Genomic DNA, 115,343 nt, shown 5'->3' on the forward strand with positions numbered 1-115,343 from the left:
TTGAACAACTTACTGAATTAAAAGGCTCTCTTTCTTTTAATAGTCAGCAAACAGTGACTATTGCTGAACAAGGTATGAATTTTAAAGTACAAAAAGCTAACTTAAAGTTACAGGATTTATTGTTAGGTTTGGCTGAACAAAATTTTACTCTTCAAACCTTGCAACATGATTTTTCTGATGTCGCTATTAACCTACAAGACAACAAAATTACTCACCTAGCAGGTAATAGTAGCATAAAGCTAACTGATGCCCTTCTTAGCCAGAATGAAAGCAAAGCGACCATTACCGCTTTTAAACAACTTAGTTTAGATGACATCAATTTTGTGTTAGATGATGAGCCCAGTATTGATATCACCGATATAGTTTTGGATGAGTTACTTTTTTCTAAAAAAGCCACCTTAGCCGATGCTGTAGCCCAAAAAGCTATGGATAGAATCAATAAACTTTCTGCTGAAGATGGACTTGATATCGCTGCTGCTGCAATTGTAAAACTACCACCCGTCATGCAATTAAAACAATTAACGGTAAATAACATACATATCCACGAAAAAAGTGTTGATATCAATAGTATTATTTTTGACACATTAGTCGGTGAGATTATTGTTAAGGAAAACAAAGATATTGCTAACTTAATTCTGTTGAATGATAAAGCAAGCGAACAAAAATCTACACAGCCTAATATCACTGAGGAAGTCGCTGCCGTTGAATCAGAAATTAAATCAAAAGAAGCAGAAGCGAACCGTGATGGCTTTGTTTTTAGCTTCAAAGAGCTTCGTTTTATTAATGAAAATTCTTTTGCTTTTACTGATTTTAGTGTTGACCCTATCTATCAGCGAACGTTATTTCTAGACACCTTAGATATTGGTGCTTTAAGTAATGGTAAAAAGAAACAGCAAGACCAAACCCCTTATACCCTAGTGGGTCGAAGTAATAAGTACGCCAACTTCAATTTATCTGGTTATGTGCAACCTTTTTCAGAAGTTGCAACTTATCATATTAAGGGCGATTTTAAAGAGTTTTCATTACCTGCTATTTCTTCGTATCTGAAAGCTTCAACGGGTATTGAAGTGAAAACAGGCCAGCTCAATACCGCTTTAGATCTAAGTCTTACTGGTGATGAAGTTGAGGGAAATATAATTGTACTGCTACAAGCGCTAGAAACAAGCTTAGTTGATAGTGAAGAAGCCGGTAATCTAATTGATCAGGGTGCATTGCCATTAAATATGGCAATGGGCATGCTAAAAGATGGTGATGGTAATGTAGAGCTTGATGTCCCGTTAAGTGGGTCTATATCAGATCCAAAATTTGGTTTAAGTAGCATTGTTACTTTAATTACCAAAAAAGCGATTATGTCTGCAACACAAGATTATTTAATGACCACTTTTGTCCCCTATGCCAATATAGTATCTATTGCGATAACGGCGGGTGAATTTGCCTTAAAGTTACGCTTTGATGATTTAGAATACCAAGTAAAGCAAGTTGAGCCAGATGATCACCAAAACGCCTACTTAACTGACTTCATTGCCTTGATGCAAGACAAAGAAGATACCCGTGTAACTATTTGCGCTATCAGCACCCCAGCTGATATAGGCTTAAAAGCCGGCGTTTCTGTAGAAGACAAAGCAGATATTAAACAACTACTCGATATTGGCGAGCAACGTGAACATGCCTTTAAAGATCATTTAATTGAACAAGGTAAGATTGATTCATCACGTATTTTGTTCTGTAAGCCTCAAATAGACATCAGTGAAGGCGCAATACCACGTATTGGAATATCAGTCTAAATTATGGCTATCATTAATCGTTCAATGTAGTAGTATCAGCTAGTTAAAAGTAATTCAATATAGCAATATCAATTAGTTAAAAAATATAAGGAGATTTGAAAATGAAAGGGTTTAGTAAGTTTTTTATACCACTATTGTTACCATTACTTTTACATGGTTATGCTTCAGTAGCAGCAGAAGTAGCAACAACCGACAAAGAAGCAATAACAAAGCAACACGGTAAGTTAGTCTGGGCTGACCTATACACCGGAAATGTAGAGGCTTCACTTAAATTTTATCACGATACCTTTGGCTGGACAGTTAAAGCGTTCGCTAAAGAGCAAACCAAATATCATTTACTTTACGATGGTGACCAAGCCATTGCTGGCGTACTGGCTCGTGATTCAAAGCGTAATAAAACAGATAATGCTTTATGGGTTGGCAGTATAGATACTGATAATGTATCGAGTAGAAGTGAACTAGCCGCTAAAAACAATGCCACAATTATATTAGCTCCTCATGACTTTACCCTTTATGGTAAAAGATCGGTTTTAGCTGATCCACAAGGCGGCGTTATTGCCTTGCTTGAGTTAGATCTTACTAACAAAAATCATAAAAAAATCAGCAACAATTGGGATTGGGCGCAATTGTTTAGTACCAATACCAAACAAGCTGCTTTGTTTTATCAAGATACTTTTGGTTATACTCTAGAGCCAATTAATACCGAAAAAGAAAGCTTCTTTTTAATTCAAGCAGAAATGGTTCAAGCCAGTATTGTAAAGCTGCCCGAATCATTTGAGCAAAGAGACCGTTGGGTCAATTTTATTGAAGTTAACAACCTCTCCACTATATTGTCAAAAGCCACAACCAACGGCGCAACTGTCATTTATCAACCAACAGGTAGAGGCTTAGCCATCATTTCTGATCCAAATGGCGCATTACTGGGTTTAACACAGCAGGAGAGTGAATAATGAAACAACTTAAGACCTTATTACTTACCTCTACTGTTGTTCTTGGTAGCTTCTTATTAACCGCCTGTGAAAATACCCATGTAAGTGGCTCTATGAGCTATGGTATGGGATATGGTGCTGGTTATCCGATGTATTATGGTAATGGTTATCATCGTCATACAAACGTTGTCGTTGTTAAACCCGCTAGAAATAACCGCTCTCGACCTACCAGAGCGAAGAGACGTTAGTCTAAATATATTATTTGATCCATCGCTACGCATGACTGAAGAGAGACACTTTTGAAAATAATGACACGCCAAGATAATTTTATTTATCTCACTTTTGCTTTAATTTTATTATTACTTGGTACGTCGTTAGCTCAACAGTTTTTTGAAGGTTCAGTGCAGCGCTTAGTGCAATCAGCCACTATAGTGACGCTATTAGTTGCTGTTTGGGGGGTGGATTCAAAAGATTTTGTTCTGCGTAAAACCTTTATTTTCCCCATCGCTATTTTATTCTTTTCTTTTTTTAGTGCTTGGCTTGATGATGCTGGCTTCGACCAAGTTTATTTATTGTTGCTATTAAGTTTCTTTATCTCAAGCGCCCTTCGCACGGCTAAACAGGTATTATTTACTGGTGATATTGATGGTAATAAAATTTTAGGGGCCATTTGTTTATATTTATTAATGGGACTAATTTGGGCGGTACTGTACACCTTAGTACAACTCACCTTCCCTGGATCATTTACTAACATCAATAGTAATAATGAATGGTTTACCTTATTCCCTGATTTTATCTATTTTTCCTTTGTTACTATTACGACGTTAGGCTTTGGTGATATTTCACCCATTTTACCTATTCCAAGATTTTTAGTATATTTTGAAGCAATAGTTGGACAGTTTTACTTAGCGATATTAGTGGCCAGTTTAGTGGGTTCACATATGAGTAATTTCGGCGCAAACCATAATCTACCTCAACGTAGTTCACCTCAACATAATTCGAGTAATAATAGTTCACCTAAAAATAAGCTAATAAATAATCCACCTAATGAACCACCTAATGCAGGTTCCTAGTACTAATCCACCAAGTAAACATAATAATAAGTAATTAACGTAAGGAAACTTCCATGAAAAACCAACAAGAGTTAACCAGTGATCAGGCATTTAACCGCCGGGTTATTGATATCGCCATTAAGCTTGCCGCCATGGCGATGATTATCCTATGGTGTTTTTCTATTATTAGGCCTTTTATATTAATTACTATTTGGGCTGCCATTTTAGCCGTCGCTTTATATCCTTTACATGAAAAACTTACTGCTGCACTTAAAGGTAATAAAAAACTCGCTTCAACCATTATTGCCATTGTAGGGATATCAATTATCGCTGTCCCATCAATAAACCTTTCGTCTTCTGCTATAGATTCTGCCCAGCATGTCTACACAGGAATTGAAGAAGGTACCTTAAAAATTCCAGCTGCTGACGAAAGCATTAAAGAATGGCCGCTAGTGGGTGAAAAATTGTTCAACTTTTGGCAAGATGCTTCACAAGATATCCAAAAAGTTGCAGGGCAATATCCTGAACAATTGAAATCACTTTCAAGCACTTTATTATCAGCAGTAGCTGGTATTGGTGGCGGTATATTACAGTTTATTGTTTCGTTAATTATTGCGGTAGTGTTTATGGCAAAGTCAGCCCCATTACATCAAGGTTTGAGTAAGTTAATGCGTCGCTTGATGAATGACTTTGGCGATAGAACAATTAGTACCACTATTGCTACTATTCGCAGTGTCGCTACTGGTGTACTTGGCGTTGCAGTTATTCAATCTCTAATGTCTGGTGTTGGTTTGATGATTGCTGATATTCCTGGCGCAGGTATCTGGGCAATTGCTGTACTTATATTAGCTATCGCACAATTACCACCTATTCTAATTTTAGGGCCTATTGCCGCGTATTACTTCTCTGTAGCAGACACCACTCCAGCCATCGCCTTTTTAATCTTTAGTCTTATTGTTAGTGCTAGTGATGCTTTCTTAAAACCGCTCTTTTTAGGACGCGGTATGAGTATCCCTATGTTAGTCATTTTACTTGGCGCTATTGGCGGCATGTTACTTTCAGGGATTATTGGCTTGTTTGTTGGTGCAGTAGTATTAGCGTTAGGTTATGAGTTAATGATGGATTGGTTAAGTCATACTCCTGAAAATGAAGAAGTAAATGCTGAAGCTGAGCAAAACGAATCTTAAGTATGTTATCTCTAAGAGTTTACTCATAAGCTCACGAGATGAATCACGTTATCAGTTAAATAAAAAAGCGACATAACCATTAATAGTTGTGCCGCTTTTTTTTATTTATTAATGTAAATAAGTTACTTTTTTAACGTTACTGGTAGCTTACCTAGCGCCTTCTTTTCATTGAAAACAACCGCCATGCTGGCATTAAACCCTGGGCTTATACTTTGCTTATTTTCATTTTCATAAATTCTATCGTCAAAGTTTAGCAACACACTATCGGCGAGTTCACTGTACTCATTTATTAAAAAGGGTGAGCCTTTAGCAATAAGAATTGAGGGTGTTCTTAACTTACGCGCTACTGTTAATTGCTGCTTTAATAACGTTGCGTATGTCAGTTTTTTCTGTTGCTGAGCAGCGCTACCATAACTTGGCGTTAAATCATCCATTCCGCCTAAATCTACTAAACTTGCGGTTTTAATATCAACAGTAGCAATGACTACATCCGCTTCACTTAGCAGCAACTCCATTTTTTTATCCGACTCGGTGTTACCGGCGAGGAAGTGACTAATACTAATTTTTTCAACTTCACTTGCTGGCAATATTTTTGCTAATACCTTATTGGTCGCATAAGTTAACGCCGCGAGTTCTTGCTCATTTGAGATCACAAAATGTAATCGTTTAATGCCTGCTACAGTAAGAGGTAACAACTGGTTATTTTTCAATAATGTTATGGCGGCATTGGCAAGCGCTTGCTCAGTATTAATGTGTTTTGTATTGGCAATTAAAGCGTTAGCCGATAACAGTTGTTGTGCTACTGATTCATTGGCTACTTCAATATATTGCTGCTTATATCGGTTTAATCTCGCAATAGATTGTTCAAATTCAGTTAACTGATAATCACCCTGCTTTATGCGCGTTGTTAGGGCTATCGCGACGTCTTTAATAAAGTGATAAAAATTGTCAATATCATTTGGTGTCCGAACCTTAAAAGGCATCACCGCAAGATCTGCACCTGCCACAAAGGTTTCAACCACAGCCTCAACGTCAGTAAAAAAGTGAGTTACACCAGCCATATCAAGGGCATCCGTCGCAATAAGGCCATCAAACTCCATTTCTTCTCTTAACAATGTAGTTAAAATTTTACGGGACATGGTAGCTGGACGAATAAGTTTATCGCCACTTTTACTGACAAATAAACTGTTATCTAGCGTTGGGTATTGAATATGAGCCGTCATGATCATGGCTGGCTTAGCGTGCTCAATTGCCCAAGCAAAAGGAGCAAGATCAACCTTATCTATAGTCGCCCTGCCATGATCAACGCGTGGTAAACCTAAGTGACTATCAACGTGCGTATCTCCATGACCAGGAAAATGCTTCAATGTCGCCATCACGCCTTGAGCCTGAATAGCTGTTACTGCGCTAGCACCAAGTTCGGCAACTTGGGCAGCGGACTCACCAAAAGATCGTGTATTAATCACGGGGTTTTCAACATTGGTATTTACGTCAACGACAGGGGCATAGTTATTATTGATACCTAAGGCTTTCAGCTCTTTAGCAATAACTGCATTAACTTGTGTAGCAAAGTGAGTACCATGCTCAGGGTAGCTAGCGCCAATGGCCATATTTCCAGCAAAACCAGTCATTTTAGCAAAACGAGCTACTCGACCACCCTCTTGATCTATTGAGATAATCAAAGGGTTTCCTTGTTCTGACTTTACTGCCGCACGCTGAATATCATGGGTTAGCTTAACCACTTGTGCTATCTCTTGCACATTTTCAGCAAACAATACGATACCACCGACATTACTGGTTTTTATCATCTGCGCAAGTTCTTCGGGTAGTTCAGTCACTGCTAGTCGGCAATGTTTTGATGTTGGCACACTGGCTTTACCATTTATATCCGAACAAAAGTATCGAATATCGAGAGACATTCTTTGGGCTATTTTTCGCTCAAATTGAGTGAATGTTGTAGTACTAGTAGAATTATTGGTCATATTTTTTTCGGTTGCCTGACTTTGACAAGCGCTAAGCGCAATTGAAACCATGATTATTAGTGCACTTGGCACTAAGTAAGTTCGCTTATTACTCGATAATTTACCGAGGAAAGTACTCGTTAAGTAGTTCGGTCGATTCTTCATCAAAGACAAAACCTACTTACTAAAAGCAAGAACATATTTTACTAGTTTATTAATACCTACTGCCACTTCACTGATCGATTCAGCAAGCATATAGGCTGGTGTTGTCACTATTTTATGTGCTTCATCAACGACTACGTCTGCAACATCACAATCAATATGCGTTAAACCTTTTGCTGAAATTAATTTCGCCGTTGCGTTATCTTTGCCAATAGTTCCTTTTACGCCTGCTGGATAAATCATCGGTAATAAGGCAGGGGCAATACACATAAAACCTGCTGGTTTTTCTACTTTAGCAAAAGCTTTAGCTGCGGTTAATACCTGTTCGTTAACACTATAATTATCATTGTCTAACGCAAAACTACTTAAGTTCTTTGCTGCGCCAAAACCACCAACAAAGATGATGGCATCAAATTCTTTTTCATTCAGTTCTATTAAATCTTCTACATCGCCACGACCAATGCGCGCAGCCTCAACAAGTACATTGCGGCTTTCATCTTCGCTCACTTCACCCGTAAGATGATTAATAACATGGTGTTGAGCTATATTCGGTGCAAAGCAACGATAAGTAGCACCCTGCTGTGATATCGCGAGTAATGTAATGACAGCTTCTTGAATTTCACTGCCATCATAGACACCACAGCCGCTTAGAATAACTGCTATATTTTTCATTTTTAATCCTTTCTTTTTAACTATTTTTTATTGTTAAACCATATCATTAGCTGACAGCTTAATACTACCAGCACAGCAAAGAACATTAACAAAGCAAACGGCTTCGCACTACCATCATAAAAGAACGCTAAAATTGGTCCAGCTAACGCGCATATTCCCCAACGAAGGGTACCAATAACCGCCGTAACTGTCCCTGAATGTGCGGGGAATTTAGTTAAAATTAAGGCGTCACTGTTTACTGCTACCATAGAAATACTTCCCATAAGAGGAAAAATAGCCACAACAGTATAAATTAATGGTAATGCCAATACATTCACCAACATCAATGCCGTTGCTGCCATCGTTGCTAGCGTTAAACCAAAGCGCAACATCGTCCTTGAGCCTTTACGTACAACAAATCGTGTATTAGTAAAATGCGCCATCATTAACGCTAAAATATTTAAAGCGAACAATAAGCTAAAAGTATATTCTGATACTTCAAAAATGGTTAAATAGACAAAGGGAATGGCGGTAATATAAGTAAAAAAAGCCAGTGCTATCATCATTGATGAAATGATATCTAGTCGTGCTTCAGCATTGCTTAATACAATTTTATAGCGCTGTATAAAACTCATCTCAATTTTTTTAACCACTGGTCCTTCTGGCAAGGCCACATCACTCGCATTAGGTAAATAGTAGCTGACCAGTACCAGTACAATGAGACTGTAAGCGGCTAATACATAAAAGATAAGCTGCCAGCTATGTGCCAATAACAGCATGCTGCCTATGCTCGGCGCTATCATAGGCGCTAACATCATGATCATGCTGACATACGAAAGCCCTTTCGCAGTATCCTTACCGTAATACTCACGTACTGCACCCGGAACAACGACTGTTGCCGCACTGCTTACAAAAGCTTGAAAGAATCTAACGGTAAGAAATTGTTCTATATTACTTACAAAGGGTAATAGTAGACTGGCGATAAAGAATCCTCCTATTCCCAGCAGCACAAGGTTTCGACGAGGGTGTTTATCTGCCATAGGACCAAATAATATTAAACCAAGTGCATAACCCAATAAATAAATGCTTAAGCTATTTTGCACCATGCTCATGGGTGTATTTAAATGCTCAGCTAACGTTGGCATAGCGGGTAAATACATATCTACTGCTAAGGGAGAAACAGCTAATATTGATGCTAATAAAGGTAATAATAACTTTAAAGAAACTTTAAGCTGCGCTGATGGTGTATTATTGCCCGAGACTTCTTTATCTGATGTTTTTTTGTTTAATGCTGTCATTTCTCTTCCAACAATTGTGCTGCTTTTTGCTTGCCCGTGTATTCGTATACCAATTGACCTAATACCTTAACGGCCGTTTCAACATCCTCACCCCATTGCACGCCATAACTTACTCGCATGTAATTTTGATACTTTCCTGATGGAGAAAAAATTGCCCCAGGGGCAAAGCTAACCCCTTGTGCCAATGCCTGTTGAAAAAACTCACCCGTTTTTACATGTGATTGACAACGTAGCCATAGCACACTGCCCCCTAAAGGTTTTGAAATACAGACTTCTTGTGGGAAATGTTCGGCGATTAACGCCCGCATACGCTCACAGTTATATGTAAGTGTCTTTCGTAGTACGCAAAGATGGCGATCGTAATCCCCACTCAGTAAGTACTCATTTAAGGTCCATTGCTGCAACATAGGTGTCGAGGCCGATTGTGCCCGCTTAATACGTTTTGCTTGTTCTTCGAACTTACCTGGTAATAGCCAACCTATGCGGTAGCCAGGTGCCGCTGTTTTGGAAAACGAAGAGCAGGTCATCACTAGTCCTTTCTCAGAATACAATTGAGCAGGTTTTGGCTTGTTATCGGTAAAATATATTTCGCTATAAACCTCATCTTCAATTAATGGAATATCATGTTGCTCTAATAGAGAAACCATCGCTTGACGCTGTTCATCCGTTTTCATTGAACCTAATGGGTTATTTATCGCCGTTGAAAACAAACAGGCAGTGATGTCATGCTGATTAATAGCCTCAGCTAAATCTTCGACACATACACCGTCTTCTGTACAGGTATAAACTTCAAGTGCTTTCATACCTAATGTTTCAATCAGCTCGATAATTCCAAAAAAGCACGGTGATTCAATAGCAATAATATCACCGCGTTTCGCTACACATTGCAGGGCAATAGAGAGTGCTTCTTGCGCACCATTAGTGATGACAATATCATCAGGATTTATCTCAACACCTTGGTCTTGATAACGAAATGCCAATTGCATGCGTAATTTGGCATCGCCAGTTACTGGGCCATAACTTACCGCCTTTTCTGAGACCTTACTTAAGACTGAGCGCATTAATCTGGCAAGGGCTTTATCAGGTGGATGTGCTTGAATTGGATTTGAAATACCAAGAGCAACCGTATTAGGTAAATGCACCGCCGCATGAACTTGTTCAATCATACTGCGACCTTGTACTTCTACAGGAGCGCATTGCGCCCATTTTGCAGGTCTTGGCTTAAGCGTGCGTGCTTGCATTGCTTGTAAGTAGTAGCCTGATTGTGGCTTTGCACAAACTTGTCCTTGTCGTTCTAATTCAATATAAGCCTGCTTAACCGTTGGTACACTTATATCAAACTGGCGACTTAGTTTACGTAAACTAGGGAGTTTATCACCAGGGTGTAACGCACCTATTTTCTTTTGGTGTTCAATAAAATCAATTACTTGTTGATATAAATATGCCGAGGAACTTTTATCTAATAATTTCATTTATTTCTCAGAGTAAGCGCCTTGAATACCAACACTAACTGTATAGGTTACATTTTTATATTTTTGTATATGTTATTAAATCAAAATATCATTACAATGTCACGCTTATCCTATATACCCGCTCCACTTGAAGATGCTCGTTTCAGGAAGTCTGAGCGATGTATCTTCAAGTGGAACGGGTATAAGTCCTACTTATGGAGTGGCAAAATTAATGAACAATACTCTTTTATACGTAATTACCGTCATCATCTGGGGGTCAACTTGGATTGCTATTAATTACCAATTAGGTGAAGTCGCCGCTGAAGTATCTCTTGTTTACCGATTTGGTTTAGCTGCTTTAGTTATGTTCGCTTATTGTCGTTTCAAGAAATTACCACTGAAGTTTTCAGCCAAACAACATGTGCAACTATTTGCTTTTGGTTTAACTTTGTTCGGCTTTAATTATTATTTACTTTATAACGCACAAACTCATATTAACTCAGCATTGACCAGCATTGCATTTTCCACTTTGATGATGGTTAATATTCTTAATGCACGAGTTTGGTTTAAAACTCGCATTTCGAGCCAAGTATATTACGGTGGCGCGCTTGGTTTAATGGGTATTGTTACTTTGTTTTGGCCACAAATAAGTAATGTGCATTTTGGTGACAGTACTTTACTGGGCTTAGGTTTTTGTCTAATTGGCGTAATGTTCGCTTCAACCGGCAACATGATTTCTATTAAAAATCAGCACGACAAAATGCCGGTGCTACCCGCCACAGCCTGGGGCATGATGTACGGCAGCATATTTATGTTTGTGGTTGCATTTGTTCAGGGACAAACCTTTAATTTTTCTTATACCTTTGAGTACATCAGCTCATTGCTGTACTTATCAATATTCGGTTCTGTTATTGCTTTTGGCTGTTATTTAACATTATTAGCTCGTATCGGCGCACATAAAGCCTCTTACGCCACGATTATGTTTCCCGCAGTCGCGGTAGTTCTTTCAAGTTTCTTCGAAGGTTTTATCTGGGATAGCTATACTTTTATAGGCTTAAGCTTGATGTTAGCGGGTAACTTAGTGGTACTAGCCAAGCCGGGTATGCTAAAACGCTTTGGTATTACGCATTTAAAAACAAGTAAAGCATAACAATACCCAAAAAATAGGGTTAAATTAATCGCGTTAACCATGTTAAAACAAAGCACAAACTTGCTATAATATGCGCGTCGCTTTTAATTATGACACAACTTATTACGCGGATATGAATAGACAAAAATTGCCCAGCATACTGGCAAGCAGATTAATAACCATACTAATTCGAACCAACCCAATCAACTTTAAAGTAATTTAGGTAACCTAATGCAACGACTAGCCCCAGCTTTACGTCAAGACAATGTACCTCTTGATTTAATTTCATTAATAAAAACTATTTTAGCTGCAACGAAAGAGATTTCATTTCGTGTTAGCCAAGGCCACTTAGGTGACGTGATGGGCTCAACTCTTGATGAAAACATTCAAGGCGAAGTTCAAAAACAATTAGATGTGGTTGCCAATGAATTATTCAAAGATATTTTACTTGAGTCTGGTTTCGTTAAAGCGATTTCATCAGAAGAAGAAGATCACTCAGTTGCTGGTGATGAAAATGGAAAATATATTGTTTCTTTTGATCCCCTCGATGGTAGCTCTAACATAGACATCAATTCATTGATTGGAACTATTTTTTCTATTCATGAAGCGCCTAAAGATATTGCTGCTGGTGATGATGACATGTTCAAGCAAGCGGGTGATAAACAAGTATGTGCTGGTTATGTACTTTATGGTCCATCAACTATGTTAGTGATGACTACAGGCAGTGGTACGCACTTTTATGTATTAGACAGAACCCATGGCGGTTTCTTATTAGTAGAGCGTAATGTACAAGTTCCTGTTGATACACAAGAGTTTGCCGTCAATATGTCTAACCAGCGTTTTTGGCAGGCTCCTATGCAAAATTACATTGGTGATTTACTTGCAGGTGATACCGGTCCACGTGAGAAAAACTTCAATATGCGTTGGATAGCTGCCATGGTGGGTGATATTCATCGTGTTTTATGTCGTGGTGGTATTTTCACTTACCCTGCCGATAGCAGAAAGCCTGAGCAACCATACAAACTACGTTTAATGTATGAAGCTAATCCAATGGCATTTTTACTTGAGCAAGCGGGTGGTTTAGCAATGACCAGTGAAGGCCGTATTATGGATATAGAACCAGATAGCATCCATCAACGTGTTGAAGTTATTATGGGCTCTAAAAATGAAGTTGAGAAATGTTTAAGCTACTATAAGTAAGCTTAAATTTTTTCTGAATAAATTTATTTTATAAAAAAGGCTTATTGTTTAAAACAATAAGCCTTTTTTTTTATTCATTAATTACAATGTTATGACTAAATTTTTTAACTGAAATAAATCAGTTTAGTTAGACTTTGAAAAGTTATAACTGAAATGCTTTTCCATTAACAGTTAGTTGACTTTGAACATATTTGGCTTCAACTGTAATATCATTATCTTGTCGGTTTAAGTAACCTTCCTTAACAAAGTTATCCACCATAGGAGCCATGCCTAATTTGCTTAGGAATGCCATTGGTGCTTTACCTTTAGCATCAGCTTCTAACGCCTTAATTAAGGCCATTGAATTCAAATCAGCACTATCAAATAAATCTTTGTTAATATTAAAGTTAAATTCACTAGCGATCTTCCCTTCATCAGTAACAACACTTAAATCTGTTATTTTCAAATTGGGATCTTTGGCGAGTATTTTTTCTGCAACTGCTGATAGCGCTTTTAGGCTTTCTTCAGAGTCATATTGACCTGAAGCATTCACAGACAAGTTAGCCATAGTCGTGTTTAACTCTTGCAAAGCATGGACATCAATATTAGCTAACAATATCGCTACGTTCGGCTCTTTAAAGTATTGTCCTGAAGCGCTAATTTCTTTCGCTTGATAGTTTAACGCAAGCGCTAATAAATCATTCTCTAATGAAACCTCACTAGTTAAAGCGGCTCCATCTACAGAAAAAACTTTACTGTTATCGTTATAAACATTTAGGCCTGCGACTGTAAAAGTGGCATTGCCTGTTAAGATTGCCGTTCCTGCGAGATAATCACCGCTCACAATTTTTTGCTTAGTAGACATACCGACGGCTCCAATGACAAGGCGTTCATCCTGTCCTTTAACGTCGAGACCTCCCCAAGAAAAGTCACCACTGATATGCTCATTATTAATTAAGGTAAATTGCGCAGAAGATGGTTCAGATACAATCACGCTATCGACATCTTGATAACTTATTTTATCAGTATTAATGAAGGTGGTAACTTCTTTACTAAAGCTTAGTAATGCACCAACATGCAGTTTTTCGTTGATAATATCAACTATGCTTTCATCCAGCTCAAGCGCTGTAAACTTAAATTTCACCCTTGAATAGCCTAAACCAAGATGCCAATTTTGTTCTGTAATAATGACAGGACCAAAAGAGAGATCTTCTTCTACGATAATAGTCACCTCATTGATGCTATTATCTTTCAAGGCTATTTTCATTTCTGACACGACATCAGCACCGAACCAACCACCGGTATATTGACTGGTTGTTAAGGTGATACCATCCGTTTCATTAAGTTTTGCAAGTACTCGTTGACGTTCTGTTTCAACCATAGAGCCAATAAATTTTGGCGCAATTAGCAAACTAGCCAAGATTAAAACTATAGCGATATATATTTTTTTCATTATTAAAATTCCCTTTTAAAATAATTTTTAAGTTCAATTATCCATTATCAAATTGAACGTTGGCGTACCATTTCAAACAAACAGACGCCTGTTGCCACTGATACGTTCAAACTAGAAACAGTACCTGCCATAGGCAGCTTCACTAGTTGATCACAGTTTTCACGGGTTAATCTGCGCATCCCTTTACCTTCGGCGCCCATAACAAGTGCCATAGGTCCAGAAAGTTTTACATCATACAAACAAGTATCTGTCTCTCCTGCTGTACCAACAATCCATACACCTTGTTTTTGAAGCTGCTTCATCGTTCTTGATAAATTAGTTACTTGTACTAAAGGCACACTTTCAACCGCTCCTACCGCAACTTTACGAACAGTAGGCGTAATTTGTGCGGCATTATCTTTTGGTACAATAATGGCTTGTACACCAGCAGCATCAGCGTTACGTAAACAAGCACCTAGATTATGTGGGTCAGTAACACCATCTAAAATAAGAAAGAATGGTGGAACGCCTTTTTTTTCTGCGGCAATAATGATGTCATCAATATCATTTTCTGTATAACTTTTTCCAGGTCTTACACGAGCTATAACGCCTTGATGTTGCTCACCTTCGCTTTTTTCATCAAGCGCTTTACGACTCGCCAATTGTGTACCGATACCGTATTTTCTTGATAAATTAATGATTGGCATTATGCGATCATCTTCACGACCTTTTAATAACCATATTTCAATAAAACGCTCAGGTGCTGCGTTAATTAAGGAATTAACTGCATGAATACCAAAAACTAACTCTTCATTTTTCGCCATGATCTTTCTCTATTTATATAAACAACGAGGCTAATAAGCCATGTTTATACCCAAGCGACTTAAAGCTGAATCCTGCATCTTCAAGTGGAGCGGGTATAACTATTACTTAAGCACTATTTGCCGTACCTTTACGGGCATTTTTTCCTGGGCGTTTTTTACGTGCACTGCGCTTTTTCGCTTTGCTTTTTTCTTTTGGCTTGTCTTTAGACTTGCTTTTAGGTTTGTCTTTTTTAGCGGTAGTTGCTTGAGTCCCAGTCTTAGTTTCTGGTTTACCCTCAACTGACTTTGACGTTGAGCGTCTAGTGCCTTTTCCTTTAGATTCGCCTTTCGATTTACCTTTAGGCTTGCCTTGGCTTTCTTCCGCTTCAGAGCCTTCAAGTCGTAAGTCAATTTTCTTTTCGTCAAGGTTTACCGCGGCAACTTGCACTCGAATTTCATCACCAACACGGTACTTTTTACCACTATTTTCACCGGTTAGGCACATACGTACATCATCAAAATGATAGAAATCACGACCAAGAGAAGTGATATGAACTAGACCTTCAATATGTAAATCTTGTAAACGAACAAACATACCAAAGTTAGTCACTGTTGAAATAACACCGGTAAAGTTATCACCAACATGGTCCTGCATAAACTCACATTTGAGCCAATCAGCAACATCGCGAGTTGCTTCATCAGCGCGTCTCTCTGTCATGGAACAATGCTCACCCAGCTCAATAACTTCCTCTAAGGAATATTCATAGCTGCCTTCATTGGCTTCGTTTTTAGCTTCTTTTTCTAAAATAGCTTTGATCACTCGATGCACCACTAAATCAGGATAGCGACGAATTGGTGAGGTGAAATGACTATAAGATGGTAGCGCTAAACCAAAATGGCCTTCATTGTCACTTTGATAGACAGCTTGGCGCATTGAGCGTAACAACATGGTTTGAATAAGCTCTTGATCAGGTCGACCTGCAACTTTAGCTAAAATATCACCATAATCTCTTGGCTCCGGTGCTTCTTTAGAAGGCAATGACAAACCAAGTTCATTTAAATAAGTAACAAAGTTACGGTACTTATCTTCACTCGGTTTATCATGAACACGGAACAAGCCTGGCTTTTCATGTTTTTCAATAAATTTGGCCGTCGCAACATTGGCCATAATCATACATTCTTCAATGATTTTATGGGCATCATTACGGATAAGCGCTTCGACACTGGCAATTTTTTTATCTTCATTAAAGATAAAAATAGATTCTTGTGTTTCAAAGGCGATAGCACCACGTTTTAGGCGAGCATCGGTTAGCGCATGATACATGTGTTCAAGATTTTTTAAATCAGGAACTAAAGTTTGGTACTCTTGACAAAGTGCTTCATCACCTTCGAGAATCGCAGCGACTTTGGTGTAAGTAAAACGGGCATGAGAACGCATTACTGCGGGGTAGAACTTACTACCTGATAGTTTTCCGGTAGCGCTAATGGTCATTTCACACACCATACATAAGCGATCTACGTCGGGGTTAAGTGAACATAAGCCATTTGAAAGTTTCTCTGGCAACATAGGGATAACTTGGCTAGGAAAATACACCGAGTTACCACGTGATATCGCTTCATCATCTAAAGCTGTGCCGTGCTGAACGTAATAACTTACATCAGCGATTGCAACCCATAAACGCCAACCACCTGATTTTTTTGGTTCACAATAAACAGCATCATCAAAATCTCTAGCATCATCGCCATCGATAGTAACCAATGGTAAGTCACGTAAGTCTTTACGTGGTAATTTAGATGACTCTTCCACTTCATCAGCAATACTCGCCACTTCAGCTTGTACCGCATGAGGAAATTGATGGGGTAAGTCATGGGCGCGCAATGCTATCTCTATTTCCATTCCAGGAGCAAGATGATCTCCTAAAACTTCAATCACTTTACCAATAGCATGAGATCGTTTGGTCGGCCTTTGTACCAATTCAACGACGACCATTTGGCCGTGTCTAGCACCCATTTTTGTTTGCGTGTCAATCAACACTTCTTGTTTAATTTTACTGTCTTCTGAAACAACAGAGCAAACATGATGATCAATATATAATCGACCAACTATAGGTGCTTTTCTTGGTTCTATAACTTCCAGTATTTTGACTTCTTTTCGGCCTTTACGATCGGTACGGTCAACCAAAATGGCTTGCACGATATCACCATGAAAGACACGCTGCATTTCGTGGGATGAAATATAAAAATCTTTACCTCTTTTATCGGTAATAGATGAGTCATCAGGAGAAAAGAAACCAAAACCGTCACGATGGCCAATAACTTTGCCGCTTAGCAGGCTATTTTTTTCCGGCAGTGCGTATTGTTTGAATTTATTAAAGATCAACTGACCACTGTTTTCCATCGCACGTAAACGACGCTTCAAACCAATAAGTTGATATTCTTCATCATACTTTAGTGTTTTGACCAAGCTATTAAAACTTGGTGGTGGCGAGCATTTTTCGATGATTGATAGCAATAATTCGCGTGAGGCGACTGGCTTTTCATATTTTTTGGCTTCGCGTTTAGCGTGTGGATCGTTATAGGTCACTATAATGGGTCAGTATTTAAGGATAACTACTTGTCAGTATACCATAAAGTTATTATACCAAGTCTATTAAGTTACTTCCCTCGCAGAGCTTGTCAGCGGTTTAAGAATAAGTAGAATTTTTTATATATAGTCATTCTATATTAAAGGAATTCTGTGCGATTATTGAAGTGCTGACAAGCTTCCAAAGGACGAGTTTATAAGTCTAATAATCTGCGTTATTGATTTCGACAAGGGAGTAACCATTCTCATCAATCAATGCCTTGCCTCTAAGCCTTTTAAATCTCGCTGAGTGGGAACATACCTATTAGAATTGGTATTATTTACTACGCTAACGCTTTGGCTTAATTTGTATAACTGGTTCTTTTCGCTTCTTCTATGACTTTATTGGGCATTTTACTGGCAAGACCAGATAGTAAGCCACTGATTTTTTTGTGTATTACCTTGTCATCAGTTAAAGAGTGATGTAATTGAGAATATAGCGCAGGGTAGTCTAACGGGCTACCATAGCCTTGCTCATATATATCAGCAAGTCGCATCTGTGCAGCTAAGTTATTTAAAGTTGCTGCGGTTTTTAAATAAACAATGGCGCGGTCAATATCCACCTGCATAAATTTACCTATATGGTAATAACGACCTAACTGCTCCAAACCTTCTGCTAAGCCCTGATCAGCGGCTAAATGCATATAATGAAGTCCTAGCGGAATGTCTTTTTTTACACAAACACCATAAGCCAACATATCTCCCCACAAAAATTGATATGAGGGCATTTTGGATTTATTCGCTCGCGCTTCAATATCTTGTACTAATTGGCATTCATCGAGCACTACTTGACTTAAATGCTTGTTGTTTTTAATTAAATCAAGCAATTGATTATCGGTATAAATCTGAACGGCTTGCAAGTTTTTCTTCATAGCCAATGCTGAAGAACTGGAAAACAAAAATATAACAGAGAGAACAAAGAAAAATAATATACGCATAAAAATCCTAACTAGGCTAAATCAGCTGACTTCTCTGTATCGGCAAGCAAACTGCATCTATGAAATTTATTTAAATAATATAACCATAGTAAAGCAATTTTGGCGCCAACATAGTGTTTTGAGACTATTATTAATTCAAATTGGAAATTTACTATTATCATTATTATTTAGCGTATAATAAGGGACTTACTAATAGTATCAATTTACGAATAGCGTATTTCAGTGAGTTTTAAAAATAATAACTCCTCCATAATTTATTAAACACGGCGATTGATATGCTAATTGAAAAAGAGCTTTCTGAGTTAACCGTAGGCCATTATGTGGTAAAGATTATTCAGCAAGAGGATTGCTTTTCGTTAACTGCCGCTGGACACATCAAAAGCAAAGCAGTTATTAATCGTCTCAAAAGCAAAAATGTTTATCGTGTTCTAATTGATGATAGCAAAACATTACTGCCTAGTAGCCCCGAGGAAATCGTCATTTTAGACGCCCCCTCAATTGTTAAAAACAAAGAACTTAAGCACGCAAAAGCAATTTTTGACCAATCTAAATCCATTCAAAAGAAGTTATTTCATGATGCACTTAGTGGTAGTTGCTTAGACTTATCACCCGTAGTGGAAGTCACAAATAAATCAATCGATGCAATATTTAACAGCCCTGACTCACTTGCCTGTATGTTAAATATTCGAGAGAAAGATGAATACCTTTTAGAACACTCTGTTGCAGTTTCTGTTTATATCACCATTTTTTCTCGCTATTTAGGCCTAGAGAGACACATTATCGAGCAACTATCTATTGGGGCATTCCTTCATGATATTGGTAAAATAAAAATACCTGATAAAATCCTCAATAAGCCCGGTAAATTGACCGATGATGAATTTACCATCATGAAAACCCATGCAAATCATTCCATAGATATCATTAAAAAAACGGCTGGCATCAGTGCACTTAGCCTCGAGGTAGCAGCCTTACACCATGAAAAGCTTGATGGGAGTGGCTATCCTTTTCAAGTAGAAGGTGAAGATATCAGCCAATATGGTCGCATGATTGCCATTTGCGATATTTTTGATGCATTAACCGCTACACGTGTTTATAAAGAAGGTTATGCCCACGGTAAAGCTTTTAGCATTTTGCGAGAATTGGCAAAACAAGGGCAGTTAGAATCAAGGTTGGTTGACCAATTTATCAAATGTGTCGGGGTATTTCCTGTTGGCTCATTGGTGCAATTAAAATCAAATAAATTAGCATTGGTGCAGGAACGCAATGATAAAGATCCCATTAATCCACAAGTTCACTCCTTTTACAGCGTCAAGCTAAATCAATTTCTCAACAAACAAGAAATTGATTTATCAGACAGTGAAGATTCAATTGTAAAAGGTGTCAGGGCAGAAGAGTTCGACCTTGATATGAAGCAAATTGTCGAAATGTTGCTAATGGAAGGTTAGACTTTCTAATAAGAGATGATTGTTATATGAAAACGTATAACTCAACGAGAGAAAAATCTCGTCGTGTTATATGTTACCCAAGCATTGAAAGTTACACTAAGCAAATAGCTAAGCAGCGCTACTGACTTCTTTAACTTGCTTAACTTGATTAGCTTCTTTTTGCAGAATGATTGTTGCCTTTGCCTGTTTATCTTCTTTACGCTTATCCCTTAATACCAATAAACATGGTGTTAATACTAAGGTTAATACCGTAGCAAAAGCTAAACCGCCAGCAATAGCCGTTGCTAGCTGTGTCCACCACTGTGTTGACGGTGCACCAAAGACAATAGTACGTTCAAAGAAATCTAAGTTTACCTGTAATACCATAGGCAGCAAACCCAAAATGGTGGTTATTGTGGTTAACAGAACAGGCCGTAAACGCTGCGCGCCCGTTCGTAAAACTGCCTCAACCACAGGGTAGCCTTCTTTACGTAAAACATTGTAGGTATCAATCAGTACTATATTGTTATTCACCACAATTCCCGCTAATGAGATAACACCAATTCCGCCCATAACGATGCCAAACGGTTTTTGAACTAATAACAGTGCTAAAAATACGCCAACGGTTGAGAATATGACGGCACTTAAAATCAATAGTGCTTGATAAAAGCTATTGAATTGAGTCACTAAAATCATTGCCATTACAAAGAGAGCGATAGCAAAGGCGTTAACTAAAAACGCTTGAGATTCCTGTTGATCCTCATTCTGTCCCTTAACATCAATATCCACTGACGGGTGTAACCCAAGTGTCGGTAACTGCTCTTGCAAAATAGGTAATTCATTCAGTAGTTGAGCACCGGCAATTAAGTTCGCCTGCACCGTAACAACTCGCTTAGCATCAACACGACGAATAGTATCAACTTTAGGTGCGGCTCTTCGCTCGACAAAACTGCCAACAGGCACTAAACCTGACGTTGTCTTTAAACGTAGTGAGTCTAGTCGACTTATATTACGTTTTTCTTCAGGAAAGCGAACACGAATATCCAGCTCATCATCAACATCGTCAGGGCGATATTCACCAAGCTTTAAACCGTTAGTAACCATTTGCACACTTGAGCCAACTAACGCGGCATCAGCGCCATACGTAGCCGCTTTGTTTCGATCAATAATGAGCTGCCATTCTATGCCTGGTTTAGCGCCAGTATCCTCTATGTCGGTAAATTTTCCAGATGCTTCCAATGCATCACGTATAATTTTCACCGATTTATCTAGTTCTCCAGGAAAACGCGAGCTTAATTCAAGTTTAAGATCTTTTCCACTTTGCGGACCGTTTTCATTTTTTCTCACTTCAATTTCAACGCCGGCTAAGTCATCCGTTAACTCGTGAATATTGGCTACTATGTCATCCGCTGAACGTCTTATCTGCCAATCAACAAAGTTTAATTTAAAGGTGCCTATTTGGTTATTACCACCCGTGCGAGTATATAAGGTTTCAATTTCCTCTAGCGGTAAAATACGTGCTTCTATAGAACGCATAATCACGTCTTTTTCTTTGATGGATAAATCGCCATGGGAGCGCACCACCATAGTTGCACTTTGTGGCTCAACCTCAGGAAAGAAGCTCACGCCAAGACCTGATGCGCCATAGAGCCACATCACCACAAAAGAGATAGCAAAGGTGCCTGCAACTATTTTCCAAGGATGTCTAATTGCCGTTGTCAGCACACGAATATAACGACCAGTAAAACCTGATAACTTATTGAATTCTCCTGCTTCAGTATGTTCTATTTGTTGCTGTTCTTTACTGCTGACAACCCGAGCTTTACCTAAAACAGCGCCTAAAGTGGGCACAAAAATGAGGGCCATTGCTAAGGAGGCTGATAACACTGCGATGAGGGTAAAAGGTAAGTACTTCATAAACTCACCCATGATACCTGGCCAAAACATCAATGGCGCAAAGGCTGCTAATGTTGTCGCCGTTGAAGCAATAATCGGCCATGCCATACGACGAGCTGCGGTACCATAAGCAACAGCTTTGCTATGACCTTCATTCATCTGTCTGTCTGCAAACTCGGTGACAACGATCGCCCCATCTACGAGCATGCCTACAGCCATGATTAGGCCAAATAGCACAACAATATTTACTGTCATTCCTGCTAGGGCTATAACTAATATTCCCGTTAAAAAAGCCCCTGGAATAGCTAAACCTACCAATAAAGCGGTGCGACCACCTAGAGCCGCAATAATGACAATAACGACCAATAATACCGCTGAAAAAACATTGTTTTGCAAATCTGTCAGCGTATTTTTAATTTCTATTGATTGATCACCGACATAATCTACTTTGACTTGTTGTGGCCATTTAACACGGCTTTCATTAACAATTTCTTTAACTTTATCAACCGTTTCAATCAGGTTCTCACCAGAACGCTTTTTGACTTCTATCGATACAGAACGATGACCATTTAATCGGGCAAAGCTGGTGGGATCTTTATAAGCACGACGCACCGTTGAGACATCTTGAAAGGTAATAACGCGATCGCCATCAACCTTAATAGGCAGTTCAAGTAAGTCTTGAATATTTTCAAAAACAGAAGGCACTTTGATGGCAAAACGTCCTTTGCCAGTATCCATTGTACCTGCTGGTACTAAGCGATTGTTTCGCTCTACAAGATTATAAATGTCAGTTTGGTCAAGTCCGTAACTTTCCATTAATAAAGGGTCAACAATAATTTCAACCATATCTTCACGATCACCGCCGATCTCAACTTCTAGCACTTCTTGCATGCCTTCAATTTTGTCTTTGACATTCCGCGCTATTGTTATCAAACCTCGCTCAGTAACAGCCCCAGATAACACAACCGTTAGTGCTGCTTCTTGGTTAGCCATGGTGACTTCATTTACCACCGGCTCTTCAGTCTCATTGGGTAATTTAGCTTTGGCTAAAGTCACTTTATCACGCACATCGGCAAGTGCTTCTTTAGGATCAAGTCCAGCAATAAATTCTAACGTAACAGAGGCGTGTCCTTCTCCTGCATTCGAACGCATTTCTTTAATGCCCGCGATAGATTTAAGCTCATTTTCCATCGGCCTCACGAGCATACGCTCAGCATCTTCAGGAGAAATACCATCATGAATCATAGAAACATAAATAATTGGAATGGTAATATCAGGATTGGCTTCTTTAGCAATGTTGTTATAAGTCACTGCGCCAGAAATAAGTAGTAGTACAAATAGCATCAAAACAGAGCGAGTACGTGTCAATGCGGCTTCAATAAGCGTTAACATAATAGCTCCTATTTTAGTGTAGCGGCGGTTACAGTAGCAGCTTGCTTAGCTTTACTTTTGCTGGCTTTGCCATCTACATCATCGAAGATGGCCTCCACTCTATCCCCTGCACGCACGAAGCCTTGACCTAAAACAATGATATCTGCTTGCTCGCCAAGACCTGTTAACCATATGCCATCACTTTCACTTTTAATGATCTCTATTGGCGTAAAGTGAACAATGGATTCTTTTACCGATTTAACACCGATATTACCTTGCTCATCTAAAGCGAGCAGTGCTGGTGATATTTTTATTGCAGACATTTTGGCTAAATCTATGGTCAATTCACTGCTTAAGCCCGCGAATAAATTCGCCTTTTTATTATCAATTTCCACTTCAATTTTAAAAGTATTGGTCGCATCATTACCGACACTAGCAATGTAACGCAGCTTACCTTGTGCTTGTGCACCATTTAATAAGGTTACTCGCGCCACTTGACCAACAGACAACTGACTTATTTGTTGCTCGGTGGCATGCGCTCTAACAATAAGCGGGTCTAGATCGGCAATCATGGCGATATCATCACCAGAGGCAACGTAATCGCCAACTTCAACATAACGTGTGTTAAGAATACCAGTGAAGGGCGCTTTAATAATGGTGTGGGCAATGTCTATCTCTAATCGCTTTATTTCAGCTTTAACCGATTCGAGTGCAGCAAATGATTGTGCTAAATGCACCTTACCTTGATAACCTTGTTTATTCAGCTTTAATGCACCTTCGTATTCTACTTCACGTTGGTTCAATAATGCTTGACTACGGATTAACTGAGCGGGTAAATCATTTAAAGCAATTTTTGCAATAATTTCGCCTTTAGAAACTTTTGAGCCTCTTTTTGCTAATACTTGAATAATTTTGCCGTGTACTTCAGCTTTTAAAGTGGTGATGCGATCAGGCTCTGTACGACCATAAAGCTCGATTGTTTTATGAATGTATTGTCCAAGTCGTGTTTCAACTTTAACTTGTGCAGTCACCTGCTTTTCGTCATGGCTAGGAATTTGTGCTTTTATCTCAGACTTTTGCTCTGCAACACTAGGGCCCGAAGCCATCCATAGTACTAAAACAAGGGTGATTAGTGCCGCAATAAGGTAAGGACGTTGCGCTAACCAGCTAGATTTTAGGGTAAATTTCATCATTATATCTCCATTTTATCGGAATATAGTAACGTGTTTTATAAAGGGGAGATAAACTAAGTTGCAACAATTTGTTTATTTTTTGTTAGTGTCCGTAAACAAAAAATAACAATGCCGACAAGGTGTCGGCATTTGGTTGTCATAACAACATAACGTTGTGCGCTATGACAAAGTGATGACTCTATCTAATTAGGAGGTAACGAGAGTGCTAGATAGAAAAAGATGAACCACAACCACAAGTGGTTGTTGCATTTGGGTTATTTACCACAAAACGGCTACCTTCTAAACTTTCAAGATAATCAACTTCACCATCAACAAGGTATTGCAAACTCATAGGATCAATCACCATCATAACGCCTTGCTTTTCAATAGTCATATCGCCGTCATTAACTTTTTCATCAAAAGTAAAGCCATATTGAAAACCAGAACAACCACCACCGGTAACATATACACGTAGCTTAAGTGCTGGGTTTTCTTCTTCTGTGATTAGCGATAGAACTTTACTCGCGGCAGAATCGGTAAATTTAATGGGTAATTCAGGGTTTGACATGGTGCTCTACTTAGTACAACAAAGTACAAAAAAATACGCTACAAAGTGGGTGAGTAACAACGAGGCTAATTATCTTAAACTTGACTATTTTAGTCAAGTATTATTCTTTACCATAATGATACCAATTCGTATAAGAAAGTACTCACTGAACGATAATTTATGAGGAGATAGTATTATACCAATTCCAATAAGTTTCTTCCCACTCAGCGAGAGTTAAAAGGCTTAGAGGCAAGACATTGATTGTAGATAATGGTTTTTCAGGAGAATAAGCTCCTGCATTCTCTAAGAAGCTATATCCATGTAGCGTCCTTATCAAAATCAATAACGCAGCATGTAAGCCTTTTAAACTCGCCCTTCTGGAGCTTTCCAGCGACTCGATAACGGCATAGAATTTCTTTCATATAGAGTGACTATATGCAAAAAAATTCTATTTGTTCTCAAACCGCTGGTAAGCTCTGAGTGGGAACTAACTTAATGGACTTGGTATTAAGCGCTATTGATTGATTTGCCAAGAGACACTTTTTTCTTTCTTGGCATACTTTTGCCAGCGCGATTTAGTCAAAATGGCTGAGACTAAGACGTTGTCAGGCGTAAAGTTAGGAGGTAAGGTAAATTCACCATTAATAATTTGAAAATATTGAAAACTGAACTTAAGATCTTTTTTGCTCAGCTTTGCTACTTCTGCCAACTTGAGCTTTACTGGTTTGCCATTTTGTTGACCTTCAAAGACTAATTCAATATAACCTTTGCTATAACGACGTTTTAATTGCTGCTGCACTAAGGTTACTTGAAAATGATATTGATTGGGAATCTTACTCGCTACTATATTGACATTTTCAACAAATAAACCTGCGGCTTCTTTTTCAGGTGCCATTATTTTTTCGTAGAAGGCCAACTGCTTTTTCACTTCAAATTTCTGTTCAGCGGCTTCTTTTAGTAACTCTTGCGCCTTTATATTAGCAAGTTGCTCGACCGTTAATTCAACTTCTAAGGTGTGAATACGCGCTATGTTTTCTTCTTGTTGCTGATAAAGTTGCTCCAGCCTAAGCTTTTGTTGCTCAAGGTTGGTCACTTGAAAGTGATGATAATAATTACCCACACGGTAGCCAGTAAATAAACAAAGACTTATCACTGTTATTAAAAACAAAGCCGATTTAAAAGTACCTAAGCGCTCAATAACAACACCCAAATTTATTTTTGCTAACCATTTCATTTGTAAAGTATTATAATCCCGTAATGATAATATCAATCGCAACAATAAGAAAACACTTAGCTTTGCCAAAAACCTCTTGGCAAATATGCTTACTTGCCATTATTGGTGGAGCCGCTTCAGCTTTATTAGTGGTGCTATTTACCCTGACTATTGAAGAAATTCAACAGCTCTACTTAATTAAGCGCGACAACTATAACAGTTTAGATGAGGTAAGTCGTTTTCATTTACCTATCATCGGCTCACTTATTATCCTCTTAATGGCTTGGCTCACTGGTTATAAATACATACGTACTGGCATCCCCTTTGTTCTGCACCGGTTAAAAGTAGCCCATGGTATTATCCCCTTTAAAAACACCTTAAATCAATTCTGGGGGAGTGCAGTAGCCTTAGCTTCTGGTTTTTCTGTCGGTCGTGAAGGCCCTGCAGTTCATCTTGGCGCAGCATGCAGTAGTTATTTAGGTAGTGCACTAAAACTCCCCCATAACAGTGTTCGTACTTTATGTGCTTGCGGTATAGCAGCAGGTATTGCAGCAACATTTAATACCCCAATAGCCGCGGTTATTTTTGTTATGGAAGTGGTTATGCGGGAATATAAAGCTCATGTTTTTGTACCCGTAATGCTCGCTTCAATTGTTGGCTCTTTGATTACCCGCAGTGTTTTTGGCACCAGTCATAATTTTCAACACTTTAATACCGTAGCGCTTGAACACCAGCATTACTTCTCTTTAGTGTTATTAGCGATAGTCTTAGGTATTTTAGCGGCTGCATTTAATAAGTATTTGGTTGTAATAATTAAAAAAAGTGTTAAATACCACATAGTACCACGCTTAATTCTTGCTGCGCTTATTACGGGTACGCTAGGTTATTTAGTACCTGGCGCTATGGGCACAGGCACAAGTGCAATTGATATTTCCTTAACTAACAATTTACCGTTAGGTTTTCTGTTCAGCTTACTTATCGCTAAATTATTAATGACAATGTTCGCACTAGGTTTAGGTATTCCTGGTGGCATTATTGGACCAACCATAAGTATTGGTGCTATTACTGGCGCTCTTGTTGGCGCTATTATTATACAAGTATTGCCCGGAGAACATGTAAGCAGTGACTTTATTTTAATGGGTATGGCTGGTTTTATGGCTGCCAGTTTAAATGCTCCCCTTGCCACCTTGCTTGCAGTTGTTGAGCTATCAGGTCAACTTGAGCTGGTTGTGCCTGGTATGATTGTTATTACCATTGCAAGCATAGTCTCGAGACAGCTTTGTAAAAATGAATCTATCTTCATCATGCAATTAGATGCGCAAAACTTGCTCTATCGCAAACCCCCTGTTGAAGAATCATTGCAAAATATTGGCGCATTGGCGGTAATGAAAGATGATTTACTCATTTTAGACCAGGCAAGCCCTCGGACTATTATTGGGGAGCTCCTGCATAGTCATGAGTCGCAATTAATCATTAACAAAGAACCTGCGAGTCAAACGGATGATCCAAATAATTATTATTGGGCGCAATTAGATGCAGAAGCATTTGACGATGAAAACGAAGGTGAAGATATTGAACATCATCTCGCTAAAAAATTAATACTGCACAAACTTATCCCACTGAGCCATCAAGTCACATTAGCAGAGGCTTATTTGGCACTGGTAGAGCAGAGGTCAGGGGCGGTTTATATTTACCATAAAGATATCAATGACTGTATTGGCTTGGTGACTTTTGAACAACTTAGAATTTATTTATTAGAAGGAAAACTCAATTAATGAGCACGTTTTTAATCAACAATATCCTTTGGTTTAAAGCATTTCATGTCTTTTTCATGGTGGCTTGGTTTGCTGGTATATTTTATTTACCGCGTTTATTTGTTAACCATGCCGAAACCAAATCTGATGAAGTCGCACAACAATTCAAAGGGATGGAAAAGCGTTTACTCTATTTTGTCACTCCTTTTGCCATTTTCACGCTATTGTTCGGTGTAACAATAATATATGCCTACGGCTATGACTGGTTTGTTGCGTCAAAATGGCTACACATCAAATTAAGCTTAGTCATAGTGCTCTTTGTTTATCATGGTTATTGCTTCAAATTAGTCAGTACCTTTGCACAGAATAAAAACAGACGCTCAGGGCGCTTCTATCGAATATTCAATGAAATCCCCGTTCTCATTTTGTTGGCTGTTATTATTTTAGCTTACGTTAAGCCAATGTAATTATAGATTTTTTAAGAATTGTAAAGGTAAGATAACTTATGTGGTACTTATATCTGGGTTACGTAGCAATACAGTTTTATGCTATTGCTGATGTTTTCTCAAGAAACGCCCTTGCAGCAAGTGCGGTGATTTTTTCAATAGCAGTATTTTTTATCTGGTCCCTTATTCCCATGTTGGGTTATGTTTTAGCTAAAGCTTTAGGGGCAAAAGGATATGCAAAAAGATTTCCTTTGCTTCTTTGTGGTGTGATCATAGCACTGAGTGAAAATGCTTTAACTTACTTTAATTTAATCGCAGAAAAGCAATATAATATTGGTACCGCCATAGTGTTTATACTGTGCTTTGTTATAGCCTATCTCCCCTTGAACAAGCAAGAAGCTGTAAGCTAGTAGCAAAGCATAACATCCTATTTGAAGACTTCATTTTTCGAGCTTTACCGTTATAATCAAGATATGATGATTTGTCACATTGTTAACAAATCATTGATATTCTGTTTACTGTATTGAGAAACATCCTAATGAAGTACTTTTTATTCGCAGTGTTAGCGATTTCAACCTTATTGTCATCTGCAAACGCAATCAATCAACCTCCCTTGCTTATAGCAAAGCCTAAAATTGTTGGCGGCGAACTTGCTACTCAAAGTGCTTGGCCTTGGATGTCAGCATTAGTTTTTACCTATAGTGATGTCGATAGCTCTTTAAACGTTGCTGGCACTCAATACCAGAGTGAACCGTTTTCATATTCTCCTTCAGGTCAAGCTAGTGCCACTATGGTTGATTGTGGAATTGGTGAAGGTTTATGTAATTTAGCTGAAAATAAAATATGTTTAATTGCCCGTGGTGAAATAGACTTTTCGGTGAAAGTTGATAATTGCCAAGCTGCAGGTGGTATAGGTGCGATTATCTATAACAATATTGCAGGGGTTATCAGTGGCACCTTAGGAGAAGGTTTTATTGGCAACATTCCGGTAATTGCCATTAGCCAAGATGACGGAGCAATTTTACTCAACGAACTCGACAGTATTGCAACAATTAATCTATCGGTAAAACAAGATCTTGCGCAAAGCGCTAGCTGTGGAGCAAGCTTTATCGGAGAGAAGTGGGTACTTACCGCTGCTCACTGTGTTGAAGGTGCCAATATTGAATTTTTAAAAGTTAATATTGGCGAATATGATTTAAGTAATGGCGCGAGTAAGGCTAAAGCTATCAAGCGTATTTATATCCATCCCGAGTACGAAGAAGGCAGTGCATTTAATAATGATATCGCACTGATTGAGTTAGTGGAATCGAGTGACCAAACTGCGGTTAAACTACTCGATTACAATACCAGCAAACAATTAGCGATTGCTAATAGTCCCGCAACAGTTATCGGCTGGGGGAACGTAAATGCTTACGGTCCAAATGACGAACCTCCTATAAATAGTCAACCCAATCAATTACGCCAAGTTGAGCTTTATTTATTAAGCAATGAAGAATGCAAAGACCAATTAGCCCAAGCTTATAGCGATTTAAATGATACCACTTATTCTTCAAATCAAGTGGGTATTACCAATAACATGATTTGTGCTGCATTTTCAGGTGGCGTTCAAAAAGGCTCATGTCAAGGTGATAGTGGAGGACCTTTATTAGTAAATACCAATGAAGGTTGGCAACAAATAGGTATCGTTAGCTTTGGTGTTGGTTGTGCTAATGAAGCTTTCCCAGATGTTTATGCCCGCATAGGAAGTTTTACTACTTGGATTAATAACATCACCCAAGGCATTGCTATTGAGTCAAGTTATGACTTTGCTTTAACGCCACAAAATAAAGCACAAACAACACAACTAACCGTCACCAATAATACTAATCTGATCGCTAATTTAAGCTTCACGCTATTAACTGATAACATAAACAGCAATGGCTTTAGTTTGAATACCAGTAATTGCATCCAATTAGCAGCAAAACAAAGTTGTCAAATTCAAGTTGATTTTGATGCCAAAATCCTAGGAAAGCATAAAGTACGGATTGTCATCAATAGCAATGATGTAAATATTCCAACGAGCCAAAGTTATATAAGTGCTGAAGCAGTTGCCTCCAATAGTGATATCAATACTCAGCTATCAAATGGCTCATCAGAATTACTCTGGTTTAGTGGTGGTGACCAACCATGGCTGCTCGATAATACCGAACCAGCAATTATGAGTGGTGCCATTGGAGATAATCAACAAAGCGCTGTTTTACTAACATTTTCTGGTGCTGGCACCTTATCATTTGATTGGTCTGTTTCTTCTGAAGAAAATACCGATAGCCCTGATGAGCCCTTTGGTGTCTTATACTTAATTATTGATGATAAACAAATCAACTTGATATCAGGAGAGGTTGCTTACACTAAGGTAACTATCGATGATTTAGCCGTAGGGGAACATCAAGTAACTTGGTTATATAAGAAAGATGGTGGTACAAGTGAAGGAACCGACAAAGCTTCTTTAAAAAATGTTATTTTCACTCCGACAATTACAACGCTTCCAGCCCCCCCCCCTTCTCCGTCTGCAACTCTGCCTCCAAGTACAACAGACAGTAAGTCGAGTGGTGGCAGTGTATATTTGATTTTGTTCCTGCTTATCTTATTAACAGCTAGACCTCAGCTAATATAAACTTTAGCTCTCAACTAAAAAGGCAGCATTATCTGTCTTTTTTTATTTTTACCTTATCATCTTTGCCGGCAGGTAAAATCCTCTTTAGCATTTGCAAGTAGCTGTATTATAAATGCTACCGATTAAGAAGCATGCTTCAGAGGGCTTAAACTATTTCAATTCATGGTGCTGTGATGCAGTGATGTTGATTTCTACTGAAATCCTGCCCTTTGAATGGTAACGGGTATATGCTATATTCTTGGCAAATTTGTCCCCTTTCAATGTAATAAATCAAGATGATGAAATTCCAAGGTAACCATATTCTCTCGGTATCACAATTTGACCGTGAAGCTATCGCAAAGATCCTGCAAGTTTCTGCGCAAATGGCGCCTTATGCGTCTCGAAAAAAACGTTGTCATGTGCTTGATGGCGCCATATTAAGTAATTTATTTTTTGAACCCAGTACTCGAACTCGAGTTAGTTTTGGTACGGCTTTTAATTTGCTGGGCGGTTTTGTACGCGAAACTGTTGGCCAAGAAAACTCTTCATTAAGTAAGGGTGAATCTTTATTTGATACTGCCCAAGTGATCAGTGGTTACTCTGATGTCATTGCTATGCGTCATCCACAAATGCACTCGGTAGAGCAGTTTGCTCAAGGTAGTTCAGTCCCTGTTATCAACGGTGGCGATGGTGCGAATGAACACCCCACTCAGGCACTACTTGACCTATTTACTATTCAGTCTGAAATGATGCATTTTAACAAAGGTTTAGATGATTTAAATATTGTTTTAATGGGCGACTTAAAACATGGTCGTACCGTACACTCATTATCAAAATTACTCAGCCTCTATGAGAATGTAAAAGTTACTATGGTTGCGCCAAAAGCATTACAAATGCCTGATAGTGTTATTTCAACATTAAGCGACGCTGGTCATGAAGTTGTTTTGACTGAGACTATGGCGGGTAATTTATCTGCTGATGTAATTTATCAAACAAGAATTCAGCAAGAACGCTTTGCCAGCAAAGATGAAGCAGAGTTATATCGCGGACATTTCAGTTTAAATAAGAGTGTTTACCAAAAATATTGTCAAGAAAACACGGTAATTATGCACCCTTTACCACGCGACTCTCGCCCCGAAGCTAATGAACTTGATACCGATCTTAATGACTTAGACAACCTAGCTATTTTTAGGCAAGCACAAAATGGTGTTTTAGTGCGAATGGCATTATTTGCCTTAACGTTAGGTGTTGAAGATCAATTAACCGATTATGAAAAACCAGTAAACTGGTTCACAAATAAAAACGCCTAGTGGCAATATTTTAGTAACGACTTTTAGAAGAAACAATTATGAATAAATCAGAACAGTTATTTGAACAAGCTCAAAAGATTATCCCTGGTGGCGTTAACTCTCCAGTACGTGCTTTCAATGGTGTTGGTGGTACTCCTTGCTTTATAAAACGTGCTCAAGGCGCTTATATTTATGACGCTGATGATAAAGCTTACATCGACTATGTTGGCTCTTGGGGTCCTATGATTTTAGGCCATAACCATCCAGCAATTCTTGAAGCTGTTATTACTACCGCTAAAAATGGTTTAAGTTTTGGTGCACCAACTGAAATTGAAATTACCATGGCTGAAAAGGTACGTGAGTTAGTACCATCAATGGAATCTTTACGCATGGTTAGCTCTGGTACTGAAGCTACTATGAGTGCTATACGTTTAGCGCGTGGTTATACTGGCCGCGATAAGATATTAAAATTTGAAGGTTGTTACCACGGTCATGCCGACGCATTATTAGTGAAAGCGGGCTCTGGTGCATTAACATTGGGCGTACCAAATTCACCGGGTATTCCTGAAGATTTTGCTAAACATACCCTTACTGTTAGCTTCAACAATATCGAAGAAGTGAAAGAAATCTTCGCAAAATATGCCGATGAAATAGCCTGTATTATCGTGGAACCTGTTGCAGGTAACATGAATTGCATCCCTCCTGTTGAAGGGTTTCTTGAAGGTTTACGTAAAGTATGTGACCAATACAGCAGCGTATTAATTTTTGATGAAGTAATGACTGGTTTTCGTGTTGCACTAGGTGGCGCTCAAGCACTCTATAATATTAAGCCTGACTTAACGACTTTAGGTAAAGTCATTGGTGGCGGTATGCCTGTTGGCGCGTTCGGTGGCAAACAAGAGATAATGGATTATATAGCTCCTGTTGGTCCTGTTTATCAAGCAGGTACTTTATCAGGTAACCCAATTGCTATGGCCGCAGGTTTAGCTTCATTGACTGAATTAGCTCAAGGAAATAAACACCAACAACTTTCTTCTGCGACAGAAAAGCTAGCCATGGGCTTAAAAGCCGCAGCTGAACGTAATGGCGTTAGTTTAAGTGTTAACTATGTTGGCGCCATGTTTGGATTTTTCTTTACTGAAGATAAAAACCCTATTACTACCTATGAGCAAGCGACCCAATGTGATGGAGAAATGTTCAAGCGCTTCTTCCACTTAATGCTTGATGAAGGCGTATATTTAGCACCATCATCTTATGAAACTGGCTTTTTATCTACATCACATACCGATGACATTATTGAAAAAACGTTAGTTGCTGCCGATAAATGTTTCGCTCAGTTGTAACAAGATCACGATAGACATTAATCGATAGTCTATAAATAAAAAAACGCTGCCTTTAGTAATACTGGCAGCGTTTTTTATGTCTTTATCTCAAAGCTATTTGTACAAGAGAGTGTTCAATATTGAGTTATACCAATTAAATTAATTAATGGAGCAAATTTTAATGAGAATATATTTTCAAGAACAAGGCGCTTGATTGAGTAATAGCTGGCTATTGGGATTGAAAGCAACGATGTTATTGGATATTTAGACCATTTAAAAAGATCACTTAGTTAATTTGGTTGGTATTTTTTAGCCAAAAATTAGTTATTCAATGCTTCACTATTCAACTCACCTTGTAACCAATCTAAGCCTTCCTGCCAGCCTAAATTTAGACCATCAAATACTTTCAAATTCCAACCATCACGTTCACGTATCGCACTAATTTTCCCTACCGATGTTTTGCTTTCGTTATCATAAGTAACTACAGCAATCGCCGCTAAGTTGTCATGCGAAGCCATACTAACCTTAGCTTCAAATGAAAAATCATATTGATTTATTTTATTAATCAGAAGAGCAAAATTATTTGAAAATATGTTAGTCAAAAAATCATCGTACTCTTCAGACATTTCTAGAGATATGACAACATCTTGACCGACAATAACTTCGGCAATATGCTCATTTAAAACATTAACTTTTGCAAAACTAAGTTGGTATTTCTGCATAACGTCCTGCCCACATGTTTTTGTACTTAGAACAACAATACTAGACCTATATTTTAAACTTAACAAACATGTGTTTGAATCTTATTCTCTGTTTCTATCTATAAACTTAAAGGTAGTGGTCAAATAACTGTACATTCACCATTTCACCCGCTTTTACCGCGCCTTGTTCGCTAGGTAAAACAATAAAGCAATTAGCCCGTGCTAAGCTAGATAGGATACCTGATCCTTGCGCACCTGTTGAAGCAACAACATTTTCACCGGCTTCATTAATCGATAAAACACCCCGTTGAAAATCCAGTCGACCTGGTGATTTACGTAAGTCACTGCTACATTTCACTGATAAATTGGTACGCGTTAGAGGCTTCGCATTCTGCATTTTGGTTAAGGCTACCAACGCTAATTGATGAAAGGTTACTAACGCTGAAACGGGGTTACCTGGAAGTCCGAAAAAGACACTGTTAGCTAACTTTCCAAAGGCAAAGGGCTTACCTGGTTTCATCGCTATTTTCCAAAAGCCAATTTCACCTAAATCATCTAATACTGTTTTAGTATAATCCGCGTCTCCTACCGAAACACCGCCAGAAGAAATAACCGCATCAGCCTGTTCATCTGCACTAACGAAGGCTGCTTTTATCGCCTCGAAGTCATCGGCAATAATACCAAAATCAATAATATCAACATGTAGTGTTTTAAGCATGGCGGCTAAAACAAAACTGTTAGACTCATAAATATCACCAGAGCGCAAAGCTTGACCCGGCAATTTAAGCTCATCACCCGTAGCGATTAAAGCCACTTTTAATTTTCGATAAACAACGACGTCAGCCACACCTAAAGAAGCAAGTACGCCAATATCAACCGCTGCTAATTTATGGCCAGAATAAAGCACCTGCTGGTCAATTTTAATATCTTCACCGGCATTTCGTACATGAGATCCAAACGTCTTTTCTTGTAAAAAGGTAATGTTCTCGCCATCAGCTTTGACATTTTCTTGCATCTCGACAGAGTCACAACAATCAGGCATTTTCGCTCCAGTCATAATTCGAATACATTCGCCAGGCTGACATGTTCCTTGAAATGGCGCTCCTGCCATAGAACGTCCGATTTGGACCAGCGTTTTACTCTCCTTTAAACTTTCAATAGCAAAAGCATAACCATCCATTGCTGAGTTATCGTGTGGAGGCACATTCAATGGACTAGCAATATCTTGCTCTAAAACATAGTGCATTGCTTGCTCTATGGGCAAGGTCAGGGTTTCAGTGATAGATGATACTTGCGATAGCATATTAGCTACTGCTTGTTCAAAAGGTAAAAGCCCTGGGGCGGAGCAACAATCAGACATAAAAAACTCGCTTAATTTGATATTACAATGACTTAATACGATAAATTTCACTCTGAACTAGATGGGTTTTCAAGCTTGTTTAGAGGAAGATTAGTAAAGTCATTATAGATAAATTCGATAACGATAGTATCGCTTAATTACTGATTAAATTAATAGTGATTTAACTGCTCGTTTATTGATTATAATCAATAATGAGGTTGGCAAAAAAAATTACCATCTCGCAATACAATGGGTATATACTCATTTTAGAACAGAATTTTATTTATTACACCGAGCTATCACAGCTAACACTGTTTTGTTTTTGGCTAAATTAAGCCAACTTATTCGAAGCCTTTATGTTGTGACATGCCGTGACTAAATCCATGTAATTATTGGTTTTAGTTGCCAGGGTTAACAAGGAAACGCGTTAGCCTCCCTACATTTGGAAAGGTGACATGTTAACAGACAACTTTGGCCGTAGGTTCTCATACCTGCGCCTCTCAATTACCGACGTTTGCAACTTTAGTTGCACTTACTGCTTGCCTGATGGTTATCAGTGCGATCAACCGCGTGATTTTTTATCACTATGTGAAATCAAACGTATAACAAAAGCTTTCGCCGAATTAGGAACTGAAAAGATCCGAATTACCGGTGGCGAGCCAGCTTTGCGTAAAGACTTACCTGAAATCATTCGAATTTGTAAAGAAACACCCGGCATCAAAACAGTTGCCATTACAAGTAATGGTTTTAAATTACCAGAACACCTACCGCAATGGTTAGATGCTGGCATTGATGCAATCAATATCAGTATTGATAGCTTAGATCCGCGACAATTTCATGCGATAACGGGTCACGACAAGCTCAAGACCATTCTCACGGGTATCGATATGGCATTGGCTGACGGCAGAGCCTCAGTTAAAGTTAATACGGTATTGATGCGTGATCACAGTGGTAGAGAGATTCAAAGCTACCTTGATTGGCTAAAAGATACTCCTATTACTTTGCGCTTTATTGAGTTGATGCAAACAGGTGATAATCAAGAATTTTTTGATGCGCAACATGTACAAGGCTCGCGCATTAAACAAAACTTAATTCTCGATGGCTGGCTTCCAGTCATTCAAAATAAATCAGCAGGCCCTGCGCAAGAATTTTACCACCCTGATTACCAAGGTAAAGTTGGCTTGATCATGCCTTATTCTAAAGATTTTTGTAGTAGCTGTAACCGCTTACGCATAAGCTCAAGTGGCAAGTTGCATTTATGCTTATTTGGTGAGGAAGGTTTATCATTACGAGAAGAATTGCAAAGTGATGATATTAAGCCGTTACAAGAAAAAATATTAACATTATTGGGTGATAAAAAAGCCACTCACTATTTGCATGATAAACTAACGGGTGCCACTAAACACCTTGCTATGCTTGGAGGTTAATCATGACTTTTCAAAGAATTGATTGTTTAGGTGTGGTGCTCGCGGGCGGTTTATCTTCTCGTATGGGACAAGATAAAGCGCAACTAACGCGCCAGCAAAATGCAACCTCTCCATCAGCAAAGTCAGCGCATAGCATGCTAGATTTTTCTAAACAGCTTTTAGCTGATGCTGGTATAAAAGATATTGTTATCAGCGGTGATAATCATCAAATTCCTGACCGTGTGGCACATGCCGGACCGGTTGGTGGAATTTATAGTGTGCTTGCGCATTACCTTGCAAATAGCCCTGAACACTTACAACCTAAAGCCTTATTAATCTTACCGGTTGATTTACCTTTAATGACTGTCAGCGCTTTAACCGAATTACGACTAAAAGGTGAGCTTAGCCACAAAGCAACTTTTTTCAGTGATAGTCAAAAAAACATGCATCATATCCCTTTATACTTACCCAATAATGCGTTCTTGAATATGTTTTTAATGCAAGCATTTCACCGAGAACAATTGCTAACAAACAGTAAAAATAAAAATAACAAAAATGGTCCTTCCGTTAGAGCCATGTTAGAGCAAATACCTCATCAAGCCATTGCTAGCCTTAATAATCAGGTGCTATTTAATACCAATACGCCAGAGCAATGGCAACAAGCACAGCAACAATTTTAAGCCACACGTAACTTATGAAGTAACAATACACATCAATTCAATAAAACTGTGGCAACAAACACATAAGAACAGTAATTTTAATCTACAGATTTAGTAAAGGATAAACCTATGTCAGCACATGGCGGCAAAACTTTCGTTCCCTTAAATATCGCCGTTTTAACGGTATCTGATACACGTACCGAAGAAAACGACACCTCTGGTCAAGCGCTTGTTGAGCGTTTGACACAAGCAGGCCACAACTTAGCCGATAAAGCGATTGTGATTGATGATGTGTATCAACTTCGCGCACAAGTATCAAAATGGATAGCGGATGATTCTATTCATGCCATTATTTCTACAGGTGGTACTGGCTTTACTGAGCGTGATAATACGCCTGAAGCGCTAACACCCTTATTTGATAAAGCAGTTGAAGGTTTTGGCGAAGTATTTCGTCATGTCTCATTATTAGAAATAGGAACTTCAACGATACAATCGCGCGCTTTTGGCGGCATTGCGAATAAAACGGTAGTGCTTTGTGTGCCTGGCTCAACCAATGCCTGTAAAACAGCTTGGGATAAAGTCATTAAAGAACAGCTTGATGCAAGTCACCGTCCTTGTAACTTCGTACCACACTTGAATTTAAGTGCCGAGCAATGTGAGACGCGTAACTAATGGCAACGAATACAGATAACAAGGCAGCACAAGCATCCGAAAAAGCGCCAGAGTTAAGCCACCTTAACCAACAAGGTGAAGCAAACATGGTAGATGTCACCGAAAAGGCCATGACATCACGTACCGCTACTGCGCAAGGTTTTATTAAAATGAATCAAGCAACCTTTGAATTAATCACCACAGGTAAGCATAAAAAAGGTGATGTGTTTGCGGTTGCGCGAATTGCTGGTATTCAAGCGGCGAAAAAGTGTAGTGATTTGATCCCTTTATGTCATCCTTTGATGCTAAGTAAGGTGCAAGTTGATTTCACCCTTGATAGCGAGAACAGTCAAGTACAAGTGAATAGCTTATGTCGCTTAACAGGGCAAACAGGTGTCGAAATGGAAGCATTAACCGCGGTTTCTATTGCTTGTTTAACTTTATTTGATATGTGTAAAGCAGCTGATCCTGCAATGATGATTCATGGAATTGAAGTATTAACCAAAGAAGGTGGTAAGTCTGGTCATTGGCAAAGTCCGTCAACTTAACTTCATTAAGCTTAATTTAATTAAACTAAATTTTAAGAGAAAACCTTATGATTAAAATTGTTTTTTTTGCAGCACTTAGAGAACAACTTGACTGTGCTGAACTGTCTTTAGCAGCAGATGATGCTAAGACAGTCGATGATATTAAGCAGTTATTAAGTGATAAAAATGAACAGTGGCAACAAACGTTCAGCAATGCGTCACTGTTATCTGCGGTAAACCATGACATGGTTGATGGTAGTCACTTGGTAAAGTCAGGCGATGAAGTTGCCTTTTTCCCTCCAGTGACTGGCGGATAACTTATGTTGAAACAAGAGATATCGATCCAAGCTGATGATTTTAGTTTAGCTGATGAAGTTGTCTTACTTGAAAAAGATAACGTAACGGATGGTGCAATTGTTACTTTTACCGGCAGGGTTAGAAATAACAACAATGGTAATTCAGTGACTACCTTAACACTAGAACATTACCCTGGTATGACAGAGAAATTACTCGCTAAAATTATTATACAAGCCAAAGAACGTTGGAATATTGGTCGAGTAAAAGTGATTCATCGTATTGGCAAACTCAGCATAGGTGACCAAATTGTTTTTGTTGGTGTTACAAGTAAACATCGACAAGATGCCTTTGCTGCCAATGAATTCATCATGGACTATTTGAAAGTTAAAGCCCCCTTTTGGAAAAAAGAACAAATTACCGATGATGGCCAAACCTCTGAAAATTGGTTAGATGCTAAAAACTGTGATACCGACAAAGCAGATCTTTGGAGCTAACGTGCTACGTATACTGTTAGTCTCGATCTTGGTTATGAATTTACTGGCTGTAAACAGTAGCCAAGCTTACCAAAGTAACGTCAACGACAGTAAGAATGAAGACAACAGCAAACCACTACGAATTGCTGTTGCCTCCAATTTCACGCCGGTATTAAAAGTATTACTTGAAGACTTTACTAAACAAACAGGTATAAAAAGTCAGGTAATCAGCGGTGCTAGTGGTGCCATGTTTTTACAAATAAAATATGGCGCTCCTTTTGATGTTTTTCTCAGTGCTGACAGCCGCCGCCCTAAAGAACTTGAGCAAGCAGGCTATACATTAAAAAGTAGTCGAAAAACCTATGCTACCGGTCAGTTAGCATTTTATTCCTCATCTTTGAGTTCTAATGCAAACTCGCTTTCGCAATTATCTATTGAAGAAATACTATCTATTGATCAGCTCAGGAAGCCATCTGCACGCTTTGCTATTGCTAATCCAGATACAGCACCATATGGTAAGGCAGCCAAAGAAGCTTTAACCCATTTGGGTTTATGGCAGGCTTATGAGTCTCGATTGGTCAAAGGTATTAATATTGGCCAGACCTTTACCAAGTTGCGTAGTAAAGCCGTTACCCGTGGTATTGTTGCCAATAGCCAATTAGTGTTAAATAACTTATCAGGGGTCATTATTCCCAGTAGTTACCATCAAGCGATAGAGCAACAGTTGGTTATAATTCGTCGCAGTAAGCAGCAAGCGGCCGCAGAAAAACTAAGTCACTTTTTGTTATCTATTGAAAGTCAAAACAGAATAGTCAGTTATGGCTACGCGCAAACTAAGCAAGTAAACAATGCAAACAATGCAAACAATGCAAACAAAAAGTTAAGCGAGTTAACGGCTAAATGATAAATTCAGACTTGCAAGCACTCGTTACCACGCTAGAAATGGCAGCATTAACCACCCTCATTTTATTAATTATTGGTACTCCCCTCGCTTGGTATCTGGCCAAAATGACCAGTCGGTTTAAGGTTATTATTGAAGCTGTAGTGGCATTGCCGCTAGTTTTGCCACCCACGGTGCTCGGATTTTATTTACTTATCGCTTTTTCACCCGAATACTTGCCAGGGCAATTATGGCAACAAACTACTGGTCAACAACTCGCTTTCAGTTTTTCCGCAATCGTTATTGGCTCTGTTTTATATTCACTGCCATTCGTCGTTCAACCATTACAAAAAGCTTTTGAACAATTAGGTGACTCTTTGTTAGAAGCTGGCGCATTACTTGGCGCAGGACCTATCGATCGATTTTTCTCTATTGTATTACCATTAACAAAAGCGAGTTTTATTACTGCCGCAAGCTTGGGTTTTGCTCATACAGTAGGAGAGTTTGGTGTCATATTAATGATTGGTGGTAATATTCCTGGTGAAACACGGGTACTTTCTATCGCCCTATTTGACCATGTCGAAGCCTTTGATTATGCCAGAGCGCATTTGCTAGCCATCAGTTTGTTGATTGGTTCAATGGTGTTATTGGCTGCTATTTACTGGTTAAATTTACCGAAAAGAAACAACAATAAAAATTTAAACCAAGTAAGATCAATCAAATGATGATGAGTAATGCTAAGTTGAATAAAGTGCCTGCAGGTGATTGTCCTCAACTCGATATCAATATTCGTGTTAGTTATCAGCAATTCGAATTAGCCATAAACTTACCAATACCATTAAAAGGTATCACAGGTATTTTTGGCCATTCAGCTTCAGGTAAATCAACCTTACTGCGCGCGATTGCAGGTTTGGAAAAAACACTTATTGGCGACATAACCTTAACCAGTGATGGCGTTGCTGATAAAGCTTTAGTCAGTAAAACCTTAGTCAACAGTGAGCAAGGTTATTACCTCAAACCCGAAGCACGTCAAATTGGTTTAGTTTTTCAAAATAGCCGTTTGTTTGGACATTTATCAGTGCTAGGCAACTTAGAATTTTCCGTTAAGCGCTGCAAAAACAGACAATTAGACTTAAATGAAGTCATCGAACTGACAGAGCTGACAACATTGCTTGAACACCAAGTAAATCAATTATCAGGTGGTCAACAACAAAGAGTGGCGCTAGCAAGAGCCATTTTGGCTGAACCCAAATTATTACTACTTGATGAGCCATTAAGCGCGCTTGATCAACACAGTAAAACTCAATTACTCAAGATGATGTTAAATATTCAAAAAAAGCTGAACTTGCCTATGTTGTATGTCAGCCATTCATTAGATGAGTTACAGCAAGTCTGCGACACCCTATTAGTGTTAGCAAAAGGTAAGGTCGTTAATTTTGGTAATATCCACCAAATCATTCATCAGCTAAATAATTTTGATGACCCTACGCTTATTCATCAGCAAACCAGTTTGTCATTACCTATCAAGCAATTTAATAATGGCCATGGTTTAGCGGTATTAGCGCTAAATGCAGAACAAGACATTTACCTAACCAGTGATAAAGCCTTCGAAAACCAGACTCAACTACGTTGCTTTATTTTGGCGAGTGATATTAGTATTGCGTTAACAGAGCCAAGTAATAGCTCCATTGTTAATCACCTCTTTGGCACAATAAAACAAATAAGTCATAGAAAAAACAAGGTACTACTAACCATTAACTGTGGTTCTCAAGAGTTTTTTGTCACGATCAGTGCATTCTCTCAGCAAAAGTTATCGTTAAACAGCAGACAACAAGTGTACTTGCAGTTCAAAGCCAGTGCCGTGCGCACTTTTATCCATTAGAACAAATAAAAAAACGAGGAACCTACGTGTTAAGCAATCAAGAGCAACTCAAATACTCCCGCCAAATCATATTGGATAAAATAGGTAGTCAGGGACAAATCGCGCTGCGTAACGCTAAAGTACTCATCTTAGGTGTGGGCGGTCTAGGTAACCCAGCGAGCTTATATTTAGCTGCCGCTGGCGTTGGTACACTCTATATCGCTGATGGTGATTGTATAGAGATCAGTAATTTACCTCGACAAATTCTCTTTTGCGAAGACAATATTGATGAAAATAAAGCCGATGTTGCCGCTGAAAAATTACAACAGCAATTTCCCGATGTGACTATTGAAGCTATTGATGAAATGTTCGATGAAGAGTTATGTGATTATTATCTTCCACAAGTCGACTTAGTGCTTGATTGCTCTGATAACATCCAAACTCGCTACTTAATTAATCAAGCATGTGTACAACATAAAGTGCCACTGATAGTGGGCGCCGCTACTGGTTTTGATGGCCAACAATTGACTATAGACCCTCGTGATGAGACCAGTGCTTGTTATCATTGCCTTTTTCCTGCTAGTGAGAAAGCGCCCACTGATAACTGTCAAACCATAGGCATTATTGGCCCAGTACTCGCCATGATTGCTGGTATGCAAAGCTTGCAAGCGATTAAGCTGTTAACAGGTAATAAAGTACAACTCAATCAGCTTAACTTACTTGATGGTTTAGCAAATCAATGGCAACAATTTAATATGAAAAAGCAAAAAAACTGCACAGTTTGTGGCTCAAATTAAGGATTAAGCTGTAGAGCCCACTACAGTTTACCTAAACTAAACTGACAATCGGCACTTGAGAGAATTAACTCAGTGCCATTTTCAGTCACCACTTCTTGCGCGATGTCTGCCCACTGGTAATAAACGTTCCGATGCACTTTCGCTGTTAAGTTTCTGCGAACGGTGACATACAAATCACCTTCTTCAGTAACAATTAACGGATGCTCTGCATTGAGAATAAACTCGTCATCCAAATTAGTACTAACTTTCATAATGTTGTTGTTTTCATCCGACCAATGCCACTGAGTAAGCACAAAAGGGGCATCATCAGCTTTTATTTTAACTTTCTCCACCGGTGTTACTAAGAAGTACTCATCAACATTTTGATTAACTTCTTTAATCAACACTGAAGCAAATAGTTTTACTAACGCTAGCCGTTTAAAAATACCGCCTTGATAAAACCAATCACCATTAGCTTTTATCTGTATATCAATCTCTCCACAATACGGGGGATTCCATGATTCCACCGGTGGCATTTTTGTGTGAGTTCCACCTAACTGAGTCGAAATTTTATCCAATGACATAATGCTCCCCTTGATCAAACTCTTCAATTTTCCAAATGCGATAAGGTAACAGTATTAAGCGATAAGTAAATTTGCTTATAACTATTATCGTGCTAACTTAACCCTTGATACATTTTTTTAACATTTACTACCGTTAACGTATTACGATTTGTAGTAATTATCGTAAGTTATCTTACAAGGAAAGATCTTTTATGTCACAAATCCTATCAAAGACTAAGCTAAGTTTACTAGTCTCTTCTGCCCTGCTAATAGCAGCATGTAGCAATCAAAATAATGAAGCAACAAATGCCATGAACGATATTACCGCTCCTATAGCTAAAAAAGTTCCTCATAAAATGGTTATTCATAATCATACGCGTGTCGATGATTATTACTGGATGCGTGACGATAGTCGTAAAAATCCAGAAGTTTTAGCACATTTAGCCGCAGAAAATGATTATACGAAAGCACAGCTACAGCATACAGAAGCAATGCAAGAAAAGATCTTTCAAGAAATTAAGGCACGTATTGAAAAAGACGATAGTTCGGTACCAACCAAAAAAGGTGATTTTTACTACGCAAGTCAAATGCAAGGTGAGAATGAATATCCTATTTACGTAAGATCATCTGACTTTTCAGGCAGTAATCTTGAAGTATTACTTAACGTAAATGAGTTAGCCAAAGCACACGATTATTATCAAGTAAGTGGCTTAAGTGCTAGTCCAGATGGCAAACTACTTGCTTACGGAGAAGATACCGTTAGCCGTCGAATTTACACAGTACAATTCAAAGATATCGCGGGTAATATGTTACTTGATGACAAACTTGAAGGTACCAGTGGTGGCATTGTTTGGGGTAATGACAATAAAACGGTGTATTACATCAAAAAAGATCCACAAACTTTATTAGGTTACCAAGTCTTTCGTCATACCCTTGGCACGCCCCAAGCGACCGATGAAATGGTCTATGAAGAAAGCAATAAAGCCTATTATACCGGGCTGACTAAATCTAAAGATGGTAGCAGTGTCTTTATTTGGCATTCAAGTACCGAAGCAAGCGGTGTTTCAGTAATTAATGCTGATAATGCCAAAGCAATGCCTAAAAAATTCATTGAGCGTGAAGAAGGTCATGAATACTCCATATCTAAAATGAATGACTGGTATTACATCAATACTAACTGGCAAGCGACTAACTTTCGTTTAATGAAAGTGCATAAAGATCACCTTGGTGATAAAACACAATGGCAAGATGTGATTCCTGCAAATGATGCAGTTAAGCTTGAGGATTACGAGTTATTTGCTAATCACCTTGTTTATCAACAACGTGAAAATGGTATTAGCCGAGTAACCATTCAGCAATTATCAAGCGGTAAAAAACAGCAACTTAGCTTTAATGACACCGCATATAGCTTACATTTATACGGAAACAACGAAATAAACAACAACGCTGTACGGCTTTACTATTCAAGCTTTACCACGCCTGGCACCCATTATGATGTGGATCTAGATACTTTAAATAAAACACAATTAAAGCAAGCAAAAGTACTGGGTGATTTTGACAGTAATAACTATGCCTCTGAACGTATATTTGTTAAAGCCCGCGATGGTAAAAAAGTACCGGTTTCTTTAGTTTATCGTAAAGATAAATTCAAAAAAGATGGCACTAACCCATTATATCAATATGCCTATGGTTCATACGGACACACAATTGATCCCTCTTTTTCAGTGAGTCGATTAAGCCTATTAGACCGTGGTTTTGTTTATGCTGTTGCGCATATCCGCGGGTCAGAAATGCTGGGGCGTCCTTGGTATGAAGACGGCAAGAAGTTAACAAAAATGAACACCTTTACTGATTTTATTGATGTCACTAAAGAATTGACGACACAAGGTTACGGCGATAAAGAAAATGTCTTCGCTGTTGGTGGTAGTGCTGGCGGTTTACTAATGGGCGCGGTTATTAATATGGCACCAGAGCAATACAAAGGCATTGCCGCAGCTGTGCCTTTTGTTGATGTAGTAACCACTATGCTTGATGAAAGCATTCCATTAACAACCAATGAGTTTAAAGAATGGGGTAACCCAAAAGAAAAAGCTTATTATGATTATATGTTGTCATACTCACCTTATGATCAAGTTAAAGCACAAGACTACCCTAATATTCTAGTTACTACGGGGTTGCATGACTCGCAAGTACAATACTTCGAGCCAATGAAATGGGTTGCAAAGTTACGTGATTATAAAACCGATGATAACGTATTATTATTTAAAACTGATATGGAAGCTGGACACGGTGGTGCTTCTGGCCGCTTTAAACGCATCCATGATACAGCTTTACAATATAGCTTCTTCATTGATTTGCTTAACAAGAGTTAATCAATTCAGTTAACTTAAACTATCTTCACCTGACTATAGTTGGGTGAGGGTAGTTCCCTTTAGTACCTAACTTCTCAAATTTAACTTACACGTACTATTTCCTAGCCATTTCCTTTACTAATGACATTCGCATTAATATTCTTTATATTGATACAACCCAAGAACTACTTATGTATGTGTCAATGAAGGCAATCCTCCAGATCTCTCTAATAAGTATGTTCTGCATCAGTCATCAAAGTTTTGCTGACCATACCTCTAATGCTCTACAAGTGAGAACCATTGCAATTGCACCCTATGGTATCGATAATTCAGGCGAACTAAGCGGCATTTACTATGAATTAACCCATTCATTACTTATCAAGAGTGGATTAGCGGCCGAACATCATATATTCCCTTATGGCCGGATCATACATGAACTAAAATTGGGTAAAACAGATATCACCATCATGTTTAAATATAAAGAGCTCGCCAATTACGTTGATTACATTTACCCACTTCCTGCCTTAAAGAATGTTGTTATTGGTCGTCGTGGCCATGATTATCAGAGTATTACCCAGTTAGAAGGTCTGAACATAGCTTACCTAAATGGCGCAAAATTTAGTGATGCGGTAGATAATAATCCTAAGATTCATAAACAAATTGTGGTGGATTTTCATCAAGGATTATTGATGTTAAAAAAGAAGCGTGTTGACGCAATCATAGGGCCTATGAAACCAATTATGAGTGCTGCCAAGCGTTTAGCTCTTAACAAAGGTTTCTTTGGTAAACCTCTTGTGGTTTCTGAACGCACCCCTTGGTTACAGCTATCAAAACAAAGTAAAAGTCATATTTCTGCCGACAAAATAAAAGCTATATTCAGTAAAATGATTGATCAAGGTGCATTAGAAAACATTCAATTAAAGTACCAATAAAACCTCCTTAAATTGATTAATTCGTCTTTAAAATGACAATTCTAGTATACCCATGATACTTCAAGCAGCGCGTTTCAGGATGCCTGTGCGATTTATGATCGAAGCGCCTCTTTTATTAAGGGTTATTCCCTTAAAAAGAGAGGCAACGAAAAACATGATTTGCTCAGACATCCCCGTAGGGCTAGCTCAGAAATACCTCAAAATAAGCCATTGATTTAAAAATAAAATAATCACTACCTTCAATCAACACCTTGCCTAAAGACGTTTCTAATTCCAGCTGAATCCTGCGTTTTGGGGCAACATGGGTATACTGTGTAAACTTATGTAATGTCGCTATTATCATCAAGCTTCTTTGATTACACTATAGCCATGAGTTATTTTTTAACATGAGTTAATCACTTTATGACACGTCGATTTCGACTACTACTTCCATTATTCTCAAGCCTATTATTATTAGCTTGCAGTAGCACTTCACAAGTAGATGAAAAATTAAAAGACCTGCCTCTTCCCAAAAACTGGCAAGACAGTAAACAAGCTTTGGCCGTTGAACATAATTGGTTATCTGAACTTGATAACTTACAAGTTCATCAATTAGTAAAAAAGGCATTAGCAGCTAACCACCAATTTGCCATGCAAGCTTACTCACTGGAAATAGCCGAACAACAACTTATTGTTTCGGGTAGCCAACTTTGGCCTGAACTTGACTTAGCATTTCGTAGCGGCCGGAATAAAGACAATCAAACTGACAGTTATTCAAACAGTAACTCTGTTAACTTGAATTTAAGCTATGAAGTGGATATTTGGGGCAAGTTATCTGACGCTGATCGCATGACTAACTATAACTACCTTGCGCAAAAATCCACTTTTGAGCAATACAAACAACAGCTCGTTGTGAACGTATTAACAACTTGGTTTCGCGTGATTGAGGCCGAAAAATTGCTAGCCCTTTATCGCAGCAGAGTCGCAAATTCTCAACAAAATTTAGCCATCATTGAAGCAGGCTATAATTCAGGACTAACCGCTGCACTTGATGTCTACTTAACGCGTAACGATTTGAACAACGAGTTAACGAGAGTATCAGAGCAAGAAACTGAGAAAACCAAATTAATTAGACAGCTCGAACGTCTAATTGGTGAATACCCTAAAGGCCAGCTTTTAGTCAATGCTAACTTACCATTACTTACCACAGACATTCCTGTTGGATTACCGTCAGAATTAATCAGCCGAAAGCCTGAATTAAAAGCCAGTTGGTATCAATTATTATCACAAGATGCCGGCTTAGCTTATGCCCATAAACAACGTTTTCCTAGCATAGTATTGTCAGGTTCAGTCGGTGACTCTAATACCGACATTGGTGATTTACTGTCTGGCTCTTCATTAGCATGGTCATTACTGGGCAGTGTTTCAGCACCTATTTTTAATGCTGGTCGTCTTAAGGCAAATGAAGAGAAAGCCCGTATAGAACTTAAACAAGGTGAACAGTTATATCTTGATACTTTATACAATGCTTTTAGTGACGTTGAAAATGCGATCACCACAGAAAAAAACTTAAAGAACAGTTATGACACCATGTTGGCCGCACAAGAAAATGCAAAAATCGCCTCCACACTATCTTTCGAACAATACCAAAGTGGTTTAGTTACCTATACCACGGTGCTTGATGCGCAAAACCGTTCTTTTGAAGCTCAATCGACACTGATAAAAATTAAAAATCAGCTCATTGCCAATAGAATCAATTTACATCTTTCCTTGGGTGGCGACTTCACCACACCGTCACTTGAAAATAAGGCCGAATAACCATGTCTCTCATCATTGAAAAGAAAAGCTCAAACTATAGAAAAATATTAGTGCCGGTCATTATTATCATTGCCACCCTAGTATTAATGATGGTTATTTTTAAAAACCCACCAACAAGTAGCCGTGGTACGCCTTCAAAAGCACCTCAAATGACAGTGGAAACCACCACGCTTGCACCTCAAACCTATCAAGTGATGGTGCAAAGTTTTGGCACAGTCAAACCAAGAACTCAAAGTGTGCTTTTCGCCCAAGTTTCAGGACAAATTAATTACGTTAGTAAACAATTTAGAGCAGGTGGTTTTTTCGAACAAGGTGACATATTAATCCAACTTGATGATAGAGATCATCGCGCTGAAGTTAATATTGCACAAGCAAGTCTAATGTCAGCCAAACAAAGTTTACAAGAAGAAGACGCACGGGTAAAACAAGCGAAAGCAGACTGGAAAAGGCTTGGTAATGGTAAAGCCCCTAATGCTTTGGTATTGCGCCAACCACAATATGAAGCGGCAAAAGCGCAAGTGCTTTCTGCAGAAGCTCAGCTGGATAAAGTAAAGTTATCACTAGAACGGACCAGTATTGTTGCACCTTACGCCGGCCGTATATTAAAGAAAAATGTTGATATTGGTCAGGTGATATCAAGTAACACCCAGTTAGCCGATATTTTTGCTGTTGATTATGTCGAAATTCGCCTACCGATAAAAAATAAAGATTTACCGCTAATGAAACTGCCAGAAGAGTACCGCAATGCCCACGAGCAGTCAGAAACTAGTCGTTCTAAAAATGATAATACTGATGACAACAGCTCCATGATTAGTAATGTTGTTATTTCATCTGATCTGATGGGCGATCAAGTATGGCAAGGAAAGATCGTTCGTACTGAAAGTGCCATAGATGAAATATCTCAGCAACTTTATGTAGTAGCACAAATTATTCGCCCATACGATGGTGAGTATAATCAAGGTGCGCAAATAAAAATGGGCCAATATGTTACTGCCCAAATTACCGGCCGAGAAGTTGACAATGCTTTAGTCATACCTAGCAGTGCCATTTATCAAGGCAGCTATGTCTATATAGTTGAAAACGGCCTATTGATGCGTAAAGAGATTAAATTAGGTTGGCAAAACGGTACTGAATCTATCGTCATTCAAGGGTTAATTACTGGTGACCAGTTAGTGCTAACCTCATTAGGGCAAGTAAGTTCAGGCACACCAGTTGCCATTGCCGGTCAAATACCTGATCAGAACACAAAAAAATCAAAAATGCCTAAAGAGCGTCGAGAAAAATTAGAAAAGATAGCATCACAAAAAGGTATCAGTGTTGAAGCCCTGATTGCTGAACGAAGAGCTGCTGAACGTAAAGCATCAAAAAATAGCACCACTCCAGTTACTAAGGTGAATAACTAATGATTGCTTGGTTTGCACGAAATCATGTTGCCGCCAACTTACTATTAATTACCATTTTAATAGCAGGTTTATTTAGTTTATCTAATCGGATCCCGCTAGAAGTGTTCCCCTCTTTTGCCACCGACCGTATTAACGTTAATGTGTCATTACGCGGCGCTACCCCAGAGGATGTGGAAAAGAGTATATCTATCCGCATAGAAGAGGCCGTGCAAGACTTAGAAGGCGTCAAACAAATTGCTAGCCGTTCACAAGAAGGTTCTTCAGCGGTCAATATTGAAGTTGAGTCAGGCTACGACCCTCGCGAGATGCTCGCAGATATAAAAAGCCGTGTTGACGAAATAAATACTTTTCCTGTTGATGCAGAAAAACCCGTAGTCTCTTTAGCGACACGTAAACGTGAAGTAATTGCCGTGACTATTGCCAGCATATATAGCGAGAAAGAAACGCGTGAATTTGCTGAAAAAGTCAGAGATGATTTATTAAAAATACCCGCGATTACCCAAGTAGAACTCAGTGGTGTCCGCGACTATGAAATATCGATTGAAGTGCCTCAAGACAAACTGCGCCAATATGATTTAACCATAGCGAAAATATCTTCTGCTATTTCAGATTCAAGTACTGATATTTCTGCCGGTAATTTAAAAACCAAAGGTGGTGATATTCTATTACGCTCAAAAGGGCAGGCCTATCGCAAAGACGAGTTTGAAAAAATAGCGATTAAAACTAACGTTGATGGTTCTATCATTCGCCTAAGTGACATTGCCATAATCAAAGATGATTTTGAAGAAACCCCAGTTCGCACTCGCTTTAACGGCAAACAAGCCGCTTTTATCGATGTTTACCGAATCGGTCAACAAAGCGCGATTGATGTTGCCGATGCCGTAAGAACCTATATTAATGATCAGCAAAGTACATTGCCTGTTGGCGTTGAGTTAAGTTTTTGGGATGACGATTCTCAAATCGTTAAAAACCGTATTTCGACATTAACAACCAGTGCCTTGCAAGGCGGTATATTAGTACTAGCGTTATTAACTTTATTCCTCAGACCGTCAATTGCCTTTTGGGTTTTTATTGGCATTCCCATCTCTTTTATGGGCGCTTTTATTATGATGCCTGTATTTGGTGTCACCTTAAATATCATGAGCTTATTTGGCTTTATCTTGGTATTGGGGATAGTGGTAGATGATGCAATTGTCACCGGAGAAAATATTTATACGCATTTAAAAACATCTGAGTCAGGTGAAATGGCAGCTATTCGAGGCACCGAAGAAGTTGCTACTCCAGTAACTTTTGGTGTGTTAACAACCGTAGCAGCATTTCTGCCGCTGGCCTTTATTGAAGGTGCTCGTGGCGCTTTATTTGCGCAAATTCCAGTGATTGTTATTCCGGTATTGATATTCTCTTTAATAGAATCAAAATTCGTTTTACCCTCGCACTTAAAACACTTGAAACTACGTTCAGAAAAAGCAAAACAATCAAAGTTTAGTCAACTACAACAATCGTTCGCCGATGGCTTCGAGCGAGCGATAATCCGTTTTTACCAGCCCTTATTAAAACGCGCCATAAGCAACAAGACCACTACCTTAGTTGGTTTTGTTGGTGTTTTCTTAGTTATTCTTGCCCTTATTATGAGCGGCTGGACTAAGTTTATTTTCTTCCCACGAATTCCTAGTGAAACTGTAAGAGCAACACTAACGCTGCCTGCAGGCACACCGTTTGAAGTGACCAATAAGTATGTAATTAAAATGGCCGAGAAAGCAGATGAGCTGAAACAGAAGTATATTGAGCCATCAACTAACAGCAGTGTCATTATCAATATATTAGCCACCACAGGCGGTCGTGGCGGTGTATCAAACTCTGGCAGTGTTCGTTTTGAAATAACCCCGCCTGAATCACGAGAGTTAGCTATAAGCTCTCGTGAACTTGTTCGTGAATGGCGAAATTTAATTGGGCCTATTCCTGGTGCTGAAAGTATTACCTTTAGAGCGGAGATTGGCCGTTCGTCAGACCCTATTCATGTGCAGTTCAAAGCCAGTTCACTAGACACATTGAAAGAGATAACCGATAAAGTAAAAGTACGATTAGCCACCTACCCTACCGTATTTGATATTGCTGATAGTTTGTCTAATGGTAAAGAGGAACTACAAATTGAGTTAACCGAACAAGGTAAAGCTTTAGGGTTAACCCGAGTAAGCATTTCAAACCAAGTAAGACGCTCTTTCTTTGGCTCACAAGTACAGCGTATTCAACGCGGTAGAGATGATGTACGCGTAATGGTACGCCTACCAATAGATGAACGCCGTACCATGGCAGATTTAGAAGATATTCTCGTTGTCACGCCTTCGGGTGGCTCAGTACCGCTATCTCATGTTGCCAAGCTTATTCCTGGCAAAAGTCCGTCGACCATTTCAAGAATTGATCGCTACCGCACAGCCAATGTAAGTGCTGATGTTGAAAAATCAAATACCAACATGACGGTGCTACAAGCTGATTTAAAAACGTATTTAGATGAATTAATAGTGCAATACCCAGGGGTTAGTCACTCGCTTGAAGGTGAAGCTAAAGAGCAGCGTGAATCTTTTGGCTCGCTTGGTTGGGCGCTAGTCTTTGTGTTTTTTATTATTTACGCGTTATTAGCTATTCCTTTCAAGTCTTACATTCAGCCGATCATTGTCATGAGCATAATACCTTTTGGCATGATAGGTGCTGTTATTGGTCATTGGATTATGGGAATGGAATTAACCATCATGAGCTTACTAGGCATGTTGGCGTTAATCGGTGTAGTTGTAAATGACTCTCTAGTCTTAGTAGATTTTATCAATAAAAAGCGCAGTGAAGGCGGTGAGTTAATGGAGGCGGTGTTAACTGCAGGTGCTGCTAGATTTAGACCGGTAATGTTAACCAGTTTGACCACCTTTATTGGTTTAATGCCGTTGTTATTTGAACAATCTACGCAAGCACAGTTTTTAATCCCTATGGCGGTATCCCTAGGTTTTGGTATTTTATTTGCTACTTTCATCACCTTGATCTTAGTGCCGGTAAATTATTTAATTGTCGAGCGTTTAAAAAGCTTATTTTCATCAAAGTCACCTATCGACCAACAGAATATAGCTACACAAGCTTAGATAATATCTCCTGCTCTTCACTTATCGTTGAGCAGGGTTATACCAATTTGATTAAACTGGTATTAAACGAAAAATCAGGTGGTAAATACGGATAAAGTTGCGCTTTAGTTGAGCAATTTATGATTTTTAAAATTATTTACTAAAAAAGTAACATAAAACGCATTTTTTTCTTGTCAACAAGCAACGAAATGCAATACAATCGCCGCGCTGTTAAAGAGCAGCATACATATTTCTCGCTCCTAGCATTAAATGTGTATCAGTACACCTCAGTGGTGGCTATAGCTCAGTTGGTAGAGCCCCGGATTGTGATTCCGGTTGTCGAGGGTTCAAGTCCCTTTAGCCACCCCATTTTTTACTTCTCCCTGAAGTAGAAAATAAAAAGTTATAAAATGTCGGTGATTAGCGCAGCTTGGTAGCGCACTTGGTTTGGGTCCAAGGGGTCGCAAGTTCGAATCTTGCATCACCGACCACTTTTAAATTTAATTTCCTCCTAAAAATACACAATAACTCTTCACTTCATAAAATACTTCTGTGCCTATCCTGTACTCAGGTAAATCTATAACGATCACATTACTATCTAACTACAGTAGTGAATCTCTTGAAATTCAACCCCTTTATTTATCTTTCACATAAATTGCTTACTCAAGCAACTTGGCAATCATTGGTTAAAAAAAACTCACCACCTATACTTTAGATGAACCAAATATAATGTGGAGGTTCCTATGACTATTTCTAACCGACTTGACTCCTATTTAACTGCACAGAATATATCTTTTCAGGCCATTGAACATGACCATAGTACAAGCTCTTTTGATAGTGCTATTACGGCGAAAGTCCCACTGAATCAAATAGCCAAAGCTGTCATTTTAAAAAACCATGAAGATAGAAAGTTGATGGCTGTATTACCGGCTAAAAATAAAATAAGCTTATCTGCAATTAATGATGAACTATTCGGCAGTTACAAATTGCTTAAAGAAAAAGAAGTCTATCGCATGTTTAGTGACTGTGAGCATGGGGCTATTCCGCCCGTAGGTGATGCTTTCAATATGCAAATGATATGCGACGAGTTATTAGACCAATTAGATTATGTTTATATTGAAGCTGGTGATCATCAAAGATTATTACGTATTAGCAATGAAGATTTTAAAATCATGACGGCAAATAGTAAACACTTGCGCTTTAGTAATGAAGTTTTTCATTAATGCTAATGATGTATGTCTTCTTATTCTGCGACACAGCGTTGCTTCTAACTTGGTGAGTATTGATTTATCACTCAGATGATTACAGGAGCAACGCAGCAGAAGGATAAATTAGCGAACTGTAACTAACAAAATCAGTTAAAGACTTAACAAATTCTTAATCCTCATTACTGTGCTGTTAATTTTCTCCCTAATAATTTTGAAATTTGATTGGCACTAACCGGTTTACTAAAATAATATCCCTGAGCATAATCGCAACCAAGCTCCTGAAGCATAGCGGCTTGTTCCGCGCTTTCAATACCTTCAGCTGTAATTTTATGTTCAAGGTTATGCCCCATTTCAATCATCGAACCAACCAAAAGTTTTGCTTTATGATCGACAAGAATGTCATCAATAAAATATTTATCAATTTTTAAGAAGTCTACATTAAAGTGTTTAAGGGAGGCGAAGGATGAATAACCGACACCGAAATCATCAATTGCCAGTAATATACCCAGCTCTTTTAAATGTTCAAAAATTTCAAGGTTCTCTGGGTTGGTCTGTATCACCCCTTCAGTAACTTCTAATTCAAGATCACTTGGTAATATTCCTGTTTCTTTAACGACACGCTTGATCAGTGGTACTAGATCACTATCAAGAAAATGACTTGGTGATATATTAACGGCCATTATAATTGAAGAAAAACCAGCTTCCTTCCACAGAGTTGCCTGATTACAGGCTGTTTTCAAGACCCATTCGGTTAGTGGTTTTATCATGCCTATTTGTTCGGCCATGCTGATAAAGTCTACCGGAGAAACCTGACCAAGCAGTGGATGATTCCAGCGAGATAAAGCTTCAACGCCTATGATGCAGCCCGATTTAATATCAACTTTTGGTTGATAAACGAGTGACAGTTGTTCTTGTTCTATTGCTTCTCTTAAGTGTTGTTCTATTTTAAAACGGTATTCTGCTTTATCGGTAAGCTCTTTTTTATAAAAAGCATACCTATTTCTTCCAAGATCCTTTGCCGCATATAGCGCAGTATCTGCCGCTTTTAATATAGTTTGCAGGTCGATGCCATCGTCGGGATAGTGTGCAATACCAATACTACAGGCTGGTGTGAACTTTCTACCAGCTAACTCTACAGGTTTTGATATAAGTTCAAGGCAGCGTTTAGCAACGTGGGCAGCACCATAATCATCCATCACATTATTAACGGCTATACAAAATTCATCACCACTGAGACGAGCAATGTAGTCAATTTCACGACAGGCACTTTTTAAACGCTGGGCAACTTTCTTAAGGAGTAAATCACCAACATCATGCCCAAGGCTATCGTTAACCGTTTTAAAGTTATCAAGGTCGATATATAACAGAGCAAATTTATTCTTTTCTCGTGCAGATATTTTTACTAACTCTTCAATATTTATATAAAAATGGGGACGACTGGAAAGGTTAGTTAACTTATCGGTATAAGCTAAGTCTTGAATGCGTTTTTGATTTTGTTCTCGCTCCATGACAATACCAGCAAGCCGGGCTGCTGATCTAAGATCATTAGATTCTTCTTCGTTAGGTAATGTGGGGTAGTCATGGTACATACCAAAAGCACCTAGCACTTTTCCAGAAGAGCTCTTGATAGGTTCAGACCAACAACTGCGCATGCCATAAGGAAGTGCAACGTGCTTCAGGTCTACCCACTTAGGGTCGGTTGCAATATTTTCGACAAGTACACGTTTTCCCGTATAAGTAGATGTACCGCAGGAGCCAACTTCTGGGCCATATTCAAGACCATGTACAGCTTTGCAATAGGATTTTGGCAGACTAGGGGCACCGGCATGAAGCAGTTTACCGTTATCTAATTCGAGCATTGAACAGCGTAATCCCGAGTGACGCTCTTCGTACATTAAAGCAATTTCCTCATAGATTTTAGACGCGGGTTTACCTTTGGCAATGAGCTCAAGAATTTTGGTATTTCTTTCATTGAAAAATTCTGATTTTTTTTGCTGTGTGATATCAACATGGGTGCCAACTAAACGGACTGTCTCATCATTTTCACCGCGGGTTACTTTAAATGCTCGAGATCTAATGAAAACGTCATGACCTGCTTTATGACGCATACGCATTTCAACTTCAAAGGTGTCTACTTCCCCGGATAAGAATTTCTGAACATCTTCTAGAACAAAGCCTTTATCATCAATATGAACCATTGCAGCCCAGGTGCTTAATGTACTTTCGAGCTCATGTTCACGATAACCCAGCATACTTTTCCAGCGGGGGGAGTAATAAACCTCATCCGTTTCTAAATCCCAATCCCACAGACCATCCGAAGCACCACGCATAGCCAGAGCAAAACGCTCTTCACTATTGAGAAGCTCGGCGGTACGAACGTCTTTACTTAGATGGGCTGCGACAAGTTCAGAACGTAATTGCTCAATCTCTTTATGTAGCTGTGTTTCTTTGTTAGCTATTTCTGTCATACACCCTCAATTCACTACATCAAATAATATAAACTGCTGAGGTAATATTTTTTATAAAGCCTAAATAGGAAAAATGACATTCCTTCACATATTAAACTAACAAACAATGTTCAATACACAAAGCTGTATATCTGTGGTCAGAGCTGTTCATGTTAGTTAAGGAATAGATATCGTACTGTTGTTAACATTACTAATCATAGATGACTTGTACTCGCTTATTCATTTTACTATCTAATTATGTAACGCTTGTATCAGTAGTGCCAGAGCCATCAACTCTTGCGATTTTCGCATTAGGAATACTTGGTTTCGCTTCTCGTCGCTTTGAGAAACCATCTTAATAGTTTAAAGTACTTACGTTTCTATAAAAACACCAATTGTAATGATTGGTGTTTTTTGTTTTTTGTTTTTTGGCTATAATGATTACTAATCAGCATAGCTATAAACACCTATTGATGTAGATCTAAATAAAAACATAGCGCCTATGGGATAATCTTTAGCTGCTTAATACGAGTTTTTCGACATAAAATCAAAGTCAAATAATTATAAGAGTTCAGTATGGAACAAACGTTAACCCAAGTAACTATCATTTATTATCAAGTTGAGTCCCTGGAATTACTACATGAAGTGAAGTCTTTTCCAAAGAATCATCAGGGAAGAGTCGTCTTACCTGATGAGTTTAAAACGGGTAAATCAATTATTGCAGTATGCGAGGGTGAAATTACCATTTTGAATAAAGTCGGCGATCGTATCTTATCCGTAGGAAAAATCGCTTAAGCAATTTTTAATTTGCGCTAATTAATAGTTCATACGTATGTTAGTGATTAAACATCACAGCATACGTGCAATCTCTTCGTTTTGTACTTCACTTTTTAGCCAATCAATGAATGTTTCTATTTTTGTGTTGCTCTTGTTAGCTAACATAGCGGCATAATATCGCTGTGGACAAAGCATTTTTTTATCAAAAAAAGGCTTTATCAACTCTCCTCTCTTAAGTTGACTACTGATAAGACTCTCCCTACCCATTGCCACACCAGCGTTGTTCATAGCTGCTATAACGGCCAAATCTGAACGGTCAAACCTGATACTTGCTATAGAACCTAAGCAGTTAATATTGAAATTATTTGCCCATAATCCCCATTCATCTGTGCTGGAATCGTATCCCCATGCTTGGTTATCATGCAATAACGTGCATTGACTTAAATTACTAATATTCCCTATCAAATCAAATTTCTCAGCGTATTCAGGACTACATACCGGTACTATCGTCTCTGCCATAATATCTTGACAATATAGCTTACTCGGTTGTTTTTCATCAAAATAAATTGCTACATCAATACCATGACCATGAAAGTTGATATTTTCATTTCCCGTTAAAATGTTAAGTGAAATAGCAGGGTATTGCTTTTGAAAGCTGGCAATTCTAGGTACCAACCAGCATTGCGCAAAAGAAGGTCTAGAATAGACAGTTAACTCACCTGAAATTTCATTGCTTTTTACCTCGAGTATTTCCTGATTTAAGCTACTGAACGAGGATTTTACGGCAATATAAATTCGTTCACCGTCACTGGTTAGCGCTATTTTTCGGTGTGAGCGTTTAAATAACACAATACCTAATTCACTCTCTAACGCATTTATGCGATGAGATATTGCACTTGGAGTCATCGACAGCTCTTCGGCCGCAAGAGAGAAAGAACAGTGTCTGGCTGCCACTTCAAAGGTATGCATTTTAGATAGTTGAAAACTATTTAAAAGTTTGTTTTTAGAGATAACATTGTCGTGAGTGTACATAACACCGATTATTCCCTTGACGATTTCCGACCAATTCAGACAACAACAATATCATTATGAACAACATAAAATAACTCAAACTGAATAATTTCATGTTTTTATAGTGATTATCATCTCCTTGTTTAAATCTAGCTCATGTTAAGTTGAATTATCATCATTTGTCAGTGGGTGGCGATTATTGTTTAATACCATCAAGCGAAACAACACTGAACAGATTGAGAGGTAATAATGAATAACGTTAACATTGCAAAGCTAATGGCTGATTTCCCCCTCATACCAAAAATGGTCGCTCTGAAAGAGGTAAGCTGGTTTAACCCTAATGCTACTTCGCTTCAAGAAGGTCTTCCTTATGTCGGACTTGATAAGAATAACATTCAAGATGCTAGTGACCGATTAACACGCTTTGCCCCCTACATGGTAAAAGCATTTCCCGAAACGGCCGAAACCAATGGCATTATTGAATCGGACGTAGTTGAAATTTCAGCAATGAAATCGCAACTAGAGCAGCAGTATAAGGTAGAAATTAAAGGCAAGCTGCTGCTAAAAAAAGACAGTCACCTACCTATTTCGGGCTCTATCAAAGCGCGTGGTGGCATTTATGAGGTATTAACTCATGCTGAAAAGTTAGCAATAAATGCTGGCTTACTACTTACATCAGATGATTACAGTAAGCTGTTTACCGATGAATTTAGCCGCTTCTTTAGCCAATACAGCATCGCTGTTGGTTCAACGGGAAATCTTGGTATGTCTATCGGTATTATGAGTGCAAAACTGGGTTTTTCAGTTAGCGTGCATATGTCTGCAGATGCTCGTCAGTGGAAGAAAGAAAAACTCCGCTCTCATGGTGTTAATGTTGTTGAGTACAGTGAAGACTACGGCGTGGCCGTAGAGCAAGGTCGTAAGGAAGCTGAAAATGATCCCAAGTGCTTTTTTATCGATGATGAAAACTCTCAAACGCTATTCTTAGGCTATTCCGTTGCCGGTGAAAGACTGAAAAAACAGTTTGATGATATGCACATAGTGGTAGATAACAATAATCCTTTATTTGTCTACCTACCCTGCGGTGTCGGTGGTGGTCCCGGCGGCGTGGCATTTGGGCTGAAGATGGCTTTTGGTGACAACGTCCACTGTGTATTTGCTGAACCAACGCACTCCCCTTGCATGTTACTTGGAATTCTCACTGGATTACATGATGGTATTGCCGTTCAAGATATCGGCATTGATAACATTACCGCTGCAGATGGCCTTGCGGTGGGCAGAGCTTCTGGCTTTGTTGGCCGAGCAATGGAACGACTATTAGACGGTTTTTACACCATCAGCGATCAGAGAATGTATGATCTGCTTGGGCTATTAGATCAGGTTGAAGGTATTCAATTAGAGCCTTCCGCATTGGCTGGTATGATAGGTCCCATTATTGTTGCGAATAGTGATGAATACCTTAAACGTATTGACATCGGCAATGATAAATTGGCAAACGCAACACACCTTGTGTGGGCAACAGGTGGCGGCATGGTTCCAGCAGTAGAAATGGAAAAGTATCTATCAAAAGCTAGGAGTTAATCTTATGGGGCTTCAATAAGCTAGGCGCTTAAATAATAATAGAAAAAGAGCAAGTTACTCTTTTTTCATTTATACCCGTTCCACTTGTAGATGCTCGTTTCAGGAAGTCTGAGCGACTCATAATCAAGGCATATTTTTTTATTAAGGGTTATTCCCTTAAAAAGAAATGTAACGCAGAGTATGATTTGTTCAGCCTTCCCCAAGGGCTGGTTTAGAAACGCTTTATACTGCGTTATTGATTTTGAGAAGGGAGTAACCATTCTCTTCAATCAATGCCTTGCCTAAAGGCGTTTCTAATTCCAGCTGAATCATGCATCTTCAAGTGGAACGGGTATATATTATGAACAGAAATGTTCACCTACTTTATCAACAATATAACTACCAATGGGGATGGCCGAAGTAGCTGCTGGCGATGGCGCATTGCAGACATTAATTGTTCGCTCACTATTAGCAAACAAAAAATCATGCACTAAGCTACCATCATTCATCACCGCTTGCGCACGAATACCCGCAGGATATGATTTAAGATCTGATAACTCTATCGATGGACAATATTTTCGCACCAAGGTTAAATAACCATTTTTAAAGAGTGAATTCTTAAACTCAGTAATGCCAGAACTCAAGTTTTTCCAGAGTACTTTCCAAAACCCAGCAAACATCACCATTTCTTTAATATCACGTAAGTTAATATTAATCTTTCCATAACCTTCTCGCTTAAAGCCCAATACAGCATTGGGTCCAACGGTGACACTGCCATCAATCATCCGAGTTAAATGTACACCTAAAAAAGGTAATGTAGGATCTGGGATTGGATATATCAAGTGATTAACAATGGCATTTTTATTCGCTGGTAATTGATAATACTCACCGCGAAAGGGCACAATTTGAAAATCAACTTTAATATCTAACATTTTAACCACGCGATCAGCCATTAGACCGGAGCACGTGATTAAGTAACGACTAGAAAATTCACCTTCGCTTGTACTCACGCGAATTTCTTCTGCCGTTTCTTTTAGCTGGGTTACTTTGGTATTTAATCTATATTCACCGCCCAAAGCTTTAAATTCCTGCGCCATTTTAATGGTAATTAATTGGTAATCTACAATGCCTGTAGATTTAACTAAAATAGCGCCAAGCCCGGTAATATTAGGCTCCTGAGCTTTAAGTTGCTGTTGGTCTAATAACTCCACTTCAATACTATTTTTTTGGCAGCGTTGATAAAGAGCCTCCATGCGCTTTACTTCTAGTTCATTGGTGGCAACCAACAACTTACCGCATTGATTAAAAGGAATATTATGTTGCTGACAAAAATTGATTGTGGCATCCACACCTTCCCGACAAAATTTAGCCTTTAAACTGCCTGGCTCGTAATATACGCCAGCATGAATAACACCGCTGTTATGTCCAGTTTGATGAGTCGCAAATTCACTTTCTTTTTCCAGCAATAACACTTTTTTATCTGGGTATCGTTGTTGTAGCTGCCAAGCAGTCGATACACCAACAATGCCACCACCAATGATTATGTAGTCATAGATCATATAAATACCCTAGCTTTACTGTTTTAGTTTTGCGTTTTCAGAATAAGCACCGCGTTGACGCAGCAATTCACGATAAAGACCTTTATCAGCAACAAACTTATCACGACCATGTAACCAAGCGTGATTATTCACCACTAACATACTGCCCACAGGTACACGAACATTAAACGTATTCTGTTCTGCTTCTAATGATGTGCCCATTTCATATAAATACTGGCCTTGGTGCATGTTTAAAGGTTCAGCAAATTGATCGATAAACAACATTTTAGGTCGACCATTCTCATCTTCTTCAAAAAACACCGGATGTTGCATTTTATAAGTAATGTTTTTACTCGCTGGCGATGTCCATTGAATGTCTTCTTTTGCTAACGGATGATTATAGAATTTGTCTAAATCTTGCCATTCATCTACATGCAATAACAAGGAGTCACCGCCCGCCATATTCTCTTCTGCTATTTTTTGCATAATAACCCAGTCGGTACGCTCTTCAACATAGGTACCGTCATTGTGCAATTCCATGCGGCGATGGGCTTGACGTAAATAACTATCACTATTATCTTCATTTTTGACACTAAATCGGGCATAAAATTTGCCATACATAGCATCTAAATTAGGTACACCAATTAAGTGAGAAACGGCAGTCGATAATAAGATATTAAACTCAAGCTGATCAAATTCAGCCGCAACAGGTTCGCATTGCAACATAAATGCACCCGTATCTCTATTCTTGATGATGCCTAGCAGTAAGGCGCCTAAAGTATCATTAGTGAGATTATTAAGAATACTAGCAACATGAAAACGCAAAAATGGTTTATATTCGACAGCCTGCACACCTAATGGCAATGCCTGTTCAATAAATCCTTTCACTGTTTCAGAAGTTAATTTTATTACTTGTAAACGTGGATTTGCTGCAAATGGAGCTACCGAAAAGCCATGTGGAATTGATTCATTGTTCAATTTTATTGCTGATGTATTCATTCTATCACCCTCTTATGCTTTTGATTTAAAACCTAGATAGTAAATGGCTAACTACTGCTAGCTTCACTGTAATTTTTATTGGTCTTCATTAGGGTTTACTCTATCTAGAAAGAGAGAATAAATATAATATATAGTTTTTATAATTTTCATAACTTTTATTTATCGGTCGCGTTAATATGAATTTGAAACGTCTTGAATATTTTTGTCAATTAGCCGTTCTGGGTAACTTTACTCGGGCAGCACATAAAATAGGCATTGCTCAACCAGCTCTTACCATTGCTATTCAAAAACTAGAGCAAGAAGTTGGGCTGAAATTGATTAATAGAGCTGAAAAGAACGCCTTATTAACCGCTGAAGGTGAAGTATTATATAAACTGGCAACTCAGCTATTAAGCCAAGCAAAACAGCTTGAATTAGAATTAGAAGAGCTCAAAGACCTAGAGCAAGGCACTATTCGATTTGGTGTTTCCGCTATGATGGGCTCATATTACTTCCCAAAAGTACTAACGACTTTTAAACAAAAATACCCGAAAATAAAAATGCACTTAGTTGATCAAGGCACGGCTGCACTTGAGAAAATGTTACTCAATGGTGAGCTTGATTTAGCCTTAGTACGTAGTGATTCAGAAAATCCGCAACTGCGTTACACTGAGCTTTTTAATGAGGAAGTCGTTGCAGCTATGGCCAGTTCTCATCCACTAGCTAATGAGCAAAGCATATCATTAGCACAATTTTGTCAGCAGCCACTGGTGCTGTTTCATGAAGGGTATTTCTTACGTGAAGTCGTCGGTCAATATTCCAAAAAAAATCACTTAGCTTTAGATGTTCGTATGGAAACCAATCTTATTGAACTGCAAAAATCATTGGTGCGCAATGACGTGGGTATTACTACTTGTTTATCGCGTATTTTACAAAACGAACAACAGATGACATCAACACCTTTTGAGCCAAAAATTGAATTTAAGTTGAGTTTGGCATGGAAAAAAAATCATTACCTGTCTAAAGCCAGTAAAGCGTTCATGACACATTTAAGCTCAACGCTTGAGCCTATGGATTAATTGCACTTTTAACAGCAGACAACGATGAATTAGATAGGCGTAAATAATTCATATCAATTAGATTAATTAATGGTTCAAATTTTAATAAATATAAATTTTCAAGAACGAGGCACTTGATTGAGTAATAGCTGGCTATTGGGATTGAAAGCAACGATGTTACTGGATATTTAGGCTATTTAAATTGATCACTTAGTTAATTTTATTGGTATAAGTCACTACTGAGGAGTAGTGACTTTATTGATACAGAATCGAAACTAAATTGACTTTAAATAAGGTTATAAAACCTAGCTGTATCGTCTAGTGTCTTTTTAGCTTTCTCTATTAACTCATCAATTTCGGCTTTTGTAATAACCAAAGGTGGTGAGATAACCATGATGTCGCCACATGAACGCATAATTAAACCATTGTCCATTGAATAATCACGACAAACACCACCACCCGCTGAATTAGGTGCTAAGCGTTCTTTAGTTGCCTTATTTTTAACAAGTTCAATCGCTGCAACCATACCTAAACCACGTGCTTCACCAACAATAGGATGGTCAGCAAGTTCTTGCCAGCGTTTTTGTAGATAAGGTGAAGTCTCAGCTTTAACTTGCTCAACAATACCTTCAGACTCTAAAATTTCGATATTTTTTAGCGCAACAGCCGCCGCCACAGGATGACCTGAATAAGTGTAACCATGGTTAAAGTCTGCACCTTCTCCGATCACTACATCTGCAACTTTATCTGAGATTATAACGCCGCCAATAGGCAAGTAACCTGAAGACATTCCTTTAGCGATAGTAATCATGTCAGGTTTTAAATCAAAGTATTCACTAGCGAACCAATCGCCTGTACGACCAAAGCCCGAAATAACTTCATCTAAAATAAAGAGAATATCGTACTTTGCTAGAATTCTTTTGATTTCAGGCCAGTAGCTATCTGGAGGAGTTATAACCCCACCAGCACCTTGGAAAGGTTCTGCAATAAAAGCGGCAACGTTCTCTTCACCTACCTCTAATATTTTAGTTTCCAACGATTGAGCAGCTTTAAGTCCAAATTCATCTTGAGATAAATCACCGCCTTCAGCAAACCAATAAGGTTGATCAACATGCACAATACCCTCAATAGGTAAGTCACCTTGTTCATGCATATAACCCATGCCACCTAGACTTGCCGCAGCAACGGTAGATCCGTGGTAAGCATTTTTACGACTGATAAAGGTTTTCTTAGTTGGCTGCCCTTTTAAGTCCCAGTATCTTCGCACCATTCTAAAGTTTGTGTCATTCGCATCAGAGCCTGAGCCAGTAAAAAACACCTTATTCATATGTGCAGGAGCAAGAGAGGCTATTTTTGCAGCTAAGTTAGTCGCTGGTGCCGTGGTAGTTTTAAAGAACAAGTTGTAATAAGGCAACTCTGTCATTTGTTGACTTGCTGCTTCAACAAGCTCTTTACGACCATAACCAATATTTACACACCACAAACCCGCCATGCCATCGAGATATTTTTTACCATTATCTTCGTAGATATAAACACCTTCAGCTTTAGATATTAATTTAATACCTTTTTCTGCTAGCTCTTTATTATCACTAAATGGTTGGAAGTGATGTGCTGTATTTTTTTGCTGAAATTCTGATTTCATAACATAACCTTTTAATTTTTATTATAAATTATCCGCCCTATGAGGGCGGTCTGTTTAAAACGTTTTTAAAAATTACACTTTATTGAGCGAGTTCTTTGAACATATTTTCGAATGCATCTAAGCCTTCTGTTAACACTTCATCTGAAATGGTAAGTGGCGGTAAGAAACGGATAACATTGCCGTAAAAACCACACGCGAGTAATACCAGACCATTCTTGGCCGCGTTAGCAATAATCGCTTGCGTTAATTCAGTGTTTGGTTGCTCTGCATCGCCATTTTGGATTAACTCCATGGCAATCATTGAACCTTGATTACGTACCTCTAAAATGAGTTCAGGGAATGCCGTTTTTAACTGACTTAAACGGTGGTTAAATTGTTCACCAATGTGCGCTGAACGTTCAACTAAACTTTCTTCTTTAATAATATCTAGCACCGCTAATGCTGCAGCACATGCCACTGGAGAACCACCATAAGTTCCGCCTAAACCACCTGGTAATGGTGCATCCATTACTTCACTTTTACCTACAACAGCAGCAATGGGGAAACCACCTGCAATGCCTTTTGCCATAGTCATTAAGTCTGCTTCAACACCTGAGTGTTCAAAAGCAAACATTTTGCCTGTACGACCAAAGCCCGTTTGAATCTCGTCAGCAATTAACATAATTCCATGCTGATCACAGAGTTGACGTAAGGCTTGCAAAAACTCAGTAGGTGCAGCATAAAAACCACCCTCACCTTGAACAGGTTCAACAATAATGGCTGCAACATCGCTAGGTGCGATATCGACTTTAAATAAGTTTTCAAGGGCTTTTAAAGATTGCTTAACCGTAATGTCATGACATTCGATTGGGAATGGGGCATGAAAAATATCACCAGGAAATGGACCAAATAAGTTTTTATAGGGTGTGATTTTACCTGTTAGCGCCATCGTTAAGTTAGTACGTCCGTGAAAGCCACCATTAAAGGCAATAACACCACGACGACCAGTATAAGCACGAGCAATTTTCACACAATTTTCAACGGCTTCAGCGCCTGTTGAAACAAATATCGCTTTTTTCTCAGAATCGCCAGGGGCGATATCGATCAGTTTTTCAGCTAATTCAACAGCAACTTCATAAGGGTTAACCATGACACAAGTATGACTAAATTTATCTAACTGTGCTTTTGCAGCAGCGACAACTTTTGGGTGGCTGTGACCAGTATTACAAACCGCAATACCCGCACCAAAGTCGATATAACGATTACCTTCTACATCCCATATTTCTGAGTTTTCTGCACGTTCTACATACACTGGGTACATATTGCCTTGGCCACGCGCGATCACTTTAGTCTTTCTGCTTTGTAACTCTTGATTTGATGTTGTCATTGTATTGTCTCTAAATTCTTTTCTAAATGGTGAGAGAGACACTTTTGTATAACTCTCTCGACATAATATAAATTGGGTTAAATTGCCTAAACGAAATTATTTATCTAAACCGCCCATACATAGGTACTTAATTTCTAAGTAATCATCCAAACCGTATTTTGAACCTTCTCGGCCATTACCCGATTGCTTAACACCACCAAATGGGGCGGCGGCGTTAGAAATAATGCCTTCATTAATACCAACCATGCCAAACTCAAGGCCTTCAGCAACTCGCCAAACCGTACCAATGTCACGAGAATAGAAATACGCCGCTAAGCCGTATTCTGTATCGTTGGCAAGTTCAATCGCTTCTTCTTCCGTTTCAAAAGCAATAATAGGTGATACTGGGCCAAAGATTTCATTGGCTGCAATTGGCATATCATTGGTAACGCCAGTGAGAATAGTTGGCTGATAGAACAGCTCACCTGCTTCTGAGCGCTGTCCGCCAAAGGCAACTTTTGCACCTGCAGCGATAGAGTCGGCAACTAATTTTTCAACATCACAGACCGCTTTGTCTGTAATCATTGGGCCAAGGTTAACGCCCTCGACTAAACCATCACCAATGTGTAATTCAGCTACTGCATTTTTGAATTTTTCTGTAAATTCTTCTAATACGCCTTGTTGTACAAGAATACGATTGGTACAAACACAAGTTTGACCTGCATTACGGTATTTAGAAATAATCGCGCCTTGTACAGCAGCGTCAATGTCAGCATCATTAAAGACAATGAATGGTGCATTACCACCTAATTCCATTGATACTTTTTTCACGGTTGTTGCACATTGAGTCAATAACAATTTACCAACGCCTGTCGAACCGGTGAATGTGAATTTTGCAACATCAGGATGTTGTGTTAATACTTGTCCCATACCTCGAGAGTTACTACCAACAACAACATTAAATACGCCAGCTGGAATACCTGCTCGCTCTGCTAATTCAGCCATCGCTAATGCCGATAACGGCGTTGACTCAGAGGGTCTAACAACAAAGGTACAGCCTGCAGCTAATGCAGCAGCGGCTTTACGAGCAATCATCGCATTTGGGAAGTTCCATGGGGTAATAGAAGCAACTACACCAACTGGCTGCTTAATAACAACAATTTTTTTATCACTCGAAAGCGCAGGGATGGTATCGCCATAAACGCGTTTACCTTCTTCAGCAAACCATTCTAAGAATGCCGCACCATAAGCAATTTCACCTTTAGCTTCAGCCAAAGGTTTACCTTGCTCTAACGTTAAGATACGCCCTAGGTCATCTTGATTTTCCATCACTAAATTAAACCAATTACGTAATAAAGTTGCACGTTCATTGGCTGATTTAGCAGACCACATTTTTAATGCACCTTTGGCAGCAGACACGGCCAATTCAGTTTCGGCTACATCAGCATTACTCACTTGAGCAACAACTTCCCCTGTCGATGGGTTGATTACTGGAAATTGCGTTTCACTGCTATGCCAACTGCCGTTAATATATGAAAATGGTTTGATAAGCTGGCTGTCTTTTATGCCCGCGGCTTCTAAATTACAAGTAACTTCAGTCATGGTTTTATCTCGCTAGTTATTTAATAAACAATAACGGTATTGAAACCTAGTTTTAATTAAGGTTAAATACAAAACAATAAACCTTTAGTTTGAAGTAGACAAAACATGTATAAACACTCGATTATTCCTAAACCGGTTAGTGAATATGATTTACGTTTGCTGCGTATTTTCATCTCCGTGGTCGAACATGGCGGATTTTCCTCGGCAGCTAATGCATTAGGGATAACGCGTTCAACCATTAGTGTGCATATGTCTAATTTAGAAACTCGTATGAAATTAAAATTGTGTTTACGCGGCCGAGGTGGTTTTTCTTTAACTGAAGATGGCCAGGCTGTTTACCAAGCTGTACTTGATTTATTTGCCACAATGGATGATTTCTCTTTATTAATTGATAGCTTAGGCAGTGAATTAAGTGGCGAATTAATAATTTTGTGTGCTGATCAACTTGACGAAAGCAAACAGCATAAAATGGCGCAAGTTATTAAAAAAATTAATGATGTTTCACCGAATTTACACTTAGTGTTAGATGGAGACTCTATCTCAAATATAGAGAAATCTCTGCTAAAAGATAAAGCCCATATAGCTTTGTTTCCGAGCTATCAGCAAATAGAAGGATTGCAATACCAACCGCTATTTAGTGAGTCCATTTATTTATGCTGTGGCAAGCAACATCCTTTTTTTAATCAAGTTGATACTGCTATATCTGAAGAAATATTAGGGGAAGCCGCTGCTATACACCCTGGCATCAATATAGATTTAGCCGGTAAACAACAATTAGAAAAACTTAATTTATCAGCAAAGTCTTATCAATTTGATACCCGTAAAGCGATGATTCTATCTGGCTGTTATATAGGCTTTATGCAACAAAGTTTTATTCAAGCAGAACTAAACCGTGGCGAGATAAGAATAATAAAACCCAACAGTCATCATTATCAATTTAGATTATCTTTAGTGAGTAAGAAAACCCCCAGAGAAGTCAAAAAAATTGAGTTATTAAAAAGTGTATTTTCCGAGGTATTTGAGCTGTAAATATACCCAAACCACTTAAACTACGTGTTCTATGCAAACTGAAACAATCTGCCTCGCGTATAAAAAACAGGGGTTATACCCATTGGTATAACCCCTGTTTACTTCTTTAGCGGAAATAATATTAATTTAGTAGAAGGCTTGTAAACCCGTTTGCGCACGACCGAGTATTAAACCATGCACATCGTACGTCCCCTCATAGGTATTTACAGTTTCTAAATTAACCATATGACGAATCACATGAAACTCATCTGAAATACCGTTACCGCCATGCATGTCACGAGCCATACGAGCAATATCAAGTGACTTACCACAGTTGTTACGCTTAACCATTGATATCATAGTAGGATCCCACTTTTTGGTATCAATAATACGACCAACACGTAGTGATGCCTGTAAGCCTAACGATATTTCGGTTTGCATATTAGCGAGTTTAGTTTGGAATAACTGTGTTTGTGCAAGCGGACGTTTAAATTGAATACGATCTAAACCGTACTGACGTGCACCATGCCAACAGAATTCAGCCGCACCCAGAGCCCCCCAAGAAATACCATATCTCGCCATATTTAAACAACCAAATGGCCCCGCTAAACCGCGTATTTCAGGAAACATATTTTCTTCTGGCACAAAAACATTATCCATTACAATTTCACCCGTAATTGAGGTACGTAAAGATATTTTACCTTCAATTTTTGGTGCCGATAAACCTTCCATGCCTTTTTCTAAAACAAAACCGCAAATTTTATTTCCTTCGGCTTCATTTTTTGCCCACACGACAAAGACATCGGCGATAGGTGAATTGGTGATCCACATTTTTGCCCCAGTTAAACGATAACCACCGTCTACTTTCTTCGCCCGAGTGATCATACTCGAAGGATCAGAGCCTGAACCCGGTTCTGTTAAACCGAAACAACCTATGTACTCACCTGTAGCAAGCTTAGGCAAATATTTTTCTTTTTGCTCCGTGGTACCGTACGCATTAATAGGATGCATAACTAATGAGGATTGCACGCTCATTGCACTTCTATACCCACTGTCTACACGTTCTACTTCACGAGCGACCAAGCCATAACTTACGTAGTTAACACCTGAACAACCGTAACCATCAATGGTTGCGCCTAATAACCCAAGCTCACCAAACTGACGCATGATATTTGGGTCAAAGTCCTCATTACGATTCGCCATTAATACACCAGGCATTAACTCTTCTTGGCAAAAGGTATGCGCCATGTCACGCACCATTCGTTCATCTTCTGATAATTGGTCGTTAAGTAAAAGTATGTCATCCCAATTGTTTAGTACTGAATTTGTCATCTTATTCCTCCGTTATAAATGTAGATTTAGTTAAGTTTACTTTGATTTTAATATTTCATCGGTGTGCTGCCCTAATGTAGGGGGAGCAGCGTGATAAGTAATGGGTGTTTGTGAAAATCTTACCGGATTGCCAACCTGAGGCACTTTACCTGCGGTCGGGTGATCTAGCTCAAAAGCCATTTTACGATGTTTAATTTGTGGATTTTCAAACACACGGTCAATTGAATTAATTGGACCACAAGGTACATGTACTTCTGAAAGTGCTGCTAACCAATAATCTAATTTTTCTTTGATAAAGTAAGATTCAAGTAAGGGGATAAGTGTTTCACGATGCTTTACTCGTAATGCATTTGTTGCAAACTGTTTATTATCGCCAACATCTATGCAACCCAATACGTTGCAACATTTTTGAAATTGAACATCATTTCCAACGGCTAACAGGATATAACCATCTTGCACTTTCATGGCTTGATATGGAACAATATTTGGATGAGCCGACCCTAATCTTTGTGGCACTTCCCCACTTACTAAATAACTACTGCCTTGATTTGCTAAGCAGGCTACTTGCGTATCTAACAGTGCAATATCTATCTGTTGACCTTCGTTCGTTTGAGTTCGATGATATAACGCAGCTAAAATACCCGATACAGCATACATACCTGTCATTAAGTCCGTTGTCGCGACTCCTACTTTTTGTGGTCCTCCACCGGGTAACGAATCTTTTTCTCCGGTAATGCTCATCAATCCTCCCATCGCTTGAATCATCGCATCGTAACCCGCTCTATTCGCATACGGGCCATCTTGGCCAAATCCTGTTATTGAACAATAGATAACATCTTTACGGATATTTTTAATACTCTCATAATCTAAGCCGTATTTTTTTAGCCCGCCAACCTTATAATTTTCAACGACAATATCTGCTTGTTCTACTAACTTATATATTGCTGCTTGTCCTTCAGGACTTGTCATATCTACTTCAATCGACTTTTTACCTCGATTAGCGGCAAGGTAATAAGCTGATTCCGCAGTATCATCACCCTGCTCATCTTTCACATAAGGAGGACCCCAGTGGCGAGTATCATCTCCCTTTTCAGGTCGTTCTATCTTCCACACTTCAGCACCATAATCAGCCAATACTTGTGTAGCCCAAGGGCCTGCTAAAATTCGGCTTAGATCGAGTACTTTAATTCCGGTGAGTGGGCCTGCCATTAAATGCTCCTTAAGTGAGAGTGATGATTACTACGCTTTTAAGTTAAAAAACTGAGGCACCATTTACCTCATGATAAATCCACTGAGTCGATTACAAATTCAAAGGAAACATATCCATTTTTTACATAACCGTTTATAACCTTATTGAAGTGTTATTTACAACAAAATTTTAATATTTATTGATGTTTTACGCTTTATTGTTTATTTTATCCAACACTAGAATTATTTAAAATATGCTATAAGGCAATGTGTTTATGAAAAATTTAAGCCACTTTTATATTAACGGACAATGGGTCTCTCCAGAAAAACCAAATGACTTTATCGTTGAAAATCCTTCAAATGAACGTCAAATTGGTATTATTTCTCTAGGCACTACTGTTGATGTTGATAAAGCCGTTACCGCGGCTAGAAACGCATTTAATCATTACGGTTTTAGTTCAAGAGAAGAGCGTATTGCACTATTAGAGAAACTATTAAGTGCCTATATGAATCGTTATGACGAAATGGCGCAGGCTATTTCCCAAGAAATGGGCGCGCCAATCGATTTTGCCACGGCTGCTCAAGCTGATTGTGGCCGAGGTCATATTCAAACGGCATTAGATGCTTTAAAAAATTACGAATTTCAGCACACCTCAGGAAATGCCACCATAACTCATGAGCCGATAGGTGTTTGTGGATTTATTACGCCGTGGAACTGGCCGATTAATCAAATTGTTTGCAAAGTTGCTCCCGCATTAGCTACAGGTTGCACCGTGGTCTTAAAACCAAGTGAAATTGCGCCTTTATCGGCCCATGTTTTTGCCAAAATAATTGATGATGCCGGTTTCCCAGCAGGGGTTTTTAATCTGGTTAATGGTGATGGAATGGGCGTTGGCTCTGCCATATCATCTCACCAAGATATTGATATGGTTTCTTTTACTGGCTCAACTAGAGCAGGCTCATTAATTTCAAAATCTGCCGCAGATACCGTAAAGCGAGTGGCATTAGAATTAGGCGGTAAATCACCGAACATTATATTTGACGATGTAGACCTAGAAGCTATCGTGACCAAAGGTGTTATCGGCTGTATGGAAAATACGGGTCAATCATGTAATGCACCAACACGCATGCTAGTGCAAGAGTCCGTTTATGATGATGCAGTAAAAATAGCGACTCAAGTGGCTAATAACATAAAAGTCGATAGTGCTGATAAGCCAGGTAATCATATTGGGCCATTAGTTAGCAAAGCCCACTTTGATAAAGTACAAAGCATGATCAAAGAAGCCATAGAATCAGGTGCTACATTATCAGCCGGTGGACTCGGTAAGCCTGAAGGTTTTGAATTGGGTCATTTCACCAAACCGACAATATTTTCAAATGTGAACAATAAAATGAACATCGCGCAAGATGAAGTATTTGGCCCCGTTCTGGTGATCATTCCTTTCAAAGATGAGCAAGAAGCGATCACGTTAGCAAACGATTCTCCTTATGGTTTAGCTGCCTATATCAATACTCCTGACGAAACAAAAGCGAGCCGTGTTGCAAGGCAGATGAGAGCCGGCATGGTAAGGATTAACTGGGCTTCACATCATTACACCTCTCCGTTTGGTGGTTATAAACAATCAGGAAACGGTCGTGAGTGGGGAACCTATGGCTTTGACGATTATTTAGAAATTAAAGCGACCAGTCGTTAGGTTCTATTGAACTTACAAGATTGTTTTTGCAGCGATTTTGGGGTGTTTAGACAAGGCAGAGTCTTTGTCATGTGGTTGTTCAGGACAATACGCTCCTGCATTGTCTAATAACACCATCCATGTCGCGTCACATAAAAAGATGATAACGCCGTAAAAATAACCAACAAACGCTGTCCGAAGAATTCGACTAAAAACGTTTTACTTTTTGTTAAGTAGTATTTGCCTAGAGTTACTAGGCTGCACACTACTCGCCGCGAATAAAACGTTTTACTCTCTTAAAAAAAAGCGAACAAAGTTTAACCGCTAAAGTTCAACAGACCCTCGTCTTTGAAATTTTAATTATATTTACTTAGAAGCTTTAATTTCCCCTAAAAGGGTGTTGATTTATTTACCTGACTATGTTTTTATAAGTAAGGATTGAAGAATATATTTAACACGAAAGCATCATTCTGAGTTTTAAAAGAGCTTTATTAAGTAAATAACAAACAAAAACAGGGTATGAACTATGAAAAAGAAAAGTATATTACTAATAACAACAATGCTTGCTTCACTGGCCGCATCTGCATCAGATAAAGTAGTTAACGTTTATAACTGGTCAGATTATATTGACCCTGCAGCGATTAAACAGTTTGAGAAAGAAACAGGTATCAAAGTTAACTACGATGTTTATGATTCTAATGAAATCCTCGAAGCTAAATTGATGGCCGGTGGTTCAGGTTATGATGTTGTGGTACCAACAGGTTCGTTTTTAGAACGACAAGCAAAAGCGGGTATTTACGCACAAATCGATAAAAACAACCTGTCCAATTACAATAACATTGATAAAGCAATGGCTGGTAAAATGGCGCTTCATGATCCAGGTAACAAGCACAGTGTGCCTTATACTTGGGGAACGATTGGTCTAGGTATTAATACGGATATGGTTAAAGCGCGCTTAGGTGATGTGGAACTTAATAGCTTAGATCTTATCTTTAAGCCTGAAGTCGCAGCGAAGCTAGCTGATTGTGGTATTGGCATTTTAGACTCACCCGCTGAAGTTATGTCTATCGCATTAAACTATGCTGGTTTAGATCCTAATTCTGAAAGTGATAAAGATCTTAAAGCAACAAAAGCGATGATTAAAAAGGCTCGTCCTCATTATAAATACTTTGACTCAAGCCGCCTAATTGCTGATTTAGCCAATGGCGACATTTGTGTAGCGTTAGGTTATAACGGCGATATGTTGCAAGCTAATAGTCGTGCAAGTGAAGCTGGACAAGGCATTAAAGTAGAATACTTAATTCCTAAAGAAGGCACCATTGCTTGGTTCGATATGATGGCAATTCCTGCTGATGCGCCTCACAAGAAAGAAGCTTATGCCTTTATCAACTACATACTAAAAGCTGAAACAGGTGCTGGTATTTCTAACTATGTTTATTATGCTGTTGCTAATGAAGCTGCTACTAAGTTTGTTAACGACGACATTAAATCAAATATCGGTATTTATCCGGTTGGTGAAACAAAAGAAAACCTGTTTTCTCAACTTGCTCACACCTCTCGTTTTGATCGTAAATTAACGCGTGCGTGGACACAAATAAAAACAGGTAGATAGTTTTAATCATTGATCATAAGGGCATTGGCTGCCCTTATGTTTTAAGGCATTAATTTGCTCTTATTCATCAGAACCTAATAACAATAACAAACATCTAAATCCTGTAGAAAATATCCCTAGGAATCTCGAATGACTCAAGAAACAACTATGCCTCTTTGGAAACAAGATGGCGCTAAACCTTTTATTCAAATAAAAAACGTTACTAAAAAGTTCGGTGAATTTACCGCTGTAGATAATGTTTCATTAGATATTTATGAAAATGAATTATTTTGTTTATTAGGAGGTTCGGGATCAGGAAAAAGTACCCTGTTAAGGATATTGGCAGGCTTTGAAGATTTGACCTCTGGTCAGGTACTCATCGATGGCGTTGATATGGCTAATATTGAACCATGGAATCGACCGATAAATATGATGTTTCAGTCATACGCATTATTCCCTCATATGTCCGTCGCAAAGAATATTGCTTTTGGTTTAAAGCGAGACAATGTTCCCAAAAAAGAAATCGAACAACGTGTTGCTGAAATGCTTAGCATGATGCAAATAGAAGCATTTGCTGATAGAAAACCTGACCAACTATCAGGTGGCCAGCGTCAGCGTGTCGCTTTAGCTAGATCACTGATCAAACGCCCTAAATTACTTTTACTTGATGAACCTTTAGGCGCATTAGATAAAAAACTTAGAGAAGAAACTCAATTTGAACTAGTCAATATTCAAGATAAATTAGGCGTTACCTTTGTTGTGGTAACTCATGACCAAGAAGAAGCCATGACTCTGGCTACCCGCATTGGCGTCATGGGTAATGGTATTATTACCCAAGTTGATGAACCTCGCGATGTTTATGAATACCCAAGCAGCCGTTTTGTTGCAGAATTTGTTGGCTCTATTAATTTATTTGAGGGTCGTATTTATGAAGATGAAGTTGAGCATGTAAAAATAAAGTCAAAAGAAGCTGGCTGTAACTTTTTTGTAAATCATGGCATTAGCTGTGCACCAAATCAAAAAGTGACCGTTGCTGTTCGTCCTGAAAAAATGAAAGTCACCCGAAGAAAGCCAGACCAAGAATATAACTGCTTGCACGGTCAAATCATCGACATTGCCTATATGGGCAACCTTTCAATTTTTAGGGTCAAGTTGAAGAGTGGCGTAATTGTTCGTGTCACCTTACCTAATCTTGTCAGAGAAAACCGCAATCCATTAACATGGGATGACTTTGTTTACCTTGCATGGGATGACGACAGCAGCGTGGTATTAACATCATGAGTAAAGTAACCGGCACTTTTTGGCTCGGTCGTTATGACACAGTCAAAACTCGATTTAGTTCATTAAAGAAAATTCGCTGGGGTAGATATTCTGTTATCTCTATCCCTTCATTATGGTTAGCCTTATTTTTCTTTATTCCTTTTTTAGTTGTGTTTAAAATTTCACTGGCTGAATCTGCTATAGCTGTACCTCCTTATACAGATATGTTTGCTTGGAATGTAGAAGATGCAATTATTGATGTAAAAATAAAACTCGGAAATTATTTATACCTTTTTGAAGACTCCTTTTATTTAGATGCCTATTTAAGTTCAGTTAAGATCGCCGCTGTCTCTACTTTTTTTACTTTATTAATTGGCTTTCCTATGGCCTATTTTATTGCAAGTAAAACAGGCACCATGCGAACGCTTTTATTAACGCTTGTTATCTTACCTTTTTGGACTTCATTTTTATTAAGAGTTTATGCCTGGATGGGTTTTCTTAAAAAGAACGGTATTGTGAATGAGTTTTTACAAGGCATTGGCCTTATCGATCAACCTATTCAAATGTTACAAACCGACTTTGCCGTATACATTGGTATTGTCTACACCTACTTACCTTTTATGATATTACCTTTGTATACCACCTTAGAAAAACTAGATGGTAGCTTAATTGAAGCATCTAAAGATCTGGGTGCAGGTCCAATTAGAACCTTTTTCTTGATTACCTTACCCATGTCTATGCCCGGTATTTTAGCGGGTTGTTTATTAGTGTTTATACCTGCCGTTGGGGAATTTGTTATTCCTGCTTTATTAGGTGCGTCTGACACATTAATGATAGGTCGAGTGCTTTGGGATGAGTTCTTCCAGAATAGAGACTGGCCAATGGCCTCAGCAGTGGCGACCATGATGTTACTTATTTTAGTTGTTCCTATTATGTTTTTACGTAATGGCAAAAAAGAAGGAGTTGAATAATGACTAGAAATTCAAAGTTTTTATCAATCTCATCGTTATTTGGATTTATATTTCTTTATGCGCCGATACTTTCATTAATTATTTATAGCTTTAACAAATCTAAGCTAGTGACGGTATGGGGTGGCTGGTCTGTTAAATGGTATGCTGAATTATTTAACAACCAACAAATTATTGATGCGGCCATAGTGAGTTTGAAAGTTGCGTTTATAACCGCAACGCTATCCGTTATTCTCGGGGTTTTGGCTGGCTATGTGCTAAGTCGAATGGGTAAGTTTCCTGGTAAATTGATCGTTTCAGGTTGGATAAGTGCACCGCTTATTATGCCTGAAGTGATCACCGGTTTATCATTATTATTATTGTTCGTTTCTTTAGAGAACTTAATAGGCTGGCCCGCAGGACGAGGTATTACCACGATTATTATTGCCCATACTACCTTTTGTATGGCCTATGTTGCGGTAATTGTGCAGTCTCGCTTGTCACAGATGGATGACTCATTAGAAGAAGCTGCCATGGATTTAGGTGCAAAACCACATAGTTTGTTTTTTCTAATCACCTTACCCATTATCTCTCCCGCGATAATTTCTGGTTGGTTACTGGCGTTTACTATGTCGTTAGATGACTTGGTTATTGCGAGTTTTGTTTCCGGCCCGGGTAACAGTACTCTGCCTATGGTTATATTTTCTAAGATAAGACTAGGGGTGTCACCTGAAGTCAACGCACTGGCAACAATCATGATATTAATTGTCGCAATTGGTGTAGTAGCAGCTATGTGGCAAATGAGAAAAAAGGAAACAACACTCTAAATATCTCTCATTGTTAGTATCATTTATTAAGGTTGTATCGTTTTACTTTACAACCTTTTTTCTTTACAACCTCTACTCTAGATGGGCTTGTACTACATGAATAAATCTGTAAAAACAAAAATTATATTTTCCACTCTACTATTACTTGTTATAACAATAACGTCATTATTAATAGTCTCCTCAATCTCCGTTGATAAAACCGCAACCTCTTTGTCCACTTACCTTAAGCCGAAAATTAAAGAAAGTAGTTTAATGCCAATGGTTATTGCGGCAGACGCTGAAACGGCAAGAAATGAAGTGTTTTTTGGTCAAGTAATCAATGAAGCTAACCGTCTTGCAAGTGACATTGCTTTTTTACGTGTGCAATTTCGTGCACTTTTTTTATCTGCTGAAGATGTTCGCCATATTTTAAATATGTATATCAAAAGTGCTATGGAAAGTAATCGATCAGCCGTTGGCGTTTATGCTGTTTTTCTTCCCAATGCACTTGATGGGGCAGATGAAGTAAATAGAGGGGCAGATGATCTAGCAACAAATGAAGCAGGAAGGTTTGCTGTTTATTGGGCGTTTAACGAACAAGGTGAGGCTGTTGAAGAAATAATGCCTGAGGAGATGATTAACGATACGAGTCCTAATTCAACAGGACAACCCTACAACTCTTGGTTTACTTGCCCTATTGAAAAACAACAAAATTGTTTATTAGAACCTTATGTCGACAAAGTTGATGGTAAAAACATATTAATGACCTCAATAGCTATACCCATTAAATTCGCTAATAAAGTCGTTGGGGTTGTGGGTATTGATATCGCATTAGCTGATATTCAAACAAAAGCAGAAGAATTCTCCACTAAAATTGCTGATGGCAATAGTCGAGTATTAATTGTGTCTGAAGATAATGCGGTGATAGCTGATTCTAACAATAGTGCTAATCAAGGGGCTTTATTTTCTGAAATAATTAAAAGCACTGAGTTAAATGAAGGTATTAGTGAAAATGATCGCAGTTTTACTTTGGTGAAACGTATTCATTTAGGTGGGATCGCTCAGTGGAGTATTTATACCGAAGTACCTAAAAAATATATTACTGATGAAGTTAATCAGACCATGACAGTATTAGATAAAGGCACTAAAGACCAACTTACCAGTGTACTTTATATGAGTTTGTTGGTGTTAATCATCGGTAGTATTATAATCTTTATCATGGCTGAAAAATTAACAGTCCCCTTAAGGGCTGTAGCAGACGCTTTAAAACAAATTGCCAGTGGTGATGCAGATTTAACTCAACGTATCAAGGTTAATTCAAAAGATGAAACGGGTCAGCTTGCCCATTCTTTTAACCAGTTTGTAGAAGGGCTTGCGAATATTGTAGGTCAGTTTTCAGAAGGTGTTAAAACCACCTTTTCTGCTTCTGAAACAGGTAAAGCGTTATCAACAACGACAAACTCACAATTAGCTAGCCAACAACTCATGATTGAAATGGTCGCTACCGCAGCAGAGGAAATGTCACAAACCTCTACCGATGTTGCGCAAAATGCAGTCTCAACCGCTGATGCGACTAAAGAGGTTAAAAGTGCCGCATCAAACGGTATTATTAAATTAAAGCAAACCACCAGCACCATTTCGAAACTGGCGGAACAGATGCAGTATTCAAACGGGCAAGTAGATAAACTATCAACCAATAGCGATAATATCGTGAATGTATTAAACGTGATTAAGTCAGTTGCAGAACAAACTAATTTACTTGCCTTAAACGCGGCCATCGAAGCAGCAAGAGCAGGTGAATTAGGTCGCGGTTTTGCCGTTGTTGCTGATGAAGTTAGGGCACTCGCGGGTAGAACGGCCAGCTCAGTATTTGAAATTGAAGGCGTCATTAATGAGCTACAAGTTTCAACGAAAGAAATGGTTGCAACCATCAGTGAAAACGTTAAAAGAGCCGAGGCTTGCACGGAACAAGCACAGGAAACGCAAACTATCTTTGAAGTCATTGAGCAAGAAGTCACTAATATGACTGATATGGCGGCAAATATTGCCTCTGCCGCTGAAGAGCAAAGTCATGTCTCTGAAGAGATCAGTAGTACTTTACAAAATATAAATACCACCACTGACGAGCTTGCACAAAGTGCTCAGCAGACCTTAAAAGTGAGTGAAGAGCTGCTTGTTTCAGGACAAGATCAAGAACAGCTCATCGGGCGATTTAAGTTTTAAGTCATCGGTTCACTGATTTGATAGTTAATTTGATAAGTCATAAATTAACGGCAATAAAAAAGCTAACAACAAGTTGTTAGCTTTTTTTGTTTACATGAGCATATACCCAAACCACTTGAAGATGCGTGTTTCAGGACGCCTGAGCGATTCATGATCAAGACGCTTCATTTTCTTAATGGTTATTCCCTTAACAAATGAGGCAACGAAGAACATGAAGTACTCAGACGTCCCTATACGGTTGGTTTAGAAACGTTTTATCCTACGTTATTGATTTCGATAAGGGAGTAACCATTATCTTCAATCAATGCCTTGGCTAAAAACGTTTCTAATTCCAACTGAAACCTGCATCTTCATGTAGTTTGGGTATAAAAGGTTAGATACCTAACTTATCTCTCATCTCGTAATACCAAGCGCCCATCGCTGTGTAAGGCGTTTTAAATAACCTACCACCAGGGAATGGATATTGAGGTAAGCCAGCAAACACATCAAACCGCTCTGCTTGGCCACTAATTGCATCGGCAATAACTTTACCGGCTAAGTGTGTTGAAGTAACACCATGCCCACTATAGCCTTGAGCATAATAGACATTGTCATTTATACGGCCAAATTGTGGTAAGCGCATTAACGTGAGTAAAAAGTTACCTGTCCAGGCATAATCAATCTTCACATCTTTAAGTTGAGGGAATGTTTTCAACATTTTAGGAATAATAATTGATTCAATTTTAGAAGGCTCTCTTGCCCCATAGGTTGTGCCACCACCGTAGATAAGACGACCATCGCCCGATAAGCGGAAGTAATCTAACAGGTAGTTACAATCTTCTACGCAGACATCGGTCGGTAATAATTGCTTTTGCACTGCTTCTGGTAAGACTTCAGTGGTGATTATTTGCGTTCCACATGGCATTGATTGTTTCTGTTGCTTAGGTAAAAGCCCTTCTAAATAAGCATTGCCAGCTACAACAACAAAATCAGCCGTTACACTACCTGAGTCCGTTTTGATTACCGCTTTTTTACCATGAACAATATCAACAACGATACTGTCTTCGTAAATTATTCCACCTAACTTTTCAAACGCGGCAGCTTCACCAAGCGCTAAGTTTAGAGGGTGAATATGACCACCTGCTTTATCTAATAATCCCCCCACGTAACGTTCAGTACCGACATGCTTTTGAATGTCACTTGCACTTAATAATTCAGTTTCATGGTAGCCATGCTTAGCCCACAGTTTTTGCTTTTCAGCCATCTCATCAAGCTGTTTGTTGTTACAAGCGGCAAAAACACCTCCTGGTCTTAAATCACATTTGATGTCGTAATCGTTAATTAAACGTTTAATTATTCGACTACCTTCAAAGGCCATTTGTCCCATTTCAGTACTAACATGTTTGCCATAATTACGTTCAATAAAGTCCATATCTCGACTGTAGCTATTAACTAACTGGCCACCGTTTCGACCTGAAGCGCCAAAACCAATGCGACTGCCTTCAACAACCACCACTTTGAAACCTTTTTCGGCCAAATGTAATGCGCTTGATAAACCAGTAAAACCAGAACCAACAACGCATATGTCAGCGGTAATATCTTCTGTCAGCTTTGACCGCTGAACTTTATCATTAGCACTTGCCGCATAATAAGAGCCTGTGTGGGAAACGTGATTCATAACTTGCCTCTGAAATTTAAATTTATTGACTATTTATACCCGCTCCACTTGAAGATGCTCGTTTCAGGAAAACTGAGCGAATCATAATCAAGGCACATTTTTTTATTAAGGGTCACTCCCTTAAAAACAAATGTAACGACGAGTATGGTTTGCTCAGGCTCCCCCCAAAGGGCTGGTTTATAAACGCTTTATGCTGCGTGATTGATTTCGATAAGGGAATAACCATTCTCTTCAATCAATACCTTGCCTAAAGGCGTTTATAATTCCAGCTGAATCCTGCATCTTCAAGTGGAACGGGTATAATTAGCTATTAGATAAGTACCATTTAACTTCTAGCTCACTAATGTGCATATCAAATTGCTCTAACTCTTTTTGTTTAACAATGTGATAGTTTTTAGTAAATGCTTCGCCTAAATAGCTTGTAAGTATTTGATCTTTTTCTAATTCTGCAAGTGCTCTATCTAATTTTAATGGTAGAGCTTCACAGTCGTCATCAAACGCATTTCCTACGGTAGGATTTATAGGCTTGATTTTATTGGTTATACCATGATGAATAGAGGCTAAGAGCACAGTCATCACTAAATATGGGTTAGCATCAGCGCCAGAAACTCTATGTTCTATACGTGTTGCATTTTTATGTCCTCGAGGAAGACGAAGTGCGACGGTTCTGTTATCTACTCCCCAATTTTTTGCCATCGCAACATAGTACCCTGGCATAAATCGACGATAAGAATTCACGTTAGGACATAACAACGGCATAGAAGCTGGCATTAGCTCAAGCAAACCACCGATGGCGTGTTCTAATGTTTCATTGTAATCATTATTGTCATCTGCAAAGACATTGTTGCCATTTTCATCTAATAGACTGGCGTGAACATGCATACCACTACCGGCTTCATTTGAATAAGGCTTAGCCATAAAAGTCGCATCAAAATTATGCTTATCAGCAACCGTTTTTATAATACGCTTTAATAAAATTGCATTATCACAAGCAGTTACTGGATCGGCCTCATGTTTTAAGTTTATTTCAAATTGTCCAGGCGCACACTCAGCTACTGCGGTGTCTGCAGGTACATTCTGCTCAATACACACTCTATTGATATCGTCTAATAACGCACTGTAATCATTCAGTGTATCGACTGAGTAAACTTGAGTATGTTCATCTCTTTTACCCGTTTTAGGCGAGATCGGAGCTTGTAAATTTCCTTTGTTATCTTTGTTTTTATCTAACAGATAAAATTCTAATTCAACGGCAACAACAGGAAATAAATTGATTTCCGCTAATTGTCTAACTACTTTACTTAATATATTACGCGGGTCAGCAAAAAAAGGAGTTCCATCGTGGTTGAACATACTCATTAATACTTGCGCTATTGGGCGTTCATGCCAAGAGGCCATATGAAGGGTGTTAGCAATTGGTTTACAAACCATATCCGGCTCGCCGATATCTTGCCCAAGCCCACATTCTTCAATGGTTTCTCCAAGTACATTCATGGAAAATATCGTAGCGGGCATATTTAAACCACTGCTATAAATTTTTTCTAAACTACTTTTTTCAATACGCTTTCCTCGAGCAAAGCCGACTAAATCAGAAATGAGGACATCTATAGCCTCAACTTCTGGGTGATTGGAGAGAAAATTTTCTACCTCAGTTGTCTGTCCAACTTTTATCATAAAGTTACCTTCGAAATTGATACATATAATTTACCCATCACAAAATGATGAATATTTGCTTCACTATCTATTAGTAAGTAATTGTAATAGCTACGTCAAGGTAAAATCAAATAAATAAGCTATATTTTTTACATAAAATGACTTTATTACCATTTTACTGCCTTTTTGTAAAAAATATTCATTGAAAAGCAAAGTTTTTTAATTTACCTTAGAGTTATTGAAATTTAGCAGTAACTTATTTGGAATTGATTCGATGGTTAGTAAAAATCAGAAGCCTATTGTCGGTATTACCTGTTGTAGTAGCCTTAACGGGATTCATCATCAACAAGTTGTTGGTGATAAATATATTCGTGCCTTGATGGCCGGTAGTGATGTCATCCCCGTTTTAATTCCTAGTTTTGGTGAAGCAATGTTAGAAATATTACCGCATTTAGATGGTATATATTTAACAGGTAGTTACTCGAATATGGAACCACATCATTTTGGTGGCACTGAATTAGGGGTCGATATGCCACGTGATCCCAATCGAGATTCCACTAATTTAACCTTATTAAAAAAAGCTGTAGAGCTGAAAATTCCCGTGTTAGGTATTTGCCGAGGTTTTCAAGAGATGAATGTCGCACTTGGCGGAACATTACATCAACAAGTATTTGAACTCGATAATATGACAGAGCATAGAGAAGATAAATCGGTATCTATGGATGAGCAGTACAGTGTGTCTCATGACTTAAACTTATCTGAGGCCGGTATATTATCTTCGCTTATGGGCGGAGAGTTAATCCAACAAGTTAATTCATTGCATGGTCAAGGCGTTGATAAATTAGCTGATACGTTAAAAGTTGAAGGCACCGCACCCGACGGATTAATTGAAGCGTTTTCATTAGCCGATAACGCTAGTTATTATTTAGGGTTGCAGTGGCACCCTGAGTGGAAAATTGCTGAGAACCCTTTTTACACCGAAATATTTAAAAGTTTTGGTGATGCTTGCAGAAAATACAAAGGAAATGAAGCATACAGTTAATACCATTAATGTAATAAACTAACTCTTTTTCAACGCAGGTACTGCCTGTCAGTGTAGTTAGTTTATTAAGGGTAATTATGGACGTAGGCAAAAGGTTAAAAGAAGTTAGAGAAATGTATGGGCTTTCACAACGTGAATTAGCAAAGCGCGTTGGCTTAACAAACAGCACTATTTCAATGATAGAAAGAGATGCTGTAAGCCCATCTATTAGTTCGTTAAAGAAAATTTTAGAAGGCGTTTCTTTAACGGTTACTGAGTTTTTTACTTTAGAAATTCCCACTGAGTCGCAAGTGGTCTTTAAAAAAGACACCTTAGTTGATGTAGGGAGTGACGGTGTAGAGCTACATTTGGTGGGTGCACCACAACCAGACTCTAAACTTGCATTTTTGATTGAGCGTTATCAACCCGGATCAAGTACTGGCAAAGATATGATCACTCATATCGGTGAAGAAGCAGGTACGGTGATCGAAGGAAGTATTGAGATAACAGTGGCAGGACGTAGTTTTAAGCTAACTAAAGGTGATAGTTACAAATTTTCGACAAGCTTACCGCATAAGTTTAAAAATACATCGAAAAAAGTTTGTAAAATTATTAGTGCGCATACGCCGCCTTCTTTTTAGCGTAACTATGTATACCCGTTCTACTTGAATATGCATGATTCAGCTGGAATTAGAAACGCCTTTAGGCAAGGCATTGATTGAAGAGAATAGTTATTCTATTGTCGAAATCAATAACGCAGCATAAAGCGTTTCTAAACCAGCCCATTGGGGAAGGCTGAGCAAATCATACTCTGCGTTACATTTCTTTTTAAGGGAATAACCCTTAATAAAAAATGCGCCTTGATTATGAATCGCTCAGACTTCCTGAAACGAGCATCTTCAAGTGGAGCGGGTATGGCCTGTAAAGCGAGCTGTTATTAATTTTTTAGCACCCATATGGGGGTTAATTAAAAAGTGAAAGTACATTAGATTGTATTTAATGTGATTTGATTTAATTTAAAAACCATAAAACCATAAAAAAAGGAATAACATGAATAAAATTAAATTGTTAGCAGCAGCACTCGCGCTTACGGCTATAGCTCCTCTTGTATCTGCAGAAGTAAGTGTTACAGGAAAATTAACGTCGGATTATGTATTCCGAGGTGTTAGTCAAACAGATAGCTCTCCGGCTATTCAGGCTAGTTTAGATTACGAACATGAGAGTGGATTTTTTGCCGGCGTCTGGGCGTCGAATGTTGACTTCGAAGACGATGCAAATGCAGAAATTGATTTCTATGCAGGTTACTTTGGCGAAATTAATGACACTTTTTCTTATGATGTTATGTATAACTACTACACATATCAAGGTTACAGTTCAGCAGATGACTCTGATTACGGCGAATTACTTTTTAACGCTTATATTAACTCATTCACGTTAGGGCTTGGTTATGCCTCTGATTATGTAAATACCGGTGATTCAGCACAGTATATTTCAGCAGCTTATGATATCGAATTACCTAAAGAGTATGCCTTAACTTTACAGGCTGGCTATACCATGGGTGATGCATTTGACGATGCCGAGTATGTAGATTACAGCGCAACAGTTGCCAAAACATTTTACGATTTTGATTTTACTGCTGCCGTTATAAATACTGATATTGATGATGCTGACAATGCAGATTTTCGATTTGTTTTAGGTGTTTCACGTACATTTTAAGCACTTTGTTCACATAGCGTGAATATCTGTTTGCTTTACATTTAGCCTGCTTGTCAAAAAGCAGGCTAAATTTTTTTATCTTCTACAGAAATCCCCCTAAATTTTAGCCAAGTTTATTTTATTGAAAATATTTACAACCTCTCTATTCCAGCTGTTGCTTAGTTACCTGTACCTTTTGATTAATTTTCCTCTCATTCAAGAAGCAAAATCAGACACTAAAAAGATTTCAGCTAGCATCTTCATACTGTACCTTTCCTATTTTTACTTTAAAAATAAAACCTTGTAATAGACACTGCACCAATTTTTATCTTAATCTTAGATTTTTTATCATAGATATAGCCTGCTAAATAAACTAAAATAATGCTGTGTTGCTTTTTTGTGCTGTCACTTAGCTTTAACGTCATGAGATGTATTTCATTGCTTTTTAATCGCTTTATCTATTTTTTTATCTTACTTGTTGGTATTTTTATTCCAGCTTATAGTAATGAGCGCCCTTCAGAGCTTACTAATGAGTACTCTGTAGAGATGTTAACTGAAGACGATGGTTTTGTTTCTTCTGAGATATATTCGATCATTCAGGATAACCAAGATTTACTTTGGTTTGGCACTGCCGAAAATGGCGTTATGCGTTTTGATAGCCGAAAAGTAACTCTCTTTGAATTTGATAGTATGAGTTCAAATGGTTTATCGCATAATGATGCTGGCAATCTCATGTTAGATCGTAACGGGAGAATATGGGTTGGTACTTGGGGAGGAGGAGCTAATCTTTATGAACCAGAAACAGGAAACTTTCAGCACTTTATTAATGATCCTCTCCGCATCGATTCTATCTCATCTAACCGCATACAATCTTTATTTCATGACCAAGAAGGTACTATTTGGTTAGGTTCCTATGATCATGGTTTAAATCGATATCTTGGTAATAACACCTTTGAGCATATTGAGCAAAGTGACGATGTAGAATTTGGTTTATCTCATAATAGAATATGGGATATTGAAGATAATGATAGCCAAAGCTTATGGGTTGCGACTAGTTTTGGTTTGAATTTATATGATAAAAATAATAAAACTTTTTCTCATTTTTTCCCTGATCCAGATAATCCTACCCCCACGGGTGCAAACGAAATCAGAAGTATTTTAAAAACTTCAAAAAACAAACTTTATGTCGGCACACAAAAAGGCCCCTTTACTTTCGATAAACAAAGCGGCCTTTTTACCCCTTTAAAAACCCTCGATGATGAATACCTAGGTCAAGTCAATTCTATGATTGAAGATCAGGAAGGTTATCTTTGGTTTGTCTCCAGTAAAGGCTTGTTTCGACAATCAAACTCAGGTCCTCAAATTGAACAGTTTGTACTTGAGCATAATAACGGTTTGAGAATAGTTTTCGAAGATAGTTCGAGAACCATATGGGTTACTAGCGAAACTCACGGTATATATAAAATAGTGCCCCATCGTAAATTTAAATCTATTAATAGTTCTGCGCTAACAGCACCCAATGGTATAACAGTTGATGCTAATGGTGATTTGCTCATTGTTTCGTCATCATCTCAATTATTTAAATGGAAAATATCCTCGCAAACCCTAGAAATACTATCAAAACCAATCTTTAGCAATGAAAATGGTTATGGGGTAAACCGGCTATTAGAGAAACCAATAATATTTCTAGGCAGCAATAATATTTTATGGATTGCACAAGATGATGGCTTAGCAAAATTTAACTTGAAAACTAAACAGGTTGATTTATTAAAATATCCTGAGTCTGATCCGAGCTATAACGAATTCAGAGAATTACGAGCACTCAATACTGATAAATATGGAAACCTTTGGATTGGTACTTATAAAAATGGTGTCTATCGCTACGATCCTTTGACAAAATCTTTTAATCATTTAGATGATTCTTTAGGATTGTCTCATCCAGAAATATTGGAGATATTTAAAGATAATCAGCAAAACATCTGGGTTGGAACGGGCGATGGAGTTAACCTTTGGGATGATAATAATCAACAATTTGTTTCATTTAAAAGTGATCATAAAAAGAAAGATAGTTTATTGGGAACAATAGTTCAGGATATACATCAATCGAAAGATGGAAAAATATGGATTGCCACTCAAAAAGGTCTCAACTTATATCTTCCTGAAACAAATAGTTTTAAACATTTTAATAGAAAAAATGGCTTACCTACTTCTTTGATACGTGCAATTGAAGATGATAATAGTGGTCATTTATGGCTGACTACAAACAAAGGCATTTCAAGGCTAAATCCATTATCCGGAAAAGTGACCAATTTTGACAGTTATAATGGCTTATTAGGTTTAAATTACTATCCAAATAGTCTGGTAAAAGGTGGAAATGAAACGCTTTTCACTAGTAGCCAAAGAGGTATTGAATTTTTTAACACTTCAGCTATTAAAGCTAATAATAGTGAGTTCAATATTATTTTAACGGGGTTCAACAAGATGGGACACTCGGTAAAACTTGAAACACCTTATTCTTATGTGACTGATATTCAACTTTCTTACATTGATTACTTTTTTTCTTTTGAGTTCTCCGTATTAGATTTCATTTCCCCGAGTACGAATCTGTATGCTTATAAGCTAGAAGGGTATGATGACAATTGGATTGATATCGGTAATCGAAATATCGCTTCTTTTACTAATTTAGATGGTGGCTCATATAAATTTTTGGTCAAAGCAACTAACAGTAGTGGTAAGTGGGGTGAAAAAATACTCTCTATTAACTTATATGTATCTCCACCGCCTTGGAAGACTTGGTGGGCATATAGTTTATATTCAGTACTAACACTACTTATTGTATTCATTTTTATTTATTTCAGAACCCGCTTACAACAAACAGAAATAGCTAGGCAGAAGCAATTTGTTTTAGCACTTGAAGAACAGGTTGAAGAAAAAACGGCCTCCTTAAATACCAAAGCGAGTGACTTAATTGCTGCCAATAAGCAGTTGGAAGTGCTTACCTATCAAGATGGGTTAACAGGGCTGTATAATCGCCGGTACTTTGATAAACAACTGACAACAGAGATAAATAGGCATTATCGTCAAAAGCAATCATTGTCTCTCATTCTTTGCGATATTGATCACTTCAAGCTATTTAACGATTTTTACGGTCATCAGCAAGGTGACAGTTGCCTAAAACAAGTGGCGCAATGCATTTGTACTAACGTAGCAAGAATGACAGATGCAAATTGTCGTTATGGTGGTGAGGAGTTCGCTATTATCCTACCGAATACCTCAGTGGAACAATCGACTCTGGTTGCTGAACGTTTATGTTTTGCTATAGAGAATATGAAAATTCCTCATGAAAAATCTAAAACGAGTACCTTTATCACTTTAACTATAGGGGTTGTTACTATCCCTCCAGAGCAAAAAACATCCGTTGACTCAATTATTTTGAGTGCAGATAAAGCCCTGTATCTTGGTAAAAAAAATGGCAGAAATAGGGTTGTCCGAGCCGATTAGCTGATGTTGCCTTATTCTAATTAAATCAAATCAATTTAATTAAGTGTTACCAATTATCATTGAACAATAACTATCTACAGTTTTTTAAATGAGTATGTGACTTTTTACTTACGCGCTAAGTAAATAAGACAAAGATAAATTTCGTTAATTAGTGATTTATGCCCACGTCTAAGATTTTCACGATTACCTTCCACCACAATGTTAGGGACACTGGTATTTTGATAAAAAGAGCACTCTAGTGTTTATTACAAAAGTGTTATGTTAAATTATCCTGTGACATCTGATTATTTCATTAATAGGATTAAATTCTTTGCATGAACAACCCCCAAATAAATAGTCTCGAAAATGAAGAACTTCAACAAGCGCATGTTGTCTCTTTATTTGCCTTGGTGGGTATGTCAATTTCTGCTGTCATGGGACTCATAGCGCTATTCAACAACAATTTCATTTTAGCTGCGAGTTTATTCTTCGCTTCTTTTGTCTATTTCCTCGGTTATTATGTTTATAAGAAATACAACAATGTAGAATTAAGCTCCGCGATTATTCTCTATTCCCTCTATTTATTAATGTTCTATCTTGTTTATTCAGGTGGTGTTGAGAATACCGGACCTTTATGGATATTTATTGTTGCCCCTGTTTCAGTATTTATTCATGGTTTAAAGCGTGGCTTGATTGATATTGCACTATTCGTTGCAATCATAAGTACCATAATGTTTATGCCAACAGATATTATTGCTCATGCTATCTACAGCACTGAGTTTAAATTACGCTTACTCTATTCTTTTTTAACCGTTACCTTTCTGTCAGCTTTGTATGAATATTCAAGAGATAAATCTTATAAACACACCTTAGAATTAAGTAAAAAATACCAACAACTTGCTCATTATGACCCTTTAACTCAACTTTCCAATCGTCGTGATGCGCTCTGTATTTTAAAACAAGAACAAGCGAGAATGATACGTAGCAAAGAACCCTTGTCTATAATTATATGTGATGTAGATCATTTTAAAAAAATTAATGACCAATATGGTCACAATGCTGGCGATATAGTTTTGGTAGAGCTGGCAAAAATATTTACCAACAATATAAGAGAACAAGATTTTGTTGCTCGCTGGGGTGGAGAAGAGTTTTTATTTATTTTGCCACAGACACTGGCTAAAAATGCCAATCTTGTTGCTGTAAAAATTAACGAAAAGTTGCAAAATAATTTAGTTGATTACGAAGGTAAAGAGATTAAAGTAACGGTTAGTATGGGTATTGAACAATTCAATGACAATCAAAGTATTGATGAGATTATCAACAGTGCAGACAAATACTTATATCAAGCAAAGAATTCAGGCAGAAATCAAATATTTCCAAAGTTTTAATCTACCGACTTATAAAAAGTCAGACTTGAGTGCAATTGTGATTCCCATCTACAACCTCTACCCCCTACCTGATTATATTATTAAAATTTACGCCTCTTGTATTCGCATCGAAGTGAATGTGAAATATCTTGCTAAACACGCCTCTCAATCTATCCTAGAGAATAAGTTATCACGTAGTCGCCATACATTTTCTTAGCCAGGTACTAGCACTAACATTATCAAGGAAAAAACGATGCTTTACGCCAGCGTCTGTATACGCTTTTTTACATATAGCCTCTGTAATTGAAGGACTATCGGCATATTGAAGATTGATGGCTACAGCGCGTACTTGAACTGCTTTTAAATAATTAGTGAAGTAGTTCATTGCTTCAGGTGTTGCGAGTGCTTCATTGCGAAGTATGACTAAGCCAGTATAGTTATTCATATTTAACTGTGGTCTTAAGGACGTTATTTGTTCTTCCATACGTTCAAAAAACTCTCTATTGCACGGCCCTGCAATATCCACAGTAATCAGATCATTATCTACCGTTATATTGCTACTTCCGTGTGGCAAAAAAGTACGTTTTGACATGACGTCCTCTGAGTAAACTTCGATTGGATAGGTTTGATAGTATCAGTAATTAATTAACAATGCGCTAGTCTGAGATATCAAGCCATCTCTTCATGAAGTTTCGGTTATTCATTTCACTGTAGATGAGATAACCCTTATCGGGTTATCTGCATAATGACATTAAGAACAGTAATGACTTTTCAATAAAACTTAAATCGTTTTACCCGTAGTCGCTTTATCCACTAAATAAAGAATGGATTGATAATCTATCCCTGCATGATGCGATAAACCTATTTCGCAGGTTCTGCTGTTGCTATAACCAACAGAGCAGCCTGATGGCACTTGCTCTTTCAAGGTTGCTAAAGCATTTTCATTAAGCTCAGGGGTAGTAAACCCTTTATCTCCAGCAAATCCGCAACACTGAATATGTTCTGGAATAACAACATTAGTACTGCATAACTTAGCCAGTTGCTCCATTTTATCGGTTAAACCCATACGCCTGCTACTACATGTGACATGCAGCATGATGGTATCGTTTAATGGCTTAAAAGCTAAATGTTCAGCCAAGACATCAGCAACAAAACCTACCGGTTCATAAATGGATAAATTAGCAGTGGCTGCTGTATTTTCAAGTAACATTGATTTGCATGGACTAGTATCAATTAAAATTGGATATTTACCATTTTCACTCATCTCAGTTAGCTTGGTTAACAGTGAACTTCTTTTCTGCTCAGCCTCATCAAACATACCTTTACTATTAAATGGCATACCGCAACACTCACCAGTAAAGTCAGGGCTAATAATATCAAAACCGGCCTTAGCTAAAACAGCATAGGTCACTTCAGTTAATGAACGTTGCTCAGTTGCATCAACCGCTTGCCCCATACTTCTGCTGGCACAACTGGGTATATAGACTACCTTGGGTTTAGCACTATTACTGCCTGAGATCGTTTTGGGTTGATAGCTAGCCTTATTTGGCAGGTACTTACTCCATAGTGGAATATTATTCGCTGATAGTTTACGTACAGTGCCCGTTAGTCCGCCCATCACTTTATTACCAATTAGACGTTGACTAAAGCCTGCAATAGCTAAAGAAACCCGCGTCATTTTTTCTATGGTAGCAAAGTTATTAGCCAGTTTTTTCGAGACCCCTTGGTATTTAGTATTCCTAACGTTACGAAGATCACGGATAAGGTCACCGGTGTTAATACCAACAGGGCAACGATCCGCACACAAACCTGTTGCTGCACAGGTATCTATACCTAAATAATCGAAGTCTTTTTCAAGTTCACTTAACAATTGAGGATTATCACCTGAGGCTGTTAAACGGCTAATTTCACGATAAGTGGTAATACGTTGCCTTGGTGTTAGACTCAATCCTTTTGAAGGACATACTGGCTCACAAAATCCACATTCAATACATTTATCGACAATGTCATTTGCTGCTGGTAGGTTTTTTAAGTTTTTAATGTGAGCCAATGGATCATCATTAATAATAACGCCTGGGTTGAGTAAATTACTTGGATCAAATAAGGCTTTTATTTGTTGCATCAAAGCAAAGCCTTTATCACCCCATTCTAATTCAATGAACGGCGCCATGTTTCGCCCAGTGCCATGTTCAGCTTTCAATGAACCTTGGTAATCTACCGCCACCAACTGACAAACATCATCCATAAAAGATTGATAGCGGTCTACTTCTGCCTGCGTTGAGAAATCCTGTGTGAAAACAAAATGCAGATTACCATCAAGAGCATGGCCAAAAATAATGGCTTCATCATAATGATATTTTTCAAAAAGTCCCTGTAGCTTATCAACCGCATCAGCAAGTTTTTCAACAGGAAAAGCAACATCTTCAATGATAACGGTAGTACCTGTTTCACGTACAGCACCAACGGCAGGAAACGTACCTTTTCGAATAGCCCACAATTGTGAGTATTCACTTGCAACATCGGTGAACTTGATTACATTGGTTTGTTCAAAGTCGCTTAATAAGCTTTCTAAGTCAGTAATTTGCTCAGTTAATAATTGTTGATTTGCAGCGCGCGTTTCAATCAGTAGTGCGCCAACATCTTTATCGAGTGTTTTGATGAATTCAGGTAAACCCTTCATCTCACTAACTGAGGCTAACGACCTTCTGTCCATTAATTCAACTGCGGAAACATTCGCATCAGCTAAAGCGCTTACTGCTGAACAAGTTGTCTGCATATCAGGAAAGAATACTATCGATGACGCACGGTATTTATGTTCAATTACCGTGTTATAGGTGATTGAAGAAATAAAACCTAAAGTGCCTTCTGAGCCAATCATCAAATGCGCAAGAATATCAATAGGATCCTCAAAATCAACCAAGGCGTTAATGGCATAACCTGTGGTATTTTTTAAGCGATACTTATGCTTAATTAACTTACTTAATTTTTCATTACAACGGGTTTGAACAGCCAATGTATTTAGACGATCTAAGAGTGGTACATGACTTTTTTTAAACGCTGAAATACTCGCCTCATCAGCGGTATCAAGTACACTACCGTCATGTAAAACCAGTCGAATATTATCAAGCGTATGGTAACTATTTTGCGCGACACCACAACACATACCACTGGCATTATTAGCGGCAATACCTGCGACTTTACAAGTATTAATAGAAGCGGGATCTGGACCTATTTTTCGCCCATAAGGTAATAAATATTGATTCGCATCAGCCCCTATAACACCAGGACCTAGTTTTATTTTTAGGCCGAGATCTAATATCTCATGGTCCCGCCAATTATTGGTGAGCATAATTAAAATTGAGTCAGATTGGGCCTGCCCCGAAAGGCTAGTACCTGCAGCTCTAAATGTTACCGGCAATTTTGCTTGTGCCGCAGCTTTAATGACCCTTACCACTTCAGATTCGTTATCTAAAATAAGTACTAATTGCGGTATTAAGCGATAAAAACTTGCATCAACACCATATGCCAAACGCCGAGTATAGTCCGTAATAACACATTTTTTAGGAAGAAATTCAGCGACTTGCTCTGCAAAAAATTGATAGTGCTCAGATAACATAATGCCCTCTAACTTAGTTCTTTAATGTTTATACCCGCTCCACTTGATTATGATTCGCTCAGGTTTCCTGAAACGAGCATCTTCAAGTGGAGCGGGTATAAAGTGCTTAAATATTTAATAATAAAACAATCAATGCTTTCGGGCCGTGAGCACCATAAGCCAAAGTTTGTTGAATATCAGCTGTTTTCGATGGTCCTGAAATCAACACTACATTAGTGGGTAATTTATCTTGCCATTGCTGCGCCGTTATTAAACTAGCAAAGTCTGCATATAAATTATTGGCATCGACAATAACAAAGTGCACTGGCGGTACTAGCGATAAGCTTCTTGGCTCATTCTCATCTGGCCATAAAACAATGGAGCCTGTTGCTGCAATTGAACAGCGCGAGCTTGATAAAGCCGCAGGACATTCATTAAAAAGCATTTCTTTATTATTATCAATTGAAAAATCATAGACTTGTGACTCTATCTTGTTATCTAATCCATTAATAACTTCACGGTGAGCATCATTTTCACCATAAAGTAATTTAGTGATATTTAACGCCGCAAGTTGCTCACTGATAACCTCTGCCATATTATCTTTAGTTGTTTTGATCACTTGCGCATGATTTTTCTCAAGTTCAGAAATAAACTGAGCTAGGTTTTCTTCACGACTAAATTCAGGATAATCATAAGGAATTTCTTTGGGTAATTTATCATAATCTGCACCGTTGACCTCCGCTTTTAATTTAGCAAGAATATTGCCACGCGCGGTATTACTAACTGCTTTGATGTCTGCTTTTGTATTTGTCATAAGATTAACCTCGGCCATGCTGTGATTGCTTGGATTTTATACGCTCATGTAACGTTGCTGCTGCCGGTTTAGGTGCCGTTCTAACACTAGTCCAACCGCCAAGTTTCTTGGGCATCAAAAAGCGAAAGCGTGTTAATCCCCACATTGATAAAGCATACAATTTTGGTGACTTATGCACTTGTGCCCATACTTTCCAGATAAGCGCTTCCACGTTATTACGGCCTGCACCCTGCCCTTTCATCACCTCAGGTTGCTGAGATTTAGGCTTTACGCTTTCTTGGCGCAAACGTAATAATATTTTAGGGATAGGAATTTTAACCGGACATACTTCACCGCAAGCGCCACATAAGGTTGATGCGGTTGGCAAATTACTCGTCGCATCAAGCCCTAACATATGCGGTGAAATCATTTTACCAATAGGACCAGGGTAAACGGTTCCGTAAGCATGACCGCCTATACGGGTATACACTGGGCAATGATTCATACAGGCACCACAACGAATGCACTGCAAGGTTTGTCTTAATTCTTCATCCGCGAAAGCTTGACTACGACCATTATCAAGTAAAACTAAATGCACTTCTTGAGGACCATCTTTTTCACCTGGCTTTCGAGGTGAATTGATCATATTAAAATAGGTTGAAATAGCTTGTCCGGTAGCGCTTCGTGTTAACAAACTTAACAGCGGTGGTACGTCAGCCAAGTGTTCTATCACTTTTTCTATACCGGTTATCGCAATATGCAAATCAGGTATGGTGGTACACATACGACCATTACCTTCATTTTCCACTAAACACAGTGTGCCCGTTTCCGCTACAGCAAAGTTAACACCTGAGATGCCAACATCAGCCTGACAAAATTTGTCTCTTAGTACTGTTCTGCCTTGTTGAATTAAGGTGTCAACGTCGGTGCTGTACTCAAACCCCTCAATATTATCAGCAAATAATTTAGCCACTTGTTTCTTGTTTTGATGGATTGCTGGCATGATGATATGAGACGGATGCTCTTTGGCCAATTGCACAATGTATTCGCCCATATCTGACTCAAGACATTCTACATTTCGTTCTTCTAGGTAGTCGTTTAGTGCCGTTTCTTCTGACACCATAGATTTACCTTTAACGACTGATTTACCCTTTTTTTGGGCAATAAGCTGAGCAATAATTTCATTTGCTTCAGTAATCGTTTCAGCCCAATGCACCTTGATGCCATTTTTTTCAAGGTTACCTTCTAACTGTTCAAGTAAGTGCGGTAACTTCGCTAAACAACGTTGCTTAATTAATTTGCACTGTTCGCGTAATACTTCAAGTTCGTCTTCTGATGAAAAAGCGCCTTTACGCTTATCCATCAAATAATCCATCGCACCTCTAAAGTTAGATCTTAGCTCTTCATTGCCGAGGTCACGTGTAACGTTTGCACGAAAGGCTTTTGCAGAGGCTGCATATTTACTTTCTTCTTCGATAATATGTTTCATAGTGACCCCTTAGACGAATTACCTTTTATACGATTAAGTAAGTAACTCGCAATATGTTCACCACGTAAGGACTGCTTTTGGTAATCAAGTGCGCCATTTATATTCATCATGCAACCATGATCAGCACTGACATACCTAACGACATCAGTTGCCACAAGGTGCTTACTTTTATCAGCTACCATGGCGGCAGATATATCCGCATGCTTAACCGCGAAAGTGCCACCAAAACCACAGCATTCACTTTCGTAATCATGTATGACTAACTCAACGTTCGCTAGTTGAGAGATCAACTTATTACCGGTAATGTGCACGCCCATTTCTCTTCTGGCAGCACAAGAAGTATGTAACGCAACGCGTTCTTTTGGCCCTTGGTCAATAGGTTTTAAGCGCAGTACATGCACCAAAAACTCTGTAAATTCAAAAACACGCTGACAAAAATTATTGATTTCAGGATCATCGCCAAGCAAATCAAGGTAGTGATGACGCATCATGCCACCGCAAGATCCCGACACTACAACGACAGGAATATCCAGAGGGAATTGTTTCACTTGTGACAGGGCTACCGCTTTGGCTTCATCTTTATAACCAGAGTTATAGGCTGGTTGGCCACAGCAACTTTGCCCTTGTGGGTAAATTACCTCAATGCCTTCACGTTCAAGTAACTCAATAGCATCCATGCCCGTATCTGGAAAAAAACTATCAACGATACAAGTACCAAATAAATAAACCTGCTTAGGCTTTTTAGGATAGTCACGAAGATGCTGAGTGTTAAGTTGTTGCATAGATTGCTCTCTATTAGTGTAATACCAATCGAACTAATTTATTGATCCGTTTGGTATAAATTACAGTTTCAAAAAATAGCATTAATCAATCATTTCAAAACTGTTGAGTATTAATAGCCAAAGTAGTGTGTAAACTTGCAAACCCTGAATAATTTAGGACAAACCTGGCTGCAAGTTTTTATCGGCTTTTGATAGTTATTTAATTAGCCCATTACTTAGCCGAGTAAAGGATCACTAAGGTTAAATACGTTGATAGCAATAAGCCCTATGACACCGACAGCTACCACATAATAAATAGTTGGTAATATGGTTTTGCGCAATGTTCTTCCTTCTTGCCCTAATAAACCAACAGTCGCCGAAGCTGCTACCACATTATGAATTGCTATCATGTTACCTGCAGCAGCTCCGATGGCTTGTAAAGCTACCAGTAAGGCACCTGAAACAGAGAGTGCATTAGCAACTTCAAACTGAAACTGACTTAACATCATATTACTCACAGTATTTGAACCCGCAATAAAAGCACCGAGAGCACCAATACTAGGCGCAAATAATGGATATAGATTGCCAAACGTTTGCGCAACAAAACTTGCCATAGCAACAGGCATCGCGGCTAAGTCAGCGCCATTAACGCCAGAGTTAATCAAAATGCGTACCATAGGGATAGTAAATATAAGCACAAAACCTGCACCTACTAGGGTAGTCGTTGACTGTTTAGCAGCATCTACTACTTGTTTAAATTTCATCTGATGTAAGAATAACGTCAGTATACAAACAAAAAACAAAATACCACCAGGTAGGTATAAAGGCTGAACACTTGCGCTAATACCTACTTCACCAAGAATATTACTAAAACCAAATGAAAGGCTCTTTAATAAAGCTTTAAACTCAGTTGAAACTCGGCTAAGTACAAGGATTATTGCAACCAATAAATACGGTAACCAAGCTCTGGTTAAAGACATTGATTTTTTAGCTTGGTTGTTATCTTGTTTAAATGATATTTTTCCTAACCAGTGAGCAGGCCACTGTTCTTTCGGTGCGAAATCCCATGCTTTCTTTGGCATAAGAAATCCACGTTTTGCTAATGGAACAACAATAGCCATACCGACCAATGCGCCAATAAGTGAAGGAAATTCAGGACCAAGAAAAACACCAGTTAATGCGTAAGGGACGGTAAAAGCTAAGCCAGCAAAGATTGCAAAAGGAGCTATTTCGAAGCCTTCTTTCCAGCTTTTATTCTGACCAAAGAATCGCGTCAACATCACCACCATGAAAAGTGGCATTAACGTACCTACAATGGCATGCCCGATGGCAACCTCTGAGGTAATTAATCGTAAAAATTGCTCCCAACTACTGCCATTAGCAATTAACTGCTCAGTAAGATTACTCTTATCTAAGCCGCTGCTGACACCGATAATAATGGGTGTACCTACCGCGCCAAATGACACCGGTGTTGATTGAATCATCATACCAATCATCACCGCCGATACTGCAGGGAATCCGATAGCCACCAGTAAAGGTGCTGCAATTGCCGCAGGAGTACCAAAACCTGATGCGCCTTCAATAAAGCAACCAAAGAGCCAAGCAATAATAATTGCCTGCACCCTACGATCTGGGCTGATATTAGTAAAACCCGCCCTTATACGTAGAATGGCTCCTGAGTGCTGTAAGGTATTGAGTAACATTATGGCGCCAAAAATGATCCACAAAACAGCAATGGTGATCATTAATCCTTGAATGGAACTGGCAACGATTCGATTAAAGCTCATTTCCCAGGCAAAAAAGGCTATAGCTGCTGTTACGGTGTAAACAACAGGCATAGCCTTTTTTGCTGGCCAATGAAGCCCTATAAGTAATATTGCCGACAGTGCAATCGGCATAAACGCGAGTAAAGCTTGTAGTGTAATTGACATATTTTATCCTCGCCCTACTTTCATTTTCAGTAGGTGCTTTGTTATAGTTTTATTCAATCTAACCCTAACGACATTATTTATGAATAGGGCTATAATGAATTCATTATTAACTAAAAGAGTGTAATAGATGCCTAATGCTAGCGAATTGGCTTTGTTTTCATTAATTGTTGAAGCTAAATCCTTCAATAAAGCTGCCCAGTTGGCAGAAATATCACCAGCAGCACTGAGTAAAAAAATATCTAAACTTGAGAAAAATTTAGGCATTCAATTGTTGTATAGAACAACAAGACGATTAAGTTTAACGGAGGCAGGTGAAATACTTTACAGCCACTCTAAGGATATTAATAAGCAAGTAAATGATGCAGTTAGTGCCGTGAGTAGTTTTAGTGAAGGCCTATCTGGCACCATAAAAATGACAGTGCCAACCATTTCAGGGGAATTAATACTCGCGCAAGCGGTTGCTGAATTTTGTCAGCTTCATCCCAAATTAAGTGTTGAAATGCGCTTAGAAAATGAGTTTGTTGATTTGATTAAAGAAGGGCAAGATTTAGCAATTAGAACTGGAGTATTAAGTGACTCTAGTTTAATAGCAAAACCGCTACTGCAGTCAAATTGGATTGTATGTTGTGCGCCAGCTTACATTGAAAAGCATGGTACCCCACAAACACCTCAAGAATTATCCCGACACAACTGCATGGCTTACACCTATCAAGACAAAGGTGCGCATGATTGGTATTTCAGTCAATCAGACGAAGCCTATTATGTAAAAATTTCAGGAAACTTTGCTACTAATAACTCACAAGCTTTACGTAAAGCAGCTCTTGCAGGATATGGCATTGTCTATGTGCCACGCTGTAGTGTTTATGATGATATGCAACGGGGTGACTTAGTGCAATTATTACCTGAATTTCATGGTCGTCAATTAGGCATTTATGCGGTATATCCTTATACCAAACATCAGTCTCAAAAAGTGCGCCTGTTAATTGAGCATATAAAGGATTGCTATCAACGACAGGCCGAGTACTTCTAATATCCTTATTATTACTATGTGACTGCTGACTTTAGAACACTATTAAGTGCGGAATCGTTCAACAGATTTGTTAAAGCTAATCGCTAACTCTGTCATTTTCAATGATGTGTCTCGGCTTTCCATACTGCCTTGGCACACCGCATCACCCACGGTTTTAAAATCTTCTACCCATGAGCGCATATCTACCACTTGATGATGTGATTGCTCGGCCTGACTGGCCACTTCAGTACTTACATTGCTTAAACTCAAGATGCTTGATTGAATTAGTGACAAAGATTCAACTGTTTTTTGTGACAACGCAACGGCTTGATCAGCCTGTGTTTGGTTACTTTCCATAGAAGTAACTATTTGAGAAATGGCGCCAACAATGCCTGCCAGCATAGTATTAATTTCAATCGTTGACTGATGAGTACGTGTAGCAAGGGTTCGAACCTCATCGGCAACAACAGCAAAACCTCGACCAGATTCACCCGCTCTTGCTGCTTCTATTGCAGCATTGAGTGCTAGTAAGTTTGTTTGATCTGCAATACCTGCAATGGTGCTTACTACAGTAGAGACTTGATCACCCGATTTACGTAACTCAATTAACATTTCAGAGGACGCTTCAATATTATTCGCTAATGAAGAAATACTTGTCGACGTTTTGGCTACTTGATGTGCTCCGTTTTCAACAGCTTGAGCGCCTTCTTTGGCTTGTTCAGATGCACTATTTGATTGTTCAAAACCATTGGAGATTTGGCTCTCCAAGGTCATCATGCTTGATAACAGTAATTCTATTTTTTCATTTAATAAATTAACTTGTACGTCTGCATTTTCTGACGTTGAACCCAATACATCAACCAACTCATTTATGTTATTAGCGATATGTCTGACATCAGTAATGCCACTGTTGAAAGCCTTAAGTAAACGATTAACACTTTGTGCAGCAAGACCAATTTCATCATTAGAGAGCGTTGGTACAACCCTTGTTAGATCATAATTTTTTGCTACCTGATCAAGTTCTTCAGCCAATTCTCGAATAGGTAGGGCTATTTTCTTATGGGAAAGGGTATAAGCAACCACTGCAACTGTCACTATGCTAGCAAGCAAAGCTAAGACTAGTCGCTGAATATCAGTAATTTCAGTGTAGATTGCTGTCGAGCTATTGCTCGCATCCTGGCTAACATCTTTACTTATTTTTGTTAATTTTTCAGAGACATTTCTTGAGTGTGTATCAACTTGAACTAAGATAGCTCGCGCACCATCCCAATCAACTTCAGCGGTCATAACACGCTGAAGTTGAGTCATGACGGTAACCAATACATTAATCTCTTCAACTATTGCTCGGTGTTCTTGGTACGATGATAATGTACCATTTGCCATCAACAATTGGTCCAGACGTTGTTTTTTCTCACTTATTACATTAGAGAATTCACTCGCCTCAATCATAGTTCCGTACAAGCCGTACGCCGCTATTTGTATAGCATCTAATGATTGTTTTACTTGTTGTAAATCACTTAACTCAGGTAAGGTTGCACCAATGAACTGGCTAGTCCGTTGCTTTACTTCACTCGCAGCACCAAATAAAGTTACTGAAGCCGCAATAGCGACGATTAATACTAACAAGTAACCTAGTAAGACTTTTTTACTAATAGAAGCCATTTAACTTCTCCCGCGTTTAATAAGCTGAGCATCGTACACTTATACACGAAAAAGAAATCAAGTATAGAAACTTGTCCATAAAAATCTAGTTTTCTCAGATATTTACATCATTACTGTTCGATAGATGCAAAAAATTTTCAATTGAGGGTAAACCTGCGGCACAGCAACAAAATTACTGGGTCGTATTATCAAGAATATCTACTATTAAATGGCCAATGGGGTACGTTGTAATCGTTACATCAGGCGATTAAGTAAAGCTCGATTCTTCTATAGATAAAGCATAAGACTTATATTCCATATCTGCTTTTAAGATATGCTGAGCTAGCCAATTATAAAGAAACATGGCTATTTTATGGTGTACATCAATATCATAATCATCGAGTTTATCTCGTAGTAAATGAAATTTTTCTCTTAATTCACCATGCTTTTTAATATGATATTCAGTGTCGGGATAATTAATTTGCCTTAATAGATTTTCCTCAGATTCAAAATGTAAATCAATATAAGAAGATAAGCTTTGAAATAGCATAATTGCGGCCTCCTTATTATCTTGATGGAAGAAGTCATTGATCATAGTAAAGAGCACTTTATGCTGTTCATCAATTTCTGTATTGCCAATAGAGTATTCCGCAATCCATTGAATACCATCTTTGTCGGCTACCTTATGATGAGAAATAATCTCTATCGGATTTTTAACCGCTTTAGTGACGCTATTTAAAATGACACTTTTCTTTAATGGTTTAATTAGATAGCCGCTTAATCCAAGTGGGATCCAACGCTTAATGACCGATTTATCCTTCTGATTGGCATAAGCAATCACAGGTACTTTATTACCTTCTTCACGAATGGATCTTGTAACTTCTAGACCATTAATTATGGGTAAGTCATAGGCTAATAGCACCACATCAGGTTTGAATGTTCGGATTTTTTCTAGTGCAGCTTGCCCATCATTGACTAAGGCATATATAAATACAGTTTCAGCAAATATTTCCTCAATCACTTTGGTAAATAAATCAGAAGATTCTGCAATGAGTACTTTATAGCGAGACACTTTAAGACTTGCCTTTTCAGCATCCTCTGTAGTTAATAGCTCGGTATTAACACCAACAACTGTTTTCTTTTTCGGTCTATGGAGCTCTTTAACTCCTTGCTTTATTGTTTGATTATTGGCTTTTAGTTTTAATAGTTGATCTACAATTTTTTGAATACTGCTCGAAACATTTTCATTCATTTCGTCGACAGAGAGCCCTATTAAATTGTGTAATACCGCTTTGGCTTCCTTATTATCTAGTGCTTCATTAGTTGCCAATAAAATATCACTTTCACATTGCTTCACATCCTGAGTAAATGATTTTTTCAAGGCTACGCCATGTTCAATACACGATGCCAGTTCATCTTCACCCTCTAAAATAAGCTGTTCTAAACTACTATTTTTGTGGTTTTCTATTAACTGCAATTCTTGTAACAAAACCAGCTTTAATCGATAAGGTTCGTTTAACGGATTGATAATGACATAATTGTCAAACAGGCCATTTTCGCATGCTAAATAAGCACGGAATGTTTCACGGTTATTAATAAGTAAAATAGCACTATGAGGCGCAATTTTTTGTTCGTACTCTTCTAAGAAATCAATATAAAATTGTATGGTGTTTTTAACATTATTAGATGCTAACAATAAAACTTTGGGTTTCATTAATGTTAAATCATGCAAGTTTTCGGGGTCATATTTGTAGGATTTAAATGAAAGCTCTAATTTCATAATTTGTTGAATAGCTGGTTCTACGCTATCACGGTCTTGATAAACCATAATAACGTCAGGATGGTTCAGTGGTTTTACGGTATTCATGAGTGGTTCATCGCTTTAAGTGTTTTTCTTTCTTTATTTTTCAAGGAAAAGTCAGCAAGCCACACTTCAAAATCATGTGCTTTAAGGGGTCTGCTATACAGGTAACCTTGTTGATTGAAGCAGCCTAAGTCACTCAATTTATCGTCTTGTTCTTGTGTTTCTATTCCTTCAGCAATCACGTCTACCTTAAAGGTTTTTGACAATAAAATTGTTGCCATCACAATCGCAACATCTTCAGGGCAATGTTCAATGTTATCAACAAAGCACTTATCAATTTTTACATTATCAATAGGTAAGTTTTTCAAACGTTGCAAGGAGGAATACCCAGTACCGAAATCATCAATTGCGACTTTAACCCCTAATTCTCTTAAGGCACATAAAATAGGGGTGTGGTAGTTATTGTCTTCTGAGAAAAGTGACTCAGTCACTTCAAGTTCAATAGATTCCGCTGGCAGCATTTCATCTGTTAATGTTTTTTTTACTTGGGCGAGAAGGTCATTTCGTTCAAATTGTCGTAATGAAACATTAATCGCCATAACCCCGGTAAATACATTATTAATACGCCACTGTCTTAATTGCTGACATGCGGTTTTTAAAACAAAATAACCAAGCTCTTTAATAGAGCCATTAGCTTCGGCAATTGGAATAAATAAATCAGGAGGGATTAACCCTTGCTCAGGGTGATTCCATCTAATTAAACACTCAACACCATATACTTCATAGGTTTTTGTATTTACTTGTGGTTGGTACCAAACTTCAAATTGATCTTTTTCAATCGCTTGGGAAATTTCACTCTCAAGCTCTAGCCTTTGCTGTATAAGAGCCTTCTCTTTAACATCAAAAAATGAGTAATGATTACCTCCTGATTTTTTTATCTTATACATGGCAACATCAGCAAATGAGATAAGCTCTCTCACATCCTCAGAATCTGAAGGAAACTGGCTAACACCAATACTAATTGTTGTTTTAAATTCACCATATTTAGTTTGAAAAGGGACTTCAAAAAGAGAGAGTATCTGCAAGCATATTTTATCTAGGTTTTTTAGTGCTTTCTCGCCTTCAATAACAACAATAAACTCATCACCACCAGTACGCGCTATAATGTCATTATCTCGTAACTTAGCTTCAAAACGGCTAGCAACACTCTTTAAAAGTTCATCGCCTACTTCATGCCCTAATGAGTCATTAATCATCTTAAAACGATCTAAATCACAAAAAAGTACAGCGAAATAGGTCGGTTGGTCTTGGTGAAGTACACATAAACGGTTCAATTTTTCAAAAAGTAAATGCCGATTAGGTAAACTAGTTAATGAATCATGGTAGGCATGAAAGTGCAGTTCTTCTTCTGTCTTTTTTCGATTGGTAATATCTGTAAATTGGCAAATATAATTAGAAATATGACCCTCTTTATTTCTAATACTGCTGATATTTAGCCATTCAGGATAAACCTCCCCATTTTTACGTTTATTCCAAATTTCGCCTTGCCAAGAGCCTTGGTCAATTATTTGTTGCCAAAACTTTTTATAAAAATATTTATCCTGTTTTCCTGAATTCAAAATGGCAGGTGTTTTACCAATAACGTCTTCTTCGCTGTACCCAGTTATATTTGAGAAGCTTTTATTGACCGTTTGTATTAATCCTTGATTATCAGTCACAATAATCGCTTCATTAGTATGATCGAATATTTGTTCAATAATAGAAGTTTTCGTTTGTTCGGCATTATTGCTTTCTTGAATAAAGAGCAATATTTGTTCTGAATTTTGAGTTTGCTGACGAAAATAGCAAATTTCTATTGGGAGGTTACTACCGTCTTTACGAGTGAGTATTGAATGATAATGTCCATAAATAGCACTTTTTTCTAATAATATTTTCTTTTTCGAATAGCTATCAATTTCATCTATATTTTGACCAAGTACATTTTCTTTTCGAAATCCAGTCATAGCGAGAAATTGTTCATTTACTTCAACTAATTCGCCATTGAGGTTTAAGACCAATATGCCAGTATCAATTTCATCTTGAGCTAATCCTTTATCTAAAAATGTCATCCCAAGTAATTCCTTTTTTAAGATGAGAACTCACCTATAACATATATTATTCCTATACTTATATATATTAGTTTGGTTTTTATTTAATGCAATTTTTTCCTACATCACAACTATGCCTCTCCTGTTAATGTTAACTGAGCGGGAAATAACTTAATAAGCTAGCTACTATATTGACTCTCTGTCATAGCGTTATAGATAATAAAAAAGCGTAATAGATAACTATTACGCTTTAAAATGGCCTTGAAAATAAGGTGAAAATAAATTTCTACGTTATATCTCTTTTATACGCACGCTACCACCGCTGGTTTTTAATACCAATTCAGGTCCGCCGCCATTAATAGTGCCTTTAATTGAACGTTTAGTTATTTTTCCATCAACAGTAAACTCACTTGATACACGGCCACCACTGGTTTTAGCTGAAAGGTTTACGGCTACATTTTTAGCTAAATGAGCAGTAATAGATCCACCTGAAGTTTTGACCTTGCTATCTTTGGTTGGATTTTTTGGTAATTTAAGCTCAATACTTCCACCAGAAGTATGGGCATCAATTTTTCCGATAATATTATCCAGATCTAAACTGCCTCCTGAAGTTTTAATATCAACATTCCCTTGTATATCCTATAATGAAATTGAACCACCTGATGTATAAGCGTCTACTTCACCTTCAAGGTCTTCAATTTCGATAGAGCCACCACTGGTATTAAGATCTACATTATAAGTTTGCGGTAAGGTAACTTTATAGGTGACTCTTATATGGTTATTACCGAAACTAAGGCTACTACGATCGAAGTCACCTTTAATAGTGACATCGTCGCCGTTATTTTTAAAACTGACATCCATATCGTCTTCATTTTTTCCAGTAATTTCGACTTCAACCAAGACCGTTTCTTTTGCATGCGTTTCAATATCAATTGCACCAACATCAGTAGCAATTTTCAGTAAACCGCCATTGGCAACAGTAAACTCCTTATTAATGGTTTTCGCTTGTAAACCGCCAGCCATTAACAAGAGTGCGATAGGTGCATATTTAAAAGTATTGTTCATCTTTAACATTAGGTATCTCCGTATATCTTTATTAGAATCTTCATGACAAGTGAATGAGTTTGCTGATCACTTAGCCAAATTTTGGTCATTATTAAGTGAGATGCAATAAAGAAGTAAAAGGTTTAAATCTAATTTTCATTTAAATAATAATTAAATGCTTCAGTCACTAGACTAACCACGAGCTTAAGAAAAAACCACCAATTATTAAAATAATAAAGAGCAATAATGCCAAGATGAGAGGCTTAGGTCCCGCCTCCTTAATAGTCGCCCACTGGGTTTGGGCGCCTAAAGCTGCCATTGCCATCGCTAAAGAAAACTGGCTGGCAAAACTCAATGCTGTTTTAATCAATTCAGGCAAAATAACGACACTATTAATCAGGGCAGTAGCCATGAAACCGAAAACAAACCAAGGAATAGCGATAACACTTTTTTCACGTTTAGTTTTACTATCAGTGCCAATACGATTCAATCCTGCACTTAGCATTAGAATAAATGGCGCTAACATCATCACTCGAATAAGCTTAACAACAACGGCTGTTTGCATGGTTTCACTATTGATACTCTGTCCAGCAGCAACCGCTTGTGCGACTTCATGGGCAGTACTACCAATATAAATACCAAAAGACTGGTCAGTCATATCGACCCACTGATAAATAAACGGGTAGATAAACATCGCTAAGGTACCGAAAAGCACGACAGTCGCAATAGCAATAGTAATATGTTGCTGCTTTGGTTTAAGTACCGACTCGGTGGCGAGTATGGCTGCCGCACCACATATAGCACTACCCGCTGCAGTTAAAATGGCAACATCACGATGTAACTTCAAGACTTTAATACCAACAACAGTGCCCACAGTGAAAATAGTACTTATCATCACTAAATCAATAACAACAGCTTGCCAGCCAACGGCCAATATTTGCTGAAAACTGAGGCCAAAACCAAATAAGATAATGCCAAACCTAAGTAGTTTTTGTTTGCAAAAATTCGAAAAAATTTTATCTCTTTCATCTTCCACTCTCAATGAAAAATGTCCATAAAACATGCCAAAAACAATCGCTAATGGTAAAGCACTCAAGCCAAAAGCAGATACTTGCTCTACTTTTGCTAAGGCTATTGCCAATAAGGCAATGATGGGAAGAAATATATAAGTGGGCATAACGAATCTATTGTCTAATGAAGGACTAACCAAGAACGACTTATTAGCTAATAAGTCGCTAACTATGTACTTATAAGTGGCTCTTAACGAGTAATCACTTTATGGAATATAATATAACGGAAAGTTTTAAATAAGAATAATGGATTAATTCGATGTATAATATTCAAAAAACCGAACTAAAAACAATTAATTAAAGCCGAGTTAATTAACCATTTCTTATGGTCAACTACTCCTAAGGTATATGAAGCTATGGGTATCTCGATAAAAAAACTTCAACTGTTTGAGGCAACTGCACGCTTAGGGAAATTAACTAAAGCAGCCAGTGAACTCTCTTTAAGCCAGTCTGCCGCCAGCCAAGCGTTAAAAGAATTAGAAGAAAGTTTAGGTTATCCACTATTTGAGCGAATTGGCCGAGATTTATTAATCACCGAAAATGGTCTTAAATCGCTCCCTAAAGTACGTCAAATAAGTGATTTACTTGATAGCCTAAAACTGGCTAATTTAAACACCATGAGTGGTGTCTTGAGAGTTGTAGCCAGCGCTACTATCGCCACTTATTTACTGCCTCAGTTGATTGCAAAATTTGTAAAAATTTACCCTGACGTGGTACCTGAAATACACATAGGTAATACCCAGATGGTGATAGATTATTTAGATAAAGGTAAAGCCTCTATCGGTTTAATAGAAGGTCCCGCGGTGCATCGGCACTTACAAATAACGCCATGGCAAGTAGACCAGTTACAAGTTTTTTGCTCACCTGAGCATTCATTAGCAAAAAAAGCGACTATCAATCTCGAACAGCTTCAACAACATTCATGGGTATTGCGTGAGCATGGTTCAGGAACACGGGCAATATTTGATGCTGCTATTGAACAAATGGGTGCCCAAATTAGTTTAGGTATAGAGCTAACTAGACAAAGTGCTATTAAAGAATCAGTCAAAGCCGGTTTAGGGCTAGGTTGCCTATCACAACTTAGTATTGCTGAAGAGCTAAATAATGGCGGTTTAATTGCACTGCACTCACCATTAAATTTATCTCGTCGTTTTGCTTTAGTAACCAATAAAAACAGCTATCACAACATGTTAACCCAAACATTTATTGATTACTTATTAGCTGAGCCATCAACAACTAGCAATTAGAGATGAATAAAAACATAAAAACGGCAATGAAAAATATTCACTGCCGCTGCCATTTTAGCATTTGGTATTAGCGACTTATTACTCGCCTTTTTTCATTATTAGCTAAACTCTTATTCATACCTAAGTGCCTTGATTGGATTTTTTCTCGCCACTTTAGCAGCATTACCACCGACAGTGCTCCAGGCAATAATGAGTGATAACAAACCAACGCCTAAGCATATTGGCACCAGCCAAATAGCATCGATACGATAAGGGAATGATTCTAACCACGTTAACATCAAATAAGCGGCAATAGGCCAAGCAATGAGATTCGCCAACACTACTGGCTTAGAAAATTGCCAGATAAGTAAGCCAACAATATCTTTAACACTGGCTCCCATCACTTTTCTGATACCAATTTCTTTAGTTCTTCTTTCTACCGTAAAAGCAGATAAACCATATAAACCTAAACACGCTATTACAATGGCTATTAATGAGAACACTAAGAATAACTGCGCTGTAGTAAGTTCATCATGGTATTGCGCCGCCATCATTTCACTTAAAAACTGCAAATTAATGGGCTGCATTGGTACATTATTCTGCCACACAGCTTCAATAGAACGAATCAAATTAGGTATATTGTTAGTGGTAAAAGAGATATTTGCTACGCGAAAACGTTCTGGATTAAGCGTATATACAGAAGCTCTGACACCAAATTTTATTGAACGAAAATAAACATCAGGGATGACACCAATAATGGTTAAATGCTGCTTACCACGGATGTTACTTTCCAATGTTTTACCAATAGCCTCTTGCGCACTACTAAAACCAAACTTTTTCAAGGCTGAGCTGTTAAGTACAACACTCGAGTTACCCACGGAATCTTCCGCCACCTCTTTAATGGTATCGGAACCAAAATTTTCATCAAACAAACGACCCGCCAGCGGCTTTACTTCATAGGCTTCAAAAAAACCATAACCCATATTATGATAATTCATCAGTTCCGCTTCATTAGCGCCCCCATTAGCGTGTGGTTCTAGTAATTTGAAATTATTATTGTTCTCATTATCTTGCGATGGCGCTTCAGAAGAAAAAGTGACACTCGTTACCTCAGATAAATTTAATAACTCTTGCGTTAAGCTCGGCAAGTTATCTTTCGCCATTCTAATATTAAGTACTAACTTGTTATCACTTTCATAACCCACTGCCATGTTATTAGAAAATAGGGTTTGTCCATAAACAACCAGTGTTGATATAACTAAAACAATAGATGTCGCAAATTGAAAGACCACCAGTACGTTTCTAAATTTTGCAGAGCTTTTCGATTCAACACTTTTACTCGACTTTAGAATTTGTCCCGGTAAAAAGCGTGATAAATACAATGCAGGGTAAATGCCAGCACCAATTCCCACACAAATGGCAAGCCCAACTAAGGTGAATAATAAACTTGGATCATCAAATAAATGTAAGGCTAACTCTTTACCTAAGACTTCATTATATAGTGGTAACACCAACTCAACAGCGACTAAAGCAAACAATAAAGACAGTAAAACTAAGGCGATGGCTTCACCTAAAAACTGAATAGCCACTTGAGTTCTACTCGCACCTAATACTTTTCGCATTGCGACTTCACGCGCTCTTTTACTGGCTTTTGCGGTAGAAAGGTTCATGAAGTTAATACACGCAATAAGTAACACTAAACTCGCGACAACAATAAAAGTAGTGATCATTTTACTATCGCCCATAGGCGTTAAATCACCACCATTTCCCGCCTGGCTTTTCGCATGTAAATGTAAATCAGCTACTGGCATTACGCGTTGTTTAACAAAGTCAGTAACCTGCTTACCTGAAGTTTTTTCACCTAAAATATTAACGAGCATCTCAACCAGTGGACTTTCTTTATTCATCCAAAAAGTAATGCGTTCTTGCAATTGCTCAGGAACAATACCTGGATTCAATTTAAAATAAGTATAAACATTTAAGCTAGTCCAAGTATTCAACATGCCATCATTATCGTTAAACAAGGCCGGCTGTAAGTAAATCACCATATCGGTATTTAAATGCGTGGCATCGGGTAAATCTTCCATCACCCCAGTGATAGTTAAGGTGGTTGTATTTCCCGCTACACAACACACAGTAAGCGTTTCACCAACCACATCACTTTTGCCAAAATATTTATAAGCGAGTTCTTCCGTGATAACCAAATCCATTGGTTTGTTAAATGAAGACTCTTTAGAACCATGAATAAAAGGCAAATCAAAGACATTAAAAAAACTGCCATCAACCATAGTAAATTGCTCTGAAAAAGCATCTTCATTTTGTCTTACTGTCATATCAAACTGAATAAAGCGTACGCCCGTTTCAATTTCATTTTTAGCATAATCACGAATTGCTTCCATCATGCTACCCGCCGATCGTACTGAATCAAACGGTTCTTGATTAGGGATAGAATAAGCGGTGTGCATGCGTACTAGTTGACCATGATCTTTAATCCAGGTATCAAAACCTGACTCTTGGCGAACAAATAACATGATTAAAATACAGCTCATCAAACCAATGGCTAAACCAAAGATGTTAATAACCGAAAAAATACCGTTTTTTATGATATTGCGCCACGCGGTAACAAGGTAATTGTGAAACATAAACTTCTCCTAATGCCTATTAAGCCGTTTGCTCAGCAGCACGAACACTTTGTGCAACCACATGACCATCAAATAAATTGATAGTACGTCTAGCGTAATCAGCATGTGCTGGGCTATGTGTCACCATCACTATAGTGGTGCCTTCATCGTTTAGTGCTTGTAGCATTTCCATTACTTCTTGACCGTGCGCACTGTCTAAATTACCCGTTGGTTCATCGGCCAAAATCATTTTTTGATCACCCACAACCGCTCTAGCGACTGCAACACGTTGTTGTTGCCCACCAGATAACTGACTCGGTAAATGCTTAGCACGATGAGCAATACCCACTTTATCCATGACCTTTTCGACTTTAGTTTTGCGCTCTGCTGCTGGTATGTTGTGATAAATCAAGGCTAATTCAATATTTTCAGCAACGGTTAATTCGTCAATCAAATTAAAGTTTTGAAAGATAAAACCAATGCTTTTTTTACGAATAACGGAAAGCTGCTTTTCTGAATAACCAGCAACATTTTCTCCGTAAAAAATATAGTCACCGCTACTGGGTGAGTCCAACATACCAATGGTATTAAGCAAGGTTGATTTACCACAACCTGATGGCCCCATAATGGCAACAAACTCGCCTTGGGCAATTTCAATATTTACATTGTTCAAGGCTGATGTTTCTACGTCTTCTGTTTGATATACGCGTGTTAAATTATGTAGTTTTAGCATGGTAAATTCCTTTACTCTTCATGAGTCTTTTAATGTTCTGTTCAGTTATGAATTATATTTATTACTTGTTATGTAAGGCGGTTTATTGCGGCCAGATAATCAGTCGCTAAAATGTTATTCACTAATTAAAGTTAAGACGCTGCATATCTTGGTAACTGCTATAAGGGCTAGTGACAACTTGTTCACCAAGTTCAAGTCCTTCAATAACTTCTATAAATTGGTTATTCCGTCGTCCTAGGCGCACATTACGCTTCACCGCTTCGCTACCATTAGGGCTAACAACAAACATCCACTTGCCACCAGTATCTTGAAAAAATGCGCCATTGGGGATCAACAGTGCTTCACTGGCATCGCCAAGTGTCAGTTTTATTTGAATGGTTTGTCCGCGGCGGATACCTTTAGGTTGCTCAGCAATGAATTTAAAATCTACTTCAAATTGACCGTTTTGTACTTGCGGATAGACTTTGGCGATAACCAATGAATAATCTTGATAACTCGCCGTTTGGCCGATATCAACACGACCTAGATAAAATTCATCAATAAAGGCAGTTAGCTTATAATCGTTAGGCGTATCTATTTGACCAAGACGTTCACCACGGGCAATGCTTTGACCTACTTCAACATTAAAGCCAGATAACTTACCTGCTACGGGCGCTTTAACATTCATGTTGTCTAAGTTTTGACGTGAAATAGCCAAGTTACTTTCTAAACGACGACTAGTGTCTCTTAAAAATGTGAGTTGCTCACCTTGCATACGAGCATCTGATTGCTGACTTTCAATGGTTAACGCCAAGCGGTCTTGATACCAAATTAAGGTATCTTCAGTATCTTCCATTTTAGATTTGGTAATAGCGCCAGTTGCGATAAGCGATTGTGAGCGATCAACTTGGCGAGTTAACAATTTAATTTGGTGCTTAATATCAACGATATTACGTTTATGCTGTAGACGATTTTGCTCTAAATTTAACTCAATGGATCGCATATTATTTAGTTGCTCTGCTACGCGTGTTTCATTACCTAACACACTGAGTTGCAGTGAAGCATTTGACAGCTCTACAATAAGATTACCCGCCGTTAAACTCGCGCCATCTTCCACTAGAATCTTTTCTACACGTCCACCTTCAATGGCATCCAAATAAACTGTTTTTGCTGGAGTAACTCGACCACGGATAGGGATGAAATCCTCAAAAACCCCCGATGTCACTTTTGAAATAACTACGCGGCTATTATCTACTGATAATACTTTCCCCGTACTTTTACTAGCGATCATATAACCCGTAAAAACAACGATTAGAATGATCAACACTACACTTAGCCATTTTTTCATTGGACTAGTATTAGTGGTGACTTTACGATCCATTCCTGCCCCCGAAACGGCATTAGTTACAGAAGTGAGTGGTGTGGTATTTTTGGTTGAATCTGTTTTTGTCTTGTTTACTTGGGTCATATTAACCTGTCATTAAGAAGTATTAGCGTAAGCCAATAGATAAACTTAACCTTTAACAATCCAATAATCGTTCCAACTTGTAATCAACTGTTTTTATTGTAGTTTAAAATAAAAAGATAAAATAAGTTCAACTTGAACTGTACGTTTATGAACAGTAGGTGTACGTTAATGAACACTTTGCGTTGTAACGTTCGCTAAACGCAAGCATATAAAGAGGAAATTTAAGCGTGAAAAAAGAAGGCAAGATTCTTATTGTTGATGACGATGAAGATATTTTAACGGCAGGCAAGCTATTACTAAAACGCCACTTTTCACAGGTAAGTACCTGCAATGTACCTGAACACATTCCTCGCTTTATTAACGATCAGCATTTTGATGCCATTATTTTGGATATGAATTTTGGTCCGGGTGAAAGTTCTGGTGCCCAGGGGTTTTATTGGCTGCAAAAAATATTAGAAATTAAGCCAGAAAGCGTCATTATCATGATCACCGCTCATGGTGGCGTTAATCTTGCGGTTGAAGCAATGAAGCTAGGCGCAACAGACTATATTGCCAAGCCTTGGCAAAATGAAAAAGTTATTGCGACAGTATCAACAGCAGTGTTGCTAGGCAGAAGCCGTAGTGAAATGCAAAAATTACGCGAAACCAATAAAGTATTAG

At 38.3% G+C, this 115,343-nt stretch carries 90 protein-coding genes, 2 tRNA genes and 1 riboswitch (2 of these 93 cut by a window edge); of the genes, 51 read left to right on the forward strand and 41 right to left on the reverse strand.

Annotation, left to right across the window (positions count from 1 at the left end):
* The 5 genes from ESZ36_RS03355 to ESZ36_RS03375 form a co-directional block, all read left to right on the forward strand.
* On the forward strand, positions 1-1,784 hold the 3' portion of the coding sequence (locus ESZ36_RS03355) for a DUF748 domain-containing protein (RefSeq protein ID WP_146783571.1). It extends 772 nt beyond the left edge of the window; 1,784 of the gene's 2,556 nt are visible here — the last part of the coding sequence; the start codon falls outside the window, past its left edge; it ends in the stop codon at positions 1,782-1,784.
* A 101-nt stretch (positions 1,785-1,885) separates the two neighbouring features.
* Positions 1,886-2,734 carry a VOC family protein gene (locus ESZ36_RS03360; protein WP_146783574.1) on the forward strand — a complete coding sequence of 283 codons (849 nt, stop codon included), beginning with the start codon at positions 1,886-1,888 and terminating at the stop codon, positions 2,732-2,734.
* Positions 2,734-2,961: a hypothetical protein gene (locus ESZ36_RS03365; protein ID WP_146783577.1), complete on the forward strand. Its 228-nt coding sequence runs from the start codon at positions 2,734-2,736 to the stop codon at positions 2,959-2,961. The genes ESZ36_RS03360 and ESZ36_RS03365 overlap by 1 nt, the downstream gene beginning before the upstream one ends.
* Before the next feature lie 60 nt (positions 2,962-3,021).
* Positions 3,022-3,786 carry a potassium channel family protein gene (locus ESZ36_RS03370; protein ID WP_146784715.1) on the forward strand — a complete coding sequence of 255 codons (765 nt, stop codon included), beginning with the start codon at positions 3,022-3,024 and terminating at the stop codon, positions 3,784-3,786.
* A 53-nt stretch (positions 3,787-3,839) separates the two neighbouring features.
* A complete protein-coding gene (locus tag ESZ36_RS03375; RefSeq protein WP_146783580.1) occupies positions 3,840-4,952 on the forward strand; it encodes an AI-2E family transporter in 1,113 nt (370 codons plus the stop codon).
* Positions 4,953-5,074: 122 nt separating this feature from the next.
* On the opposite strand, the gene ESZ36_RS03380 is transcribed toward ESZ36_RS03375, so the two are convergent.
* Genes ESZ36_RS03380 through ESZ36_RS03395 form a run of 4 tightly spaced genes read right to left on the reverse strand, consistent with a single transcriptional unit; the run spans position 5,075 to position 10,496 of the window.
* Positions 5,075-7,078 (reverse strand): glycoside hydrolase family 3 protein, encoded by a 2,004-nt coding sequence (locus tag ESZ36_RS03380; protein WP_246129001.1) that lies wholly within the window; start codon positions 7,076-7,078, stop codon positions 5,075-5,077.
* A 12-nt stretch (positions 7,079-7,090) separates the two neighbouring features.
* Positions 7,091-7,747, reverse strand: a complete 657-nt coding sequence (gene elbB / locus ESZ36_RS03385; protein ID WP_146783583.1) for an isoprenoid biosynthesis glyoxalase ElbB — start codon at positions 7,745-7,747, stop codon at positions 7,091-7,093.
* A gap of 20 nt (positions 7,748-7,767) precedes the next feature.
* Complete coding sequence (locus ESZ36_RS03390) at positions 7,768-9,024, reverse strand: multidrug effflux MFS transporter (protein ID WP_146783587.1); 1,257 nt, start codon at positions 9,022-9,024, stop codon at positions 7,768-7,770.
* Positions 9,021-10,496 (reverse strand): aminotransferase-like domain-containing protein, encoded by a 1,476-nt coding sequence (locus ESZ36_RS03395; protein WP_146783589.1) that lies wholly within the window; start codon positions 10,494-10,496, stop codon positions 9,021-9,023. The genes ESZ36_RS03390 and ESZ36_RS03395 overlap by 4 nt, the downstream gene beginning before the upstream one ends.
* 211 nt (positions 10,497-10,707) lie before the next feature.
* Here ESZ36_RS03395 and ESZ36_RS03400 point away from each other — a divergent pair, with 211 nt between their 5' ends.
* Both ESZ36_RS03400 and ESZ36_RS03405 read left to right on the forward strand, forming a co-directional pair.
* Positions 10,708-11,625 (forward strand): DMT family transporter, encoded by a 918-nt coding sequence (locus ESZ36_RS03400; protein WP_146783592.1) that lies wholly within the window; start codon positions 10,708-10,710, stop codon positions 11,623-11,625.
* A gap of 210 nt (positions 11,626-11,835) precedes the next feature.
* Positions 11,836-12,804 (forward strand): class 1 fructose-bisphosphatase, encoded by a 969-nt coding sequence (locus ESZ36_RS03405; RefSeq protein ID WP_146783594.1) that lies wholly within the window; start codon positions 11,836-11,838, stop codon positions 12,802-12,804.
* A gap of 142 nt (positions 12,805-12,946) precedes the next feature.
* Here the strand turns inward: ESZ36_RS03405 and ESZ36_RS03410 are convergent, their stop codons facing one another.
* The 4 genes from ESZ36_RS03410 to ESZ36_RS03425 all read right to left on the reverse strand — a co-directional run bounded on the left by ESZ36_RS03410 (position 12,947) and on the right by ESZ36_RS03425 (position 18,579).
* Positions 12,947-14,236, reverse strand: coding sequence for a YdgA family protein (locus tag ESZ36_RS03410; RefSeq protein WP_146783597.1), 1,290 nt, complete (start codon positions 14,234-14,236; stop codon positions 12,947-12,949).
* Positions 14,237-14,283: 47 nt separating this feature from the next.
* On the reverse strand, positions 14,284-15,039 hold the full coding sequence (rlmB, locus tag ESZ36_RS03415; RefSeq protein WP_146783600.1) for a 23S rRNA (guanosine(2251)-2'-O)-methyltransferase RlmB: 756 nt from the start codon (positions 15,037-15,039) through the stop codon (positions 14,284-14,286).
* A 106-nt stretch (positions 15,040-15,145) separates the two neighbouring features.
* Positions 15,146-17,602 carry a ribonuclease R gene (rnr, locus tag ESZ36_RS03420; RefSeq protein WP_146783603.1) on the reverse strand — a complete coding sequence of 819 codons (2,457 nt, stop codon included), beginning with the start codon at positions 17,600-17,602 and terminating at the stop codon, positions 15,146-15,148.
* A 341-nt stretch (positions 17,603-17,943) separates the two neighbouring features.
* Positions 17,944-18,579, reverse strand: a complete 636-nt coding sequence (locus ESZ36_RS03425) for a tetratricopeptide repeat protein (RefSeq protein WP_146783605.1) — start codon at positions 18,577-18,579, stop codon at positions 17,944-17,946.
* Positions 18,580-18,854: 275 nt separating this feature from the next.
* Between ESZ36_RS03425 and ESZ36_RS03430 the strand changes: the two genes are divergently transcribed.
* Positions 18,855-20,024: a cyclic di-GMP phosphodiesterase gene (locus ESZ36_RS03430; RefSeq protein WP_146783608.1), complete on the forward strand. Its 1,170-nt coding sequence runs from the start codon at positions 18,855-18,857 to the stop codon at positions 20,022-20,024.
* Positions 20,025-20,132: 108 nt separating this feature from the next.
* Here ESZ36_RS03430 and ESZ36_RS03435 read toward each other — a convergent pair whose 3' ends face one another.
* The 4 genes from ESZ36_RS03435 to ESZ36_RS03450 all read right to left on the reverse strand — a co-directional run bounded on the left by ESZ36_RS03435 (position 20,133) and on the right by ESZ36_RS03450 (position 26,223).
* Entirely contained in the window at positions 20,133-23,291 is a 3,159-nt protein-coding gene (locus tag ESZ36_RS03435; protein ID WP_146783611.1) for an efflux RND transporter permease subunit, read from the reverse strand.
* Between the two features lie 8 nt (positions 23,292-23,299).
* A complete protein-coding gene (locus tag ESZ36_RS03440) occupies positions 23,300-24,463 on the reverse strand; it encodes an efflux RND transporter periplasmic adaptor subunit (RefSeq protein ID WP_246128974.1) in 1,164 nt (387 codons plus the stop codon).
* Between the two features lie 205 nt (positions 24,464-24,668).
* Positions 24,669-25,010 (reverse strand): iron-sulfur cluster insertion protein ErpA, encoded by a 342-nt coding sequence (gene erpA / locus ESZ36_RS03445; protein WP_011045350.1) that lies wholly within the window; start codon positions 25,008-25,010, stop codon positions 24,669-24,671.
* 493 nt (positions 25,011-25,503) lie between these two features.
* Positions 25,504-26,223 (reverse strand): DUF6776 family protein, encoded by a 720-nt coding sequence (locus tag ESZ36_RS03450; protein WP_246128975.1) that lies wholly within the window; start codon positions 26,221-26,223, stop codon positions 25,504-25,506.
* Between the two features lie 23 nt (positions 26,224-26,246).
* Here ESZ36_RS03450 and ESZ36_RS03455 point away from each other — a divergent pair, with 23 nt between their 5' ends.
* From ESZ36_RS03455 to hemL, 6 genes are all read left to right on the forward strand, one after another.
* Entirely contained in the window at positions 26,247-27,977 is a 1,731-nt protein-coding gene (locus tag ESZ36_RS03455) for a chloride channel protein (protein WP_146783614.1), read from the forward strand.
* A complete protein-coding gene (hemJ, locus tag ESZ36_RS03460; protein WP_211357754.1) occupies positions 27,977-28,423 on the forward strand; it encodes a protoporphyrinogen oxidase HemJ in 447 nt (148 codons plus the stop codon). Before ESZ36_RS03455 ends, hemJ begins: the two co-directional genes overlap by 1 nt.
* Positions 28,424-28,461: 38 nt before the next feature.
* Positions 28,462-28,812, forward strand: a complete 351-nt coding sequence (locus ESZ36_RS03465) for a hypothetical protein (protein WP_146783617.1) — start codon at positions 28,462-28,464, stop codon at positions 28,810-28,812.
* Positions 28,813-28,940: 128 nt separating this feature from the next.
* A complete protein-coding gene (locus ESZ36_RS03470) occupies positions 28,941-31,055 on the forward strand; it encodes a trypsin-like serine protease (RefSeq protein WP_146783620.1) in 2,115 nt (704 codons plus the stop codon).
* A gap of 275 nt (positions 31,056-31,330) precedes the next feature.
* Entirely contained in the window at positions 31,331-32,344 is a 1,014-nt protein-coding gene (locus ESZ36_RS03475; protein ID WP_211357755.1) for an aspartate carbamoyltransferase, read from the forward strand.
* 38 nt (positions 32,345-32,382) lie between these two features.
* Entirely contained in the window at positions 32,383-33,666 is a 1,284-nt protein-coding gene (gene hemL, locus ESZ36_RS03480; protein ID WP_146783623.1) for a glutamate-1-semialdehyde 2,1-aminomutase, read from the forward strand.
* 299 nt (positions 33,667-33,965) lie between these two features.
* Here the strand turns inward: hemL and ESZ36_RS03485 are convergent, their stop codons facing one another.
* Positions 33,966-34,367, reverse strand: coding sequence for a hypothetical protein (locus ESZ36_RS03485; RefSeq protein ID WP_146783626.1), 402 nt, complete (start codon positions 34,365-34,367; stop codon positions 33,966-33,968).
* Positions 34,368-34,473: 106 nt separating this feature from the next.
* Positions 34,474-35,706: a molybdopterin molybdotransferase MoeA gene (moeA, locus tag ESZ36_RS03490; RefSeq protein ID WP_146783629.1), complete on the reverse strand. Its 1,233-nt coding sequence runs from the start codon at positions 35,704-35,706 to the stop codon at positions 34,474-34,476.
* 256 nt (positions 35,707-35,962) lie between these two features.
* A riboswitch (molybdenum cofactor riboswitch) is annotated at positions 35,963-36,155 on the forward strand.
* On the opposite strand from moeA, the gene moaA reads away from it, so the two are divergent.
* The 10 genes from moaA to ESZ36_RS03540 all read left to right on the forward strand — a co-directional run bounded on the left by moaA (position 36,141) and on the right by ESZ36_RS03540 (position 43,236).
* Positions 36,141-37,112: a GTP 3',8-cyclase MoaA gene (gene moaA, locus ESZ36_RS03495; RefSeq protein ID WP_146783632.1), complete on the forward strand. Its 972-nt coding sequence runs from the start codon at positions 36,141-36,143 to the stop codon at positions 37,110-37,112. (Overlaps the previous riboswitch by 15 nt.)
* 2 nt (positions 37,113-37,114) lie before the next feature.
* Positions 37,115-37,771, forward strand: a complete 657-nt coding sequence (mobA, locus tag ESZ36_RS03500; protein WP_146783638.1) for a molybdenum cofactor guanylyltransferase — start codon at positions 37,115-37,117, stop codon at positions 37,769-37,771.
* Between the two features lie 108 nt (positions 37,772-37,879).
* Complete coding sequence (gene moaB, locus ESZ36_RS03505; RefSeq protein WP_146783641.1) at positions 37,880-38,422, forward strand: molybdenum cofactor biosynthesis protein B; 543 nt, start codon at positions 37,880-37,882, stop codon at positions 38,420-38,422.
* The gene (gene moaC / locus ESZ36_RS03510; protein WP_146783644.1) at positions 38,422-38,949 is read left to right on the forward strand and encodes a cyclic pyranopterin monophosphate synthase MoaC; all 528 of its coding nucleotides are present in this window, start codon (positions 38,422-38,424) and stop codon (positions 38,947-38,949) included. Before moaB ends, moaC begins: the two co-directional genes overlap by 1 nt.
* Before the next feature lie 47 nt (positions 38,950-38,996).
* Positions 38,997-39,245, forward strand: a complete 249-nt coding sequence (gene moaD / locus ESZ36_RS03515; protein ID WP_146783650.1) for a molybdopterin converting factor subunit 1 — start codon at positions 38,997-38,999, stop codon at positions 39,243-39,245.
* A gap of 3 nt (positions 39,246-39,248) precedes the next feature.
* Positions 39,249-39,719: a molybdopterin synthase catalytic subunit MoaE gene (gene moaE / locus ESZ36_RS03520; protein WP_146783653.1), complete on the forward strand. Its 471-nt coding sequence runs from the start codon at positions 39,249-39,251 to the stop codon at positions 39,717-39,719.
* Between the two features lies 1 nt (position 39,720).
* Positions 39,721-40,602 (forward strand): molybdate ABC transporter substrate-binding protein, encoded by an 882-nt coding sequence (modA, locus tag ESZ36_RS03525; protein WP_246128976.1) that lies wholly within the window; start codon positions 39,721-39,723, stop codon positions 40,600-40,602.
* Positions 40,599-41,303, forward strand: a complete 705-nt coding sequence (gene modB, locus ESZ36_RS03530) for a molybdate ABC transporter permease subunit (RefSeq protein WP_146783656.1) — start codon at positions 40,599-40,601, stop codon at positions 41,301-41,303. Before modA ends, modB begins: the two co-directional genes overlap by 4 nt.
* Positions 41,300-42,460 (forward strand): molybdenum ABC transporter ATP-binding protein, encoded by a 1,161-nt coding sequence (gene modC, locus ESZ36_RS03535; protein ID WP_246128977.1) that lies wholly within the window; start codon positions 41,300-41,302, stop codon positions 42,458-42,460. The genes modB and modC overlap by 4 nt, the downstream gene beginning before the upstream one ends.
* 26 nt (positions 42,461-42,486) lie before the next feature.
* Positions 42,487-43,236 carry a HesA/MoeB/ThiF family protein gene (locus ESZ36_RS03540; RefSeq protein WP_146783659.1) on the forward strand — a complete coding sequence of 250 codons (750 nt, stop codon included), beginning with the start codon at positions 42,487-42,489 and terminating at the stop codon, positions 43,234-43,236.
* Positions 43,237-43,256: 20 nt separating this feature from the next.
* Here ESZ36_RS03540 and ESZ36_RS03545 read toward each other — a convergent pair whose 3' ends face one another.
* On the reverse strand, positions 43,257-43,799 hold the full coding sequence (locus ESZ36_RS03545) for a DUF1285 domain-containing protein (RefSeq protein WP_146783662.1): 543 nt from the start codon (positions 43,797-43,799) through the stop codon (positions 43,257-43,259).
* A 191-nt stretch (positions 43,800-43,990) separates the two neighbouring features.
* On the opposite strand from ESZ36_RS03545, the gene ESZ36_RS03550 reads away from it, so the two are divergent.
* The 8 genes from ESZ36_RS03550 (at position 43,991) to ESZ36_RS03585 (ending at position 54,588) form a co-directional block, all read left to right on the forward strand.
* Complete coding sequence (locus tag ESZ36_RS03550) at positions 43,991-46,150, forward strand: S9 family peptidase (protein WP_146783664.1); 2,160 nt, start codon at positions 43,991-43,993, stop codon at positions 46,148-46,150.
* Positions 46,151-46,332: 182 nt separating this feature from the next.
* Positions 46,333-47,061, forward strand: a complete 729-nt coding sequence (locus ESZ36_RS03555) for a substrate-binding periplasmic protein (RefSeq protein ID WP_246128978.1) — start codon at positions 46,333-46,335, stop codon at positions 47,059-47,061.
* 402 nt (positions 47,062-47,463) lie between these two features.
* Positions 47,464-48,858, forward strand: coding sequence for a TolC family protein (locus ESZ36_RS03560; protein ID WP_146783670.1), 1,395 nt, complete (start codon positions 47,464-47,466; stop codon positions 48,856-48,858).
* A 2-nt stretch (positions 48,859-48,860) separates the two neighbouring features.
* Positions 48,861-50,261: an efflux RND transporter periplasmic adaptor subunit gene (locus tag ESZ36_RS03565; RefSeq protein ID WP_146783673.1), complete on the forward strand. Its 1,401-nt coding sequence runs from the start codon at positions 48,861-48,863 to the stop codon at positions 50,259-50,261.
* Positions 50,261-53,386, forward strand: coding sequence for an efflux RND transporter permease subunit (locus tag ESZ36_RS03570; RefSeq protein WP_146783676.1), 3,126 nt, complete (start codon positions 50,261-50,263; stop codon positions 53,384-53,386). Before ESZ36_RS03565 ends, ESZ36_RS03570 begins: the two co-directional genes overlap by 1 nt.
* 272 nt (positions 53,387-53,658) lie before the next feature.
* Positions 53,659-53,734, forward strand: a tRNA-His gene (locus ESZ36_RS03575).
* Positions 53,735-53,779: 45 nt separating this feature from the next.
* Positions 53,780-53,856: transfer RNA gene (locus tag ESZ36_RS03580), tRNA-Pro, on the forward strand.
* A 252-nt stretch (positions 53,857-54,108) separates the two neighbouring features.
* Positions 54,109-54,588: an aminoacyl-tRNA deacylase gene (locus ESZ36_RS03585; RefSeq protein WP_146783679.1), complete on the forward strand. Its 480-nt coding sequence runs from the start codon at positions 54,109-54,111 to the stop codon at positions 54,586-54,588.
* 164 nt (positions 54,589-54,752) lie between these two features.
* Here ESZ36_RS03585 and ESZ36_RS03590 read toward each other — a convergent pair whose 3' ends face one another.
* Positions 54,753-57,041, reverse strand: coding sequence for a bifunctional diguanylate cyclase/phosphodiesterase (locus tag ESZ36_RS03590; protein WP_146783682.1), 2,289 nt, complete (start codon positions 57,039-57,041; stop codon positions 54,753-54,755).
* 200 nt (positions 57,042-57,241) lie between these two features.
* Here ESZ36_RS03590 and ESZ36_RS03595 point away from each other — a divergent pair, with 200 nt between their 5' ends.
* Positions 57,242-57,379: a PEP-CTERM sorting domain-containing protein gene (locus tag ESZ36_RS03595; protein ID WP_146783685.1), complete on the forward strand. Its 138-nt coding sequence runs from the start codon at positions 57,242-57,244 to the stop codon at positions 57,377-57,379.
* Positions 57,380-57,596: 217 nt separating this feature from the next.
* Positions 57,597-57,815, forward strand: a complete 219-nt coding sequence (locus ESZ36_RS03600) for a TIGR02922 family protein (RefSeq protein WP_146783688.1) — start codon at positions 57,597-57,599, stop codon at positions 57,813-57,815.
* A 54-nt stretch (positions 57,816-57,869) separates the two neighbouring features.
* On the opposite strand, the gene dsdC is transcribed toward ESZ36_RS03600, so the two are convergent.
* Positions 57,870-58,829 carry a DNA-binding transcriptional regulator DsdC gene (gene dsdC, locus ESZ36_RS03605; protein ID WP_146783690.1) on the reverse strand — a complete coding sequence of 320 codons (960 nt, stop codon included), beginning with the start codon at positions 58,827-58,829 and terminating at the stop codon, positions 57,870-57,872.
* A gap of 228 nt (positions 58,830-59,057) precedes the next feature.
* On the opposite strand from dsdC, the gene ESZ36_RS03610 reads away from it, so the two are divergent.
* Positions 59,058-60,389 carry a D-serine ammonia-lyase gene (locus tag ESZ36_RS03610; protein WP_146783693.1) on the forward strand — a complete coding sequence of 444 codons (1,332 nt, stop codon included), beginning with the start codon at positions 59,058-59,060 and terminating at the stop codon, positions 60,387-60,389.
* A 338-nt stretch (positions 60,390-60,727) separates the two neighbouring features.
* Here ESZ36_RS03610 and lhgO read toward each other — a convergent pair whose 3' ends face one another.
* The gene (gene lhgO / locus ESZ36_RS03620; RefSeq protein WP_211357756.1) at positions 60,728-61,927 is read right to left on the reverse strand and encodes an L-2-hydroxyglutarate oxidase; all 1,200 of its coding nucleotides are present in this window, start codon (positions 61,925-61,927) and stop codon (positions 60,728-60,730) included.
* A gap of 15 nt (positions 61,928-61,942) precedes the next feature.
* Positions 61,943-62,905 carry a glutarate dioxygenase GlaH gene (gene glaH / locus ESZ36_RS03625; protein WP_146783697.1) on the reverse strand — a complete coding sequence of 321 codons (963 nt, stop codon included), beginning with the start codon at positions 62,903-62,905 and terminating at the stop codon, positions 61,943-61,945.
* 176 nt (positions 62,906-63,081) lie between these two features.
* On the opposite strand from glaH, the gene ESZ36_RS03630 reads away from it, so the two are divergent.
* Positions 63,082-63,963, forward strand: coding sequence for a LysR family transcriptional regulator (locus ESZ36_RS03630; protein ID WP_146783701.1), 882 nt, complete (start codon positions 63,082-63,084; stop codon positions 63,961-63,963).
* Between the two features lie 265 nt (positions 63,964-64,228).
* Here the strand turns inward: ESZ36_RS03630 and ESZ36_RS03635 are convergent, their stop codons facing one another.
* From ESZ36_RS03635 to ESZ36_RS03645, 3 genes are all read right to left on the reverse strand, one after another.
* The gene (locus tag ESZ36_RS03635; protein ID WP_146783704.1) at positions 64,229-65,584 is read right to left on the reverse strand and encodes an aspartate aminotransferase family protein; all 1,356 of its coding nucleotides are present in this window, start codon (positions 65,582-65,584) and stop codon (positions 64,229-64,231) included.
* 79 nt (positions 65,585-65,663) lie between these two features.
* Positions 65,664-66,950, reverse strand: coding sequence for a 4-aminobutyrate--2-oxoglutarate transaminase (gene gabT / locus ESZ36_RS03640; protein ID WP_146783707.1), 1,287 nt, complete (start codon positions 66,948-66,950; stop codon positions 65,664-65,666).
* A 96-nt stretch (positions 66,951-67,046) separates the two neighbouring features.
* A complete protein-coding gene (locus tag ESZ36_RS03645; protein WP_146783710.1) occupies positions 67,047-68,531 on the reverse strand; it encodes an NAD-dependent succinate-semialdehyde dehydrogenase in 1,485 nt (494 codons plus the stop codon).
* A 105-nt stretch (positions 68,532-68,636) separates the two neighbouring features.
* Here ESZ36_RS03645 and ESZ36_RS03650 point away from each other — a divergent pair, with 105 nt between their 5' ends.
* Entirely contained in the window at positions 68,637-69,560 is a 924-nt protein-coding gene (locus ESZ36_RS03650; protein WP_146783713.1) for a LysR family transcriptional regulator, read from the forward strand.
* Positions 69,561-69,686: 126 nt separating this feature from the next.
* Here the strand turns inward: ESZ36_RS03650 and ESZ36_RS03655 are convergent, their stop codons facing one another.
* Both ESZ36_RS03655 and ESZ36_RS03660 read right to left on the reverse strand, forming a co-directional pair.
* The gene (locus tag ESZ36_RS03655; protein WP_146783716.1) at positions 69,687-70,871 is read right to left on the reverse strand and encodes an acyl-CoA dehydrogenase; all 1,185 of its coding nucleotides are present in this window, start codon (positions 70,869-70,871) and stop codon (positions 69,687-69,689) included.
* Between the two features lie 36 nt (positions 70,872-70,907).
* Positions 70,908-72,080, reverse strand: coding sequence for a CaiB/BaiF CoA transferase family protein (locus tag ESZ36_RS03660; RefSeq protein WP_146783719.1), 1,173 nt, complete (start codon positions 72,078-72,080; stop codon positions 70,908-70,910).
* A 254-nt stretch (positions 72,081-72,334) separates the two neighbouring features.
* Between ESZ36_RS03660 and ESZ36_RS03665 the strand changes: the two genes are divergently transcribed.
* The 6 genes from ESZ36_RS03665 to ESZ36_RS03695 all read left to right on the forward strand — a co-directional run bounded on the left by ESZ36_RS03665 (position 72,335) and on the right by ESZ36_RS03695 (position 80,559).
* On the forward strand, positions 72,335-73,753 hold the full coding sequence (locus tag ESZ36_RS03665; protein ID WP_146783722.1) for an aldehyde dehydrogenase family protein: 1,419 nt from the start codon (positions 72,335-72,337) through the stop codon (positions 73,751-73,753).
* Positions 73,754-74,258: 505 nt separating this feature from the next.
* Positions 74,259-75,344: a polyamine ABC transporter substrate-binding protein gene (locus tag ESZ36_RS03675; RefSeq protein WP_146783725.1), complete on the forward strand. Its 1,086-nt coding sequence runs from the start codon at positions 74,259-74,261 to the stop codon at positions 75,342-75,344.
* Positions 75,345-75,473: 129 nt separating this feature from the next.
* On the forward strand, positions 75,474-76,604 hold the full coding sequence (locus ESZ36_RS03680; RefSeq protein ID WP_146783728.1) for an ABC transporter ATP-binding protein: 1,131 nt from the start codon (positions 75,474-75,476) through the stop codon (positions 76,602-76,604).
* The gene (locus ESZ36_RS03685; protein ID WP_146783731.1) at positions 76,601-77,554 is read left to right on the forward strand and encodes an ABC transporter permease subunit; all 954 of its coding nucleotides are present in this window, start codon (positions 76,601-76,603) and stop codon (positions 77,552-77,554) included. The genes ESZ36_RS03680 and ESZ36_RS03685 overlap by 4 nt, the downstream gene beginning before the upstream one ends.
* Complete coding sequence (locus ESZ36_RS03690; RefSeq protein WP_146783734.1) at positions 77,554-78,357, forward strand: ABC transporter permease subunit; 804 nt, start codon at positions 77,554-77,556, stop codon at positions 78,355-78,357. Before ESZ36_RS03685 ends, ESZ36_RS03690 begins: the two co-directional genes overlap by 1 nt.
* 96 nt (positions 78,358-78,453) lie before the next feature.
* Positions 78,454-80,559, forward strand: coding sequence for a methyl-accepting chemotaxis protein (locus ESZ36_RS03695; RefSeq protein ID WP_170235768.1), 2,106 nt, complete (start codon positions 78,454-78,456; stop codon positions 80,557-80,559).
* A 373-nt stretch (positions 80,560-80,932) separates the two neighbouring features.
* On the opposite strand, the gene ESZ36_RS03705 is transcribed toward ESZ36_RS03695, so the two are convergent.
* The gene (locus tag ESZ36_RS03705; protein WP_146783740.1) at positions 80,933-82,216 is read right to left on the reverse strand and encodes an NAD(P)/FAD-dependent oxidoreductase; all 1,284 of its coding nucleotides are present in this window, start codon (positions 82,214-82,216) and stop codon (positions 80,933-80,935) included.
* Between the two features lie 303 nt (positions 82,217-82,519).
* A complete protein-coding gene (locus ESZ36_RS03710; protein WP_146783743.1) occupies positions 82,520-83,890 on the reverse strand; it encodes a glutamine synthetase family protein in 1,371 nt (456 codons plus the stop codon).
* A 253-nt stretch (positions 83,891-84,143) separates the two neighbouring features.
* Between ESZ36_RS03710 and ESZ36_RS03715 the strand changes: the two genes are divergently transcribed.
* The 5 genes from ESZ36_RS03715 (at position 84,144) to ESZ36_RS03740 (ending at position 91,453) form a co-directional block, all read left to right on the forward strand.
* Positions 84,144-84,911 (forward strand): gamma-glutamyl-gamma-aminobutyrate hydrolase family protein, encoded by a 768-nt coding sequence (locus ESZ36_RS03715; protein WP_146783746.1) that lies wholly within the window; start codon positions 84,144-84,146, stop codon positions 84,909-84,911.
* Positions 84,912-84,988: 77 nt separating this feature from the next.
* On the forward strand, positions 84,989-85,531 hold the full coding sequence (puuR, locus tag ESZ36_RS03720) for an HTH-type transcriptional regulator PuuR (protein ID WP_146783750.1): 543 nt from the start codon (positions 84,989-84,991) through the stop codon (positions 85,529-85,531).
* A 409-nt stretch (positions 85,532-85,940) separates the two neighbouring features.
* Positions 85,941-86,606, forward strand: a complete 666-nt coding sequence (locus ESZ36_RS03730; protein WP_146783753.1) for a TorF family putative porin — start codon at positions 85,941-85,943, stop codon at positions 86,604-86,606.
* A 402-nt stretch (positions 86,607-87,008) separates the two neighbouring features.
* On the forward strand, positions 87,009-90,086 hold the full coding sequence (locus ESZ36_RS03735) for a ligand-binding sensor domain-containing protein (RefSeq protein ID WP_146783756.1): 3,078 nt from the start codon (positions 87,009-87,011) through the stop codon (positions 90,084-90,086).
* Positions 90,087-90,400: 314 nt separating this feature from the next.
* Entirely contained in the window at positions 90,401-91,453 is a 1,053-nt protein-coding gene (locus tag ESZ36_RS03740) for a GGDEF domain-containing protein (protein ID WP_246128979.1), read from the forward strand.
* A 169-nt stretch (positions 91,454-91,622) separates the two neighbouring features.
* Here ESZ36_RS03740 and ESZ36_RS03745 read toward each other — a convergent pair whose 3' ends face one another.
* The 6 genes from ESZ36_RS03745 to ESZ36_RS03770 form a co-directional block, all read right to left on the reverse strand.
* The gene (locus ESZ36_RS03745) at positions 91,623-92,024 is read right to left on the reverse strand and encodes a hypothetical protein (protein WP_146783760.1); all 402 of its coding nucleotides are present in this window, start codon (positions 92,022-92,024) and stop codon (positions 91,623-91,625) included.
* 189 nt (positions 92,025-92,213) lie between these two features.
* On the reverse strand, positions 92,214-95,048 hold the full coding sequence (locus tag ESZ36_RS03750) for an FAD-binding and (Fe-S)-binding domain-containing protein (protein ID WP_146783763.1): 2,835 nt from the start codon (positions 95,046-95,048) through the stop codon (positions 92,214-92,216).
* 106 nt (positions 95,049-95,154) lie between these two features.
* Positions 95,155-95,841, reverse strand: coding sequence for a LutC/YkgG family protein (locus ESZ36_RS03755; protein ID WP_146783766.1), 687 nt, complete (start codon positions 95,839-95,841; stop codon positions 95,155-95,157).
* Positions 95,842-95,845: 4 nt separating this feature from the next.
* Positions 95,846-97,309 (reverse strand): LutB/LldF family L-lactate oxidation iron-sulfur protein, encoded by a 1,464-nt coding sequence (locus ESZ36_RS03760; protein WP_146783769.1) that lies wholly within the window; start codon positions 97,307-97,309, stop codon positions 95,846-95,848.
* The gene (locus ESZ36_RS03765) at positions 97,306-98,091 is read right to left on the reverse strand and encodes a (Fe-S)-binding protein (protein ID WP_146783772.1); all 786 of its coding nucleotides are present in this window, start codon (positions 98,089-98,091) and stop codon (positions 97,306-97,308) included. The genes ESZ36_RS03760 and ESZ36_RS03765 overlap by 4 nt, the downstream gene beginning before the upstream one ends.
* 215 nt (positions 98,092-98,306) lie before the next feature.
* The gene (locus ESZ36_RS03770) at positions 98,307-100,001 is read right to left on the reverse strand and encodes an L-lactate permease (RefSeq protein WP_146783775.1); all 1,695 of its coding nucleotides are present in this window, start codon (positions 99,999-100,001) and stop codon (positions 98,307-98,309) included.
* Positions 100,002-100,128: 127 nt separating this feature from the next.
* Here ESZ36_RS03770 and ESZ36_RS03775 point away from each other — a divergent pair, with 127 nt between their 5' ends.
* Positions 100,129-101,031 carry a LysR family transcriptional regulator gene (locus ESZ36_RS03775; protein WP_146783778.1) on the forward strand — a complete coding sequence of 301 codons (903 nt, stop codon included), beginning with the start codon at positions 100,129-100,131 and terminating at the stop codon, positions 101,029-101,031.
* Positions 101,032-101,073: 42 nt separating this feature from the next.
* On the opposite strand, the gene ESZ36_RS03780 is transcribed toward ESZ36_RS03775, so the two are convergent.
* The 6 genes from ESZ36_RS03780 to ESZ36_RS03800 form a co-directional block, all read right to left on the reverse strand.
* Positions 101,074-102,672, reverse strand: coding sequence for a methyl-accepting chemotaxis protein (locus ESZ36_RS03780; RefSeq protein WP_146783780.1), 1,599 nt, complete (start codon positions 102,670-102,672; stop codon positions 101,074-101,076).
* Between the two features lie 247 nt (positions 102,673-102,919).
* Positions 102,920-104,518: a bacteriohemerythrin gene (locus ESZ36_RS03785; protein WP_146783783.1), complete on the reverse strand. Its 1,599-nt coding sequence runs from the start codon at positions 104,516-104,518 to the stop codon at positions 102,920-102,922.
* Positions 104,515-106,563 carry a GGDEF and EAL domain-containing protein gene (locus ESZ36_RS03790; RefSeq protein WP_146783784.1) on the reverse strand — a complete coding sequence of 683 codons (2,049 nt, stop codon included), beginning with the start codon at positions 106,561-106,563 and terminating at the stop codon, positions 104,515-104,517. The genes ESZ36_RS03785 and ESZ36_RS03790 overlap by 4 nt, the downstream gene beginning before the upstream one ends.
* A 270-nt stretch (positions 106,564-106,833) precedes the next feature.
* On the reverse strand, positions 106,834-107,178 hold the full coding sequence (locus tag ESZ36_RS22795) for a DUF4097 family beta strand repeat-containing protein (RefSeq protein WP_342779717.1): 345 nt from the start codon (positions 107,176-107,178) through the stop codon (positions 106,834-106,836).
* 3 nt (positions 107,179-107,181) lie between these two features.
* A complete protein-coding gene (locus ESZ36_RS22800; RefSeq protein ID WP_246128980.1) occupies positions 107,182-107,616 on the reverse strand; it encodes a DUF4097 family beta strand repeat-containing protein in 435 nt (144 codons plus the stop codon).
* A gap of 157 nt (positions 107,617-107,773) precedes the next feature.
* Positions 107,774-108,763 carry a YeiH family protein gene (locus ESZ36_RS03800; protein WP_146783787.1) on the reverse strand — a complete coding sequence of 330 codons (990 nt, stop codon included), beginning with the start codon at positions 108,761-108,763 and terminating at the stop codon, positions 107,774-107,776.
* Positions 108,764-109,012: 249 nt separating this feature from the next.
* Here ESZ36_RS03800 and ESZ36_RS03805 point away from each other — a divergent pair, with 249 nt between their 5' ends.
* Positions 109,013-109,903, forward strand: coding sequence for a LysR family transcriptional regulator (locus tag ESZ36_RS03805; RefSeq protein WP_146783789.1), 891 nt, complete (start codon positions 109,013-109,015; stop codon positions 109,901-109,903).
* 110 nt (positions 109,904-110,013) lie between these two features.
* On the opposite strand, the gene ESZ36_RS03810 is transcribed toward ESZ36_RS03805, so the two are convergent.
* The 3 genes from ESZ36_RS03810 to ESZ36_RS03820 all read right to left on the reverse strand — a co-directional run bounded on the left by ESZ36_RS03810 (position 110,014) and on the right by ESZ36_RS03820 (position 114,683).
* Positions 110,014-112,524 (reverse strand): ABC transporter permease, encoded by a 2,511-nt coding sequence (locus tag ESZ36_RS03810; RefSeq protein WP_146783792.1) that lies wholly within the window; start codon positions 112,522-112,524, stop codon positions 110,014-110,016.
* A gap of 19 nt (positions 112,525-112,543) precedes the next feature.
* Complete coding sequence (locus ESZ36_RS03815) at positions 112,544-113,236, reverse strand: ABC transporter ATP-binding protein (protein ID WP_146783795.1); 693 nt, start codon at positions 113,234-113,236, stop codon at positions 112,544-112,546.
* Positions 113,237-113,357: 121 nt separating this feature from the next.
* Positions 113,358-114,683: an efflux RND transporter periplasmic adaptor subunit gene (locus ESZ36_RS03820; RefSeq protein ID WP_146783798.1), complete on the reverse strand. Its 1,326-nt coding sequence runs from the start codon at positions 114,681-114,683 to the stop codon at positions 113,358-113,360.
* Positions 114,684-114,910: 227 nt separating this feature from the next.
* On the opposite strand from ESZ36_RS03820, the gene ESZ36_RS03825 reads away from it, so the two are divergent.
* A protein-coding gene (locus ESZ36_RS03825) for a sigma-54-dependent transcriptional regulator (RefSeq protein WP_146783801.1) crosses the window boundary here: on the forward strand, positions 114,911-115,343 show its beginning. Its footprint extends 1,019 nt past the window's final position; the window shows 433 of its 1,452 coding nt (coding positions 1-433); its start codon is at positions 114,911-114,913; the stop codon falls past the right edge of the window.

It is taken from the genome of Colwellia demingiae (assembly GCF_007954275.1).
GTDB lineage: Bacteria > Pseudomonadota > Gammaproteobacteria > Enterobacterales > Alteromonadaceae > Colwellia > Colwellia demingiae.

Bases quoted from the DNA above. Each gene is read 5' to 3' on its own strand.
- ESZ36_RS03630 (WP_146783701.1), top strand. From the start codon at position 63,082: ATGAATTTGAAACGTCTTGAATATTTTTGTCAATTAGCCGTTCTGGGT.
- ESZ36_RS03810 (WP_146783792.1), bottom strand. From the start codon at position 112,524: ATGTTTCACAATTACCTTGTTACCGCGTGGCGCAATATCATAAAAAAC.
- lhgO (WP_211357756.1), bottom strand. From the start codon at position 61,927: ATGATCTATGACTACATAATCATTGGTGGTGGCATTGTTGGTGTATCG.
- mobA (WP_146783638.1), top strand. From the start codon at position 37,115: ATGACTTTTCAAAGAATTGATTGTTTAGGTGTGGTGCTCGCGGGCGGT.
- ESZ36_RS03740 (WP_246128979.1), top strand. From the start codon at position 90,401: ATGAACAACCCCCAAATAAATAGTCTCGAAAATGAAGAACTTCAACAA.
- ESZ36_RS03380 (WP_246129001.1), bottom strand. From the start codon at position 7,078: ATGAAGAATCGACCGAACTACTTAACGAGTACTTTCCTCGGTAAATTA.
- moeA (WP_146783629.1), bottom strand. From the start codon at position 35,706: ATGTCTGATTGTTGCTCCGCCCCAGGGCTTTTACCTTTTGAACAAGCA.
- ESZ36_RS03400 (WP_146783592.1), top strand. From the start codon at position 10,708: ATGAACAATACTCTTTTATACGTAATTACCGTCATCATCTGGGGGTCA.
- ESZ36_RS03405 (WP_146783594.1), top strand. From the start codon at position 11,836: ATGCAACGACTAGCCCCAGCTTTACGTCAAGACAATGTACCTCTTGAT.
- ESZ36_RS03635 (WP_146783704.1), bottom strand. From the start codon at position 65,584: ATGAAATCAGAATTTCAGCAAAAAAATACAGCACATCACTTCCAACCA.
- ESZ36_RS03410 (WP_146783597.1), bottom strand. From the start codon at position 14,236: ATGAAAAAAATATATATCGCTATAGTTTTAATCTTGGCTAGTTTGCTA.
- ESZ36_RS03465 (WP_146783617.1), top strand. From the start codon at position 28,462: ATGTGGTACTTATATCTGGGTTACGTAGCAATACAGTTTTATGCTATT.
- moaC (WP_146783644.1), top strand. From the start codon at position 38,422: ATGGCAACGAATACAGATAACAAGGCAGCACAAGCATCCGAAAAAGCG.
- ESZ36_RS03395 (WP_146783589.1), bottom strand. From the start codon at position 10,496: ATGAAATTATTAGATAAAAGTTCCTCGGCATATTTATATCAACAAGTA.
- ESZ36_RS03715 (WP_146783746.1), top strand. From the start codon at position 84,144: ATGGTTAGTAAAAATCAGAAGCCTATTGTCGGTATTACCTGTTGTAGT.
- ESZ36_RS03645 (WP_146783710.1), bottom strand. From the start codon at position 68,531: ATGACTGAAGTTACTTGTAATTTAGAAGCCGCGGGCATAAAAGACAGC.
- ESZ36_RS03475 (WP_211357755.1), top strand. From the start codon at position 31,331: ATGATGAAATTCCAAGGTAACCATATTCTCTCGGTATCACAATTTGAC.
- ESZ36_RS03675 (WP_146783725.1), top strand. From the start codon at position 74,259: ATGAAAAAGAAAAGTATATTACTAATAACAACAATGCTTGCTTCACTG.
- moaA (WP_146783632.1), top strand. From the start codon at position 36,141: ATGTTAACAGACAACTTTGGCCGTAGGTTCTCATACCTGCGCCTCTCA.
- ESZ36_RS03555 (WP_246128978.1), top strand. From the start codon at position 46,333: ATGAAGGCAATCCTCCAGATCTCTCTAATAAGTATGTTCTGCATCAGT.
- ESZ36_RS03755 (WP_146783766.1), bottom strand. From the start codon at position 95,841: ATGACAAATACAAAAGCAGACATCAAAGCAGTTAGTAATACCGCGCGT.
- ESZ36_RS03440 (WP_246128974.1), bottom strand. From the start codon at position 24,463: ATGATGAAATTTACCCTAAAATCTAGCTGGTTAGCGCAACGTCCTTAC.
- ESZ36_RS03695 (WP_170235768.1), top strand. From the start codon at position 78,454: ATGAATAAATCTGTAAAAACAAAAATTATATTTTCCACTCTACTATTA.
- ESZ36_RS03550 (WP_146783664.1), top strand. From the start codon at position 43,991: ATGTCACAAATCCTATCAAAGACTAAGCTAAGTTTACTAGTCTCTTCT.
- ESZ36_RS03780 (WP_146783780.1), bottom strand. From the start codon at position 102,672: ATGGCTTCTATTAGTAAAAAAGTCTTACTAGGTTACTTGTTAGTATTA.
- ESZ36_RS03775 (WP_146783778.1), top strand. From the start codon at position 100,129: ATGCCTAATGCTAGCGAATTGGCTTTGTTTTCATTAATTGTTGAAGCT.
- ESZ36_RS03800 (WP_146783787.1), bottom strand. From the start codon at position 108,763: ATGCCCACTTATATATTTCTTCCCATCATTGCCTTATTGGCAATAGCC.
- ESZ36_RS03430 (WP_146783608.1), top strand. From the start codon at position 18,855: ATGCTAATTGAAAAAGAGCTTTCTGAGTTAACCGTAGGCCATTATGTG.
- ESZ36_RS03590 (WP_146783682.1), bottom strand. From the start codon at position 57,041: ATGACAGAAATAGCTAACAAAGAAACACAGCTACATAAAGAGATTGAG.
- ESZ36_RS03690 (WP_146783734.1), top strand. From the start codon at position 77,554: ATGACTAGAAATTCAAAGTTTTTATCAATCTCATCGTTATTTGGATTT.
- modB (WP_146783656.1), top strand. From the start codon at position 40,599: ATGATAAATTCAGACTTGCAAGCACTCGTTACCACGCTAGAAATGGCA.
- ESZ36_RS03570 (WP_146783676.1), top strand. From the start codon at position 50,261: ATGATTGCTTGGTTTGCACGAAATCATGTTGCCGCCAACTTACTATTA.
- modC (WP_246128977.1), top strand. From the start codon at position 41,300: ATGATGATGAGTAATGCTAAGTTGAATAAAGTGCCTGCAGGTGATTGT.
- hemL (WP_146783623.1), top strand. From the start codon at position 32,383: ATGAATAAATCAGAACAGTTATTTGAACAAGCTCAAAAGATTATCCCT.
- ESZ36_RS03815 (WP_146783795.1), bottom strand. From the start codon at position 113,236: ATGCTAAAACTACATAATTTAACACGCGTATATCAAACAGAAGACGTA.
- ESZ36_RS03805 (WP_146783789.1), top strand. From the start codon at position 109,013: ATGGGTATCTCGATAAAAAAACTTCAACTGTTTGAGGCAACTGCACGC.
- ESZ36_RS03745 (WP_146783760.1), bottom strand. From the start codon at position 92,024: ATGTCAAAACGTACTTTTTTGCCACACGGAAGTAGCAATATAACGGTA.
- ESZ36_RS03365 (WP_146783577.1), top strand. From the start codon at position 2,734: ATGAAACAACTTAAGACCTTATTACTTACCTCTACTGTTGTTCTTGGT.
- hemJ (WP_211357754.1), top strand. From the start codon at position 27,977: ATGAGCACGTTTTTAATCAACAATATCCTTTGGTTTAAAGCATTTCAT.
- ESZ36_RS03560 (WP_146783670.1), top strand. From the start codon at position 47,464: ATGACACGTCGATTTCGACTACTACTTCCATTATTCTCAAGCCTATTA.
- ESZ36_RS03425 (WP_146783605.1), bottom strand. From the start codon at position 18,579: ATGCGTATATTATTTTTCTTTGTTCTCTCTGTTATATTTTTGTTTTCC.
- ESZ36_RS03710 (WP_146783743.1), bottom strand. From the start codon at position 83,890: ATGATAAAAGTTGGACAGACAACTGAGGTAGAAAATTTTCTCTCCAAT.
- ESZ36_RS03790 (WP_146783784.1), bottom strand. From the start codon at position 106,563: ATGACATTTTTAGATAAAGGATTAGCTCAAGATGAAATTGATACTGGC.
- erpA (WP_011045350.1), bottom strand. From the start codon at position 25,010: ATGTCAAACCCTGAATTACCCATTAAATTTACCGATTCTGCCGCGAGT.
- dsdC (WP_146783690.1), bottom strand. From the start codon at position 58,829: ATGTACACTCACGACAATGTTATCTCTAAAAACAAACTTTTAAATAGT.
- ESZ36_RS03565 (WP_146783673.1), top strand. From the start codon at position 48,861: ATGTCTCTCATCATTGAAAAGAAAAGCTCAAACTATAGAAAAATATTA.
- ESZ36_RS03650 (WP_146783713.1), top strand. From the start codon at position 68,637: ATGTATAAACACTCGATTATTCCTAAACCGGTTAGTGAATATGATTTA.
- ESZ36_RS03470 (WP_146783620.1), top strand. From the start codon at position 28,941: ATGAAGTACTTTTTATTCGCAGTGTTAGCGATTTCAACCTTATTGTCA.
- glaH (WP_146783697.1), bottom strand. From the start codon at position 62,905: ATGAATACATCAGCAATAAAATTGAACAATGAATCAATTCCACATGGC.
- ESZ36_RS03660 (WP_146783719.1), bottom strand. From the start codon at position 72,080: ATGGCAGGCCCACTCACCGGAATTAAAGTACTCGATCTAAGCCGAATT.
- moaE (WP_146783653.1), top strand. From the start codon at position 39,249: ATGTTGAAACAAGAGATATCGATCCAAGCTGATGATTTTAGTTTAGCT.
- ESZ36_RS03680 (WP_146783728.1), top strand. From the start codon at position 75,474: ATGACTCAAGAAACAACTATGCCTCTTTGGAAACAAGATGGCGCTAAA.
- ESZ36_RS03655 (WP_146783716.1), bottom strand. From the start codon at position 70,871: ATGACAAATTCAGTACTAAACAATTGGGATGACATACTTTTACTTAAC.
- ESZ36_RS03585 (WP_146783679.1), top strand. From the start codon at position 54,109: ATGACTATTTCTAACCGACTTGACTCCTATTTAACTGCACAGAATATA.
- ESZ36_RS03375 (WP_146783580.1), top strand. From the start codon at position 3,840: ATGAAAAACCAACAAGAGTTAACCAGTGATCAGGCATTTAACCGCCGG.
- ESZ36_RS03705 (WP_146783740.1), bottom strand. From the start codon at position 82,216: ATGAATCACGTTTCCCACACAGGCTCTTATTATGCGGCAAGTGCTAAT.
- ESZ36_RS03390 (WP_146783587.1), bottom strand. From the start codon at position 9,024: ATGACAGCATTAAACAAAAAAACATCAGATAAAGAAGTCTCGGGCAAT.
- ESZ36_RS03370 (WP_146784715.1), top strand. From the start codon at position 3,022: ATGACACGCCAAGATAATTTTATTTATCTCACTTTTGCTTTAATTTTA.
- ESZ36_RS03450 (WP_246128975.1), bottom strand. From the start codon at position 26,223: ATGAAATGGTTAGCAAAAATAAATTTGGGTGTTGTTATTGAGCGCTTA.
- elbB (WP_146783583.1), bottom strand. From the start codon at position 7,747: ATGAAAAATATAGCAGTTATTCTAAGCGGCTGTGGTGTCTATGATGGC.
- ESZ36_RS03750 (WP_146783763.1), bottom strand. From the start codon at position 95,048: ATGTTATCTGAGCACTATCAATTTTTTGCAGAGCAAGTCGCTGAATTT.
- ESZ36_RS03595 (WP_146783685.1), top strand. From the start codon at position 57,242: ATGACTTGTACTCGCTTATTCATTTTACTATCTAATTATGTAACGCTT.
- ESZ36_RS03545 (WP_146783662.1), bottom strand. From the start codon at position 43,799: ATGTCATTGGATAAAATTTCGACTCAGTTAGGTGGAACTCACACAAAA.
- ESZ36_RS03765 (WP_146783772.1), bottom strand. From the start codon at position 98,091: ATGCAACAACTTAACACTCAGCATCTTCGTGACTATCCTAAAAAGCCT.
- ESZ36_RS03770 (WP_146783775.1), bottom strand. From the start codon at position 100,001: ATGTCAATTACACTACAAGCTTTACTCGCGTTTATGCCGATTGCACTG.
- ESZ36_RS22800 (WP_246128980.1), bottom strand. From the start codon at position 107,616: ATGTTAAAGATGAACAATACTTTTAAATATGCACCTATCGCACTCTTG.
- puuR (WP_146783750.1), top strand. From the start codon at position 84,989: ATGGACGTAGGCAAAAGGTTAAAAGAAGTTAGAGAAATGTATGGGCTT.
- ESZ36_RS03610 (WP_146783693.1), top strand. From the start codon at position 59,058: ATGAATAACGTTAACATTGCAAAGCTAATGGCTGATTTCCCCCTCATA.
- ESZ36_RS03485 (WP_146783626.1), bottom strand. From the start codon at position 34,367: ATGCAGAAATACCAACTTAGTTTTGCAAAAGTTAATGTTTTAAATGAG.
- ESZ36_RS03820 (WP_146783798.1), bottom strand. From the start codon at position 114,683: ATGACCCAAGTAAACAAGACAAAAACAGATTCAACCAAAAATACCACA.
- gabT (WP_146783707.1), bottom strand. From the start codon at position 66,950: ATGACAACATCAAATCAAGAGTTACAAAGCAGAAAGACTAAAGTGATC.
- ESZ36_RS03360 (WP_146783574.1), top strand. From the start codon at position 1,886: ATGAAAGGGTTTAGTAAGTTTTTTATACCACTATTGTTACCATTACTT.
- ESZ36_RS03730 (WP_146783753.1), top strand. From the start codon at position 85,941: ATGAATAAAATTAAATTGTTAGCAGCAGCACTCGCGCTTACGGCTATA.
- rlmB (WP_146783600.1), bottom strand. From the start codon at position 15,039: ATGGCGAAAAATGAAGAGTTAGTTTTTGGTATTCATGCAGTTAATTCC.
- ESZ36_RS03455 (WP_146783614.1), top strand. From the start codon at position 26,247: ATGATAATATCAATCGCAACAATAAGAAAACACTTAGCTTTGCCAAAA.
- ESZ36_RS03685 (WP_146783731.1), top strand. From the start codon at position 76,601: ATGAGTAAAGTAACCGGCACTTTTTGGCTCGGTCGTTATGACACAGTC.
- ESZ36_RS03600 (WP_146783688.1), top strand. From the start codon at position 57,597: ATGGAACAAACGTTAACCCAAGTAACTATCATTTATTATCAAGTTGAG.
- ESZ36_RS03435 (WP_146783611.1), bottom strand. From the start codon at position 23,291: ATGTTAACGCTTATTGAAGCCGCATTGACACGTACTCGCTCTGTTTTG.
- ESZ36_RS03785 (WP_146783783.1), bottom strand. From the start codon at position 104,518: ATGAATACCGTAAAACCACTGAACCATCCTGACGTTATTATGGTTTAT.
- ESZ36_RS03665 (WP_146783722.1), top strand. From the start codon at position 72,335: ATGAAAAATTTAAGCCACTTTTATATTAACGGACAATGGGTCTCTCCA.
- moaD (WP_146783650.1), top strand. From the start codon at position 38,997: ATGATTAAAATTGTTTTTTTTGCAGCACTTAGAGAACAACTTGACTGT.
- ESZ36_RS03760 (WP_146783769.1), bottom strand. From the start codon at position 97,309: ATGAAACATATTATCGAAGAAGAAAGTAAATATGCAGCCTCTGCAAAA.
- ESZ36_RS03735 (WP_146783756.1), top strand. From the start codon at position 87,009: ATGAGATGTATTTCATTGCTTTTTAATCGCTTTATCTATTTTTTTATC.
- moaB (WP_146783641.1), top strand. From the start codon at position 37,880: ATGTCAGCACATGGCGGCAAAACTTTCGTTCCCTTAAATATCGCCGTT.